Genomic DNA, 115,343 nt, shown 5'->3' with positions numbered 1-115,343 from the left:
ACGGCGTCGTCCCCTCGGCCCGGGCGACCAGCTGACCCGCGATCGAGACGTACTTCGTCGCCGTCCCGGCCGTTACGTCGACCTCGTAGTCGTCACCGAGGTAGCGCCGGGTCGTCGTGCCCTCGACGGACTGGATCCGCGCGCCGTCCGCGTCGTACGTGAAGGCGGTGGTGACGCCGGCCTTCGTGACCGAGGCGAGCCGGTTCTCGCCGTCCCAGGTGAAGGTGCGCCCGGCGCCCGAGGTCATCAGCCCGGCCGCGTCGTAGGTGTAGGTGTTCGGCCCGGCCTTGGTCACCGCGTGCGGCCGGGTCGATCCGTACGTGTACGCGCCCAACTCCGAGTTGGCCGCGATGTTTCCGGTGCCGTCGTAGCTGATCGTGTGCGTCGAGGCCTTGGTGAGCTGCTCGGCCTCGTCGTACGCGTAGGTCCAGCTCTCCCCCGCGAACGGGCTCGCCGCCTGGACGACGTTGCCCTTGGCATCGCGGGTGTAGGTGACGTCCTGGATCGCGGTCGCGCCCTTCTTGGTCAGGATCGAGTTCAGCCAGCCGCGCTCCGCGTCGAAGCCGCGGGTGGTGACGGTCCCGTTGGCGTTCTCCAGCCGGCTCAGCTCACCCGCGGCCGTGTACTGCGCTCCCGTCACGAACCCGGGGATCGCGCGCAGCCGCCCGGCGCCGTCGTACCGCAGCGGCGCGGCGGCGGTGCCGACCGTGAAGCCGTCCGGGTAGGTGGTCCACAACGGCCGACCGCCGGGGTCGAACCCGTAGCTGAAGGTGTAAGCGGTGTTGTCGATCGTGCGGACCATCCGGACCACCCGGCCCGCGGCGTCGTAGTCCGACTTCTTCGTCCCGGCCGGGTCGGTCGTCGTGGTCAGCTGGCCGGTGTTGAAGTAGCCCGCGCGCTGCTCGTCGTACTTCCAGGTCGCCGTCCCGGTCGTGCTGGTCTGGCTGGTCTTCCGGCCGAGGACGTCGTACGCGAACGTCGTCCGCTGCCCCTTGCCGTCGGTTTGCGCGGTCAGCCGATCGGCGGCGTCCCAGGTGTACGTCGTCGTCCCGTTGTCCGGGTCGACGATCTTGGTCGCATTCCCGGCCGCGTCGCGGGTGTAGACGATCGTGTTGCCGTCCGGGTCGGTCGAGCGGGTCAGGTGATCGTTGCCGTCGTACACGTACGTCGCCGTCCGCGCGACCCCGCCGACCTCCTGCGTACTCGCGATGCGCTTGTCGTAGGCGTTCACCCGGTCGGTGGTCGTGTTGCCGCGCTCATCGGTCGCGGTCGTCGTCCAGAGCCCGTAGCTCTTCGTCCGGCTCGCTCCCCCGGGCATCGCCTCCTTGACCACCCGGTCGAGCGCGTCGTACGTCGTCACGGTCGGGTAGGTCGTCGGCCGCGGCTGACCCGACACCCAGTAGTACTTCGGCGTCTTGGCGGCAGCCAGCCCGCGGGCGTTGTACGCCGTGTCGACGTAGATGTCACCGGTCGCGGCGTCCGGACCTTGGTCGGCCGTCTGCCAGGTGCGCTGCAGGCCGTCGAAGTACCGGCGGCTCCACTGCGCGTTCGCGCTGCCGTCGGCCGCCGGGCGCTCGGTCTGTTCGTACTGCGCGCCGCCGTCGCCGAGGTTGGCCCAGGTGTACCGCTCGAAGCGGCCTCCTGGCTCGGTCATCTCGGCCCGCCGGCACAGCGCGTCGTACGTCACCTTGGTCAGTTGGCCGTCCGGACTGCGTACCTTTGTGGGTGTGCCGCAGACGACGTCCCAGCTGGCTGTGACCTCGTGCGAGAGCGCGTTCTGCTCAGTGGTCTGGAACAGGTGGTACGCCGAATCCCAGCCGAGCGTCGTCCGCCCGCCGAGCGCGTCGATCTCGGCGGTGATGTTGCCGAACTCGTCGTACTCCGTCCGGGTATCGGTGTAGGTATCAGTCGTCGAGCGCCAATCGCCGGCGCGGGTCGGGAGCCCCTTCGCCGGCGCTTGATTCCAGCTGGTCGCGTTGTCGTAGTAGGCCAGCGTCTCGGCAAGTTTGGCGCCGGCGGTTCCAGCGCCCTGGTACTTGCGGACCGCGGCCGGTTTGCCGACGACGTACGCCGTGGTATTCGGGACGTACGTGTTCGTCAGCGTCCGCTCGTCGCCGGTGGCCTCGTGGTCGCCGTGCTCGACCTGTTGCGCGATCTCGCCGTACGCGTTGTACTGCCGGGTCGTGTACTTGCGTTTGACGTCGTCCCCGGCGTGGACGTTCTCCCAGGTGCCGGTCGGCAGCGCCGTCCGCGGCAGGACGCCGTTGTCGACGGTGAACTCCTGAATGGTTGCCCCGAGCAACTCTCCGGCGCCGGTCCGGCGCTCGCGGCGTTCGGCCTCGCCGACCGCCGCGAGGTCCTGCCGGAAGGTGGTCACCGTCGTCGGGCACTCGGTCTCGCCGGTGACACAGGGCGCTGTCTCACGCTGCGTGCGGAAGCCGAGCCCGGTCCGCTCACCGCGATGGTAGGCGCCACCGGCGAAGCTGTACTTCGTGGTGGCGGTCGCTCCGCGCCCGTCGCCGACCGAGACCGCAGAGGCGGTCTGCACGAGCGGCGGGTTGTTCGCGTTCGGCCAGGCGGACGACGGCGTGTAGGCGACCGACGTCTTGGCGCCGTACGGATCGGTCTTCGCGCTGAGCAGATCGGGGACGTCGCCGCCGATGTTCCAGACGTGGCGGCCCTTGTTGAAGCCGAGGTTGGCCGAGTACAGCTCGGTCATCTCGCCGAGCCCGTCGCCGTTGACGTCCATCTCGAGGAACTCGCTGCTGCACTCCCCCTTGCTGCAGCTGAACGAGCCGATACTCGTGTCGGTCGCGCCCTGGGCGAAGCCCGCGCCGGTCGACAGCCAGATCCGGCGCAGGGTCGAGAATCCCCACGGCGCCAGCTCGACCAGGTCGGCCCGGTGGTCACCGTTCAGATCGGCGACAAGCTGGCGGGAGTTGGTGGACGACGACATCAGCGCGTCGGTGGAGCCGAGCACGTAGCTGGATCCGGTGGAGATCCAGGTCCGGCGCGTGTAGGTCGAGAAGAACGGGTAGAGCTCGACCATGTCGGTCTTGTCGTCGCCGTTCACGTCCATAGCGTGGAACCGGCTGCCGCTGCCATCGGCGTCCGGCATACTCCAGGCCATCGCGGTGTCGGTCGCTCCGGAGACGAAGCCGGTGCCGTTGGACAGCCAGATGTGCCGGCCGCCGGCGCCGAAGCCGGCCGAGTAGAGCTCGACCAGGTCGGTCCGGCCGTCGCCGTTCACGTCCGCGGTGAGGAACTGCTTGTCCTTCCCGAAGCCGATCCCGGTGTCGTCCGAGGCCAGCGTGTACGCCGTCCCGTTCGACAGCCAGGTCGCGCGACAGTAGTGGACCGGGAACAGGCCGCACTGGTAGAGCTCGACGACATCGGACTTGCCGTCGCCGTTCACGTCCATCGAGAGGAAGCGGTTGTCCTTGCCGTTGTTGCCCTGGGAGTGGCCGGTCGACGCGAGCGCGAACCCGGTGCCGTCGGACAGGTAGAGCCGGCGGCCCCAGTTGAACCCGTTCGGGTAGATCTCGACCAGGTCGGACTTGCCGTCGCCGTTGGCGTCTCCGGTCAGGAAGCGGGTGTCGGCGTGGATCGGCATCCCGGTGCCGTTCGAGGCCAGCGTGAAGTCGGCGCCGTCAGAGATCCAGGCGTGCCGCTCGAAGGTCCAGCCCGGGTACATCTCCAGCAGGTCGGACTTACCGTCGCCGTTGATGTCCATCGGCAGGTAGCGGGTGTTGTTCTTGTTCGCCATCGAGGTCGAGCCGCTGCCGGACACGAAGGCCGGCGTCCCGGTCTGGTAGGTCGCGCTCACCGGCGGCAGACTTGTGCCGCCGGCAACGTTGCCTTGCGCATCGATTGCCGCGTCCCGGCCGAACTGCTGCACCTGGGTCAGCAGCGACCGCGCTGTGGCCGCACTGGTCGCATAAGTCAACTTGTAGGCCCGTAGCCGATCGCCGCCAACCGTTATGTCGACAGTCTTGAGCCGGCCGTTCAGCGTGCTCAGCACTCCGTTGCCCGCGGCCCGTTGTTCGGCGTCCGGTCGAGTCTCGTAGTGGAACTTCACCTCGACGCCGTTGTAGGCCACGGTGTCCAGCGCATGCCCGTCGGTCCAGGTGTAGCGCACTGTGTTGCCGAGGGTGTCGACGATCTGGCTGAGACCCCAGCGGAAGACCTGGTCGGTCGCGACGCTGTGGATCGGGGCGAAGATCTGCCGGGTGCCGTCCTTCGCCGTCACCGTCCAGCGGCTCGCGGCACCGGTCCCGGTCAGTGCGATCCGCAGGTAGCTCTCGTTCTTGGTCGAGTGCGTGCCGCCCGTCGTACAGCTCGGGCTCGCGCTACCCGCCGCGCAGGCGACCAGCTCTTGGCCGTCGAGCAGGAAGATGTCGGAGGAGTCGTACTTCGGCGCGCCCTTACCGGCGCCGGCGCGTTCGACCTCGGTGACGCCGGTCAGCGTCCAGCCCTGACCGACCACGCCGTTCCCGGCGCCGGACTCGTACTTGAGCGCGAGCTGCGGCTCCAGCCCCCGGTACGCCGGGACCTGCAACGGGATCGCGTCGGAGAACGCGCCTCGCGCGTCGACCTGCCAGCTCTTGGCCGGGACCTCCGGGTCGACCGGCTTGGCGACGTCCGCGAGCTTGGTGCGTTCCTCGTCCGGCGGATCGGCGCTCGGCGGGCTGATCGCTCCGGCCGGGATCGCGATCGTGCTCAGCAGTACGGTCACCAGGGCAATTCGGACAGGCCTCATGGGACAACTCCTCGGGGCGGCGGGTGGAGTCGGGCACCGATCGTAGGACTCGCTCACGCTCCGTGGTAGAGCCTTTTGACGAGCGTCAAATCTGTTACCGCGGCGTTCCCTATGTCAGTCGTTTGGAAGCGATCCCCTAGACTCCGGCGAATGGAGCTGCGCCGGGTTTTCGCAAAGGTCGGGACGACGAAAGCCTTCGCCGCGGTCGGCCGGGCCCTGGTCCGCGTCGACGAGAAGCTCCTCCGGGTGACCCGCGGCCGGTTCGGCGTCGGGAGCCCGATCGGTCTGCGAACGTTGCTGCTGACAACCACCGGCCGGCGCAGCGGTCAGCCCCGCCAGGTCCCTCTGCTGTACGTCGAACACGACGGCGCGTACGTCGTCATCGGCTCCAACTGGGGCGGCGAGCAACACCCCGCCTGGTCCGCCAACCTCCTCGCCACCCCCGCGGCGACCGCCGCCATCCGCGGCCGCACGATCCCCGTAACCGCCCAGCTGCTCACCGGCGCCGAACGCCAGACCACCTGGGACGCTGTCGCCGCCTACTGGCCCGCCTACAACACCTACGCCACCCGAGCCCCGCACCGCGAAATCCGCGTCTTCCGCCTGGACCCCGCCTAGCCGATCTTGAGCTGTACCTCGGCCGAGGTCCCGTCGCGATACGTCACCCGGACCGGGGCGGGCTCGAAGTCCTCGAGGTCCTTGCCGGGTACCCAGAAGGCGAAGTAGCCGTTCTCGACCGTCGCCTCGACGAGGCCATGGGCCTTGCTCCGGTAGGTGATGCCGACGATGTCCGCACCAACCCGGCCCATGCCCGAAGTCACGTAGCCGAAGTCGCCGCCGCCGGCGGCGCCCAGGGAGCTGATCGAGATCTCGCGAGGGCCGGGGGCCGGGCGGCCCGGGCCGCCGATGCTGCCATAGCCACCGCCCTTCATCCGCGGGCTGCTGCTCGTCATACAGCTTGCCTCCGAGCCGCCGGGACCGAGCAACACGACGACCGACCAGTAGCCACGACGCTCGACGATCGCCGGGTCGGTGTTCTTGACCACGTCGTCCATCGGAGTGTCCGACAACTGCTTGCGGCATGCTTTCACCGCGGCAGCGCGTTCTTTGGCGGACAGGCTGCCTGGTTGCGCCGTCCAGCCGGCGTAGGCCTCGCCGGTCGGGAGTGGGCCGGTGTCGCGGGGGACGAAGACGATGGCGGCGCCGACGGCTACCGCCAGGGCGGCGACGGCGAGGCGGATGGCGCGGCGGCGGGGGCGGCGGGGGGTGGGGGTCGGGTCGGTGGTGAGGATGCGGTCGAGGGTGGCGCGGGCGTGGAGGGTGTTCGGGTCGGCGCCGGTGGCGGGGTCGAGGGTTTTGAGGTCGGCGAACTCGTCGAGGTGCTTCATGAGGTCGGCCTTTCGGTCAGGCCTGCGGGGGCGGTGGCAGGGGTGGCGCGGTGGCCGAGCTGGGCGCGCAGGGCGTGCCGGGCGCGGGAGAGGCGCAGCCGGAAGGCGACCGCGGTGATCCCGAGTACCGACGCGGCCTGACGGGCCGACAGGTCGTCGATCACCGCGAGGGCCAGAGCTTCCTGATGGAGTGCTGACAGCCGGCCCCACGCTCGGGTGAGGTCGACCTGCCGCGCGATCAGCTCGGCGTCGTCCGGCGACCACGTCGTGGTCACCTCCGCGAGCCGGACCGCGAGGGCCTCCTGCCGGCGGACGCCGCGGCGGCTGTTCAGGATCGTGTTGCGCACGATCCCGAACAGCCACGCCCGGGCGTCCGGGAGCTGCGGCGGGACGTCGTCCAGCCGGCGCCAGGCGACCAGCAAGGCCTCGCCGACGACGTCCTCCGCCTGCGGCTCGGGCAGCCGGCGCTGGGCGAACCGGACGAGATCGTCGTACGTCGCCTCGTACAGGGCGACGAACCGCGACTCGCGCGTCCTGCCGTCCGTTGGATTGCTCATACTCAGTACCTGTCCGCCACCCTGCCAGGTGTATCGCGGCAGGGGGCTACCAGCTCGCGGCTACCATGCCACCACCGAATCCAGGTCGGTCGAGCCGTCATCGGCGTCGAAGCGGAGGAGGACCGTGTTGCGCCCGGCGACCAGGTCGACGGTCGTCTGCACGGATTCCCAGGTCGTGTTCCAGTCGCCGGTCGCCGGGAACCACACTTTGCGCGGTGCTGCGCCGTTCACCAGCAGGGTCAGCGAGCTGATCGTCGGTGTCCCGTTGCTGTAGCGCAGTTCGAGCTGGTGCGGCCCCGACCGCGTCGCCTGGACGTCGACCGTCACCGAACTGCCGACCTGCTGGTCGAACCAGCCGACGTACCCGCTACCGGTGTAGCCGGAGCCGACCGTGTCGACCCGCGCCGTCCCGGTCAGCCGGCCGTTCTCCGCCTCGACCCGCGGCGGGAGCGCCGCGCCCGCCGCCCGGAGCAGCAGCTCCTTCCGGGTCCGCGCCATCAGATCGGTGTCATCGGTGAACCAGTCGAACGCCGTCACCAACGTGCTCGCCAACCGGTCCGCCGCGGCGGCGTCCCGGCGCTTCAGGATCGCCAGCAGCTCGTACTCCTCGTTGCCGTCCCGGGTCGCCACCGAGCGCACGCTCGTCCGCACGGTCCCGTTCGGCACGTCGGGATAGACGATGTAGCCGTCTCCCGGATAGGTCTCGCCCTCGCCGTACTGACCGGACTTCCACGCGTTGTAACCCCAATGGAAGAAGCCGGTGGCGCCGTACTTGAAGTTGCCCCAGCCGATCTGCCGCGCGGTGTACGCCGGGTACGTCGAGAAGCGATTCAGCCACCCGGCATGCGGATCCGGCTGCAGACAGACGTACGTCCACACCTCGTCGCCGGCGGCCTGCCGCTCCCGGTAGAACTGCGGGTCGCGCTGGAGACCGTCGATGAGCGGGATCCAGATGTCGACGTTGCCGGTCAGGCCCGTCTTCAGCTCGGTCAGCGCGTCCTGCGTGCGCGCGTCCGCACCGAAGTACTGGCGGAACTTCTCCGCGGTCCGGTTGTAGTTGGCGACGTTGCTCGGCTCGTCGGAGATGGTTTGGTACCACATGTCCGTCCAGCCCTTCGCATCCAGATGGGCCTTCAGAGCAGGCAGATACTGGTCGAGCCAGTTCTCCGCCTTCGCACTGCCCACCGGAGCGAGCGTCACCTTGGTCGCGCCGTCGACGTTGTCGATGATCCAGACCCGATCGGTGTGCAACGCGTTCAGCAACGGATTGCCGCGTAGCCGTTGCACCGAGCCCTCGCGCAGGAAGAGCTCGACGAACTGGTCGAACTTGGTCCAGTTGAACTGGTAGCGGCCGTTGACGAGGGTCGTCGGCCCGTCCAGCAGCGGGTCGATCGAGATGTGCACCTGGTTCTGCCGGGTGGCCTTCTGCTCCCTGGCGAAGTCCGTCATCAGCTGCCACCACTGCGGCGAGTAGCGGGTGAAGCCGTAGCGTTCCTTGATCTCATCGGCGACGACCGCGCCGTTGTGATCGGCGTACTCGTTGAAGAAGACATTCCAGGTGCTGTAGATGTACTTGCTGTCGACGGCGTTCGGGATGTCAACCGCGTACACGGCCAGCGACACCGGTACGGCGATCACACCGGCCGTGGTCGCGACGTCGACAGTCCCGGTGTAGGTCCCGGCGGCCTGGCCGGCCGGCACGTTCACCGTCACCCAGATCCCCTGTGTCACGTTGCGCGCGACATCGATCGCGCGCTCGTTGCCGAGCGGATCCGGGACCAGCCCGCCGCCGTCCGGATCGTGGTGGTTCTGGAACTTGTACTCCAGCCGGGTCGCCGGGAGGTTCCCGGCCGGCCCGGTCAGCGCGGTGAACGTGACACCGGTGATCCGGAAGGCGGCGGTGTGCCGGAGCAGGATCTGGTACGACTCGGCCTCGTTACGCGCCGAGTCCCAGTTGATCGCCGTACTGGCGCCGGCCGGTCGCTGATCGGTCCGGAACACCCGTTTCCAGGAGTCGGCGGTCCAGGCCGCGGGCGCGGCCGAGCTCGCGGCGCCGGCCGCCGGCGTACCGGCGAGCAACAGGGTCAGGACGGCGAACAGTGGGAGCAGGCGATGCGATTTCATGAGCGAGGTCCTTGCCGTGGGCGACCGCGTGGATGAAAATTACTCTCAGACATCAGTGAGAAGATGACAAGGATTATCACCCATATGGAAGCCCCCGGCGTACTCGACCTGGTTCTGACCTTCCGCACCCAGATGCCGGCCACGATGGCCCGGGTCGCCGCGGTGATCGAGGCCGACCCGAGCGCTCCCCTGCAGCTGTCGATCACCGGCCTGGCCGAACGCGCCGGGACGTCGCCTGCCACGGTCACCCGGCTGTGCCGCCTGCTCGGCTTCAGCGGCTACCCCGCCCTGCGCGTGGCCGCCGCCCAGGACGTCGGCCGCGGCGACCGGGATCGGGCCTGGCTGACCGACTTCGGCGACTCGGTGGCCCCTGGCGATCCGCCGTCCAGCGTGCTGTCCACCCTGCTGAACGCCCAGCTCGTCGCCGTCCGGGAGACGGCGCGCCAGTTCGACCTGGCCGCGCTCAGCGAGCTCGCACAGCGGATCAGCCGCAGCCGGCACTTCGACGTGTACGCCGTCGCCGGCAGCGGGCTGGTCGGCCGCGAGCTGGCCGCCCGGGTCCAGCGGCTCGGCGTGAACGCGCATGCGCACACCGATCACCACAGCGGCCTGGCAACCGCGGCGCTCCTCGACGAGCACTGCGTGGCACTGGCCATCTCGAACAGCGGCGACACCGCGGACACGCTCCGAATGTTGTCGCAGGCAACGAGGCGCGGCGCTTGGACGGTCGCCGTGACCTGCTCTCCGGACACCCCGATCGCACAGGCCGCACGGCAGCACATCACGGTCGCCTCTCCGCACTCCGACGTCCAGCCCGACGAGGTCGCCGCACGGCACGCGCAACTGCTGACCGCCGACCTGCTCTATCTGCTGGTCGCGCAGGCCGACCCGGCGCGCACCGCCCGGACCCTCGCCGCCACCGCGGACGCGTTCGCCTGAGAATTAGGGGTCAGGTACGTCACACGCACCCGGACCCCCTCTTCTCCCGTTGAATCCTTTAGGTTAGCCTCGCCTAAGTTCAACGGAGAGGGCAGGTATGGCGTCGCACGTCCAGGACGAAATCTTCGATCTGATCGGGGTCGGTTTCGGTCCGTCCAATCTCGCAGTGGCCATCGCCGCCGGTGAACTCGGCGACACCGCGCCGCGGCGCCTGTTCCTGGAACGGCAGCCCCGCTTCGGCTGGCATCGCGGCATGCTGATCGACGACGCGACGATGCAGGTCTCCTTCCTCAAGGACCTGGTCACCCTGCGCAACCCGGCCAGCCCGTTCACGTTCCTGAGCTTCTTGCACCAGACCGGCCGGTTGATCGATTTCGTCAACCACAAGACGCTGTTCCCGCTGCGGGTCGAGTTCCACGACTACCTGGAGTGGGCGGCCGCGCAGCTACCGGACGTCGTCCGGTACGACCGGACCGTCGTCAGCGTCGACCCTGTGTCGGTGAACGGCGTCATCGCGGCGTTCGACGTGACATCGACCGCCGCCGACGGCTCGGTCCGCGAGGTGCACCGCACCCGGAACCTGATCCTCGGCACCGGCCTGACACCGCGACTGCCCGAGGGCGTCATGGCCTCTGCGCGGGTCTGGCACAACCGGGATCTGCTCGACCAGGTCCGGCAGCTCGGCGACGACGCCGCGCCGCGCCGGGTGGTTGTCGTCGGCGCCGGTCAGAGCGCGGCCGAGGTGACCTCGTTCCTGCACGAGCGGTTCCCGGCCGCCGAGATCTGCTCGGTGTTCTCCCGGTACGGCTACAGCCCGGCCGACGACAGCCCGTTCGCGAACCGGGTCTTCGATCCGGCCGCGGTGGACGAGTTCTACTCGGCCCCGGAGGACGTCAAGCAGCAGATGCTCGACTACCACAGCAACACGAACTACTCCGTGGTCGACACCGAGCTGATCGAGGACCTGTACCGCCGGAGCTACCGCGAGCGGGTGGCCGGCCGCGAACGGCTGCGCTTCTTCAACGTGGCCCGCGTGACCAACCTGCGCGAGCACAGCGATGGCCTCAGCCTGACGGTCGAGTCGCTCAGCACCGGCCAGAAGACACCGCTCGACGCCGACCTGATCGTTTACTGCACGGGCTACCGCGCCGGTGATGCCGCCGAGATGCTCGGCGACCTCGGCCGCGAGTGCCGCCGCGACCCATACGGCCGGCTGCGGATCGGCCGCGACTACCGGGTCGAAACAACGGACGCCGTCCGGGCCGGAATCTACTTGCAGGGCGGCGGCACCGAGCACACCCACGGCCTCGCGTCCTCGTTGCTCTCGAACACGGCCGTCCGGGCCGGCGAGATCCTCACCGCCATCCAGCAGCAACCCGTCCGGGAGCTCCGGCCGCACGCCCTGGTCGACGGCTCGGCCGCCTAGTCGTCAGCGACAGTCGGGCTGGTCAGCTCGTGCACGAGGGCGCGGATGACCAGCTCGACGGTCGACTGCATGTCGACGGCGTCGTTGTCGAGCAGCCACTGCGTCTGGAGACCGTCCATGGCGGCGATGATCGCGGAGGCGGCCCGGTCGGCGTCCGGGTCGGTCATGTCGCGACCGGTCGCGTCGGCGACGGCGCTGGTGACCATGTCGCGCAGACCGGTGAAGCGCTCGGTGAAGAAGGCGCGGCCGGGATGGTTGTCGGTCACGGCCTCACCGAGCAGGACGGTGTACGCCTGCACGATGCCAGGGCGTTTGCGGTTGACCTCGGCGGTCTCGACCAAGTGCTCGAGCAGCGGCGCGCCCCGGGGCGCGATATGCCCGTCGAGCTCGGCGACATCCGAGTCGTCGCGGTACTCCAGCAACGCGATCAGCAACTGCTCCTTCGACCCGAAGTGATGCAGGACGCCGGCATGCGTCATACCGACCCGCTCCGCGATCTCCTGTAACGAGCCGCCGGTATAACCGCGCTCACCGAAGACGGCCATTGCGGCCTGGAGGATCTCCGCCCGGCGCAGGCCGGACCGCTTTTGCGGCCGCTGCGCCTTCGCAGCGCCCGACGACGGTGGTGCCGGCCAGCTCTGCTGTGCGCCCATGACGCTCCTCCGATTGGTCGACCGAGGAAGAGCTTAAGCGAGCAACTGATCCACGCGCCGCAGGACAATCACCTCGGCCTCGGCCGGGGTGATGACATCGGTCAGTGTCAGGGTGGCGAGACCGACTGCTGTCGCCAGTAACTCCTGCCCGTCGGCCGTCCGATCGGGACCGCCGAGGAGTAGCGCGAAGAGCGCGGACAGCTCGGTGTAGCCCTGGGTCACGCGCGCGCCGAGCGCCGGGGTGGTCAGGGCGTAGGTCTCGAAGGCCTGCTGGACCCGGAACAGCCGGCGATCCTCCTCGTCCCGCGGGATCAGCACCCGGAGGATCGCCCGCAGGGTGTCGCCGGGCGTACCGGCGGCGTGCTCCGCGACTCGCTCGGCGCCGCGGTCGTTGATCGCGCTGGACGCCGCCTCCAGCAGTTCGTCCTTGGTCTTGAAGTAGTGCTGGACGCGGCCGACCGAGACCCCCGCGCGATCGGCGACCCGCCGGATCGTCACCTGGGCGACCCCTTCGGTGTCGACGAGCGCGAACACCGCGTCCAGGATCGCCGTCCGCCGCGCGTCGTACGCGGCACCCTGACCTCTCACGTGAGCTACCATCCCGAGCAGAACAATACGTTGGTATTGATTAGATGAGGACAACATGGTCAAGGTACTCGCTCTGGCGCTGGCCGTTCTGCTCCCCGCACCGGCCGCCCTGCCCACCGATCCGCCGATCGTCGGCACCGATCGCGGCGCCGTCCGCGGTATCGATCGCGGCGACCACCGCGAGTTCAACGGCATCCCGTACGCCGCGCCGCCACGCCGCTGGCAGTCTCCGCAACCGGCCGCACGCTGGTCCGACGTCCGCGACGCCACCCGGTCCGGGCCGCGCTGCGCTCAGCTGGCGTCACCGACCGGCACCGAGCAGAGCACCGCCGAGGACTGCCTGTATCTGAACGTGACGACGCCGAAGCGGCCCGGCCGGAAGCCGGTCATGGTCTGGCTGCACGGCGGCGGCTTCGTCGAGGGAGCGGGGAGCGAATACGACCCGCGACGGCTCGCCGTCCGTGGCGGCGTGGTCGTGGTGACGATCAACTACCGGCTCGGTATCTTCGGCAACTTCGGGTACCCGGGCCTGGAGGGGTCCGGCACGTTCGGCCTGGAGGATCAGCAGGCCGCACTGCGCTGGGTCCAGCGGAACGCGACCGCATTCGGCGGCGATCCGGGGAACGTGACGCTGTTCGGCCAGTCCGCCGGCGGCCAGAGCATCTGCGCGCACCTCGCCTCCCCCACCGCGGCCGGGCTCTTCCACCGATCGATCGTCCAAAGCTCGCTCTGCACCACGCCGATTCCGGCCAACGCACTCGCCCCGGGCCTCCCGGCCGTTTCCCCCTGGGAAGCCCCGGCAAGCCTGGCGGCACGCGGTCGCGAGCTCGCCGGTGCGGTCCGCTGCAGCACCCTGACCTGCTTGGCCGAGAAGGATCCCGAGGAGCTGATGCCCATCTTTCCCGCCTTCGCGGGCCTGGCCTACGGCACCGCGATCCTGCCGGAGAACCCGCTGCACAGCCGGCTCCACGACGTGCCGATCATGTCCGGCAGCACGCGCGACGAGATGACCTACCTGCTGGGTCTCGCCGGTTCACCGACCCCGGAGAAGTACGAGGAGTACCTGGACCAGGCCTTCGGCGTGCACGCGGATCGCGTCCGCGCGCGGTACCCGCTCGGGAACCCGGGCCAGACCTGGGCCGCCATCACCACCGACAGCGCGTTCGCCTGCCCGACCCTGCACCGCAACCGGGCCGCCGCGCGCCGCGCCCCGACGTACGCGTACGAGTTCGCCGACCGGACGGCGCCGCCCACCCTGCCGCCGATCGGCTTCCCGTACGGCGCCTATCACTCGGCCGACGCGCTCTACCTGTTCGACCTCCGCGTCGGCGGCCGCGAACTGAACGCCGCGCAGCGCCGGTTGGCGAACGCGATGCTGGACTACTGGTCCGCCTTCGCGCACACCGGCGACCCGAACACGCCGGCCCTCCCCCACTGGCCCCGCTTCCACCCGAAGGATCGCGCCGTCCAGTCCCTCGACCTGCAGCTCGGCCGAACCGATCTCGCGGGCACCCACAACTGCGGGCTATGGGCAACTATCCCGTTGGATTAGGCCTGTGGGTAAGGAGAATCGGGCAGGCCGAGGTTGCGCCAGACGAACCGCGGGATGCCGGCCAGGAAGGCGCGCAGGAAGCGGGAGTTGTGGGCAACCAGCGGGTGGCTGTGCTCCCCTGGGTTGAACCAGACCCAGTCGTCGACGATCTGGAAGGACGACGGCGGGTTGGCCATCAGGAACTCCATCTGGCGCGGGTGGATCACGTCGTAGGCGAACTTCTTGTCCTGCGCGAAGATGCCGAACTGCCGGTTGAAGTCCTCGCTCTCGAAGCTGATCCCGCTGCTGAGGCCCCGGCGACCGACCTGCAGCCACGGCATCCGGACCGGCAACTGGAAGCCGAGCATCGCCTCGCTGTGGTGCTCGGTGACAGTCCGGGTGGTCGTGCGGCCCTCGGAGTCCGTGCTGGTCTCGGTGCGCGTCGTCTTCCAGTGGTGGGTGAACGCGACGAACGGCGGGCCGTCGCCGTCCCGGCCGCGGATCACCTCACTCGTGCTGTGCCCGTGGCCGGAGCGGGTGACCGGCGTGGTCTGCAACAGCAGGTCGTCCTCGCCGATCCAGTACCAGTCCGGGTGCTGATAGAAGGTCAGCCGGGCCTCGTGCTCGGGCTGGACCCAGCGGTCCAGCGGCGCCGCGTCGATCGCCGCCGCGATCGCGGCCAGCTGCTCCAGCCAGGGGGCGAGCAGCTCGGCGTCCTTCCGCGGCGGATCGAGGACGACGAGCTGATCGCCGTCGATACTCAGGTTCAGCCCGGGCTGTCCGGAAGCCATGGCATACAGCTGCTCACACACCTGCGCGGTCAGCACGTCGGTCGCGAACGCCGGCTCCTGGACGCCGACCGTCCACCCGGCCCCCAGCTGCGCCGGAACCGGGACCATCGTCGCCATCACGCCGTACCGCGGCTGCGTCTGCCCGCCGGTGATCCACAGCTCGGGCAGCCGCCGCGAGAGCGTCACCATCCCGACCCAGCCGCCCCAGTGCTCGTGGCGGTACTCGATCACCTGGAACGGGCGGCCCTGGCTGGTCGCGCCGATGATCTGATCGTCCGGCGAGCGGGTGAACCCGATGCCGAACGGCGGATTGCTCAGCCGCGCGACCGCGGCGAAGACCGGCGACCCGACGAACGTCCAGCCGCGCTCGCGCAGTGACTTGAGGTACCGCTCGCGGCGTACGAGCCACACGACGAACCAAGTCAGCGCACCCAGGCCCATCACCATCAGGCACCAGGCGAAGATCGACATCTGCCGGAACATCGCGACCGCCTCTCAGCTCGCCGGCGCCGCGGCTGCGGCGATCCGGCGGTTCAGGATCTCGGCCAGTACGACGGCTTCGTCGTGCGGCAGGATCCATTCGGTTGCGAGAGTCTGGACGACGAGCGCCGGACCAGGTGTGCTCACCGGCGTCCGGTCGAGCCGGATCGGGTACTCCAGCTCCTCGCCGCCGGCCAGCGTGGTGTCCCACACCTTCAGCACCGAGAGCGGCACGTCCTGAATGTTCTCCCGGGTGTTGTCGCCATCCGCGCTGCGCGCCCGGACGGTCGCCCGCAGCGTCACCGAGGTGTCGCCGACGGTCAGCCGGAGCCGGTTGATCCCCCGGATCCGGAAGTTCAGCTCGTACGGCGTATCGCCCAGCCCGGCCACCGCGGGCCGCAGCAGCTGGTGCTCACCCCAGCGGCCGATCAGGAACCCGATCACCCCGCCGATCACCGCCGCCGGGACGCAGAACAGCGCCGGGCCGCCGATGACGATCGTCGAGAAGACGCCGAACAGGGCGGCCGTGCTGCCGGTGATCGCGCCGACCGAGGCCCAGCGGTCCGGTTTCCAGCGGCTGCGCTCCCGGAACAGCCAGCCGCCGGCGATCGCCGCGACCGGGATCAGCACCGATTTCCAGTCCACCAGCGCCTGGTCGGCCGACAGGTTGATCGTCACCGTCGCGATCAGGAACAGCACCGGAATCCCGACGTACACGCCCCAGACGACGAGCTGGGCGCGCCGGCTCCGGGCCGCGGCGTCGTTGGCAGTCACCGGCCGACCCAATCACATCGACGGGGCCAGGGGCCGATTGACCCCGCCGACGGCGACCCCCTAGAGTCGGCGGCTCAACCGCATATCGCGCCGTTCGAATCGGGGCGGGAGAGTCCGGGCCCACCAAGGCCCGGCGCCGAAGGAGCAAATCTCCCCAGAATCTCTCAGGCCCAGCGACCGTTCCGATGAGGCGAACTCTGGAAAGCCGGGGCCTGCTGTCGGCAGGTGACCCGCACCCACGGTGCAAACCGCCACACCCGGGCGGTGAAGCTCTCAGGTACCGATGACAGAGCGGGGAGGTCACCCAGCAGAGGCGTCACATCCGTGGCGCCGGACCGAGGGAGCCTCCCAGCCATGACGTCGTCACGTCCAACGCCGCTGCATGCGGAACATCAACGGCTCGGTGCGTCGTTCACCGATTTCGCCGGCTGGTCGATGCCGGTGCGCTACACCTCCGACATCGCCGAGCACACCGCCGTCCGGACGGCGGCCGGCCTGTTCGACCTGTCCCACATGGGCGAGCTGGAGCTGACCGGGCCGCAGGTCGCCCAGGCGCTCGACCACAGCCTGGTCGGGCAACCGTCCAAGATCGGCATCGGCCGCGCCCGCTACACGATGCTGTGCGCCACGGACGGCGGCATCCTCGACGACCTGGTCGTCTACCGGCTCGCCGAGGAGCACTTCCTGATCGTGGCGAACGCGAGTAACGCGGCCGTCGTCCGCGAGGCGCTGATCGAGCGGATCACCGGCTTCGAGGCCGAGCTGCGCGACACCACGGCCGACTGGACGCTGATCGCCGTCCAGGGCCCGGCGTCCGTCCCGATCGTCGCCACCCTGACCGACCTGCCACTCGCCGATCTGAAGTACTACGCGATCAGCACCGGAAAGCTTGCCGAGAGCAACATCCTGCTCGCCCGCACCGGATACACCGGCGAGGACGGCTTCGAGATCTACTGCCGCCCGGACGACGCGGCCGGGATCTGGACCGCGCTGCTCGCCGCCGGCGCGCCGCACGGCTTGCTGCCGGCCGGGCTGGCCTGCCGGGACACGCTCCGGCTCGAGGCCGGGATGCCCTTGTACGGTAACGAGCTGTCCGCCGCGACGACGCCGTTCGAGGCCGGGCTCGGCCGAGTGGTTGCCTTCGGCAAGGAGGGCGACTTCGTCGGCCGGGACGCGCTCGCGCGCCGCCGCGACGAGGGCGCGCGGCAGGTGCTGGTCGGCCTGACCTCGACCGGCCGCCGCTCACCGCGCAGCGGGTACGCCGTCCACGACCCGGAGTCCGGGCAGCAGGTCGGCGCCGTCACCAGCGGCGCGCCGTCGCCGACGCTGGGACACCCGATCGCGATGGCGTACGTCGGGGTCGGCTACGACGAACCCGGTACCCAACTGCAGGTCGACATCCGCGGGACGCGCGACGCCGTCGAGGTCGTCGCCCTGCCCTTCTACCGCCGCGCCTAGGAGCTCTCATGTCTGTTCCGGACAACTTGCAGTACACCGCCGAGCACGAGTGGATCGCCCTCGACGGCGATATCGCGACGGTCGGCATCACAGCGTTCGCAGGGGAAGCGCTGGGCGATGTCGTGTACGTCGAGCTGCCCGCGGTCGGCGACGCCGTACGCACCGGTGACGCCTGCGGCGAGATCGAGTCGACCAAGTCGGTGAGCGACCTGTTCGCGCCGCTGGACGGCGAGATCGTCGAGATCAACGACGCCGTCGTGGCCGACCCGGGCCTGGTGAACACCGACCCGTACGCGGCCGGCTGGCTGCTGCGGTTGCGCGTCACCGGCGAGAGCGCCCTGCTGGACGCCGCCGCCTACGAGACCCTGATCGGGGGCGAGTGAGATGCTCGACGAATCCCTGGCCGCGTTCGACCCGGAGGTCCACGCCGCCATCACCGCCGAGCTCGGCCGCCAGCGGGACACGCTGGAGCTGATCGCCAGCGAGAACTTTGCGCCGCTCGCGGTGATGGAGGCCCAGGGCTCGGTCCTGACCAACAAGTACGCCGAGGGCTACCCCGGCCGCCGGTACTACGGCGGTTGTGAGCACGTCGACGTCATCGAGCAGCTGGCCATCGATCGGGTCAAGGCGCTCTTCGGCGCGGGTTTCGCCAACGTCCAGCCGCACTCGGGCGCCCAGGCGAACGCGGCCACGATGTCCGCGCTGCTCGACCCCGGCGACACGATCCTCGGCCTCGACCTCGCCCACGGCGGTCACCTCACGCACGGAATGCGGCTGAACTTCAGCGGCAAGCTGTACGACGTCGTCGCGTACCACGTCCGCCCGGACACCTTCGCCGTCGACCTGGCCGAGGTCGAGCGGCTCGCGCTCGAACACCGTCCGAAGCTGATCGTGGCCGGGTGGTCGGCGTACCCGCTGCACCTGGACTTCGCCGAGTTCCGGCGGATCGCGGACCTGGTCGGCGCGTACCTGATGGTCGACATGGCGCACTTCGCCGGGCTGGTCGCGGCCGGGCTGCACCCGAGCCCGGTCCCGTACGCCGATGTGGTCACCACGACCACCCACAAGACGCTCGGCGGGCCGCGAGGCGGCGTCATCCTGACCAACCGGGCCGACCTGGCGAAGAAGTTCAACTCGGCGGTCTTCCCCGGGCAGCAGGGCGGCCCGCTGGAGCACGTCATCGCGGCCAAGGCGGTCGGGTTCAAGCTGGCCGCGTCGCCGGAGTTCCGGGAGCGGCAGCAGCGGACACTCGAGGGCGCCCAGGCGATCGCGGACCGATTGCTGGCCGACGACGTCCGCGCGGCCGGGATTACGGTCCTGACCGGAGGGACGCAGGTCCACCTGGTGCTGGTCGACCTGCGCGACTCGGCGCTGGACGGGCAGCAGGCCGAGGACCGGCTGCACGCAGTCGGCCTGACCGTGAACCGGAACGCGGTGCCGTTCGACCCGCGGCCGCCGATGGTGTCGTCCGGGCTGCGGATCGGGACGCCGGCGCTCGCAGCCCGCGGGTTCGGGCCGGCCGAGTTCGCGGAGGTGGCCGACATCGTCGCGGCGGCTCTGATTCAGGAGCCGAGCGAGTCGTTCACAGCCGGATTGCGTGCGCGCGTCGGCGTCCTGACCGCGAAGTTCCCGCTCTATCCTGCGATCGGCTAGGTTCCGAAAAGTCCACTCCGCTTTGGTGCTTCATGCAACAAAGTGACCGCTTCTGCGCGTCTTGGTCTTTACCGGGGCGGGACAGAGGAGGCTGGGGTGCAAGGACGGCGACGGGCCAAGAGCGCGGTGGGGCTGCTGCTCGGATGTCTGCTGGTGTGCGGGGTGGCGCTCGCGGGTGCGGCGTACTTCCTGCTGCCCAAGGAGCGGTTGCAGACTGCCCCTTTGGGCACCCTGGAGCCGGGTCCGGCGACCGCGACCGCGGCGCCGGCCGGACCGCCGTCGCCGGCCACCCGCGCGCCGCGCCGCGGGCCATCCACCACGGGGTACGCGTGCCCGGGGTTCAGCGGGATCCAGACCAAGGTCCCGCTGCCCCTGGTCCTCGACGAGACATTTGCCTGGGGCAACCACCCGCCGGCCAAGGTCGGTGACGGCAAGGGCAACATCCGCTGGGACGCCGACCCGTACAAGGACCCGAGCTGGCACCTGTGGCTGCATTCGCTGCGCTGGCTCGGCAACGGCGTCTACGGCGCCGACCGCGGGAACAAGCGGGCGCTGGACAAGACGCTGGCCATCGCCAAGGACTGGGTCCGCGACAACCCGTACCCCTGGCAGGGCGCGAGCGCGACCGAGTCGACGATGCACCGGACGAACGTGCTGATCTGCATCCGGCAGACGACGCTCAAGGCGCTGAAGGCCAAGACGCTGCCGGCGCAGCACAAGTGGCTGGACACCGCGCTGAACGACCACGCGAAGTTCATGACCGAGCACTGGAGCGGGATCCGCAACCACGGCACCGACGAGAGCATTGCGCTGTTCGGCATCGGGTGCACCTACAACCGGGCCGATCTGAAGGAGCTCGCCGTCAAGCGGCTGAACGAGGCCGTCGTGCACGCGATCGACGACGAGGGCACGACCAACGAGCAGTCCGTCGGGTACGCGTCGTTCAACTACCGGCTCTGGGGGCGGGCGGCGGAGGTGCTGCGGGCCTGTAAGACCGAGCCGGGCCCGGAGATCGACCGGCGCCGCGAGAAGCTGGCGCTCTGGCTGGCGCTCGCGACCAAGGCGAACGGCGAGCTGCACCAGATCGGCAACACCAACAAGCAGAAGACCGAGACCGCCCCTGGCACGCCGCTGGAGTTCGTCGCGTCCCAGGGCAAGAAGGGCACGAAACCGGCCAAGCGGACCGGGATCTACCGGGCCGGGTACATCTTCGGGCGGACGGGGTGGGGCGACAACCGGCCGTTCGGGCAGGAGTCGTCGTACAGCATCCGGTTCGGGTTCCCGCGGGCGTACCACGGGCACGAAGACCACACGGCGATCACGTACAACTGGCACGGGCGCGACGTTCTGATCGACCCGGGGTATCTCGGCTACCGGAAGAACGAGAAGCAGGAGTGGGCGCGGACGCAGTACGCCCACAACGTGATGACGATCCCGACCGCGAAGAGCCGGAACGCGAAGACCAAGCTGGTCGGCGCGGTCAGCACCCCGAACTCGGACTACTACGAGCTCAACGACCAGCCCGCCGAGGGCGTCGACCGCAGCCGCGACGTCCTGGTCCTCAAGGACCCGGATCTGGTGATCGCGCTCGACCGCGGCCAGTCCGGCACGACGCAGCGCTACGAGACGCTCTGGCATCTGCCGCCCGGCCACCAGGTCACCGTCGACGCGAACGGCGTCGCGGTCGCCCGGCAGCCGCGCTCGGGGATGAAGACGCACCTGATCCAGATCCCTCTGGACGGTGCCATCCCGGCCGGCTCCACCACGGTCGAGGAGGGTCGCTCGAACCCGGCCCAGGGCTGGTTCGCCCCGACCATCTTCAACCCCGTCCCGGCTCCGGTCGTCAAGTTCACCCGCACCGGCCAGAGCGTCCGCATCCTGTCGCTGATCATCCCGTCCAAAGAGGCCGAGAAGGTCACCTACACGACCCGGACCACCGGCACCGCCACCCTCGTCGACCTGGCCGTCGGCACCCGCAAGGTCACCGTCAAGGTCGCCCCTTTCGGCCGCCTGACCCGCCTCAACTAACACCCCCGGCCTCTATCCGGCAACACCTCTTCGCCCAGGGTCGAACCGATTGCCCACATCGCCGCAACCGGATCGGATAGCTCCACCCCTGGACGAAAGGACGCCCCATGCGCAACCGCGACTTCTGATCACCGCACCAAGGACAGGAGGTAGTGCCCGGTCGGCACCCCGCCGCACGGTCGTGCACGCCGACCGAGCCGCCGCCACCGGCAACTACCTCCTGTCGTACGCGTCGCACCTACCCGCGCCCGACCGCCCGCTCCAGCTCGGCCTTGGTCATCTTCGAGCGGCCCTTGATGTTCTTGTGCTTGGCCTCGTTGTAAAGCTGCTCCTTCGTGCGGCCGCCCGGCCCGGAGTACGAGCGCAGCCCGCCGCGACGGCCGGAGGAGATGTCGTCGGTCGAGCTCCGGCTCGCCTCCTTCGACTCCCCCGCCCGCGCGCGCTCCTTGTTCACCGTCCGCGCCGCGATCTCCTCCGCGGTGTCCTCACTCCGCCCACTCTTCTTCAGCCCAGCCTTGATGTGCTGGTACTGCCGTTCCCGTTTCTTGCTCGACCCAGCGGGCATGGCACGTTCCTCTCAATCAGCCTGACGAAGTTCCGGAGCCAGTTCCTTGGCGAAGAAGTCGAAGAAGCCGTCCATGTCCGGACCGGCGTTGATCAGCGCGAGCCGGTCGTACCCGGCGTCGGTGAACTGCCGCGCCACCTCGACATGCCGCGCCACATCCGGCCCACAGCCGAACTGCTCGCGCATGTGGCCGGCCGTCACCAGGGTGGTCGCGGCATCGAAGTTCACCGGGTTCGGCAACTCGGCCTGCACCTTCCACCCGGTCACGCCGAACCGGAACAACCGCCGGGCCGACTCCGCAGCCTCGTCCTCCGACGGCGCCCACGCGAGTGGCACCTCGGCGTACGCCGGCCCGAGCCCGCCCGACTCCCGGTACGCCGCGATCAGGTCGTCCTTCGGCTCGGTCACGAACAACGCATCGCCCAACTCACCCGCGATCCGCGCCGCCGCCGGACCACCCGCCGCCACCGCGATCTCCGGCAGCACGCCGGGTAGGTCGAACATGCGCGCGTCCTCGAGTTTCAGATGTTTCCCGTCGTACGAGTGGTAACCGCCGCTCCACAGCAGCCGGATGATCTCGATCGCCTCGCGCAACATCTCGTGCCGAGTCGTCACCGCCGGCCACCCGGCGCCCACCACATGCTCGTTCAGCCGCTCCCCCGACCCGAGCCCCAGCGTGAACCGCCCGCCGGACAGGATCGCCGTGGTTGCCGCGGCCTGCGCCACCACCGCTGGGTGATACCTGATGAACGGACACGTCACCCCGGTCGCCAGCCCGATCTCCGACGTCTTGGCCGCAATCGCCGCCAGCATCGAGAACGCGAACCCCGAGTGCTCGTGCTCCCCGACCCACGGATGAAAATGATCGCTGACCTCGACGAAGTCGAACCCCGCCGCCTCCGCCCGGACCGCCTGGTCGACGATCTCCAGCGGCCCGTACGCCTCCGCGATCAGTTTGAATCCCAGCTTCATGCCGCCCCGGTTACCGCGTCGCAAGCCCGGCAAACCAGCCGTTTCGGTGCCCCTGTGCCGGGCACCGGCCGACCATGCCGCAGCCCATGCCCAGCGCGTCCCTGCTCGACACCAGCCGTGCGATCGGCGACGTACTGCTGCCGGTGGTCGCCCGCGGCGCCATCCTGCGCCGGCCGCGGCTGATGCGCCTCGCGGAGCGGCTGCAGGTGGACGCGCGGGCCCTGCGCGAAGTCCGGCGGCTGCGCACCCGGTACGCCGAAGGCCCAGTTCCGCTCCGGATCGCGGGCCGGATTGTCGCCCTGGTCACCGCGCCGGAGGATGTTCAGCGCGTGCTGGCGATGACGCCCGAACCGTTCTCCGCGGCGACCACCGAGAAGGTCGGCGCGCTGCGGCATTTCCAGCCACATGCCGTTCTCATCACCGATCCCCCGCTCCGGGCGCCACGCCGTGACCTCAACGAGCAGGCCCTCGAAACCCACCAGCCGGTCCACCAGCACGCTGCCCGGATGCGGGCCGTGATCCACGAGGAGCTCAGCCAGCTGATCGGCACCATCGGCTGGACCGACTTCCGCGCGGTCTGGTCTCGGATCGTCCGGCGGATCGTGCTCGGCGACTCCGCCCGCGACGACACCGCGCTGACCGCCGAACTGGACAGACTCCGATCGGCCGCCAACTGGGCCGAGTTCGCGCCCCGGCGGCCCGCCGTCCGCCGCAGCTTCGCCGCACGCCTCGACCGGTACGCCGAAGCCGCCGAACCCGGCAGTCTGATCGCGATGTCGCCGCCCGCCGACGGCCTGGCCGACCAGGCTCCGCACTGGTTGTTCGCGTTCGACGCGGCCGGCATCGCCGTCTGGCGCGCACTCGCCGTCCTCGCCACCCGCCCGGCCCTTTCGAGCGGATCACGGCCGAGGCCCGGCACCCGGAGACTTCACCGCTGCTCGCCGTCGCCGGTGGCGCCGTCCAGGAGTCACTCCGGCTCTGGCCGACCACGCTCGTCGTCCTGCGCGAGTCCCGCCGTCCGACCGAATGGCGCGGACGGACGCTGCCCGCGGGCACCGAGTTCGCCGTCGTCAGCTCGGTCTTCCACCGGGACGACGAAGCCCTCGACTTCGCCGACGCCTTCGACCCTGATGTCTGGCTCGACGGCCGGACCGAACGCGACTGGCCGATCATCCCGTTCAGCGCCGGCCCGGCCCGCTGCCCTGGCGAGAACGTCGTCCTGCTCACCACCAGCAGCGCCCTCAGCCACCTCGCCGACCACAACACCCTCGACCTCGACCCGCGAACCCGCGAACTGCTCGCCGACCCGATGCCCAAGACCTTCGACCACACCACCCCGCGCCTAGCCTTCTGGAGAAAGCCATGACCGCTCGCCCCGCCGCCGTCGGCGACCTCCGCCTGGCCACCGTCTGCGTCAACGCCACCGACCTGGACCGCGCCGCCGACTTCTGGTGCGCAGCGCTCGGCTACCAGCGCCCGGAGCGCATCGGCGACCACGACCAGTTCGCCCACCTCAAGGACCCCGCCGGCACCGGCCCGACCGTCCTGCTCCAGCGCGCCGACGAAATCCCCGACCAGCCCACGCCCGTCCACCTCGACCTCTACACCGCCGACCGCGATCACCACATCGAACGCCTGCTGGCCCTGGGCGCCACCAAACCCGACAGCTGGCCGTACCCCGCCGAACACGAGTTCGTCGTCCTCCGCGACCCCGAAGGCAACGAGTTCTGCGTCATCGACGTGCAGTAGAAGGAGACGACATGGCACACCACGAAGCCTGGACGACGGTCGACGTCGCCCCGAACATCCTGTTCGAGCACCTCTCGGACCTCGACCGGCTCCCGCAGTACCTACCCCGCCTGACCGGCATCCACCGGGTCGCGCCCCGGCCCGCCGAGGCGCAGGGAATGGAGGCCCGCAGGCCACTGCAACCTGTGCACGAGGAGGTCGAGGTGACCGCCGAGCTCGCGGAGGGACAGAGCGTGCGCGGCGAGGCGTGGATCGATGTGATCGAGGAGCAACGGCGGCTGCGGTGGGGCGCGCCGGGCGATCACGACTACCACGGTGAGCTGGACGTGGAGTTCGTGGCAGACGGGACCTCGCGGCTGACCGTCCGCCTCGACACCGAGCACGCGCCGTACGCCGAGATCGACGAAGAGCTCGGGCGGGTGCTGGAGCGGATCAAGTCCGCTCTCGAACGGCCTTCCGCTTAGCGGGCTTCTTGGCCGGTTCCGGGTCCGGTTTCGGCGGGGTGAGGTGTTGGGTGTGGACGGGGCCGCCGCCGAGGCGGCGGTACATCCAGCGGCGCTGGTTGTAGTCGTAGTAGGTGTCGATACCGCCGACTGCGGGCATGGCGTCCTCCGTGGGGGTTGGGTGCAGCTCCTTGGGAGCGCGCCCACTGTTGGACGACGCGACCGGCCGGTACCCCGGTGGGATGGCCGTAATTCATCAGATTTCGGTCAATTGTGTCGTGGGGGCGTCAACTTCGGGGGGTGGGGTGGCGTCATGAATCAGTGCGGGGTGCGTCTCAGGGACAGGAACGGTTGAGCGAGCGATGGGATGTGCGCTGATGAGCCACGAGAGTGGGACGCCGGTGGAGGCCGGTCAGGTGTGCCGGTTTGCGTGGGCGGTGGGTGGGCGGTCGCATGTGTGTCGCCAGGGGCATGGGCACGCGTTGCCGCACAAGTGCGGGTACTGCGGTGAGCAGCACGCGCCGCCGGAGGAGCTGAGCTGATTTGTCGGCGCCGTCGTCTACAGTCGGCGCCCATGAGTGATGCGATGCTGACCGACGGTGCACGCTTGTCCGGGCTCGTGTGGAACGACGGCGTGCCGCAGTTCGAGTGGTCGACGCCTGACGGCTCGCAGCGGAGCCCGATCCGCCTCGGTGCGCAGCTGGCGATGACTGTCGGCCCTGGTCGCGAGTGCCTGGGGATCTTCCGGCACGGACGCCGCCTCGGCTGCCCGACCGCTGTCGCACTACCCGCGCACGCACACGGTCCGCTCTGTCCGGACTGCCAGACGCTCGACCGCTCCAACTCGATCGCCGCCGACACCCGGATGGACGACCCGCGCGAGTTCGCCGTGTACCTCGCTCACCACGGCAGCCGCCTCAAGGTCGGGATCACCGCCGTCGACCGCGGCCCGGCCCGCCTGCTCGAGCAGGGCGCGCTCAGCTCGACCGTCCTGTCCACCGGCTCGCTGGCCGCGGCCCGCCGGGTCGAGCGGCTGTTCAGCTCGGCCTTCGGGACGACGGACCGCGTCAACTCACCGGTCAAGCGCGCCGCTCGCCTCGCTCCCCCATCGGCTGCCGAGCGCGCCGCCGAGCTGCAGGCCCTCGCCGAACAGACTGTTGACCTCGACTGGCCGGACGGTCAGGAGCGCCGTCCGACCGAGGTCACCGACCACACCCCGACGTACGGGCTCGCATCGACCGGCGTCCAGCCGCTCCAAGCCCTCGCCCCGCTCGACTCGTACGGCGTGGTCTCGGGCCGGCTCAGCTGCCACATCGGCCGCGACCTCTACCTGGACACACCAGAAGGCCTGACGCTCGTCGACACCCAGCTGCTGGCCGGGTGGGAGCTGGTGATGCTCGACCCGGCCGCCGTCTTCACCGCCGCGACCACGCCGATCGCCGTACCGGTGCCTGAGGTGCAGCAGGATGCCCTCTTCTAGCCGGCGAGCGCGGCCGGTAGTGGCTCGGCGTGGACGAGGTGCAGCCGGCTGACGGCCCGGGTCAGGACGACGTACAGCCGGTGCAGCCCGCGCGGCTCGGCGGCGACGATCTGGGCCGGGTCGGCGACGACGACCGTGTCGAACTCCAGGCCTTTCGCCAGCGTGGCCGGTACGGCGATCAGCCGCCCGTTCTCCATCGCATCCTCGACCTCACCCAGCAGCGCGACCGACAACCCCGCCGCGACCAGCTCGTCGCGCAGCGCGCCGATCTGCGCATCGGCCGCGATCACCGCCACCGATCCCTCCCCCGCCAGCGCCGCCCGGCACGCATCGATCACCGCCGCGCCAACGGCCTCGGTCTGGACGACGGACAACGCATCGGCGACCGTACGGACGCCGGTCGGCACGGACAGCGTCGGCGCGATCTCCGGCAGCAGCTTCGCCGCGAAGCTGATGATCTGCTCCGGCACCCGGAATCCGCGATCCAGCTCGGCCACTACGCCGTCCGACTTGTCGAGGTGCCGCAGCACCCGGTGCCATGAGCCGGCGGCCCACGGCGTCGTCGCCTGCGCGATATCGCCGAGCACGGTCGCCGAGCCGATCCGGCATCGGCGTCCGAGCGCACGCAGCTGCATCGCGGACAGGTCTTGCGCCTCGTCGAGCACGAGGTGGCCGAGTGAGCCGGGCTTCCGCTCGATGAGGTCGTCCAGCTCGTCGAGCAGCGGTGTATCCGCGGCCGACCACTTCGCGCTCTTCCAGGAGCGCGGCGGCTTGGCCCACAGCAGCGCGGTCTGCTCCTCCTTGGTCAGCTCGTCACCGGCGACCTCAGCCAGGAACTCTGCATCAGCGAGCAGGCGGTGCAGCACCTGCTCCGGCGTCACCTTCGGCCAGACCGAGTTCACCAGCGCCATCACCGGCTTCGACCGCGCGACGGCGTTCTGCACGCGATCGTCCGGCGAGTCGCCGCGCTGCTCCATCAGCACCAGGACGGCGTGCGCCAGTCGCTGAGCAAGCGCGTTGCGACCGGCGGCGTACCCCGAGCTGCCCTTCAGCGCCGCGACGATCTCCTGGGCCTCGTAGTCATGCACCCGGAATCGCTGCGCGCCCTTGCTGTACAGGACACCCTCGGCCGGCGTCCCGATGAACGACCAGAGTGCCCGGCCGAGCAGGGCGGGCATCCGCTCGTCGCCCTTCACCCGCGCCGTCTCCAGGCTGTCGGTGACCTGGATCGGGTGCGTGATCAGCTCGTCGATCGTGATCTGCCGGACGTCAACCTCGCCGAGGGCCGGCAACACCTTGCGGATGTAGGCCAGGAAAGAGCTGTTCGGCCCGACGATCACGACGCCGCCCCGGCTCAGCCGCTCGCGCTCGGTGTAGAGCAGGTAGGCGACGCGATGCAGACCGACGGCAGTCTTGCCGGTGCCGGGCGCGCCTTGGACGCAGACCGAAGGGCTGAGCGGCGCCCGGACCAGATCATCCTGCTCGGGCTGGATGGTGGCGACGATATCGCGCATCGGGCCGGTGCGCGGCCGCTCGATCTCGGCCCGCAGAAACGCATCGCCCTGTTCGCCGCCGACCGGACCGGTCAGCGGCTCGTCCTCGAAACCGGTCAGCTCGGCGCTGTCGGAGAAGCCGTACCGGCGGCGCAGCAGCACCCGCTGCCGGTCGGACTGCGTCGCCCGGTAGAACGGCACCGAGACCGGCGCCCGCCAGTCGATGACGATCGGCTCGCCGCTGCCGTCGTGGACATGCCGGCGACCGATGTAGATCCGGTCGATCCCCTCGATCGCGCCGTGCTCGTAGTCCAGCCGGCCGAAGAACAGCGGGACGTCGGGCAGGTCGACGAGCGCCTTCGTCCGCTGCTCGTAGGCGCGCTGGCTGGCCTCGTTGGTGAACCGCTCGTCGTTGTCCTCACCGCCGATCACCGGGATCTCGCGGCCCAGGACGTCGGCGTACATCCGGCGCAGGGACGCGTGCGCCCCGGTCAGAAAGGCGCGTTCGGCGGTGAGTTCGGCGGCTCCGGTGGGGGCTTCGGCCATGACGGCATACCTCGTTTCGCGAAGGAGGGAACGAACGGACCGACGGGCGACGACCAAAGGTCCCGCCCCGGGCCGGCGCCCGGTTCGATTCGATCCTTCACGTACAACTGCAAGCCACCCGGAAAGACAGGCGCACGACGCTACCAGCGCGACCGGGTGGCTGCCACCGATTAAATTCTCCTGCCTGCACAACGATTCTGCGCAGCGATCGCGCTCGGCTCAGTCGGTGACCTCCCGCAGGCTGCCCTTGGCCACGTCGTAGACGAAACCGCGGACGGACGTCTTGTTCGGGATGAACGGGTCGGCGGCGATCCGGCCGATCGACTGCCGGACGTCGGCGTCGAGGTCGGGGAAGGCCTCGGCCGACCAGTCCGGCTTGAGGCCGGTGTCGGCCTGGATGGACGCCTTGAACTCGTCGTCGGTGAAGGTCAGCATGCCGCAGTCGGTGTGGTGGATCAGGATGATCTCCTGGGTGCCGAGCAGGCGCTGGCTGATCGCCAGGCTGCGCCGCTCGTCGGCGGTGATCACCCCGCCGGCGTTGCGGATGACGTGCGCGTCACCCTCGGACAGGCCGAGCAGGCCGTACGGGTTCAGGCGGGCGTCCATACAGGCGACCACGGCCACCCGCTTGGCCGGGGGCAGCGGCAACTCGCCCTTGTCGAAGCTCTCCGCGTAGCGCTCGGCGTTGGCCAGGAGCTCGTCGGTGACACTCATCGGACCCTCCAGATAAGTCGAGTAAGTTGATCTGAACAGTAGCTTTTCCGCGTCGTACCGTGATCGCGTCCCACCAGGTGGACGCCAGGCCCGCCGGGTCAGCGGTAGGCGCGGGCCTGGAGCTCGAACAGCTCGGCGTACCGGCCGCCGGCCGCGAGCAGCTCCTCGTGGCTGCCGACCTCCTCGATCCGGCCGTGGTGCATGACGACGATCAGATCCGCCATCCGCACAGTCGAGAACCGGTGCGAGACCAGCACGGTGATCCCGCCGGTCTCGGCCGCCGCGTCGCGGGCCGCGGTCGCGTACTGCTCGTAGAGCCGGTGCTCCGCCTCCGGATCGAGCGCCGCCGTCGGCTCGTCGAGCAGCAGCAACATCGGTTTCTCGCGCATGAAGGCCCGCGCCAGCGCGAACCGCTGCCACTGCCCGCCCGACAGCTCGACGCCGTCGGTGAACTTCTTGCCCAGTTGGGTATCCAACCCACGCGGCAACCCGGCGACGACGGACTCCGCGCCGCCACGCCGTACCGCAGCCTGGACGGCGGTCACGTCGCCCATCCGGCCGACGTCGCCGATCCCGACCACTTCGCGCGCGATCAGCTCGAATTTCACGAAGTCCTGGAAACCGGCCGCCATCCCCGCGCGCCAGCTGCCGGGCTCGATCGTCGAGAGGTCCACGCCGTCGACCAGGATCTGCCCGCTCGTCGGGTCGTACATCCGGGCCAGCAGCTTCACCAGCGTCGTCTTCCCCGCACCGTTCTCCCCCACCAGCGCGACCGCCGACCCGGCCGGGACGGTCAGGTTCACGCCGCTGAGGACGGCCGACTCCGCGCCGGGGTAGGCGAAACCGACGTCGCGGAGCTCGATCCCGGTGGTCAGCCGGCGCGGCGCCGGCGTCCTGCTCCGCCGCCACGAGTTCGCCTTCGCGTACTCCCGCAGCCAGTCGTACCGGCTGAAGCTGCGCACGACCTCGCCGATCCAGTACACGTTCTGCGCGATGCCGCCGGTCATCTGATCGACCTGCGGCGCGAGCAGCAGCACAAGCACCACATCACCGGCCGTCTGCTGCCCGTTCCGCGCGCGAATCACGATCCACACGACGGCAGCGGCGTACAGCAGGCCGAACAGCAACCGGACCCCGCCGTCCACCTTGCCGCTCCAGCGGGCCGCGGCGACCAGCAAGCGGAATCGCTCCGCCTGCAGCGCGGTGATCCGCTCGAGCAGCACCCGCCGCAGCCCGAAGACCCGCACCTCCAGCCCCGTCCGCGGATCTTTGGCGATCTCAATCAGCCGATCGGCCAAGCGCTCTTGCGGCATCGTGTCCTCATGCGCCTGCTGCTCGCGCATGTTGCCCTGGTACGCCGACCAGACCCGCGACATCCCGAGCAGCGGCAGCAGCAACAGCACCGGATGCACGGACCCGAGCAGACTGAGCACTGTCACCGTGTTGGTGACAGTCCCGAACAGCCAGAGCAACACCTCGGAGCCGACGCCCATCTTCCACGCGCGCTCCCGCACGAACTCCAGCCGGTCGGAGACATCGGCCCGCTCGTGCTGCGTCAGGCCGGGGATGCCGGTCGTCACGTCCAGCAGGTCCGCGTGGACACGACCCGCCATCCGCTCCTCCGCGGTCACCTGCACCGGCCAGGCCACCACATCGCCGAGGAACGAGACCGCGAGCCCGCCGACGATGATCGCGATCCCGGCCGTGATCGTGGCCGACCGATCCGCGGTCAGCCCTTCGACGAGCAAGCTGATCCCGAAGGTCTGCGCCGGCGCGGCCACCGCCCGCAACGCGACCAGCACGGTCGCGATCACCATCAGCAGCGGCGCTGCCCGGAACGACGTCGACACCCACAGCGCCCCGATCCGCAGGCTACGCATCGGCCGCTCCGCTCACATACCGCTCGGCCTGCAGCCGGAACATCTTCGCGTACGCGCCGTCGGCCGCGAGCAGTTGATCATGGGTCCCGTCCTCGACGATCCGCCCATCGGCGAGCACACAGATCCGATCGGCATTCCGGACGACGGAGAACCGGTGCGAGATGATCAGCGACGCGACCCCGGCGGTCAGCTCGAGATAGCGCTCGACCAGCTCGATCTCGGCCCGGACGTCGAGCGCCGCGGCCGGCTCGTCGAGCACCAGGACGCCGGCGCCGCCGTGGACGGCGTACAGCGCGCGGGCCAGCGCGAACCGCTGCCACTCACCGCCGGACAGATCCACACCGCCCTCGAAGGCCTTGTCCAGCACGGTTTCCCAACCGGCGGGCAGCTCGCGGACCAGCTCCGCGATCCCGGCCTCCCGGGCCACCCGGGCCCGGACGCCGTCGTCACCGGCCCGCTCGATCGCGCCGAACCGCACGTTGTCGTCGGCCGGCAGCGGGAAGCGCAGGAAGTCCTGCACGATGGCCGCGATCCGCCGCTGCCAGACCGCCAGGTCGAGCTCCGCGAGATCGACGCCGTCGACGGTGATCCGCCCGGACGTCGGCCGGTACACGCCACCGAGGAGCTTCACCAGCGTCGACTTGCCCGCGCCGTTCACGCCGACCAGCGCCAGCGCCTCCCGCGCCCGGATCGTCAGGTCGAGCCCGCGCAGCACGTCCGTCTCCGCGCCCGGGTAGCGAAACGTCACCTGCTCGAAGCGGATCTCCCGCACCGGCATCGTCTCGACCCGATGCGATCCACCGGCCGCGGACTCCGGATGACGAGTGGCGATCGTCTCCGGCAATGCGACCATCGCCCGGTACGCCGACAGCCCGCGCCGGATCTGGACGATGCCGTACCCGCTGCCGGCGACCCCGATCGCGAGGATCGCGGGGATCGTCGTGGCGACCTGGGCGATCGGCAGCTCACCGGCCAGCGCGGCCCGCCCGACCAGCAGGATCGCGAACCCGTCGGCGGCCAGCCGCGCCAGCCCCATCACCACCGACCAGCCGACGTTGCGGCCGCGGCGCGCCCAGACGGCCCGGAAGCCGGCCGCCCACTCCTGCGTGTAGCGCCGGACCAGCCAGTCGTGCAGGCCGAAGACGCGCAGCTCCTTCGGGGCGTCGCGCATGCCGAGGTCGAAGACGTAGTTGGCCCGCCGCTGCTCCTCGGTGTTGCCCCACCAGACGTCGATCTCGCGCTCGATCATCCGGCCCTGATGCCACTCCAGCAGCAAGGTAACGCCGACCAGCAACGCCGCCACCGCCCAGGAGAACATGACGCCGACGATCACCGCCGAGCCGATCATCGTGATCCGCGCGGCGAGCACCCAGGGCAGCTGGCCCATCCCCTGGGCCAGGTGGAATCCGCCCTTGCCCTTGGCCCGCTCCTGCACGTCGAGGACCTCGCCGTCCTCGAGGTGCTCGATCCGGAGCGGCCGGAGCAGCGGTTCGGTGATCCCGATCCCGATCTCGCGGACGACCGCGGCCTCCAGAACCATCTCGGCCACCCGGTGCAAGGCGGGCTGCAGACTGTCGAGTACGAACACTGTCAGCAAGGCCGCGAGCAACCAGCCGAACGCCCACAACGACATCGCGCCCGGAGCGTCGCCGACGATGCCGGGCACGGCGCCGACCACCTGCCCGGTGAGCAACGTGACCGCCATGCCGAGCAGTGAGCCGAGCACGGCGAGGCCGACGGTCGACGCCGCCGCGAACGGCGCGATCCGCATCCCGTACCTCAGCAGAGTCAGCACCCGACAGACCGTAACCGGGCCCGCCGACAAAACGCATCCGAGTTACCGGAGAAGCTCGTTCCGCCGCATGTCCAGCAGATCCGCGAGCTTGATCGACTCGCCGTCCCGGCCGCCTTGGCCGACCACGAGCGGCGGATCCGACGGCAGGATCCGGACGCCGGTCAGCCGGGCTGCGAGACTGTTCGACGTCCCGAGAATGTAGAAGTTGGCCTCGGCATCGACCGCCACCGAGCGGTTGCGACGCAGGTACCACCCCGTCAGGCCGGTCCGGTAGCTCGTCCCGGTCCCGATCACCTGTGCCCGCAGCGGCTCCGGCGCGACGCCGCGCTCCCCCAACTCCTGGACGAACGCGACCAACAGCTCCCGCGCCTGCGCCGATTCGGCCGCCTTACGCCGCTCCAGCGCCGCTGCCTGTTCCACGGACGCCGCACGTCGCCGCTCCCGCCAACTCTCTTCGTCCGCCACGCCTTCACGCTAGCGCAGCGGTCATCAGCGATGATCTGCCCATGCAATCCGACCGAGCTGACGGTGGACGGTCCGGGGACTCGTCCCTGCTCCGCAGGCTGAACCGCGCTGCGGCCCTGCAGGCATTCCTGGACGCCGAAGCGCTGACACCACGCGAGTTGCGGGACGCCGTCGGCGTCTCCCGGCCAACCGCCGAGGAGCTGCTGACCGACCTGCTGGCCGAGGGCTGGGTAGAGGAGACCACGGCACGCCGACAGGCCGGTGCTGGTCGCACACCGGGCCGGCCGGCGCGCCAGTTCCGGTTTCGCGCGTCTGCGGGTTATACGACCGGAATCGATATCGGCGCGCACAAGACGATGACAGTGGTCACCGATCTGCGTGGGAACACGCTCGCGAGGCACCGCGTCGAGCTGGACCCGGAGTCGACCGCTGACGAGCGGCTGCGGATCGTGACCGACGCCGTCCAGCACATCTGGCGCAAGACGCACCTCGTCCCGGAAGACATCATCGGCATCGCCTGCGGCGTCACCGGTGCACTGCGGGTGTCCGACCGGGTGCAGGACGTCCGCCAGGGCCCGGTCGGCTCCGATCTGACCGTCTACTCGCTACCGGGCTTCACCGAGGTCGACGTACCCGCAGTACTCGCGGAGGGCCTCGGCCGACCAGTGACAGTCGCGAACGACGTCAAACTCGCAGCACTCGCCGAGCACTGGAAAGGCGCAGCACAGCAGTACCGCGACGTCGTCTACATGTTCGCCGGGCACCGGGCCGGTGCCGGCGTCCTCATCAACGGCGAGGTTCACCAGGGCCGGCACGGCGTAGCCGGCGAGATCGGCACGCTACCGATGCTGGGCTGGGCCCAAGCCGTCGACGACCTGCACCGCCGCGGCAGCGAGCTCGCCGCCGCCCAGGGCATCGCACCAGGCTCGGAAGGCGAACTGGTGATCGCCTCGGCCGCCCTGCAGGACCCGGAGAGTCAACGGGTGCTGACCGCCTTCACCGAGGTCCTAGCCCGCGGCGCCGCCGTACTGGCACTGGCCGTCGACCCAGAGGTCATCATCCTCGGCGGCGGCATGTCCCGCGGTGGCGCGATCATCGCCGAGCCCTTCCGCCGCGAACTCGCCAAACACACCCTCGTCCCGATCGAAGTAGCCATCTCCACCATGGGCGCCGACTCAGTAGCCCTCGGCGCCGCCCGCCTCGCCCTGGACGCCTTCATCACTGACCTCCTCACCGTGCCCGGCGCCTAACCGCATCAGCCTCGGTGACGAACGCATCCCTCGGGTGCTGGACCGAGGCGAGGGACACGATGTCGCGGCCGTAGAGGGCCGCGGCGAGCCAGACGAAGAGGACCCGGACTTTGCGGTCCCAGGTCGGGACGGCGAGGACGTGGTAGCCGCGGTGCATCAGCCAGGCCAGCACGCCCTTGATCACCAGGCGGCGGAACTGGAAGATGCCTGTGCCCAGGCCGAGCGTGGCGACTGCGCCGAGGGTGTGGTGCAGGTACTTCTTCGGCTCCCGGCCGTGCAGCGCGGCGCGCAGGTTCTTGGCGAGCAACCGCCCTTGCCGGACGGCGTTCTGCGCGTTCGGCACCGTCAGCGAACCGGGTACGGCCAGGTCGGGGATGGCGGCGTCGTCACCGGCGGCCCACGCGTCCGGCACGATCTCGTCGTCCGTGCCGACCCGCAGGTCGGGTCGGGTGCGGATCAGGCCGCGCTCGGTCACCGGCAGGTCGGTGTGCCCGCGGACGAGCCGCGTCGCCGCGTTGCCCGCCGTCCACACGATCAGGTCGGAGTCGTACTCCGTTCCGTCGGACAGGATGACGTGGCCGTCGCGGGCCGACACCATCGTCGTCTCCAGGTGCAGGTGCGCGCCGCGCGATTCGAGCAGGTTCGCGACCCACCGCCGCGGCCCGTCGGTCACCTCCGGAAGCATCCGCTTGGTCGCCTCGACGAGGTGGAACGACAGATCGTCGCGGGTCAGCATCGGGTACTTCTTGAGCAGGCTGTTGGCCAGCGACAGCAGCTCCGCGAAGCCCTCCACCCCGGCGAACCCGGCGCCGACGAACGTCACCGTCAGCAGCCGCTTGCGTTCCGGCCCAGCCGGCAGACCGGAGGCCTCGTCGAACGCGGTCAGCAGCCGGTCGCGGACCCACACCGCCTCTTCGACGTGTTTCAGCCCGATTGCGTGCTCTGCGACGCCGGGTAGGTCGAACGTCCGGGTGATCGCGCCGGCGGTGACTGCGATCACGTCGTACGGCAGCTCGTACTCCGGCCCCTGCATCGGCTGGATGGTGACCGTGCGACGCGCGTGCTCGACCTTCGTCACCGCACCCGAGATCACCCGTGTCCGGCGCAGGTTGCGGCGCAGCGAGATCGCAGCGTGCCGCGCCTCGACCGAACCGGACAGGACTTCGGGGAGGAACGGCTGGTACGTCATGTACGGCCGCGGGTCGATCAGCACCACCTCGGCCTCGCCGCGACGCAGCTTCTTCTCCAGGCCCCACGCCGTGTAGAAGCCGGCGTAACCGCCTCCGACCACCACGATTCTGCGCACCGCTGCCTCCATCTCACTGAGACTCTCACCACTAAGACAGCACAGACCGGCCGGATGTGACAGCGCCCACCCCGTACAGCAGTCACACTTCGCCCGCGCGCGTGGTCCATTGGAGTGAGACGACGAAGCGAAGGGGAACCGTAGATGACCGCCGAACAGCAGATCGCAACCTCCGTACTGGTGATCGGGACCGGTGGCGGCGGGTTGCGGGCCGCGATCGAACTGGCCGAGCAGGGCGTCGACGTCCTTGCCCTCGGCAAACGGCCGCGCTCCGACGCGCACACCGCGCTGGCCGCCGGCGGCATCAACGCGGCCCTGGCCACGATGGACCCCGAGGACAGCTGGCAGCAGCACGCCGCCGACACTCTGCAGGAGAGCTACCTGCTGGCCAACCCGGACACGGTCCGGATCGTCACCGAGGGCGCCGCGCGCGGCATCGAAGACCTGGAGCGCTACGGGATGCCGTTCGCCCGGGAGGCCGACGGCCGGATCTCGCAGCGGTTCTTCGGCGCACACAGCTACCGTCGGACGGCGTTCGCCGGTGACTACACCGGTCTGGAGATCCAGCGCACGCTGGTGAACCGCGCTGTCCAGCTCGGGGTGCCGATCCTCGACAACGTCTACGTGACGCGGATCCTGGTCCGGGACAACACCGTGTTCGGCGCGTATGGGTTCGACCTGTCGACCGGCCGGCGGTACGTGATCCACGCGGATGCGGTGATTCTCGCGGCCGGCGGCCACACCCGCATCTGGCGCCGGACGTCGTCCCGGCGCGACGAGAACACCGGAGACTCGTTCCGGCTCGCCGTCCAGGCCGGAGGCCGGATCCGCGACCCCGAGCTGGTCCAGTTCCACCCGTCCGGGTTGCTGGAGCCGGAGAACGCGGCCGGGACGCTGGTCTCAGAGGCCGCGCGCGGCGAGGGCGGCCAGCTCCGGAACGCGCTCGGAGAGCGCTTCATGGCCCGGTACGACGCCGAGCGGATGGAGCTCTCGACGCGGGACCGGGTCGCGCTCGCGGCGTACACGGAGATCATGGAAGGCCGTGGCACCCCGAACGGCGGCGTCTGGCTGGATGTCTCGCATCTGCCGCGGGAAACGATCATGCGCCGGCTGCCGCGGGTCTATCAAACGCTGCTGGAGCTGCAGATGCTCGACATCACCAAGCAGCCGATCGAGATCGCCCCGACGGCGCACTACTCGATGGGCGGCGTCTGGGTACGGGCCGAGGACCACAGCACCGGCGTCGACGGGCTGTACGCGCTCGGCGAGGCCGCGAGCGGTCTGCACGGCGCGAACCGGCTCGGCGGAAACTCGCTGATCGAGCTACTGGTGTTCGGGCGGATCGTGGCCGAAGAAGCCGCGAAGTACTCGATCGGGCGGGAGTCGCAGCAGCGCTCGGCGTCGGTCGTCGCGGAGGCGCGCGCCGAGGTCGACGGGCTGCTCGCCGGCGACGGGCCGGAGAACGTGCGAGCGTTGCAGAGAGCGCTCCGCGACACGATGACCGCGCGGGCCGGCGTCGTCCGCGACGAGACCGGGCTGCGGGCCGGGATCGACGAGCTGACCGAGATCGAGGAGCGGATCACGCAGGTCGGCGTCCATCCGGATATCGCCGGGTTCCAGGATCTGGCCCACGCGTTCGACCTGAAGTCGTCGGCGCTCGCGGCCCGGGCCACGCTGGACGCGGCGCTGGAGCGGCGCGAGACGCGCGGCTGCCACAACCGGTCCGACTACCCGGAGCTGGACGAGTCGCTGCAGGTCAACCTCGTCTGGTCCGGCCCCGGCCAGGTCGAGCGGGAGGAGATCCCGGCGATCCCGGCCGAGATCCGGGCGCTGATGCGCGACGACATCTCCGTCGAGGGCAAGCTCGTCGAGTAGCCGTCACCCACGGGCGGTGAGGCGGACCACCGGGTATCGGCGGTCCGACTTCGCCTGGTACTTCGCGTAGCGCGGCTGGGCCTGGGTGATCTTCGCCCAGGCCCCGTCGTACGCCTCGGCCTCGAGACGCTCCGGAGTGACTTCGAGGACGCCGCGGCCCGGCAGCTCGATCGTCGCGGCTTCGGGGTTGGCCAGCAGATTGGCGTGCCAGTCGGGGTTCTGGCTGCCGCCGCCGGAGCCGACGATCAGCCAGCTGTCCGGGCCGTCGGGAAACCAAGAGAGCGCTGTCTCGCGACGCTGACCGGTGCGGCGGCCGACCGTGGTCAGCACCAGCACGTCCATCCCCATGAAGTTGGCGCGGCCCCGGCGTACCTTGCGGACCATGCGCGCGCCCATCGTGCGCTGCATCCAGCGCGACAGCGGTCCCGGCGTCCCCGGCTTGCGTTTCGTGGTGGTCTCCATACCCGCAACGCTAGGAGTGCGCGGCGGGTTGAGGCTTCTCGATTCCTGATCAGCTAGACGACGCGCGGCGGCGGGGTCGCCTTGTCGGTGCGCGCGACCCGGAGGCGGACGCGGGTGCGCAGGTTCGGCAGGTCGACGACGTCCGCGAGTTGCCCGGCCGTCCGGAGCGCGGCGGCGTGGATCGCCTCCAGATCGGCGCTCGGCTCGATCGTGCAGGTGAGCTCGGCGACGAGCTGGCCGCGGTCGGCGACCACCTGGCCGGAGCCGTCGCGGACGCCCGGGGTGTGGGCGAGGGTCTGGGCGGCGGCGTCCACCGCGGAGCTCGCGTCGGCCGTCAGCTTGCCGGTGCGATCACCGCCGGGGAGCGCGAACCGGCCGTCCACCCGCCTTGGCAGATGCCGCGCCAGCCACCACAGCCCCAGCAGGATCGCCGTCACCCCGGCCGCACCTGTTGCCCACGGCCACCATTCCGCCGTAGTCACGTCGCTCCACGGGCCGAACGTCGTCCGCTCCGGCGCCTGCGGCAACTCGCCGTACCGCCAGGCGATCGCCGCGGCGCCGGCGGCGATCAGCCCCAGCGCGACCACGATCCCGACCGTCCGATCCAGTGCGATCACTCCGCGACGCATCTCATTCCTCCCGTACGACGATCCGGGTCCGCGGCGCGGCCTTCAACACCTTCAGCCGCTCGCTCACCGCCCGCTCCACATCCCCCGCCACCCGCTCGGCCGCGCCGAACGTCGTCACCGCCACCTCGACCCGGCGCCGCTTCCGCACCCCCGACACCGCCGTCACCGAATCCACCTCCCGAGCACTCTCCACCGCGATCCGCTCCACCCCCCGAACCCAAACCACCCCGTCCTCCCCAACCCCGACGTCACTCCCCCGCCGCCTCCGCAAACACAACCCCAAAACCCCAACCCCCACCAGCAAACACAGCACCCCCGCCGGCACCACCCACCCGGCCGAAGCATCCAGCGTCACCCCTCGCCGCAACCCCCACCCCACCCAGGACCCCCCACCCGCCAACCCACTCCCCAACGCCATCTCCCAAATCCCCCAACACCCCGCCAACACAACCCCCAACCCCCCAAGCAACCCCACCCACGTCACCGCAGGCGCCCCCACCGGCCGCTTCCCCGCCACCACCCGCGCGTCGTCCTCACCAGAAGATTCTTCGACTGCCGCGACCTCGGTACCGGAGGCGTCGACGGTGGTGATGGTGATGTCGGCTCGGTCCACGGAGAGGTTGGTGAGGGATTCGACGGCTTCGGTGATGGTGGCGCGGAGGTCGGTGGCGGTGGGGGTGAGGGGGTTGGGCCAGGTGATGGCGGTTTCGAGGTGGAGGCGGACGTGGGTGCCGGCGACGACAGCCTGGGCCTTGGGCAGGCCGCGGCGCAGGAGGGCCGGCTGGCGGCTGGTGGCCGGGTGCCGGCGCGCGGTGATCTCGACGATCCGCTCGACGGCGCGCGCCGAGATCTCGAGCCGCCCGCGATCGCCCCCGAATGCGATCGCGGCCGGCGCCGAGAGCGCGCCCGGTCCGTCCACCGGCCGCTCCCCGCCCGGCGTCCCGTCCGTGGGCGCGGACGCCGGGAGCTTCGTGTCAGCCACGGTTGCGGCGGGAGAGGAGGTCGTCGAGCGCCTTCGACGTCGTGCCGTCGGACAGGAAGCGGCCGACGACGAAGCCGACAGCTCCGAGCACGAGCGCGAGCAGGAAGCCGGGGAAACCGCCGGCCGCGGCCGCGATGGCGATCAACAGGCCGGCGAACAGGCCGATGGTCGAGGTGCTCACACGAATCTCCTCAGGAAAGGTGGGAAGGGAAGAACTACTGGACGCGGCGTTCGGCCGGCTCCGCGGCCTCGTCGTCCGCGTCGTCGTCGGCGTCGGTGTGGACGTCGGTGACCGCGATGTTCACCTCGGTCACCTCGAGCCCGGTCATCCGCTCGACGGCGGTGATCACGTTGTCCCGGATCGCGGCGGCCAGGTCGGCGATGCCGACGCCGTACTCGGCGACCAGCTCGATGTCGACCGCGGCCTGCTTCTCGCCGACCTCGACCGACACGCCCTGGGACAGGTTCGTCTTCGAGCCCGGGATCCGCTCCCGCAACAGGCCGACCGCGCGCGCCGCGCCGCCGCCGAGCGCGTGCACGCCGGGGATCTCCCGGGTCGCGATCCCGGCGATCTTGGAGACCACGACATCGGCGATCGTGGTCTTGCCGCCGGCCGGCGTACCGGTGCTGTCGGCAACGAGAGCGCTCTCCGGCGCGCTCTGCGGCGCGCTCTTGGCCTTGGCGATGGGCTGCGGTGTCGCGTTCATCAGATGCCTTTCTCGTCAGCGGTCCCGGCCCGGCAGGTCGGGTGATTCACCGGTTGGACACCGGCGGCGACCGAATCGTCACGATGAATCCCGGGTCTGCACAGCGTGACATGGCTCACGAAAGAAGTCCGGGACGCTACCGTGACGATTGCGTCGCGACTGTCGTCTTCCCTCGAAGCGGCAACCGCGACCGGACGGAGGTGGAGTGAGCACAGGGCTGATCGAGCTCGACGAGGCGACGCTGGTCGCCCGGGCCCGCGATCGCGACCCCGCGGCGTTCGAGCTGCTCGTCCGGCGCTACCAGCGCCGGATCTACACGCTCTGCCTGCGGATGCTGAACGGCGCCACCGGCGACGCCGAGGACGTCGCCCAGGAGACATTCGTGACCGCCTGGCGGCGGCTGCCCGAGCTCCAGCACGACGCCGCCTTCAGCAGCTGGCTGTACCGGACGGCGACCAATCGCTGCCTGACCCTGCTACAACGCCGCAAGCCCACGACCGACCTCGACGAGGACGAGCTCGGCCTGACGACCGACGACGATCCGGCCCGCGCCGCCGGGAACAGCGCCGCCATGCGCGCGCTCTCCGCGGCGCTGCGCCGGCTGCCCGCCCAGCAGCGCGCCTGCTGGTTGCTGCGCGAAGTTCACGGCCGCTCCTACCAAGAGATCGCGGAGCTGGTCGGGACGACGCCGACCGCGGTCCGGGGCCGGATCGCCCGAGCCCGCGCCGAGCTCGCGGAGGTGATGGAACCATGGAGATGAACCCGCCGACCGACGACACCGCCACCACCGGCCTGCACCCGCTACCGTGCGGCCGCACGGTCGAGGACGTCTGGGACGACCTCGAATCCGATGCCCCGAGCAACCACCTGCAGACCTGCCCGCACTGCCGGACGGCGCAGGCCGGTCTGGAGCAGCTGGCCGCGGCGACGAGTCTGCTGATCGACGACCCGGTCGACGTCCCGAGCGGTCTGCTCGACCGGATCATGACCGCCGTCCGCGCCGATCTGAACCTCGGCCACACGATCCCGCTCCCGACCGGCTCGGCCGACGTCCAGGTCTCGATGCACGCGCTGGCCGCCGTCCTGCGGTACGCCGTCGACGGCACCATCGGCGTGCGCGCCCGGCAGTGCCGGATCGAGCCGGCCGGGGAGCACGCCGTCCGGGTCTGGATCTCGGTCGCGCTCCAGTTCGGCGCCGGCCAGGTCGGCGCACTCGAGGAGGCCCGCGAGCGGGTCGCGCTGGCGCTCCGCGGCCAGATCGGCCTCGAGCTCGAAGCACTCGACTTCGAGGTCGTCGACGTCTGGACGCAACCATGAGCACGGACGCCGTCGCCCAGATCGGCGCCGCCGACGCAGCCGCCCAGGCGGCGCGTTCGGTAGCGGGCGTCGTCCGGCTGCAGCCCGGCCTGAAAGGCCTGATCAAACAGTTCGCGGCCCAGGCCTGGACGCGGACGACGGGCCGCGACGTCCCGGATATCGCCGGCGTCGATGTCGCGCTCACCGAGCTGCAGGTCGACGCCGAGGTGCGCATCGTCGTGACGATCGACCACCACGCCGCCGACGTCGGCCGGAAGGTCCACGACGCGGTGGCCGCGGCGCTGGAGAACACGACCGGCCGCCCCGCCGTCGTGCGGGTCCGCATTGTCGGCTTCGAGCTCGAACCCCGCTACACCTGACCCACCGTGACGTACGTCGCATCGGCCGCGCGCCGGTCGGGATGGTAGAAAGGCTGCGTCAACGTCCGCGATCTGCGGACGCCGGTGAGCGGAGAGGAGCGAGGCCCATGCGTCCTCCGGGCTCCCTCAAGCCGCTCACGATTCTTCCCCCCGGGTAGGTTCCGCACCCGCCGCCACCAGCCGCACGGCTCGGTGGCCTTCGGCATGCCCTCTTTCTGCACGGCTGCCGCCAGCTCTCCGACCCGTCGCCATGTCGTGGAAGGGACATCGATGACGAAATTTCGCGTCACCTACGCAACCCTCAGTGCGGACAACGAAGATCTGCACACCGCTTACGAGCAAGGCCTCGCCACCGCGCAGGACTGGCTCGGAGCCGACCTGACCGGCTTCGTGGCCGGTAAACCGCTCGGCGGTCAGGAAACGTTCCAGATCACCAGTCCCGGCGATCCGGCGCTGACGTTGTGCAGCGTGCACAGCGCCACCGCGGCGGACGTCGACGCCGCGGTCGCCGCCGCGAAGGACGCCGTCCGCGAGTGGTCGGGCCGGCCCTGGCAGGAGCGCGTCGACATCCTGCTCCGCGCCGCGGACCTGATCAGCGAGCGCTCGAACGAGCTCGCCGCGCTGATGTCGCTGGAGGTCGGCAAGAACCGGCTCGAAGCGCTCGGCGACGTCGAGGAGTCGGCCGACCTGATCCGCTACTACTGCCGGCAGTTCAGCGCCAACGACGGATTCGTGCAGCCGATGGAGCAGCTCTCCGACGCCGAGCGCACGACGAGCGTCCTGCGTCCGTACGGCGTCTGGGGCGTGATCAGCCCGTTCAACTTCCCGATGGCGCTCGCGGCCGGGCCGGCCGGCGGCGCGCTGGTCGCGGGGAACACCGTCGTCCTCAAGCCGAGCCCGCAGGGCACCTTCACCGCGGTGAAGCTCTACGAGTGCCTGCGCGACGCGGGCCTGCCCGCCGACGTCCTGCACCTGCTGCCCGGCGGTGACGAGGTCGGCCGTCTGCTGGTCGCGCACCCGGGCGTCGATGGCCTGACCTTCACCGGCTCGTACCAGGTCGGGATGGAGATCTACCGCAGCTTCCCGGCGCCGTACCCGAAGCCGGTCGTCTGCGAGATGGGCGGCAAGAACCCGGCCATCGTCTCCGCAAAGGCCGACCTGGCCACCGCGGTCGCCGGGATCGCGCGCTCCGCGTTCGGTTTCACCGGCCAGAAGTGCTCGGCCTGTTCGCGGGTGTACGTCGAGCGCGCGGTGTACGACGAGTTCCTGGCCGGGCTCGCGGCCCGGGCCGGCGAGCTGGTCACCGGCGACCCGACCCGGCGCGACGTGTTCGTCGGCCCGGTCATCGACGCCGCCGCGGTCGCCCGCTTCCAGGACGCCGTCGCGCATGCCGCCGAGGCCGGTCAGGTCGTTGCCGGTGGCAACGTCATCGACGGCAACTACGTCCAGCCGACCGTCGTCACCGGGCTGCCGGCCGGCGACCGGCTGCTGACCGACGAGCTGTTCGTCCCGTTCGTCGCCGTCCAGCCGGTCGACTCGCTCGACGAGGCGATCGAGCTGGCCAACGCGACCGAGCTCGGCCTGACGGCCGGCTTCTTCTCGGCCGACGACGCCGAGGTCGACGACTTCCTGAACCGGATCGAGGCGGGCGTCGTCTACGTCAACCGCGCGGCCGGTGCGACCACCGGCGCCTGGCCCGGCGTCCAGCCGTTCGGCGGCTGGAAGGGCTCCGGCAGCTCCGGCAAGGCCGGTGGCGGCCTGTACTACGTCCAGCAGTTCCTTCGCGAGCAGTCCCGAACGGTGGTGGCCCGATGACCCAGACGATCCCGACGACCCCGGCCGAGCAGCCCGTCCCCGAGCAGTCCCTCCCCGAGTGGTTGCGGGGGCGGCCGGTGCCGGAGCTGCGGACCGCGATCCCCGGACCGCTGTCGAGCGCCGTCGTGGAGCGCGATCTCGCGATCACCAGCCGCTCGCTGCCGCGGGCGTACCCGCTGGCCCCGCAGCGCGGGCACGGGTGCGCGATCGAGGATGCCGACGGCAACCTCTTCCTCGACTTCAACGCCGGGATCGCGGTGAACTCGACCGGGCACTGCCACCCGGCGGTCGTGACCGCGGTTCAGGAGCAGGCCGCCGCGCTTCTGCACTACTCGGCGAGTGACTTCTTCCTGCCGATCTACAGCCAGATGTGCGCGGCGCTGGCCGAGACCGCGCCGATGAGCGGCCCGGTCCGGGTCTTCCTGTCGAACTCCGGCGCCGAGGCGGTCGAGGGCGCGCTGAAGCTGGCCCGCTATGCGACCAAGCGCCCGTACGTGATCAGCTTCTACGGCGCGTTCCACGGCCGGACGATGGGCGCGGTGACGCTGACGGCGTCGAAATCCAAGTACCACAAGGGATTCGGGCCGCTGTTGCCCGGCGTCCTGCACGCGCCGTACGGCGACGACAGCACGTTCGAGCATCTGGAGAACGTGCTCTTCCGGTACGAGGTTGCGCCGGACGAGGTGGCGGCGATCTTCGTCGAGCCGATCCAGGGCGAGGGCGGGTACCTGGTGCCGCCGGCCGGCTGGATGGCGCGGCTGCGGGAGCTGTGTGACAAGCACGGCATCCTGCTGATCGCGGACGAGGTGCAGTCCGGCGCCGGGCGGACGGGCAAGATGTGGGCGATCGAGCACACCGGTGTCGAGCCGGACATCCTGATCAGCGCCAAGGGGCTCGCGTCCGGGCTGCCGCTGGGCGCGTTCCTGGCGCGGGCCGAGCTGATGGAGAGCTGGCCGGCCGGTGCGCACGGGTCGACGTACGGCGGGTCGCCGGTCGCGTGCGCGGCCGGGCTGGCGACGCTCGACGTGATCCGCTCCGAGGGACTGATGGAGAACGCGACCCAGGTCGGGCAGCTGCTACTCGACGGGTTGCGGAAGATCCAGGCCGAGCACCCGGACAAGATCGTCGACGTTCGCGGCGTCGGGCTGATGATCGGCGTCGAGTTCGCCACGGCGGACGAGGCGGCGGAGGTGCAGCGCCGGGCGTTCGAGAGCGGGCTGCTGGTGCTGGAGTGCGGAGAGAGCGCTATCCGGCTTTCTCCGCCGCTCGTGGTCACCGCCGGAGAAGCGCAGAAAGCGCTCTCGCTGTTCGCGGCCGCGGTCGCCGGCTAGCCGAATGACCGGGGCCGTCTTCTCCCGGGCCGCCGGCCGCGACCTCCCGGTCGTTGCCGGCGGCAACGGGGCGGAGCTGTTCGACACCGCCGGGCGCCGCTACCTGGACGGCGCCGGCGGTGCGATCGTGGTCGGGATCGGGCACGGCTCGGCGGAGGTCGCCGACGCGATCGCCGCGCAGGCCCGTCAGGTCGCCTACGCGCACGGGACGGCGTTCACCTCGGCGAGCCTGGTCGAGTACGCCGAAGCGCTCGGCCCGCTGCTCCCGGTCGACGACCCGTACCTCTACCCGGTCTCGGGTGGCAGCGAGGCCGTGGAGACCGCGCTCAAGCTGGCCCGCGCGTACCACCTGGCCCGCGGTGAGGACCGCTCGGTGGTGATCGGGCGGACGGGCGCCTACCACGGCAACACCCGCGGCGCCCTGGACGTCTCCGGCCGGGCCGGGTTGCGTGCGCCGTACCAGCCGTGGCTGGGGTCGGCGGTGCACACGACGTCGCCGTACGAGTACCGCTGCCCGTTCCCGGAGAGTCATCCCGCCGGTTGCGGCGCGCGGCACGCGGAGGAGCTCGAACGGACGATCAGCGCTCACGGCCCGGACACCGTGGCCGCCTTCATCGCCGAGCCGATCGCCGGCGCGGCGCTCGGGGCCTGCGTCCCGCCGGACGACTACTGGCCGGCGATCACGGCGGTCTGCCGGAAGTACGGCGTGCTGGTGATCGCGGACGAGGTGATGACCGGGTTCGGGCGGACCGGGCGATGGTTCGGCTGTGACCACTGGGGCGTGCGGCCGGATCTGCTCGTCGCGGCCAAGGGTGCGGCGTCGGGGTACTGGCCGCTCGGGCTGACGGTCTGCAGTGGCGAGGTGCACGACACGGTGCAGGCCGGTGGGTTCGTGCACGGCTACACCTATTCGCATCACGTGGTCGGCGCCGCTGCCGGGCTCGCCGTACTCCGAATCCTGCAGCGGGAGCGGCTGGTCGAGGCTTCGGCCGAGCGTGGGGCCCAACTCGCGGCCGAGCTGCGCGCGGAGCTCGGCGGGCATCCGTCGGTCGGCGACATCCGCGGTCGCGGTCTGCTCCAGGCGATCGAGCTGGTCGCGCCGCCCGAAGCGGGAACGCCGGGGAGAGCGCTCTCTGGCGATCTCGCGCCGTTCCCACGGAGCGCCCGCGTCGCCGAGCGCGTCGTCGCCGCGGCCAAGGAGCGCGGCGTCCTGCTCTACCACTCGACCGGATGCGCCGACGGGACGAACGGCGACCTGCTCGTCCTCGGCCCGCCGCTCGTCATCACACCGGCTCAGGTCAGCGAGCTGGCCCGGAGCTGTGCCGCCGCCATCCGCGAGGTCCTGGATAACTGAGATTCAAGGTAAGATTTCTTCAGCTTTCCGGTGGCTGCCGGAAAGCGCGACATGTCACGACCCGACGTGTGAGGGGAAGCCGGTCGAAACCCGGCGCTGACCCGCAACCGTAGGCGGAGAGCATTCTCCGCGAGCCGGAATGCCTCACCGACGGGCCTGCGAACTCCACCACCCGTCGTGGTCTGCGGGCGGAGTCCGGGCGGCGCCCGCCGGTTGCAACCCAACCGCATGCCGACCCCCTGGGCGACGCGCGCAGCCACCCGCCCGAAGCCAGGTCCCATGCGCGCCAACCGCCCAGCCCCGCCCAGCCCAGTCCGACGTGTCCGGCCGGCGCTCGCATTCGTCGCGGCCCTGCTGCTGGTGGTTCCTGTTCTCCTCCCATCCACCGCGAGCGCGGCGCCGGCGAGCCGGCAGGCCTCGACGGAGGCGACTTCGGCCGCGGCGTGGCTGAGTGCGCAGCTGGTGGACGGGGCGATTCCCGGGTTCTCGGGGCCGGACTGGGGGCTCACGATCGACACGCAGTGGGCGCTGATCGCGGCCGAGGCCGACCCGAAGGTGATCGCGCAGGTGGTCGGCGCGATTGCGGCGCACGTACCGGACTACGCGGGCCCGAGCTGGTACCCGAACGAGGACGCCCGGATCGCCGGCGCGACCGCGAAGGTCCTGCTCGCCGCGGTGACCGCGGGGAAGGACTACCGCAAGTTCGGCGGCCGCAACATGCGGACCGAGACCCTCAACCTGATCGCGGGCCCGGACGCGGGTGTCGAGGAGGGCCGGATCCGCGACCAGGAGACCGGGAACGACGACTCGAACATCTTCAGCCAGTCGCTCGCGGTGATGGGCCTCGCGCGCGCGGGCGGCGTCCCGCAGAACGCGGTCGACTTCCTGATCCGCCAGCAGTGCTCGGCGGGTTACTTCCGGATGTTCTACAACGACAAGCTGACCTGTGACGAGGGCCAGGGCGCGCCCGACGGCGACGGGACGGCGATGGCCGTGCAGGCGCTGATGACCGCGCAGAACTTCGGGATGGGCGGGGTCGACGACGAGATCCGCAAGGGGCTCGCCTGGCTCAAGTCCGTCCAGCAGGAGGACGGCTCGTTCGGCGGCGGCGTCTCCACCGAGGGCTCGAACTCCAACAGCACCGGCCTGATCGCGCAGACCCTGGCCGCCGGCAGCGAGTACGAGGCGTACCGCCAGGCCGAGGGCTGGATGATCCGCCACCAGCTGACCGCGGCGAACGCGGGCAACACGCCCGCCGCCCCACACGTCGGCGCGATCGCCTACAACTCCGAGTCGCTCGGCCTGGCGCTGCGCGACGGCATCGACATCGGGATCGACCAGTGGCGCCGCGCCACCCCGCAAGCGATCTTCGCGTTCGCGCCGGTCCCGTTCGCCGACCTCGCCTGGACCGACCCGAACCCGCCGTCCCCCACCCCGACGCCGACCGTCACGATCACCGCGACGGCGACGGCGACGGCGACGGCCACCGCGACCACGACCGTCACGCAGCCCGGCCCCACGATCACCAAGCCCGGCCCCACGACCACCAAACCCGGCCCGACCGTCACGAAGACCAACACCCTGCGCCCGCCGCCCCTCCCGCGGGCGACCGTGACGCAGCGGCGGATCGTCGTCACCCAGGTCACCGCACCGCCGCTCCCCCGCGCCACGACGACCGTCACCAACAACATCCCTGGCCCGGCGTCCACGACCACCGTCTCGGCGACCCCACCGCCGGCCACGGTGACCGCGACGCAGTCGCCACCGACCGTCGGCCAGGCCAGAACCGCTGAATCCACCGTCGCCTACCTGCAAGGCAAGCTGATCGGCGGGAACCACATCGAAGTCGACCGCAACGGCTCCCGGTACGTCGACTACGACGCGACCGTGAACCTCGGCCTGGCGTTCCGGCAGTCCGAGAAGCAGATCGGCACCCTGGGTGCGATCTCGGCGCTGATGGCGCAGCCGGACGCGATCGCGGCGTACGCGTACGGCGTCCCGTACGACCAGCCCGACGCCCGGTACGCCGGCCCACTGGCGAAGCTGGTGCTGCTGTTCGCGCTCGGCACGAAGGATGCCGCTGGCAACGAGTTGGCCAATCAGCTGGCCGCTCGGATCCAGGGCGACGGGCGGATCACCGACCAGACCAAGTCGGGTGACCAGTCGAACCTGATCAGCCAGTCGTACGGCGTCCTCGCACTGCTTGCCGCAGGCAAACAAGATGAGGCCAAGCGGGCGATGGAGGCGCTGCTGCGGCAGCAGTGCGGCGACGGGTCGTTCCCCGCACAGTTCGGGCCGGCTGAGCAGAAGTGCCAGACCGGTGACATCGCGAGTACGGCGATCGCCGTCCAGGCGCTGAACGCGGTCCGGCCGGGCTCGACCGAGGCGCTGGCGCCGGTGGGCAGTCTGCGGGCCGCGCTGAAGGCGCTCACCGATCGGCAGGACGGCGACGGGGTTTGGAAGGGCGGCTGGCAGCAGAACGGTCAGCCCGACGTCCCCGCCACGGCCGCAGCCGCCATTGCGCTGCAGTCGGCGGGCCTCGATGCGTCGTCCACCTCGTCCCGGCTGCTCGGGTCGATCACCCCGGACGGCGGTCTGCCCATCAGCCCGGCTGCAGGCGCGAGCGACGTCCCGGCGAGTATCGCGGCGCTGCCCGCCATGCTCGGCGGCTCGCTCGTCACCGCGGACACCACGGTCCTGGCTCGGGCGACGAACACGCCGTTCGAATCCACCGACGTCAAACCCCAGGCGGCGATCACGTCCGGCGACGACATCCCTTGGGCGTTGTTCGCCATCCTCGCCCTCGCGCTGGTCGCGGCGGGCGCGGTAGCCGGCTGGCTCATCACGCGCCCGCGGAGCGCGGCCCGATGAACCGCCGCCAGGTCACACCGCGGCGCGACCGCTCATCGCGGCCCCGCCGGCACTGGCTGGTCCGGGGCGCGGCGTTCGTGCTCGGGCTGGGGCTGGTGGGGGCGCCGCTGACGGCGAGTGCGGTCGATCCTTCGCGCGGTACGCCGGGGTTCTGCCCGACCGAGGAAGGGGTGACGGTCGTCATCGACTTCGGCAAACTCGGCGGGACGGCGATCGTCCGCTGCGCGCCTGGGCCGGTCGGCCCGGGGTTCACCGGGCACTCGGCGCTCGTCGACGCGGGGATTCAGCTCCAGGGCACGCGGCGCTGGGGTGAGGCCTTCATCTGCCGGCTGGAGAACCGGCCCGCGCCGGACGAGGTCATCCCGATCAAGGGGCGGGAGAAGTACAAGGAGCCGTGTATCGACACGCCGCCGGCGGCCGGCTACTGGTCGTACTGGTGGGCCGCGAACGGCGGGCAGTGGCAGTACTCGCAGTGGGGTGTGAAGAACCGGAACGCGATCCGCGGCGGGTTCGAGGGCTGGTCGTTCTCGCTGAACGCCACCGCCGAGACCAACCCCAAGCCCCGGATCACTCCGCGCCGCCCGAACAGCGCGCCCCAGCCCACCAACACGATCCCGACCCAGGGCCCGAGCGGCAACAACCCCAACGAGCAGCAGCAGCCCAACAACAACCCGGGCAACCCAGGCGACCAGGGCAGCCTCCCCGGGGACACCATCACCACCATCCCCGGCAACAGCCGCCCGACCTACCCCAGCGGCTCGTCCGGCGGCCCGACCCAGAACGGCGCCACGAATCAGCCCAGCTGGCCGGGCCGACCCAGCACCCCCGGCCAACCCGCGCCGACCAGCTCCAACGGTGTCCCACAGCCCGGCGCACCCACCACCCTCCCACCCGGCCTGCCCCGCGACGGTCTGCTCCCCGGCGGTGAGCAACCGGGAGCCCCGCGGCCAGGTGACGGCGACACACCGACTCCAGGCTCCAATGGGGACATCGCCTGGTCCGGCGGCGAGCCGAGTGGCAGCAGCCAGAATGTGCCGAAGGGAGTGCCGGTGTCGACGATGCTGACCGGGTTCGCGGTGCTGATTCTGCTCGGGGGTGCGGTGATCACGGCGCAGTACCGGCAGGCGCGGCGCTCGTGACGGCGTACTGGCTGCCGCGGAACCTGCATCCGGCGGCATGGTGGCTGTGGGCGCTCGGCCTGGCGACGGCCGCGAGCCGGACGACGAACCCGATGCTGCTGGCGCTGATCCTGTCGGTGGTGATCTTCGTGGTGATCAACCGGCGTTCGGACGCGCCCTGGGCGGTGGCCTTCCGGCTGTACCTGTCGCTCGGTGCGTTCATCGTCGTCATGCGCGTCGTCTACCGGATCATCTTCGGCGGCGGCGAAGGGGACCAGATCCTGTTCACACTGCCCGAGATCCCCTTGCCTGCTTGGGCTGCCGGGATCCGGCTGTTCGGTCAGGTCACCCTGGAGTCGCTGCTCGGCGGCGCGTACGACGGGCTCCGCCTCGCGACCATGCTGATCTGCGTCGGCGCGGCCAACGCGCTCGCCAACCCCAAACGGCTGCTCAAGTCGGTCCCGTCCGCGCTCTACGAAGCCGGCTCGGCGGTCGTCGTCGCGGTCTCGGTCTTCCCGCAGCTCGCCGAGAGCGTCGTCCGGGTCGGCCGCGCGCGGCGCCTGCGCGGCAGCACCGAACGCGGCATCCGGGCGTTCCGCGCGGTCGCGATCCCCGTCCTCGAAGACGCGCTCGACCGCTCGCTTCGCCTCGCCGCCGCGATGGACAGCCGCGGCTACGGCCGCTCCGGCGCGCTGACCGGCGGCGCCCGCGCGGTCACCGGCGCCCTGCTCGTCACCGGCCTGATCGGCATCTGCGTCGGCGTGTACGGCGTCCTCGACGGCACGACCCCGCGCTACCTGGCAGGCCCGATGCTCGCCATCGGCGTCGCGATCGCCGCCACCGGGATGTACTCGGCCGGCCGCCGCGTGCACCGGACCATGTACCGCCCTGACCATTGGCGGCTCGCCGAACTCGTGGCCGCCGGCTGCGGGATCGTGGCCGCGATCGTCCTGTTCCGCAGCAGCTCGGTCGACCCGGCGAACCTCAACCCGTCGCTCCGGCCGTTGGCCTGGCCCGAGGTCGACCTGCTGCCCGCGGTCGGCGTACTGATCGCACTGCTGCCCGCCTGGCTGGTACCGCCGGCCGCCAACGACCTCGAGGAGGCCGGCCGGTGATCCGGTTCGACAACGTCAGCGTCACCTATCCCGGGGCCGCGAGTCCGGTCCTCGATCGGATCGACCTGACCATCGGCGAAGGTGAGCTGTGCCTGCTCACCGGACGTACCGGAACCGGCAAGTCGACCATGCTCGGCGCCGTCAACGGTCTCGTCCCGCACTTCACCGGCGGCCACCTGGACGGCGAGGTCACGGTCGACGGGATCGCCACCAGCAGCCGCCCGCCGCGCGAGTTCGCCCATCTGGTCGGGGTCGTCGGCCAGGACCCGCTGGCCGGCTTCGTCACCGACACCGTCGAAGAAGAGCTTGCCTACGGCATGGAACAGCTCGCCGTCCCGCCGGCGACGATGCGTAAACGGGTCGAGGAGACGCTGGATCTGCTGGGCATCGCGGAGTTGCGCCGCCGTCCACTGCGGACGCTGTCCGGCGGTCAGCAGCAGCGCGTCGCGATCGGTTCGGTTCTGACGAGCCACCCGCGGGTGCTGGTGCTCGACGAGCCGACGTCGGCGCTCGACCCGACGGCAGCCGAGGATGTGCTGGCCGCGATCACCCGGCTCGTCCACGATCTCGGTGTGACCGTGCTGATGGCCGAGCACCGGATGGAGCGCGTCGTCCAGTACGCCGATCGCCTGATCCACCTCCCCGGGGACGGCAGCGCCCAGGCGGGCGAACCGGCCGAGATCCTGCGGACGTCGTCCATCGCACCGCCCATCGTCGAGCTCGGTCGGCTGGCCGGCTGGTCCCCGCTCCCGCTGTCGGTCCGCGATGCGCGGCGCGTCGCGGGGCCGCTGCGTGAACTGCTCGACGGACGTACGCCGTCGTCCGAGCCGGCGGCCGTTGGCGAACGGTTGCTCACGGCCCGCAAGGTCGTCGTCCGGTACGGCGAGGTGGTGGCGGTCCGCGGTGTCGACCTCGACCTGCATCGCGGTGCGGTGACCGCGATGATGGGCCGCAACGGCTCCGGGAAGTCCTCGCTGTTGTGGGGTCTGCACGGCGCCGGGCCGCGGCAGGGCGGGACGGTCGATGTCGACGGCAACGATCCGAAGCGGTTGTCGCGCAGTGAGTCGCGCAAGCTGGTCGGGCTGGTCCCGCAGACGCCTAGCGATCTGCTGTACCGCGAGTCGGTGGCCGATGAGTGTGCCGGGGCCGACCGTGAGTCCGGCGCGGCGCCTGGCACCTGCCGCGCGCTGCTGGACCGGATCGTCCCGGGTCTCCCGGATGACCGTCATCCTCGGGATCTGTCCGAAGGGCAGCGGCTCTCGCTGGCGCTCGCCGTCCAGCTCACCGCCGCGCCGCGCATCGTCCTGCTCGACGAACCCACGCGCGGTCTCGACTACGCCGCCAAGGCCCGGCTCCGCGCGATCGTCCGGACCCTCGCCGCCGAAGGCCGCACCATCGTCGTCGCCACCCACGACGTCGAGTTCGTCGCCGCGACCGCCGACCGCGTCGTCGTGATGGCCGAAGGCGAGATCGTCGCCGACGGCACCACGACCGAGGTGGTCAGCGCCTCCCCCGCCTTCGCACCCCAGGTCGCCAAGATCCTCGCCCCCTCCCCCTGGCTCACCGTCGACGCCGTCCGGGACGCCCTCACCCCCACGGAGGCGAACCGATGACCCCTTCCACAGTTGTCGATCCAGGCGCCGTGCGGGTCGGCGCGCGGTCCGCGATTGTGCTGACTCTGGCGACGGTGGCCGGGTTGATGATGTTCATCTGGCCGTTGCTCGTACAGGTCGAGCCGTCGCCCTCTCAGCACGGGACCGACGCGCCGTTCATCTTCATCGTGATCCTGCCGGTGCTGGTAATGGTGGTGATCGCGGAGCTGTCCGAGGGCGGGATGGACTCGAAGGCGCTGGCCATCCTCGGCGTCCTCTCCGCGGTCAACGCGGCACTCCGGCCGACGCTGGGCGCGGGGACGGCGGGGATCGAGTCGGTCTTCTTCCTGCTCGTTCTGGCCGGGCGGGTGTTCGGCCCCGGCTTCGGCTTCCTGCTCGGGTGTACGTCGCTGTTCGCGTCCGCCCTGCTGACCGCGGGCGTCGGGCCGTGGCTGCCGTTCCAGATGATCTGCTCGGCCTGGATCGGCCTGGGCGCGGGCCTGCTGCCGCGCCGGATCCGCGGCAAGGGCGAGATCGCGATGCTCGTCGCGTACGGCATCTTCGTCGCCTACGCCTTCGGCTTCCTGATGAACCTGTGGTTCTGGCCGTTCATCACAAACGCCGAGGTCCCGTACCACGACGGCGGTATCAGCTACGTCCCCGGCGCCCCGGTCCTCGACAACCTGCACCGGTTCGCGATCTTCACCCTGCTCACCTCGACCGGCGGCTGGGACACCGGCCGCGCGATCACCAACACCGTCGCGATCCTGCTACTCGGCCCCGCCGTCCTCGCCGTCCTCCGCCGTACGGCGCACCGCGCCTCCTTCGGCGTCAAAGGCACCTTCGGCAGGCCGGCCCCCGCCAAGGAGCCGGCCCACCGACGTACCTAAGGCCGAACCGGCGCCACCCGCGGCGGCGGGTTCGTCGTCGGCCCCGCGTTCTGCGAGAACGACCAGCCCTCAAAACTCCCCAGTGGTGGCTTCCGCGCGGTCGCCCCGGACTGGCTGTACGTCCACGAGCCGCCGTTCGGCGCATGCCAGTACGACCAGTACGCACTGGCCGGCGGCGTGTTCTTACACGGCTCCGCAGCCGGCGTCGGCTGCCCGTTGATCCGGCAGATGAACGCCTTACCCCACCGATCCGTTCCCGTCACCACGAACCCGGCATTCTCCAGCGCCGCCAGCCCCGTCGCCTGATCCCCCGGCGCACACCGGATCTCAGTAGCAAACCCGAGCCCCTGATAATCAACCACCACCGTCACGCCATTCGCGTTCGGGCAGTACCCCGCCGTCCCCAGCCGCTGCGGCGCCGCGCTGGCACCCCCCGCCGGCGCAACGAGCACCGTAGCCACCACCGCCAACGCAGCAGCCAACAACCGCATTCTCTTCATCAATCCCCCTGATCCTTGTGGGCGAACAAGCACCCACCCAAGGTACCGACTCCCGCACCACCCCGCACCGTTGTCTTGATCACGCAGCATTCGTTGCCGCTAGCAACTTTTTGCCTTGCCCTCTCTACAGCATGATCCGATCCCTGGCGCCGCGTCCAGCTCTTGCGCGGGATCGGAAAACTTGGCCGCCGGGCACCGGTGACACTCAGTATCGAGGCATCCTCGAAACCGAGTGCGTCTGGAGGTCGCCGCATGCGCTGCACCCGGGGGACGTTTCTTCTTACCCTGTTGATGATTCTGGCTGGTTGCGCAACCGGGCCGCCGGCCGCCGGGCCGCTGACCGAGATCGAGACCAGCCGCTTGTACGACGCAGAGCAGCTGCTGGTTCGCGAGTGCGTCGAGCGGGCCGGCTTCAAGTACTGGCCGGTCGCACGCAGTTCGGCCGCGGAACACCGCAAGTTCCCGTACGGCGTCGAGGACGTCGACTGGGCCCGGCGGCACGGCTACGGGATCGCGCTCGAAGCGAAGTCCCGTGCCCGCGACGCACAGCATCCGAACCGGAAGTACTTCAGCTCGCTGGCACCTGATCAGCAGGAGAAGTACCTCAGCACGGTCAACGGCCCGACGCCGGTCGGGCTGACCGCGCAAGACGTCGACGGCCGCCTGGTCACCCATAGCGACCAGGGCTGTGATGCCGAGGCACAGCGGGCGTTGTACGGCGATCTGCCCGGCTGGTACCGGGCGATCAAGCTCACCAACGGCCTGCCGCGCGCTCGCGCCCTCCAGGTCCTCAAAGCCGAGTCGTTCCAGCCGCTCGTGGCCGCCTGGTCCCGCTGTATGAAGAGCCGCGGGTTCGACTTCATCGCGCCAGTGGAGTCGGCCCGGTTGATGCGGCACCGCACCGGCCTCGCACCGGCCGAAGAGATCAGGACCGCCATCGCGGAAGCCGAATGCCTGCACACCTCCGGCCTGGCCGCGGCCGCCCAGACGGCCGACCGGCGGGTCGCCGACGAACAGCGCCGGCAGTACAAATCCGAGCTGGACACCAAGTTGCGCCTCCAGCGTGCAGCTCTGCCGACTGCGCTCAAGGTCCTCGAGCGCGGCTGAGCGCACCGCCACCGAACCGCGTGGCCGTCCGGTCACGCTGACGACCAACACCCGAGATGGAGTACTCATGCGAGTTCTGACGACAACAATCGCGATGACCGGCCTCCTCGCCGCGGCCACCGCCGGAACGACGTCCGCCGTCGCCGGCCCGCCGCCGGTCCCGGCCCCCTCCGAACGTCACGCCGCAGCCCCCGACGGCTTCGTCTACGCCTGGGATCTGCCGGGCGGCCGGGGTGCGACCTGCCGGTGGAGCGGAGCAGACCGCGACTGGGGCGACTGCACCAGCCACGGAACCGAGAACAGCATGCTCAACCGGGCATCAGACCTGTGGAACAACGGCGTACACGCGGAGTACGAGAACGTCGACTTCCACTGGGGCAAGGACCAGGGCGGCGCCTGGGCCTGCCTGAGCCGCGGCGACTCCTGGCCCAACCTCACCACCGGCGGCCAGACGTTCAGCCACTACTACCCGTGGTCCGCCGGTAAGAACGAGCGGATCGACAACAACATCGCGTCCCACCGCTGGAGCAACGACGCCTGCTGATCCTCCCGCCGTCAGGAGGCACTTCAACCCGCCTCCTGACGGCCCAGCACGACCACCTGCCTGGCCGCGCCCTCAGCGCGAGTCGTCGGCCTGCAACGCGTCGCCGGTCGTCGAGACGTAGACGACCAGCAGTTTCGCGTCTTCGCTCGTGCTCGCGTTGGCCGCGATCACGTGGTGTGCGCCTGGCTCCTCGTACCAGTACTCGCCCGGTTGGTACGTCGTCGCGGGCGGGAAGTCGACGACCTGCGAGGTGAACGTCTTGCCGGCAGCGTTCGGAAGCGCTCGCTGCAACAGGATCTTCGCGTGCGGGGGCGATGCTGCGGCAGTACTCGTCGCCGCGACCGGTGTGCTGTCGGTGGCAGAACTGCAGGCAGCTACCCCGGCCAGGGCGACGATGGCCAACAGGCCGCCAACGACGGGCGTCCTCGACTTACCCCCGAGGAACAGCCGGTCGATGCTCAAGGCAAAGGTTTTGACGGGGGCCAGGGCTAGGAGGAGGGCGGCGCCGGCGGCGGCGAAGACGGAGTAGCTGAAGGGGGCCGGCCAGCCTAGGAAGAGGCCCATGGAGAGGCCGAAGACGAGCAGGAGGGCTACTGAGGCCAGGGCGGACCAGCGGACGAGGATGCCTAGGAGGAGCGTCAGGCCGAGGACCATTTCGGCGGCGGTTGAGGCCCAAGCGGCGGCGTCTTGGAGGGTGTTGGGGACGTAGGGCGAGAGGGTGTGGGTGTAGGCGGTGTAGGCCGGGAAGTTGCCCCAGCCAACGGCTTTGGTTCCTGGTGGGCCCCACCAGCCGAAGCGGTCGGCGACGGAGGAGAGGAAGCCGGCCGCCAGGGCGAGCCGGACGAGGACGGTCGCGATCGACCAGGCTCGTTCCTGGTGGGCGAAGTCCTGCCAGGACAGCGTTTCCTTCAGTTGCCGGGTGGTTCGCATCAGCTCTCCCTGCTCGGTCCGCGACACGGCTCCGAGGCTAGGCCGGGATCGGCTGCGAGCCTGGGTCCACTTGGGCGCCGGTCCTGGGAACCACTTCGAGAGGCCTGGCGAAAGCGGCCGGGATCGTCCAGGCTGTCGCGCGGATCTGCACCAAAAAGGCCACAAAACAAGGGAGTTCGTCATGACTGCACCTGCGGCGCTGATCACCGGCGGTACGAGCGGGATCGGCAGCGCGACCGCGGTGGCGTTACACGATCGCGGGTACCGGGTTGCGGTGACCGGGCAACGATCGGAGAGTGTCGCCCGGGCCCGCGCCGAGCTTCCGGACGAGGTCGTCGTCCTGCGGTCCGACTCCAGCAGGCTCAGCGATACCGACGCGGTGATCGCCGAGGTCCGGGAACGGTTCGGGACGCTGACGACGTTGTGCCTGAACGCGGGCGTCAGCCGGCCGGCGACGCTGGAGGCGGCCGACGAGGCCACGTTCGACGAGGTGTTCGCCGTCAACACCAAGGGCGCGTTCTTCACGCTGGCCAAGGCGCTGCCGCTGCTGACGGACGGCGCCTCGGTCGTGATCACCACCGGCATCGGCGCGACCCGCGGCCTGACCGGGAACAGCGTCACCGCCGGATCCCGCGGCGCGCTGCTGACGATGATCCCGACCCTGGCCCTGGAGCTCGCCCCACGCCGGATCCGGATCAACGCCGTCAGCCCGGGCTACACCAGGACGCCGATGCTGCGGGCCACCCCCGGCCGGAGCTCAGCGGAGACCGAGGAACTGCTGACCGCGATGGCGGCGCAGAACCCGTTCGGTCGCCTGGGCCGGCCCGAGGACGTCGCCGAGACCATCGCGTTCCTGGCGTCGGACGGCGCCGCGTACATCACCGGTCAGGAGATCGTCGTCGCGGGCGGGGCCGGCCTGGCCGTCTGAACCGGTCCCCGGCCCGGCTGCTCGATCGGGCCGCCGCCGGTTCCGTATCGTCGTCCGGCATGAGCGAACAATCGTCCGGCGGTCTCCGGGCGTCCGGTCTGGACCTCCACCTGGGCCAGATCGGGCGCAACATGCGCGCCGGGCTGATGGACGCCTTCCGGGAGGCGATCCGCACCGGCCGGCTGGCCCCGGGCACGCGGCTGCCGTCGAGCCGGGCGCTGGCCGACGACCTCGGGCTGGGCCGGAACACCGTCGTCCGGGTCTACTCGGAGTTGGTCAACGAAGGCTGGCTCCTGGCCCGGCACGGTTCGGGTACCGAGGTCGCGCAGCGGTCGGCGGAACAACCGACCGAGCGGGTACGGCCGCGGCCGCCGGTCGCGGCGCCGCAACTGATGCACAACCTGCGGCCCGGTTGGCCGGATCTGTCGTCCTTCCCGCGCGAGGAGTGGGTCCGCTCGGTGCGCCGGACGGTCACCACAGCCCCATTCGAAGCGTTCGGGTACGCCGACCCGCACGGCCACCCCGAGCTGCGCGACGTCATCGCCCGCTACCTGGCTCGCGCTCGCGGACTGCGCGCCCGGGCCCACAACGTCGTCGTCTGCAGCGGCGCCGCGGAAGGCCTTCGGCTGGTCGCCGCCGTACTCGCCAAAGCAGGTGTGACCAGAGTCGCGGTCGAAGAATTCGGCCTGCAGACGCAGCGCGAGACCTTGCAGAAGGCCGGCATCGACGCCATCCCGCTCCCGGTGGACGCCGATGGCGCCGACCTCGCCAGGTTGGACGCCGATCCGACGCCAGGAGCCGTCCTCCTGACGCCGTCGCATCAGTTCCCGCTGGGCTTCGCGCTTCAGTCCGACCGACGGGCAGCCGTCGTGGACTGGGCACGACGGCGCGGCGCGCTGATCATCGAGGACGACTACGACGGCGAGTTCCGCTACGACCGGTCGCCGGTGGGCGCGTTGCAGGGACTGGACGACGATCACGTGATCTACCTGGGCACCGCGAGCAAGTCCCTCGCGCCCGGGCTCCGCCTCGGCTGGCTCGTCGTCCCCGATCATCTGGTCGAGCCGACCCTTGCCGAGAAGGGATGGGCGGAGGAGACGGTCGGATTCGTCAACCAGCTGGCCATGACCGACTTCGTCGAGTCAGGAGCATACGACCGGCACATTCGCGCGATGCGGACGCAGTACCGGCGCCGCCGCCTCCAACTGGTCGACGCGCTCGCCCGGCACGCGCCGTCCGCGCAAGTAGTCGGCATGGCGGCCGGACTGCACATCGTCGTCGAGCACTCGCGCCGGAGCGGTGCCGAGCTTGTCGGCCGCGCCGCTCGGGAACAGCTGACGGTCGAGCCGCTCGACTTCTTCCGGCATCCCGGGGCCACCTCGGGGCGCGACGGCGTGGTCATCGGGTTCGCCACGCCGTCCACCAGCGCCTGGTCGGGCGCCTTGGCCGCGCTGGCTCGCGCACTCGGCTGACCACCGAAGTGGTTCCCGTTCCCGGCGGGCAAGTGGACCCAGGATTGGGGCCGGTTCGGGGTTAGCGTCGTCGCAGTCCACTGATTTCGGGAAGGTGCGGGATGAAGGCGATTGTGGTGGCCGACCAGGCCGCGGGGACGGCTGGGATGACGCTGGGCGAGCGGCCCCGGCCCGAGGCTGCGGGGAACGACGTACTGGTCGAGGTGCATGCGTCCGGGTTCACTCCGGGCGAGCTGGACTGGGACACGACCTGGACCGACCGGCTCGGCCGGGAGCGGACGCCGTCCATCCCCGGGCACGAGCTGGCCGGGATCGTCGCCGAGCTCGGATACGGTACGCGCGGCCTGACCGTCGGCCAGCGGGTGTTCGGCCTGGCCGACTGGACCCGCGACGGAACGTTGGCGGAGTACACGGTCGTCGAAGCGCGCAACCTGGCGCCGCTGCCCGGTGACGTCGACTTCACCGTAGGCGCCAGCCTGCCGATCTCGGGTCTGACCGCCTGGCAGGGCTTGTTCGTCCACGGTCGCCTCGACGTCGGGCAGAGCGTTCTGGTGCACGGCGCTGCCGGTGGAGTCGGGTCGATGGTGACCCAGCTCGCGCGGGCCGCCGGCGCGTACGTCGTCGGCACCGGCCGGGCCGCGGACCGCGCGGCCGCACTCGACCTCGGCGCCCACGAGTTCCTCGACCTGCAGAACGACTCCCTGACCGAGGTCGGCCAGGTGGACCTGGTGTTCGACATCTTCGGCGGCGAGATCCAGAAACAGTCCGTGGACCTGGTCCGCGCGGGCGGCGCCCTGATCACCATTGCCGGCCCACCCGAGGCGCGCCCCGCCGACGCCCTCGCCATCGACTTCGTCGTCGAAGCCGACCGCACCCAGCTCACCGAGCTCGCCCAACGCGTCCGCGACGGCCGCCTCCGCACCCTGATCGGCACCGTAGCCACCCTCGACAACGCCGTCGCCGCCTTCAACCCCACCCAACGCCCCAAGGGCAAGACGATCATCCAGGTCCGCCCGTAACCGATGCCCGCCAACTCCCCTCCGCCCGACGGATCCCTCGTGCCTGAACTTGACGGTCTGCGGGCCGAGATCAGGAAGCACCCGTCGAACGCGTGGGCTACCGACTGCGGCTATGAGCCGATCTACACGGCGTCGCCGGGTGCGAAGGTCGTGCTGATCGGTCAGGCGCCGGGCAAGCAGGCCCAAGAGAGCCGGGTCCCGTGGAACGACGCGAGCGGAATCAAGCTGCGCGAGTGGCTCGCCGTCACCGATGACGAGTTCTACGACCCGGACCGGATCGCGCTGCTACCGATGGATTTCTACTACCCGGGCAAGGGCTCCCACGGCGACCTGCCGCCACGGCCCGGCTTCGCCCCGCTCTGGCACCCAAGGCTGTTGCGCCTGATGCCCGAGCTCCGTCTCACTGTTCTGATCGGCAACTACGCCCAGCAGCACTACCTCGGCTCCGGTGCCAAGAAGAACCTCACCGAGACCGTCCGCGCCCACCGCGACTACGCCCCGACCCGAATCCCCTTGGTCCATCCGTCACCGCTCAACTTCAGATGGCACGCCAAGAACCCCTGGTTCGCGACGGACGTCGTCCCAGCCCTGCAAGCCCTCGTCGCGGCCGCGATCCGCGGCGGCGACGGAGAAGGAGACAACTGATGAAGGCGATCGTCGCATCGGACGAAGCTGCGGGAGCCGCCGGTCTGCGGCTGACCGAGCGCCCGGAGCCCGGGCCGGCCATCAACGACGTCCTCGTCGAAGTTCGTGCGTCGGGCTGGGTCTCGACGGAACTGGAATGGCCGTCGACCTGGGTCGACCGGGCCGGTCGCGACCGCACTCATTCGATCCCTGGGCACGAGTTGGCCGGAGTGGTGGCGGCGCTCGGCTACGGTACGGCGGGGCTCGCGGTCGGGCAGCGGGTGTTCGGGCTTGCCGACTGGCACCGGGACGGTTCCTTGGCGGAGTACGTCGCGATCGAGGCGCGCAATGTCGCGCCGCTGCCGGACGAGGTCGACTTCGTGGTCGGCGCAAGTCTGCCGATCTCCGGGCTGACGGCCTGGCAAGGGTTGTTCGAGCACGGTCGTCTGCAGGCGGGCCAGACCGTCCTAGCGCACGGCGCAGCGGGCGCAGTCGGAACGATGGTGACACAGCTGGCCCGCGAGGCCGGCGCGCACGTCATCGGCACCGGACGTACCGCGGACCGGGCGAAGGTAATCGAGTACGGCGCCCACGAGTTCGTCGATCTGCAGAACGATGCCCTGACCGACGTCGGCCCGGTGGATCTGGTCTTCGACGTCATCGGCGGCGACATCCAGCAGCAGTCCGCAGCCCTGATCAAGGCCGGCGGATCACTCGTGTCGATCGTCGGCCGGCTGGAGGCCCACCCCGCCGAGGTCCGTGCGGTCGACTTCGTCGTCGAGGCCGACCGCGTTCAACTCGGCGAACTCGCGCAGCGCGTCCAGGACGGAAGACTGCGGGCGAATATCGGGACGACCACGACACTCGACGACACGATCGCCGCTCTCACCTCGACCGAGCGATCCAGGGGTAAGACCGTCGTCCGGATCGGGGCCTGATCAGAGCTGGGTCTGGAGTTTGCGCATGGTGAGGATCTCCTTGGTCTGGGTGATGTTGACCTCCTGCGCGAGCTCGTTGACCCGTAGGTCGCTGCCGCTCTCGACGGCCGTGTAGCCCATCGCGACGGCGCCTTCGTGGTGCTTGATCATCAGCTCCAGGAAGAGCTTGTCGAAGGCGGCGCCGCTCGCCTTCTCGAGGTCGGCGAGCTGGGCCGGGGAGGCCATGCCGGGCATCCCGACGTGGTCGGCGTGGTGGGACTGCGATAGGTCGGGCGGCTGCTGGCCGCGCTCGGTCAGCAGCACACGCATCGCGTTGATCTCCGGCTTCTGCCCGACCCGGATCCGCTCGGCCAGCGACTTGACCGACGCGTTGGTCGCGCGCGTCCTGGCCAGCTCGGTCATCTGCACCGCCTGCTGGTGGTGGACCATCATGTCCCGCAGGAACTTGACGTCGTCGGGATCGACCGTCGCCTGACTCGTCGGCACGGCGGTGACGGTCCGGTTCGGGCCGCCGGGGGTTCCCGGCACGATGATCGGCGCGGACGGCAGCACGGTCGCCGGTCCACTGGGTGAGACATTGCCGGTTGTGGCATCGCCACTGCCCGAACAGGCAGCCAGGCCTGCCACCAGGCAAATCACCGCGATGCTGGGGAAAACCTTCAAGGCTGTCTACTCCTCGTGGTCAATTGGCTACCGAAACCCTATCCGGCGGACATACGCTGCTCCCAGCCAATTCCATCGGAGGTACGCAGGAATGCGCATGCGCCGCCCACGCACGCTAGTCCGTCTTGTCCTGACGACCGGTCTGGTCGCGTCCCTCGCGACCGCCGCCGCCGGCGCCTCGGCAGCCGATCCGGCCCCGGAGACCGGCGCGACCAAGAGCGACAACATCACCCATCTCGCCAGCGTGCCGATGACCGGCCCGCTGGCCGGCAGTGTGAACACCGATATCGCCTTCGCCGGCAAGAAGGCGTACGTCGGCAACTACAACGGCTTCCAGATCTACGACATCGCGAACCCGGCCAAGCCGACGCTGATCAGCCAGGTGCACTGCCCCGGCAGCCAGAACGACGTCAGCGTGTACGCCGGTCTGCTCTTCCTCTCGACCGACTCGTCGCGCAGCGACAGCTCCTGCCAGAGCGTGCCGCAGTCGGCGACGATCAAGGAGTCGTGGGAGGGCATCAAGATCTTCGACGTCCGGGACCCGGCCAACCCGAAGTACATCGCCGCCGTCGAGACGCACTGCGGTTCGCACACCCACACCCTGGTGCCGGACAAGCGCGGCAAGTCGGTGTACGTCTACAACTCGTCGTACTTCCCGCGCGACACCTTCCCGGACTGCCTGCCCCCGGGTGACAAGATCGACATCGTCAAGGTGCCGCTGAAGGAGCCGGCCAAGGCCGCGGTGGTCGCCTCGCCGGTGCTGTTCCCGGACGGCGGCTTCCCCGGCAGCCCGACCGGTACGGCGACCAGCGGCTGCCACGACATCACCGCCTTCCCGTCGAAGAACATCGCCGCCGCGGCGTGTATGGGTGACGGCGTCCTGCTGGACATCTCGAAACCCGAGGCCCCGAAGGTGATCGACCGGGTCCAGGACGCGGCGAACTTCGCCTTCTGGCACGGCGCGACCTTCAACGGCAACGGCACCAAGGTCGTCTTCCAGGACGAGCTCGGCGGCGGCGGTGGCGCGGAGTGCACCCCGGAGGTCGGCCCGAACAAGGGCGCCACGGCGATCTTCGACATCAAGAAGCGCAAGCTCGTCTTCCAGAGCTACTACAAGATCGCCCGGCACCAGCTCGACACCGAGAACTGCGTGGCCCACAACGGCTCGCTGATCCCGGTGCCCGGCCGCGACATCGTCGTCCAGGCCTGGTACCAGGGCGGTTTCTCGGTCTGGGACTTCACCGACTCCAAGCGGCCCAAGGAGATCGGGTTCTTCGACCGGCCCGCGATCGAGCCGGAGAGCTTCGGCGGGTACTGGTCGGTCTACTACTACAACGGCGCGATCTACGGCACCGAATCGGTGAAGGCGTTCGACGTCTTCAAGATCAAGGACCGGCGCACGGACCTGGCCAACCTGGTCAAGCTGAAGGAGCTGAACGTCCAGACCCAGCCCGCGCTCTGGCGCTGACGAACGCTGCCCTGGCCCTCATGCGGGCCAGGGCAGCACGTTCAGGGCCGGACGACCGGCGCGATCGTCTTGTTCTGGGCGCCTTCGTAGGCGGCCAGCAGGATGCCGAGGACGGCGATCCCTTCGGCCTCGGTGTGCAGCGGGCGGGTCCGGTTCAGCAGCGAGTCGGCGAAGTGGCCGATCTCGGCGGCGAAGGTGTCGACCGGTTCGAAGTCCAGGGTTTCGGATTCACCGGAGCGCAGGGTGTAGGTCAGCGACGTACCGTCGCTGTGCAGTGAGCCCAGCTCGCCGACGGCGGAGAAGCGTTCGGTGGAGCCGGCCGGTTGGTAGGCCCAGCTGGTGACCAGTTGGCCGACGACGCCGTTGTCGAAGCGGATCAGCACCTGAGCGGAGTCCTCGCCCTCCATGAACTTCAGGCGGTGGGTGGACAGCATCGCGGTCGCCTCGACCGGGAGGCCGCCGGCGAGGTGCAGCATCAGGTAGGTCGGGTGGTAGCCGGTGTCGATCAGCTCGCCGCCGCCGCTCGTCTTGCTGCTGGCTCGCCAGCCCATCGAGCTCGGGTCGAAGTCGTTGTAGAACGAGTCCGTCGTCCGGACCTCGTAGACCGTGCCGATGGCGCCGGCCTCGAGTAGCTCCTTGGCTTTGGCGACGGCCGGCATGAAGAGCTGGTTGTGCGCCGACATCAGCGTGACGCCGTTCGCCTCGACCGCACGCCGGACGTCGCCGGCCTCCTCCGCGGTCAGGCAGAGCGGCTTCTCGCAGAGGATGTGCTTACCGGCCTCGGCGGCCGCGATGATCGCGTCGCGGTGCAGGTGGTGCGGCAGGCAGATGTCGACCGCGTCCAGCTCTTCGCGGGCGAGCATCTCGCGATAATCCGTGTACGCCGTCGCGCCGAGCTCGGCCTCGCGGGCCTTCGCCGTCGCCTCGACGGCGTCCGCCACCGCGGTGATACCGATCTTGTCGGCATGGACCTGGTAACCCTTGATGTGCGCGGACGCGATCCCGCCGGCGCCGATCAGGCCGACCTTGATCTGGGGCATGGGGATTCTCCTCAGCGGTTGTAGGCAACGACCTGGTTGGTGGTGGCGGCTTCGTTCGCGGCGACGACGAGCCGGGTCAGCTCCAGCGCGCGGCTGATGTTCTCGTCGGCGCGGGTGCCGTTGACGATGTGCTCGACCCACTGGCCGAACGGGTCGAGGCTGTGCCCGGGGACCGGCAGCTCCTCGTCGCCGACCTTGAGCACATTGCCCGCATCGGAGTACGTCAGCGTGCCGTCGGTGCCGAAGATCTCGATCGTGAACGGGTTCGGGCTGGCGAAACCGGCCTCGATGACGCCGATCGTCTGGTTCGGGTAGCCGACCACGACGACCGCGTTGTCCTCCAGCCCGCGCCCGGCGATCGACCGGTACGTCGCACTGACCGTCTCGGCCTCGGCGCCGAGGAAGAGCTGCGTCAGGTAGACCGGGTGGCAGCCGAGGTCGGTGAGCGCGCCGCCGATCGCGGCCCGCTCGTCGAAGAAGCGCTGCGGGAGCCAGCCCTCGGCGTTGCCGTCGCGGGCGATCGCGCCGTCGTGTGAGAGCCGGACGCGCGCGTAGGTCACCTGTCCGAGGCGGCCGCTGTCGAGCACCTCGCGAATCGCCTGGGTGTAGCCGTGGGCCAGCCGCGGTAACGAGACCGTGAGTTTGACACCGTTGTCGTCAGTGGCGGCGATGATCTCCTCGGCTTCGGCGACGGTCGGCGCGAGCACCTTCTCGGTGAAGATGTGCTTACCGGCCCGGGCCGCCTTGACCATGATGTCGCGGTGGACGTCGGTCCCCGTGGTGATCACGACGCCGTCGACATCACTCGCGAGCAGGGCGTCCAGATCGCTGGTGTACTCGACGCCGAAGGACTCCGCGCCGGCCTTGCCGCGCGCCTCGTCGTCGTCCCAGACGGCGACCAGCTCGGTGCCGGGATGTTCTTGCGCCTGCCGCGAGTAGTCGCCCGCGTGGACGTGCCAGAAACTCAGGGTCGCGATCTTCAGTGGATTCGGCATCGGATCCTCCTGCCTGCGGTCGTCCCGGCTCACCAGTGCCGGCCGCGCACCACGGTACAACGTTGTCATGGGGGTTTGGGAAGACCTGCGGCGCGCCATTTCGCCCACCGGACCGGGTGATGGCGTACCTATAGTTATCCGGGACTCCAGTGATAAGTGAGGCGCAATGAGCGAGGCATTGGCGGGCGGGGATCTGCAGCGGCTGCGGCAGCTGAACGCCGTCGCCGTACTGCGGATCCTGCGCGGCGACCAGCCGCTGACGCTGACCGAGCTGGCCAAACGAACCGGCCTGTCGCGGGCCTCGACCGAGGACGTCGTCCGCGATCTGCTCGGCCGCGGCTGGGTCAGCGAGGTGGAGCCGGCCCCGGGCACGGTCGGCCGACCGGCCCGGCGCTACCGGTTCCGCGCGGACGCCGGGCGGCTGCTCGGCGTCGACGTCGGCGGGCACAAGGTGCTCGCGGCGGTCACCGATCTCGAAGGCGACGTGTTGCACCAAACCCGGGTCCCGGTTGCGCCGGACGCCGGACGCCGGCAGCGGCTGGCCGCGATCGACGACTGCATCACGGCCGCGCTCTCCGGCGCCGGCGTGACCGCCGAGCAGATCTGGTCGACCGGCGTCGCGACCACCGGGCTGGTCGACGGCACCGGCAAGGTCATGCTGTCGGACTCGCTGCCCGAGTGGACCGGCGTCGACCTCACCGCCCATCTGCGCCGGCTGGTGAACAGCCCGATCCGGGTCGAGAACGACTGCAAACTGGCTGCTTTGGCCGAGAACTGGCGTGGCGTCGCCCGCTACGCCAAGGACGTCGTGTTCCTGCTCGCCGGGCTGCGGACCGGCGCCGGGCTGATCATCGACGGCAAGCTGCACCGCGGTTTCGCCAACTCCGCCGGTGAGATCGGCGCGCTGCCCGCGGCCGGCTGGGAGCGCGCCCCCGAGCATCTGCACGGCTGGCTGACGCCCGGGGCCGAGGTCGAGCAGGTGTTTCTCGCCGCCCGGGACGGCGATCGCGCGGCCCAACGCGCCGTCCGCGGGTACGTCCGCGATATCGCGATCGGTACGTCGGCGCTCGTACTCACGCTCGACCCGGAGCTGGTGGTGATCGGCGGCGGCTTCTCCCGATCGGCCGATGTGATGGTCGAGCCGCTGCGCCGCGAGCTGGACCGGTGGTGCCTGCGGACACCGGAGATCCGGGTCTCGGCGTTCGCGGACGAGGGGGTCGCGCTCGGCGCCGTCCGGCTGGCCCTCGAGCAGGTCGAGTCGACGCTCTACGGAAACTCCCCCGCGACGCCCGCACTGTTCGCCGCCCACCGCCGATAGTGATCGATTCTGCTCGAAACCAGGCCGCTGTGAACTCTTGACATAATTTCCCTGGACTCCATGATTACTTTCATCGCCCGCCCTGCGAGAGGAAGTACTCATGAGTCTCCGGCGCACCCTCCGCCTGCTGACCGGCGTCACGATCGGCGCGCTCCTGGCCGCCGTCGCGGTCGTCTCCCCCGCTGCCGCCGCGATCACTGGCGGCTCGGCGTCCAACACGGCCACGACCGTCACCTACCAGTTCTCCTTCACCGGCGCACCGGCGTTCCAGCGCGTGTACGTCGACACCGACCGGAACACCGGCACCGGGTACGCCCAGGGCACGGTCGGCGCTGATTACCTGCTGGAGAACGGGAATCTCTACCGGAGCACCGGCGCCGGCTGGGGCTGGACGCCTGTCCGCGCGGTGACGTTCTCCGCGACGGGCGGCGTCGCGCGCTGGACGGTTGATCGTGCAGATCTCGGAGAGAGCACTTCCCCGAATGACGCTGACCTGGTCTTTCAGGTCGAAGCGCCGCTGGAGAGCTCCTCGAAGTACACGCATGTTTACAGCGGAGGCGGATCGTCCGGGACGGTGAACTACACCGCCGGCACCGACAACTTCGCCAACCCGGAGCGCGGCTTCTACCACCACACCGGCGACTGCGACAAAGCCGACTTCGCGCTGAGCACGCTGCAGGGGTACCGGAGCCAGGGCAACTCGCTGGTGATGTGCGTCTTCTACCTGGCCGAGTACAAGAACAGCGCCATCGGCCAGGCCGCGCTGGATCAGCTGCAGCAGCAGATCGACACCGTTCGCGCCGCCGGCCTGAAGCTGATCCTGCGGTTCGCCTACACGACCTCGACCACTGGGGACGACGCCACCAGGGCCCGGGTCGTCGCCCATCTCGACCAGCTGGCCCCCTACCTGAACTCCGGGAAGGACGTCATCGCCGTCGTCCAGGCCGGGCTCGTCGGGGCTTGGGGTGAGTGGTACTACACGCAGAACTTCGGGAACGCCGGGACGGTCACGGCGACGGACTGGGCGAATCGGAAGGCGGTCACGGACAAGCTGTTGAGCGTCGTCCCGTCGACGCGGATGGTGCAACTGCGGACGCCGAAGTTCAAGCGGACCATGTACACGACGTCGGTCGTTCAGCCGGGTGACGCGTACAACGGCTCGACGAACTCGCGGCTCGGACACCACAACGACTGCTTCCTGGCCAGCCCGGACGACTTCGGCACCTACGAGAACACCGCGGTCGAATACCCGTACCTCCAGGACGAGACGCGCTTCGTCGCGATGGGCGGCGAGACCTGCGCGGTGAACGCTCCGCGTTCGACCTGCCCGACTGCGACGGCGGAGCTGGCGCAGTTCCACTGGTCGTACCTGAACATCGGCTACGAGCCGAACGTGCTGGCCTCGTGGAGCTCCGGCGGCTGCATGGCGGACGTGACCAAGAAGCTCGGTTACCGGCTGCGCCTGGAGAGCGGTACCTACCCGAGTAGCGCGACCCGCGGCGGGAGTCTCCCGATCTCGTTCTCCGTCCGCAACGACGGATACGCGACGCCGTACAACCCGCGGGGGCTCGAGCTGGTGCTGCGGAACACGTCGACCGGGACCAATTACCGGCTGGCGATGTCGTCGGACCCGCGGCGCTGGACGGCGGGTGCGTCGACGAACGTCGCGCAGACGCTGACCGTGCCGACGAGTGTGCCGGCCGGCTCGTACCAACTGCTGCTGAACCTGCCGGACCCGCTGCTCTCCGCGCGGCCGGAGTACTCGATCCGGCTGGCCAACCAGAGCACCTGGGAGGCATCCACGGGGATGAACTCGCTTCTGCACACCCTCACGATCAGCTAGGAGTCTCTCGATGAAGCTGTTCCGCGTGGTCAGCGCGACGCTGATCCTCGGCCTCCTCGGGCCGGCCCAGTTAAGTCAGGCCCAACTCAGTCAGGCCCAACTCAGTCAGGCCCAACTCAGTCAGGCCCAGCTCGCGAACGCCCATCGCGATCCGCTCAGCACCCGCACGTACGCCGCCTCCGACGCCGTGATCGCGAACCCGGAGCGCGGTTTCTACCACCACACCGAGACGCACTACCGGGCCGACGGCTCCGGCTACACGCCACTCGATCTGGCCACCCTGCAAGGGTTCAGAACACAAGAGAGCGTTACCCAGATTCTCCGGGTGTTCTACCTGGAGAAGTTCGCGGGCGCCGACAAACTCGACCGCGCCTATCTCGACCTCGTCCGGGCGGACTTCGCCACCGCCCGCGCGGCCGGGGTCAAGGTGATCGTCCGGTTCGCGTACGCGCAGCCACCCGGCTGGCCGCCGACCACGCCGTACGGCGATGCCCCGGTCGCGCGGGTCGTCAAGCACATCGCCCAGCTGGCGGCGATCCTGCGCGCGAACTCCGATGTGATCGCGGTCGTGCAGTCCGGGTTCGTCGGGCTCTGGGGCGAGGGCTACTACACCGATCACTTCGCCGACCCGGCCGACCCGAGCCAGGTCTCGGACCAGAACTGGGCCGACCGGCGAACCGTGGTCCTGGCGCTGCTGAGAGCGCTCCCCCGCGATCTCATGGTTCAGGTGCGGACGCCGTACATGAAACAGCGCATGCTCGGCCTGCCGACCGGAACGCAGGGAGCGCTCTCTCCCGACCAGGCGTACGACGGCTCCGCGGCCGCGCGGATCGGCCACCACAACGACTGCTTCCTGGCCAGCCCCGACGACTTCGGCACCTACCTGAGCGACCCGATCGAACTCGACAAGGACTTCGTTGCCCAGGACACCAATTACGTCCCCGAAGGCGGCGAGACCTGCGCCGTCAACTCACCCCGCTCGGACTGGCCGTCCGCCGCGGCCGAGATGGAGCGGTTGCACTTCTCCTACCTGAACACCGACTACAACCGTGACGTCCTCGGCAGCTGGGGCGACAACATCAAGATCGCGCAGCAGAAGCTGGGCTACCGGTTGTCGCTGGTCCGCGGTACTTTCACGGCCCGGACCAAACCAGGCGGCGCGGTTGGCGTCGGCCTCGACCTCCGCAACGACGGCTGGGCAGCGCCGTACCGGCAACGGAAAGTGCAGCTGATCTTCCAAGGCGACAAGCAGACTTACCGTGTCGACATGCCGGCCGATCCCCGGCGCTGGGCAGCCGGAACGACGACCACCCTGGACCGAACCGTCTGCGCGCCGGTCAGGCCCGGCCGCTATCGACTGCTGCTCAACCTGGCAGACGCGTCACCACGTCTCGACGACCCGGCGTACGCCGTCCAGCTCGCCAACACCGGCACCTGGCGGCCCGCCACCGGATACAACGATCTCGGCCACACGATCACTGTCGAGGGTCGCGGCCTCGGCGGCGGTTGCGGCGCGAAGCCACAGCTCATTCGCTGAGTCCTCTGCCGTGCGGCCGATGCCAGATCGGTCGCACGGCAGACGCGGCGAGCGGCTCGCCGCTCCTACGCTCCGCCTATGAAACGAATCCTTTGCGGCGTGGTCGCGTTGTGTCTGTTGTCCGGCATGACTCCGGCGGTTGCCAATAGCAACAAATTGACCTGGCGCGACTGCGACGGTGAGCTCGGGGCCGTTGGCGCGCGGTGCACCGAAGTACCGGTGCCGCTCGACTATCGCCGGCCGGACGGGCCGATCATCCGGATCGCGATCGCCCGGCGGGCCGCGACCGAACCCAGCCGAGGGACGCTCGTCGTGAACGTCGGCGGTCCCGAGGCGTCCCGGCAGGGGGTGAATCTGTTGCTGGCGAAGAGTCCGGAGCTGGCCGCCCAGTTCGACCTGGTCGGAATCGATCCGCGCTTCTTCGGCCACAGCGCGCCGCTGGAATGCGGCTGGCGGACCGACCGGTACCTGCGGAGCGCGCAGCACGGGAGCCCGTCCCCGGCGGCGTTTACCGAAAGTACGGCGATCGCCCGCGAGCTGGCTGCACAGTGCGCGCCGTACCGGGATGTGTTGCCGTACGCATCGACCCGAAACATCGCGCGGGACATGGATCGGGTTCGCGAGGCCCTCGGCGTCCCGAAGCTCTCCTACTTCGGCACGTCGTACGGGACCTATCTGGGCGCGGTCTACCTGCAGCTCTTCCCGGACCACACCGATCGATTCGTCCTCGACAGCTCCCACGCGCCGGATTCCTACGGACCGCGGTGGACGCGAGAGACCGCTCTCCCGGATGCCGCTGCGCTGGCCGACTGGGCGGAGTGGGCAGCGGCGAACGACTCTGGCCTGGGCCGTACGAAGGCCGCCGTCCTCGCAACCGTCGACCGGATCGCCGCCGCAACCAAGCGCCAGCCGCTACAGGTCGGCACCCATGAGGTCACCGAGGCGATGCTGCCCGGCCTGCTCCTCACGGTTGACGACACCGACGCGTCGTACGCCGAACTCAGCGCGGCGGTCCGGGTGTATCGAGACGCGGCCGCCGGCCTGCCGGTGACTCCGACGTCAACGCAGGAACAGCGGTTCGCGCTCTACGACCTGGCCGAGGTCGTTCCGGAGTTCGGCTTCAGCGCCACGGTCGCGAACCAATGCGCCGACCGGGCCGCGCCACGCGATCCAGCAATCTACTACCGGGACATCCAAGCCCATCGGGCGGCCGAGCCCCTCTACGGCCCGCTCGCCCGAGACATCTCACCCTGCGCGTTCTGGCCGACCACTCCCATCGAGCCACCCACCGGAATCGCCAACAACCGCCCAGCCCTGATGCTCGCCGCCGAAGGCGACCCCGTCACGCCGTACGCCGGGCAACAGGCCATGCACCGGGCCCTCCGGGGATCACGTCAGATCACGCTCTCCGGCGCGTTCCGGCACGGCGTCCACGGCGTCTCCCGCTGCGTCGACGCCGCCGTCGAGCGCTACCTCATCACCACAAATCTCCCGCCGGCGGACCAAACCTGCCCGGCCGGCTGAGGCCCGCCGGCCCCCTCGACCCCGCCGACCCAACGCTGAATGCGGCTCTCGATCGCGGGCTGGCCGAACAGCGTGACGAGCAGCGCGCGGTCAGCGGTGGCCGGGGCGGATCAGGCCGGATTCGTAGGCGGTGATGGCGGCTTGGAGGCGGTCCCGGGCGCCCAGTTTGGTGAGGAGGTTGCTGACGTGGGTCTTGACGGTGCCGGCGGAAACGGTGAGCTGGGCGGCGATCTCGGCGTTGGTGCGGCCGCGAGCCACGGCGAAGAGGACCTCACGCTCGCGGTCGGTGAGTGCTTCGACGGCGCGGGTTGCCGCGGGGTCGAAGGGAGGTGCGAGGTGGTCCAGGAGGCGGCGGGTGGTTGAGGGAGCCAGGACGGCGTCTCCGGCGTGCACGGTTCGGATGGCGGCCAGCATGTCCTCCGGCGGGGCGTCTTTCAGGAGGAAGCCGCTGGCGCCGGCGCGAACGGCGGAGAGCGCGTACTCGTCGAGATCGTAGGTCGTCAGCATCAGGATCCGGGGCGACGCCGGCCGCGCGGTCAGTTGCCGGCAGGCCTCGATCCCGTCCAGGACCGGCATCCGGATATCCATCACCACGACGTCCGGCCGGGTCCGGCGGACCTCCGCCACGCCGTTCACGCCGTCCCCCGCCTCGGCGACGACCTCGAGATCGTCCTGCGCGTCGATCACCATCCGGAACCCGGCGCGCACCATCACCTGGTCCTCGACCAGCGCCACCCGGATCACAACGACATCCTTGCCATAAGCAACGATCCGCCGCCGGCCCGGGCCGTCAGCTCGACGCTCCCGCCGTACGCCGCCGCCCGCTCTCGCATCCCGATCAGCCCCAGCCCGCCGGCGCCGTCACCCGGCCCGCGTCCGTCGTCCGCCACCAAGATCTCCAGCCACCCCGCAGTACGCCGAACGGTCACCTCCGCGCGCGCCCCCGGCCCCGCATGTTTCAGCACGTTGGTCAGCCCCTCCTGCACGATCCGGTACGCCGCCAGCCCCACCCCCGGCTCTACCTCCAGGTCGTCCATCGTCAGGGAAGCCTCCAGCCCATCCACCAACGTCGCAAGATCTGCGAGACCCAATGCGGGCTCCAGCGACTGCTGGTCAGCACGCAGGACGCCGAGAATCCGCCGCGTCTCCCCCAGCGCCTGTCGCGCGTGCGCACTGATCGCCCCAAGCGCCGCAACTGCGTTACCGGGCACGTAGCGACCACCGTCAGCCTGCGCGATGACCACGGCCAGCGAGTGTGCCACGACGTCGTGCATCTCCCGGGCGATTCGCTGCCGCTCAGCAAGCACAGCCAGCTCCCGCTCGGCAGCCTGGCGGATCCGGTGCAGCGTCCCCACAGCCCAAGCCGCAACCACAGCCGCGGCCAGGGCAGAGCCGATCGCCACGTGGGCAACCAGAGTGTCGACCAACTGCGGCCAAGCAACTCCCCCAAGCACCGCTCCGACCAACCCGGCCCCAAGACCGACTCCGCGAGCCCACCGCGGCCCGTAAGCCGCCGCCGCGTGTACTGCGAGCAGTACGGCGACATCCGCGGGCAGTGCACCGACTGTGTCCCGAACGGTCAGCCATTGCGCCAGCGCGACGACAGCGACCAGCAGCAGACACAGCGCCGGCCGGCTTCGGCGTACGGCGAGTGGCAGCAGCAGAAGCCCCGAGAACAGGAAATGTTCGGCCGGCGCGTGAACACTCAGTGCGAAGACGGCCGTGACTACGAGCAGCGCGGCGGTGACGATGAGGTCGACGGCCGGGCGATGGGAGCGGGACCAGGCCTCGATCCGGTCCCCGATCACCTGGTGAGTATAGGCATTCCTTACTTGGTTGAGGTTTCAGGGACCTACCTTTTGTTCAGCTGTCGTTTGCCGTGCGGTGGCCGTAGGTGGTGAGGATCAGGGCGTTCCGCCTACAGCGTCCAAGGAGCAGTACATGTCCGTCGATCGTCGTTCCGTCCTGCGTGGCGCCGCTGCCGGCGCCGCCGGTGTCGGGTTCGCCACCGTTGGTTCCGTTCCGTCGCTGGCCGAGGCAACCCCGGCCACCCACGGCGGCGGCCACCACTCGGGGTTCCCCAACCACAAGCCGTTCCCGCCGCTCCTCGACGACCCGGCCGGCGTCCTAGCGCTGCCGCCCGGCTTCAAGTACCGCATCGTCACCAAGGCCGGTGAGACCAAGCTGAAGACCGGTCAGCCGACGCCGGACTCGCACGACGGCACCGCGGTCTTCCCGGGCGGCCGGCACGACAGCTACCGGCTGATCCAGAACCACGAGATCAGCGGTAACAGCGCCCTCGGCGTCCCGCAGGTCGCCGGCACCGTGTACGACGCGGGCGTCGGCGCGGCCGGCGGCTGCACGGTCATCTCGGTCGACCGTAACGGCAAGAACCTCGGCGAGTGGGTCGCCATCTCCGGCACGCTGACGAACTGCGCCGGCGGGCACACCCCGTGGAACACGTGGCTGACGTGTGAGGAGACCGAGAGCAAGGCCAACGGCACCACCCGGCTGAAGGACCACGGCTACGTCTTCGAGGTCTGGGGCGACGGCGAGACCGCGCACCCGGTGCCGCTGAAGGCGCTCGGCCGCTACGCGCACGAGGCGTGCGCCGTCGACGAAGACCGGAACCACATCTACCTGTCCGAGGACGCCTCCGGCCCGAACGGCTCCTTCTACCGCTGGTCCGGCCCGCGCGGCTACCGGCTCAGCTCGCGCAGCTGGCGGGACCTGCAGGACAAGGACTTCGGCACCCTGGAGGCGCTCGCGATCCTCGGTGACGACGGCAAGCCGATCCCGGACGTCGCCTACCTGACGTCGGCCCAGTTGCTGCGCCCGTTCCGGGTCGCGTGGGTGCCGGTGCCCGACCGCGACGGCGTGACGACGTCCGTCCGCAAGCAGTTCACCGACGGCCAGATCACCCGCGGCAAGAAGTTCGAGGGCGTCTTCGGCACCAAGGACGGCGTGTACGTCGTCAACTCGTACGCCCAGTCCGGAACGTCGGACCTGCCGGCCGACGCCGTCCCGCACGACGGCATGGTCTGGTTCTACAACTACGCCCGGAAGACGATCCAGCTGGTCACGTACTTCCCGGAGAGCGCGGCCGCCGACCAGGGCGCGAACGCGAAGTTCCAGGACTTCAACTTCGACGGCCCGGACAACGTCACCGTGACGCCGTGGGGCTCGCTGATCCTCGCCGAGGACGGCAACGCCAGCAGCCACGTGCTGAGCGCGACGCCGGGCGGACCGACGTACGCGATCGCCCGGAACCAGCTGAACGACTCCGAGTTCACCGGTCCGGCGTTCTCGGCCGACGGCAAGGTGCTGTTCGTGAACATCCAGTCGCCCGGGATCACGCTGGCCATCACCGGCCCGTGGCGCGACTACCTGGGCTGATCCACCGGCGCCGGCTGGGTTACGGCGTGACCCAGCCGGTCAGGATCGTCGGGCCGTCGTCCGGCGTGCAGACCAGGCGGTACGGCACCTTCGGGACCGGCTTCAGCACGAAGAAGCCGAGCTCGTCGATCCGCGCGGTGGCCAGGACGTCGGCGTCCGTCCGGGCGACGATCTCACCGGCCGCCGGCGGGTCGAGCTGGCCGAGCAGCCCGTCCGGAGTCAGCTCGAGCTCGATCCGCCAGCCCTCGGAGGCGAAGGTCAGCGCGCGCAGCGTCGCGCTCTCCGCCGCCGAACGGACCGGCGCCGGCTCCAGGCTCTCCCAGGCCGAGTCATAGGTGAGCGCGGCCAGCTCGGCGTCGATGGTCCGCCACGCGAACGCGGCCTTCCCGGCGTCGACGAACGCCCGCGGCATGTCCTGGTCCGCGGTCAGCGTGTCGCGCAGCGCCTCGAGCAGTTGCCCGTCGTCGTTCCAATCGGTGTCCGTCATCCCACTCACCTCCTCCGTTCGTCGGCCAGTCCGGCCAGGGCCGGCGTTCGCCGTAACCGTTCCAGGCATCGGGCCCGGTTCGGGCCGATACTGCCGACCGGCATCGCGAGACGTTTGCTGATCTCGTCGTACGGCGCCGGCGGGTCCTTCGTGATCATTGCCAACAGCAACTGACAGCGCGGGGAGAGCTGCCCGAACGCGGTCCGGACGATCGCCCGGCGCTCGAACCGGAGCACCTCCTCCTCGGCCACCGCGGGCTCGACCGCGTCACGCTGCTCGGCCGGGTCGACCGGATCGACCCGGCTGGCCGCGCGCAGCAGCCGGAAACACTCCCGCTGCGCGGTGGTCGCGATCCAGCCGGGCAGCGCGGCGGGCTCGCGCAGACTGGGCAGGTGCTCGATCAGCCGCAGCCAGACGCCCTGACCGACGTCGTCGATATCGGTCGGGGCCAGCCGGTAGCGGCGGCCGATCCCCCAGATCAGCGGCGCGTACCGCTCGACCAGCTCGTCCCAGGCGCCTTTGTCACCGTCGACCGCCCTGCTGACCAGACTGACGACAGTGGGATCGTCCCGCATGCCCCTGTCTCCTCTCCCCCGAGTACTGATACGGAGCGACCTGGGTCGCTGGTTGATACATGAACGTTTACGCTCCGAGCGCGATGAACGAACGGCTTGCCGCATCCGCCACCGGGTCGGTCCCGGCGGCGGCCCGCGCCCTTGCGAACGCCTCGGCGAGCGAGTGGCCATTCTGCAGGTGCGCGTGCAGCGCCGTCATCAGGGGGACCGTCGCGGGGTCGTTCACCGGGACGACGCTGGCCAGGATGCCCGCCGCGCCGAGCGGGACCAGACTGCTGCTCAGCCCGAGCAGCTCGTCGGCGCCGACCGGTTTCGCGAGCCCGGAGTCGCAGCTCGACAGCACCAGCCGGTACGGCGCTCGCTTCAGCCGCTCGAAGTCGTAGACGGTCAGCGGGCCGTCGTCGAGCCGCAGCGACGAGAAGAGCGGGCTGTCGGACCGGAACGTGCCGTGCGCGGCGATGTGCGCGATCCACGCGCCGTCCAGCTCCTTGAGAACCCGCTCCGCGGTCGCATCGCCGTCTCGCAGGACGACGGCGTCCGGGTACTGCTCGGTCAGCCGGGTGATCTCCGCGCGCGCGGCCGACAGCCCCGGCCCGAGCACCAGCACCACTCGCCGCTCAGCCGGAGGCCGCAACCGACGCGCCCGCAACCACACCGCCGCCGACGGCACCACATTCACCGCCCGCCCCTCCAGCGCCGGAATCAACCCCCAAGGCAGCGCCTGCAACCGCGCCGGCGGCACCATCACCACATCCCGATCCCCCAGCACCCCCTGCACCGGCCCCAAGATCGCATCCCCCAGCCGCTGCCCCAGCACCTCCAGCGAAGGCCCACTCCGCGACCGCCCATGCGCGAGCCACCGCAACCGGAACCGCGACCGCTCCACCTCAACCCCAGCCGCCGCCAAACCCCCCACCGGGTAATGCGTCAACTCCCCACCGGCAGCCACCACCGCATGCAAAACCCCATCCACCTCCAACAACTCAACCAACGCACTGTCCCCCAGCGCCCCGTGCAACTCCTGCACGTCAAACAGCCGTGGTGAAAAGGCGGACAGCACCTCAGCCCCCGCCCGACCACCGGCTCCACCGGCTGCAGCAGCACCGGCAGCCGCTCCGGCCGCTCCGCCTGCTCCGACCCCACCGGCAGCTCCAGCTGCTCCAGCCCGAGGCGTCTGGTCGGCGGCTTGGCCGCGGCTGTCGTGCTCGGGAGCTCCAGCAGGCGCCGCGGCGCCGGTCGGGTGGGGATCGGCGCCGGCTCCTCTTGTCTCGCCCCCGGAGGGGGCGCCTTGGGCGTGGAGGGCTCGGTGGCGGACGGCGGATTCGAGGCGGCGGCGGTCGCGTTCGAGGGCTGGGGGGCGGGTGGGTTCGGGGGTGGACTCGAGGCGGCGGACGACGTCGCGAAGTTGGGCGAGGTCTTGGACGAGTTGTTCGTCGTCGGGTGGGCGGACGGGTGGGACGGTGAGGGCGGTGGCGCGCCAGCGTTCGCCCCAGGTGAGGAGCGAGTGCGGGTCGTTGCGGCGCAGGGCGTGCCGGAGGGCGAGCTCGGCGAGTTCGGCGCCGTGGCCGGTGGCGCGGGCGCGCAGTTCGGTGGCGCCCATCATCAGGCGGTAGTCGTCGAGGGCATCCAGGCCGCGCGTGCAGGCGGTGAGCATCCGGCGGGTTTCGCCACGCGCCTCCGCCCGCAGAGCGCGGCCCAGCCAGGCCGCGCTGCGCACCGGCGGCGGGATGTTCTTCGTGAGCCGGCCGGCGAGCTCCAGCTGCCGGTCCGCCGTCCGCAATCGCCCCTCGGCCAACGCCAGCCGGCCGGCCAACAGATGCGCCGCCGCGGCATCCGCGGTGCCGAACTCGTCGAGCCGCCGCGCCGTCCGCACGACCTGCTGCAGCAACCGCGGCCCCCGCTCGCCCGACTGGTAACGCGCCTCCAGCTGCAGCATCGACGCCCGAACCGACCACCACGTACGCCGTTGCGCGGAGAACAACCGCCGTGCGCGTTCGGCCCGCTCCTGCGCGGTCGCCGAGTCGCCGACCGCGAGCGCAGCCCCAGCCGCGGCGAACAACACATCGGCCCGTTTCGCCGCCTGCACGGTCTCCATCCGGCCGCTCGCCTCGTCCGCCTCGGCCAGCGCCTCCGCGGTCAACCCGGCCGCCAGCAGCACCGCGCACCGATCGATCGTGAGATCCGGCCAGACCACCCCGATCGCCTCGAACCCCTGCACCGCCTCCCCCAGGAACTGCAGGGCGACCGGCAGATCCCAGCGCGCGAACGCGACCATCCCGCGGTTCTGTCGCGTCTCGGCGTACTCGAACTCCTGGCCGATCGCGGCGTACAACCGCCCGGCCTGGTCGAAGTCGGCATCCGCCTGCCGCGTCCCGCCGAGCGCGAGCTGGATGACCCCGCGGTAGTTCCGCGACCGCGCCTCCCAGAGCTGGTCACCCGAGCGGCGCAACCGGGTGATCGCGATCCGCAGATCCTCCAGCGCCTCCCGGTGCCGGCCCAGCATGAGCAGGACGTCGGCCCGGCGCAGCAGCACCCGCCCGGCCAGCGCGCCCCGACTCAACTCGACCGCCCGGTCAAGTTTCGCGAGCCCCTCCCGGCTCCGGCCGGCCCGCCCGAGCGTCGCGCCGAGCGTGGCCAGCACGTCCGCCTCCCGATCGGGGACGCCCTTGGCCAGCCGCAAAGCCGTCCGCAGCTCGCGAATCGCCGAGTCGACCTCGCCGAGCTGCCGCAGCCCGATCCCGGTCGCCTGATGCGCGATCGACGCCGTCTCCGCCGCCGGGCTCCCGGCCAGCAGCGTTTGCGCCGCCGCGATCGCGTCATGGGGACGCGACAGCGCCAGTGGCAACAGTTCCTCGGGCACAACCGTCAAGCGAGTCTCCCCCTCTGCGGCGGCTCGGTGGAATGATATCGGCCACAACACCGATCCGAGGGGGGTCGCCATACCCATGGCTCATGAAGGCAACGCATCCGAGCGGGACAAGAAGTACATCGCGCAGATCAAACTGATCCTGGAGGGTTACGGCAAGGATGTCGAGGTCTCGCCGGCGAAGTGGGAGGAGACCGGCGCCGAGTACATCTACCGCACCGGCGTCGTCCTGGTCCGCGACGAGGACGTCGAGCGCGTCATCCGGCTGTTCGAGGGCGGCCGCACCGGCGAGGGCGGGATCGGCGGCGTCACCCGGCTGTTCCTACCGGCGAAAGTGCCGCCGGGCGCGCCGGAGGACCGGTCCACCACCCAGCGCTTCCTGAAGTACGCCGACCTGCGGCTCGGCCGCGGCGTCGTCACGCCCGAGCACCTGTTCTACGTCACCCCGAGCGTCAGCCCGTGCCCCGCGACCGAGCCGGAAGAGGTCGGCCCGGGGACGCCTCCGGAGCCGTTCCTCGACAACACCAAGGCGACCGGCAAGGGCGTGAAGGTCGTCGTCCTGGATGTCGGCTGGTCGGACGCGCCCGCGGCGTACTGGCTGGACGGCGTCACCGGCGACCCGGAGGACGCGTTCGGCCCGGACGGCCTGATCAAGCCGTACGCCGGGCACGGCACGTTCATCGCCGGCGTCCTGCGCTCGATCGCGCGGGACGTCGAGGTCGTCGTGAAGAGCTACTTCCCGATCGCGGGCGCGATCTGGGAGTTCGACCTGGCCGCGGCCCTCGACGAGGTGCTCGACCTCGCGCCGGACATCATCAGCCTCTCGGCCGGCACCCGGACGCGGTTCGACCTGCCGCCGCTCGGTCTGGACGTCTTCGTCCAGACCCGGCTGAACCGGGTCAACGGCCTCACCCTGGTCGCCGCCGCGGGGAACGAGTCGAGCCGCGACTACTTCTGGCCGGCCGCGTTCCCGGAGGCGGTCGGCGTCGGCGCGCTCGCCGAGAACGGCCGCGACCGGGCCTGGTTCAGCAACTTCGGCGGCTGGGTCGACGTGTACGCGCCGGGTGAGAACCTGGTGAACGCGTTCCTCACCGGCGAGTACCGCTGCACCGAGCCGCCGCACACGGGTGAGCTGCGCAAGTTCACCGGAATGGCGCGCTGGAGCGGTACGTCGTACGCGACGCCGCTGGTCGCCGGGCTCATCGCCGGGCGGATGTCGCTGACCGGCGAGAACGCGCTGCAGTCCGCCGACGCGCTGCTCGCGTACGCGCTCGGTCAGGCCGCGCCGGGCGTCGGCCCGGTCCTGCGCCCGGGTGATGCGGAGAGCAGCACCACCTGAAACATGACGAACCGCTCTCTGCCAGCTCAGTCAGGCGAGCTGGCAGAAAGCGGTTGTCGGTCCCCCCACATGCTGACGCGGCGCGGACAAGACTTCGGCCTGACCACCGAAAACTCCTCACACGCCGCGTCAACCTCCCCCCATCGAAACCTCTTCGCGCTGCCCTCCCCCCTCGGCGGCACTGCGAAGCGGTTTCATAAGGCGGAGTCCCGGCTCACGGCCGGTGATACAGCGACTTTCAGAAGTTTTTCAGCAGCAGGCGCAGCCCTTGCCGCGCCAGGCGTCCACCCCCTCGCGGACGGCTACACCCGCGATGATCAGCCCGGCGATCGGGTCGGCCCAGCCCCAGCCGAGGGTCGCGTTCAGCACCAGGCCGACGAGCAGTACGGCGGACAGGTACGTGCAGAGCAGCGTCTGGGTGGAGTCGGCCACGACCGCGTTCGAGCCGAGCGCCTTACCGGTCCGGCGTTGTGCCCAGGACAGGAACGGCATCACGATCAGCGAGGCGATCGCCAGCCCGATACCGACCGGCGAGGTCTCCGGGTCGGCGCCGGTGATCAGCGACCGGATCGACTCGAAGCTGACGTAGGCGGCGAGTCCGAAGAAGGAGAACGCGAGCAGCCGGAGCGCCTGCCGCTCGCGCGACTCGGGCATCCGGTGCCGGAACTGCCACAAGATGATCAGGCCGCTGGACACCTCGACGACGGAGTCCAGCCCGAAGCCGACCAGCGCGACCGACCCGGCGACCAGGCCGGCGCTGATCGCAATCACGGCCTCGATCACGTTGTAGGTCACCGAGGCTCCGGCCAGCAACTGCGCCCGGCGGCTGAGTTTGCGGCGCAGCTCGGGGTCCGTCGTCCAGGCGCTGATCGGGCGCGGTTCGAGCGACAGCTCGACACGCGGGGCGGGCTCGCTCATGCTTGCGCGCCTTGGCCGTAGTTGGGGCAGAGGGCGACGGCGTCACCGGTCAGGCTGAGCAGCCGCTCGGCGGCGGTCAGCAGATCGAGTGTCGCCCCGGGGTGGGTGAGGCTGAAGACCGAGGCACGGCCTACGGGCCGCGACTCGACCAGGCCGCAGTCTCGTAAGCAGGCCAGGTGTTTGGAGACCGTCGACTGGGCGAGACCGAGATGCTCGGTCAGATCGACGACGCGATGCTCGCCGAGGGCCAGGTGCCGGACGATCGCCAGCCGTGACCCGTCGCTGAAGCCGTTGAACAGACAGGCCGCAACCGACAGCGCGGCCGTCTCGTCGACCACGCCTGGGCCCGGCCCGATCTCAACGTCAACCAGTGCTTTCATCGTCATATGGCGATATTATCGTCCAGTAGTCCCGTTTGGGAAGTCGGCGCTACGCTGGTGCCCGAGATGGACGGTTCGGTACGGCGATTGTTCGCGCGCGGCCTGATGCTGGTCGCGGCGCTACTCGCCATGTGCGCGTTCCACAGCCCGACGGAGTCGGCCGAGACCGCCCTGGCCAACTCCATGGCCATCGAGATGATCGGCCCGCTGCACCTCGACTTCGACGACGTGCCGGAGGTGTTGCCGGTCGCCGACTCGCACACCCACCGGATCGTGCCGAGTCTGCTCGGCCTGTCGATCCTGCTCGTCGCGGCGCGCGCGATCCGGGTCGTCGCCCTCCGGCCGGTCCGGCCCGCCGCGATCCGCGCCCGGTTCGGCGTACCGGCCGCTTTCTGCCCGTCAGCCGTCTCGCTGACCCAATTGCGGATCTCCCGCACCTAAGCCTCTCAGCTCGGTCCGTCCGCCGCGGCACGTTTGCCGCGCGCTCACCCATGCCCAGCTGAATCGAGGATCCATGAACACCAATACCCGTTTGTCCATCGGCATCGCGGCGGCTTTCGTCGTGGTCGCCGGCATCCTGCTCACCGTCAACGCCACCCGCGACGACACCTCTTCGGGTACGACCGCGGCCGCTCAGACCGACCGCCACGAACGGCTCGTCCGTCCGGACAGCCACAAACTCGACGTCGCCGCGGACGGGAAGGCGACCTTCGTCGAGTTCCTCGACTTCGAGTGCGAGTCGTGCCGGGCGGCCTTCCCGGTGGTCGAGGACCTGCGCAAGGAGTACGCCGGCAAGGTGACGTTCGTCGTCCGGTACTTCCCGTTGCCCGGGCACTTCAACGGCGAACGCGCGGCGCGGGCGGTCGAGGCGGCGGCCGCGCAGGGCAAGTTCGAGCAGATGTACCAGAAGATGTACGAGACCCAGGCCGAGTGGGGCGAGCAGCAGGTCCCCGCCGATGCCCGCTTCCGCGACTTCGCCAAGTCGCTGGGCCTCGACCTCGCCGCGTGGGACAAGGCCTACGCCGACCCCGCCACGCTGGAGCGCATCAAACGCGACGTCGCCGACGGCGAGGCCCTCGGCGTCACCGGCACCCCCACCTTCTACCTCAACGGCGCCAAACTGGAGCCCAAGTCGGTCGAAGACCTCAAGGCCAGCCTCAATGCCGCCCTCAAGTAACCCCCGCAGCACCCGCTCCGCCTCAGCCGCCCGGCCCGCACCCGGCGGGGCGGCTGCGGTCGGCGTGTTGGAGCCGTTTCCTAGGTTGTTGCCTTGGGTGTTGTTGGTGGGTGGGGTGATCGGGCTGATCGCCTCGGGGGTGTTGCTGGTGGAGAAGATCGCGATGCTGCGGGATTCGGCGTACGTGCCGTCGTGCAGTTTGAATCCGGTGCTGTCGTGTGGGTCGGTGATGACGAAACCGCAGGCGGAGGTGTTCGGGTTTCCGAATCCGCTGCTCGGGGTCGCCGGGTTCGCGGTGGCGACGGTCGGCGCCGGGCTGCTGGCGGGGGCCGGGTTTCGGCGCTGGTTCTGGTGGGGGTTGCAGGCCGGGGCGACCTTCGGCGTGGTGTTCGTGCATTGGCTGATGTTCCAGAGCCTCTACCGGATCCACGCGCTCTGCCCGTACTGCATGGCCGTCTGGACGGTCACGATCCCGATCTTCTGGTACACGACCCTGCACAACCTGCGCACCACCCGGGTGGCCAGGACGCCGACGAAGTACCACGGCGCCGTGCTGACCACCTGGGCGGTCGTCGTACTCACGCTGATCGGCGAGCAGTTCTGGTCGTACTGGAAGACCCTGCTGTGACGCTCAGCGCGCCTGCGGGTTCTCACACAGGAACGGCGGACGGGCCCCACCCGAGTGGTACTCGTACCGCTTGCCATCGGCCTCGAGAGTGATCCGCATCCCGTTCACCAGAGCCTGGGTGTAGTGCATCCCCGGCTCCGGGCAGCCGAGACTGCCGTCGGACCAAGTGACTTCCTCGGCGCCGAGGACCTTGACGGCGGTCTCGGCAATCCCGAGCCGCTTGGTCAAATCGGCCTTGGCCTGCTCCACCGGCGCAGCCGCAGCCCCAGGCGGCGTACTCACCGGCGGGACCGACGGCGTCGGCGAGGTCGGGTTCGAACTGTCGGACGGGTTCACAGCCGGGTTTCCTCCCGCAGATTCATTGCCACAAGCAACCAAAAACACCATGACAGCGGCCACCAGGGCCACCGAGTACCTACGCATCCTCATCACCTCCCACAGTAGACGCCCCCCACCCCACATTCGTTGCACCCCCGGGCGCTCGAACTGCGGTTCATGGCTGATGAGGAGGCCCCTGGTCGATCCAGTCTCCGCGCGGGTCCGGCGTGGAGAACAGCAGCAGCACTCGATCGTCCTGCATCGCCTCGACACACTCTGCCCAGGCCGCGGTATCGCCGGCGTCGTTCGGCACCAGCAACACCACTCGGTTCTGCGCAAGGTCACAGCCACCCGAGGCGCGGGGAATGCCTCCCGGCGCCCATTCTGCCTGCGTCGGGAGCAGCCGCTCGCTCAGGGCTTCCAGCTCCACTCGCGAGTACCTCACCGACTGGAACTCGACTGCGAGCCCTTGCTCCACGCTCAATGCGATGGCTTTGGCGTGCTCCACTGCCGGTGACGATCCATCGAGCGGGCCGACCAGTCGAACCAGCAACACCTTCCGGTCATGCGCCCACTGCACTCCACCGTCGAGAGCGCCTTCATCGGCCAGCGCGGCCCGCACCTGATCGACCTGCGCTTGGATATCGGCCTCGCCGGTGACATCGAGCGGGATCAGGTGGTCCGGGCCCATCTGCTGACCTCTCACGATCAGGGTGTTGCTGACGCTCAAGCTTGCCGCCTGACCGACAGTTGGGCAACCGCGGATCAGCGGAAGTCTCGGGAGGGGGTTTTGGTGGCCAGGGGGAGGCGGGTGAGGGAGTCGGCGGAGAGGTTGGTTACTTCGCCGGCTCGTTCTACGCGGCCGCGGACGATGAGGGCGGTGGCGTTGCGGGCGGTGGCGGCGTGGCGGCGCCAGCAGCCTTTGGTGATGACGATGTTGGCCATGCCGGTTTCGTCCTCGAGGTTCATGAAGGTGACGCCGGAGGCGGTGGCGGGGCGCTGGCGGTGGGTGACGACGCCGGCGACGCGGACGCGGGCGCCGTCGGGGACTTCGCGGAGCTGGGCGGCCGAGAGGATGCCGGCGGCGCGGAGGTCGGCTCGGACGCGCTCGATCGGGTGGCTGGTGGTGGTGATCGAGGTGGACCACAGGTCGGCCATGTCGGTCTCGATATCGCTCATCCCGGGCAGGGTCGGCGGTGGGCCGGCGACCGAGACGCCGGCCAGGCGGTCCGGGCGCTCCTCGGCCGCGCGACCCGCCTCCCACAGGGCTTGCCGCCGGTCGAGGCCGAAACAGTCGAAGGCTCCGGCGGTCGCGAGCGCCTCGACCTGCCCCGCAGTGATACCGGTCCGCCGCACCAGGTCGGCCATATCGCGATAGGGCCCGCCGCGCTCGCGCTCCTCGACGATCAGCTTGGCTCCCTTCTCCCCCACCGTCCGGACCTCCGACAACCCGAGCCGGACGGCGAACACCCCGTCGCGCCGGTGCAGAGTCGAGTCGAACGGCGCCTTCGGGTCGAACGGCCCGACCGGCGGCTGCGGGTCGAGCAGACAGGACGGCGAGCCGGTCGGGCCCTGCCGCTCCTGACCGTCGACCAGGAGCTCCAGCTCGGCATCGACCGCCGAGCGTTGCAGGTCGGGACGGCGTACTTCGACGCCGTGCCGCCGCGCATCGGCGACCAGGGACTGCGGTGAGTAGAACCCCATCGGCTGCGCCCGCAGCAGCGCGGCCAGGAACGCGGCCGGGTAGTGCAGCCGCAACCACGTGCTGGAGTAGACCAGCAGGGCGAAGCTGATCGAGTGCGACTCGGCGAACCCGAAATTCGCGAAGGCCTCGATCTTGGCGTAGATCTCGTCGGCCAGCTCGCCCTCGATCCCGTTCCGCGCCATCCCGGCGTACAGCTTGTCCTGGAGGGAGGAGATCTTCTCGACCCCGCGTTTGGAGCCCATCGCCCGGCGCAGCAGGTCGGCCTCGTCGCCGTCGATCTCGCCGACCGCCATCGCCATCTGCATCAGCTGCTCCTGGAACAGCGGTACCCCCATCGTCCGTTCGAGCACCGGCTTCAGCTTGGGATGCAGGTAGGTGACCGGCTCCTCCCCCGTCCGGCGGCGGATGTACGGATGGACGGCGCCGCCCTGGATCGGCCCGGGCCGGATCAGCGCGATCTCGGTGACCAGGTCGTAGAACTTGCGCGGCCGCAGCCGCGGCAGCGTCGCCATCTGCGCCCGCGACTCGACCTGGAAGACGCCGACCGAATCGGCCCGGCAGAGCTGGTCGTAGACGCCGGCCTCCTCCTTCGGGATGTTGTGCAGCAACCACGACTCGCCCAGCCGATCGCGGACCATGTCCAGGCAGTACTGCAGGGCGGCCAGCATGCCGAGACCGAGCAGATCGAACTTCACCAGCCCCATCCACGCGCAGTCGTCCTTGTCCCACTGCAGGACGGTGCGATTCTCCTTCCGGGCATGCTCGATCGGCACCACCTGGCCCACCGGGCGCTCGGTCAGCACCATGCCCCCGGAGTGGATCCCCAGATGGCGTGGGAACTTCAGCAGCTGCGTCGCCATCGCCACCACCCGCGGCGGGATGTCGTGTTCGGTCGAGGTGATCTCCGGGCTCCAGCCGTCCACCTGTTTGGACCAGGCGTCCTGCTGGCCGACCGAGTACCCCAGGGCCTTGGCGACATCGCGGACGGCGGACTTCGGCCGGTAGGAGATCACGTTCGCCACCTGGGCGGCGTTCCGGCGGCCGTACTTGCCGTAGACGTACTGGATCACCTCCTCGCGCCGGTCGGAGTCGAAGTCGACGTCGATATCGGGCTCCTCGGCCCGGGTCGAGGCGAGGAACCGCTCGAACGGCAGGTCGTAGAGGATGCTGTCGACGGCGGTGATCCCGAGCGCGTAGCAGACCGCCGAGTTCGCCGCGGAACCCCTGCCCTGGCAGAGGATCCCCTCCCGGTGGGCGAAGCTGACGATGTCGTGGACGATCAGGAAGTACCCGGGGAACCCCTTCTCCTCGATCACGGCCAGCTCGCGGGCCAGCCGGTCGTACGCATCCGGGCGCTGCTCGCGGGTGCCGTACCGGCGGGCGGCGCCCTCGAAGGTGACGTGGCGCAGCCAGCTCATCGGCGTCTCCCCCTTCGGGACGTCGCGTAACGGGAGCTTGGGTTTCGCCCGGGCCAGGTCGAACGCGAGCTGGTCGGCCAGGGTGACCGAGCGCGCGACCGCGCCGTCGTACCGGCGGAAGCGGTAAGCCATCTCGGCCCCCGTCCGCAGGAAGGCCATCCCGCTCGGCGGGAGCCAGCCGTCCATCGCGTCCAGATCGCGGCGCGCGCGGACGGCGGCCAGCGCCGAGGCCAGCTTGTACTGCGCCGGGGCCGCGTAGTGAACGTTGTTCGTGGCAACGACCGGGAGACCGCGATCGGCAGCCAGCTCGGCGAGGATCCGGTTCCGGATGGTATCGGTAGGCAGGTGGTGGTCGATCAGCTCGACCACCACGCGATCCTTGCCGAACAATTGCGTCAGCCGATCCAGCTCCCGCCCGGCCGCCGCCGGCCCCTCGGCCTGCCCGCCCCGCTCCAGCGCCTGCCGCACCAGCCCCTTCCGGCAGCCGGTCAGAATCACCCACTCCGGATCGTCTTTCGCCAGCTCCTCCAGGTGGTAGACCGGGCGCCCCTTCTCCTCACCGGCCAACTGCGCCTCGGTGATCGCCCCCGCCAGCTGGTGGTACCCCTCCTGCCCTTCGGCCAGCACCAGCAGATGGCTCCCCTCCGGATCGGCCACCCCGTTCTGCGGGTGCGTCAGCCCCAACGACAGCTCCGCACCGAACACCGTCGGCAACGAGTACGCCGCCGCGGCCTCGGCGAACCGCGCCGCACCGTAGAACCCGTCGTGATCGGTGAGCGCCAGCGCATGCAGCCCCTGCCGCACCGCTGTCTCGATCAACTCCTCCGGCTGGGAAGCCCCATCCAGGAACGAGTAATTCGAATGCACATGCAACTCGGCATAGGCCACCTCAGCCTCCCCGCGCTGCACCTTCGCCGGCACATAAGGCCCCCGATGCTGCGACCAGGCCGGGCTGTCCCCGCCGTCGGCCGTCACCGGCCGGCCGCCATGGCTCCCCGGCCGCGACCGATCCGAGAGCCGGCGCTCCAGCTCCGACCACTTGATCGGCGGATTGTTGTACCCCATGCCTCATTAGAACACTTGTTCGAATACTTACGCCAATCGAGCGCGCGCAGGTAGGAGCGACAGGGCGGCCACCAGCGCCGCCGCGGCGGCGAGCGCGATGGCGGCGGTGAGTGCGACCTGCTCGATCAGCACTCCCGCGAGCGCGCTGCCGGCCGCGAAGCCGAGCCAGTTGGCGGTGGTGAGCGCGGCGAATCCTTGGGATTGGGCATCGCGTGGGGTGTGTTCGGCGATCAGCAGCGCCTCGATGGCATCGGCCGGGCCGGTGGCCGCCCCGATCAGGACCAGGAGCAGAACCGAGACGACGGCCGCAGGACCGGCCCCGAGAGTCAGGATCAGCAAGCCGTACAGGCCGAGCGCGACCGAAAGCTGGGCCGGCAGGCTGCCGGGCAGCGCGACGCCGCCGTAGGTGAAGCTCGCAAGCACACCGCCGCAGGCCATGGCCGCGACGAAGAGCCCGGAGTTCGCCCCCAGGCGTTCGGCATGGGCGACGACACTCACCTGAAGTGCTCCGATGGCAACCGCCCCCAGCACGACGACAGCCAGAACGTGAACCTGCCGGGACGTCCAACTAGCCGGCCGAGACGCGCTAAGCGCACTGCCCGGCACACTGCTGACACCTCGAACCGCCGGCGCGGAGCGGAGCCAGAGGACGCCGACCGCCGAGACCACCGCCGTCACCACAACGGCAACGATCGGTTGCCCGAAAGCAGTCACGAGCCCGACCAGCAGCGGACCGATGACGAAAACCGTCTCCGTGAACAGACCTGAGATCGCGAACAGCGCGCGACGCGCTCCAGACTCGCTGGTAGCGGCGAACACCTTCTTGGCCACCGCAGACGATGGCGGGCTGCAGGATCCGGCAGCGGCTGCCGTCACGATCAAGGCCGCAGCAGGCAGGCCCAGCGCGGCGACGGCGATGTACCCGGCGAAAAGCAGCGTCTGAACGACGGCTGTCAGAGCCAACGTCCGGCGCGCACCGCGCCGGTCGACGACTCGTCCCCAGATCGGAGCGGCGATGGCCACGGCAGTTGAATACGCACCGACGACAGCCCCGGCAACCGCGTAGCTGCCAGAGGCGGCTTCCGCACTGGTCAGCAGGGACAGATTCACCATTCCGGACAGCAGGTAGCACACCAGGACGGCAGCAACGACTCGGGCGATTCCGGGCGCGGCAAGGGCCTCGCGATAGCTGGCAAGCACTCTAGATCGACTCCTTGACGGCAACGATCCGCGTGGCCGCCAGGACCGCAGCGGCCAGGGCGACGACGGCGGCGATCAGAAAGGACAGGCCCCATCCGGCTGTCGTCGCAGCAGCCGAGGCCGGATCAGGATGGGCGGAAACCCGCGCTGCGCTGACGGTCGTCAGCACAGCCAACCCCAGCGCACCGCCAATCTGCTGGCCGGAGTTGAACAGCGCCGACGCGACACCGGCATGCGCCTGGCCGGCACCGGCGACGGCGGCAGACGTGAGCGGTACGAAGGCCGCCCCAAGCCCCACACCGGCCAGCAGCAGCGTCGGCAACAAAGCGCCCAGGTACGTCGACTCCGGGCCGAGTCGGCCCAGTAGCGCCATACCGATCGCGACCAGCAGCGCGCCCGCGGCAGCCAGTCGGCCGGACGCGACCCGGTCGGCGTACCGGGCAGATACTTGCGCCGCGATCGTGATCGCCAAGGCCATCGGGACGAAGGCCAGCCCGACGGCGATCGGCCCCGCGCCCTTGATCGTGGACAGGAACAAGCTGACGAAATAGAAGAGCCCGAAGATCGCGACGCCGAACGCCAGCCCGACGACGTCAGCTGCGACGACAGCGCGGTTTCGCAACAGCTCCGGCGGAATCAGCCGGTCCGCAGTCCGGCGCTGTACGACGACGAAGGCCGCGAGCAGCCCGGCCGCAAGCACCAGCCCGGCCAGCGTCCTCACATCCAGCCATCCGTACTCGGCCACCCCGGTCAGCGCATACACCAGCGCCATCAACCCACCAGTGACCGTAGCGGCACCAGGCAGGTCGCCCCGGCCAGTCGACACCGCAGCCGACCGGGGCACCACCGCCAGACCGATCAGTACGATCGCCGCCACCACCGGAACGTTGATCCACAGGACCCACCGCCACGACAGCGCCTCGACCAGTACGCCGCCGAGCACCGACCCGAGGGCGGTCCCGGCCGCAGTGACCGCGGCCCACACCCCGAGCGCCGATCGACGTCCCCGACCTGATGGAAACACCTCCAGCACCAGCCCCAGCGCGGCCGGCGCCAGCACAGCCGCACCCAGCCCTTGCACCGCTCGCGCTACGACCAGTGTCAACGGAGTCTCGGCGGCACCGCCGACCAACGACGCCACACCGAACACCGCGACGCCGGCCATGAAGACCCGGCGCCGGCCGAACCGATCCGCGATCCGCCCGCCAGGAATCAGGAATCCGCCGAAGGCCAAGGTGTAGGCGGTCACGATCCACGACAGCTGCGCGGAGCTGAAGCCCAGCCCGTCGCGGATCGGCCCCAGCGCCACATTGACGATCGTGGCGTCCACCACGATCAGCAGCTGGCCACCCGCCAGCACGGCCAGCGCCGCGGCCCCGCTGCCTTCACGAGCACGCGCCCTCATGTCGCCTCCTCCGGATTCACTCAACGAGCGTAGAGCGAATGCGAGATTCGGTCAACGCGCGTAGAGTGAGCCCGGTGACAGCGGATGAGCCGAGGGTTTCGCGGGCCGAGCGCCGGCGGCGGACCGAGAACGCCGTACTGCAGGCCGCGCGCCGGCAGTTCGCCGAGGCCGGTTACGAGCGCACCAGCATCCGAGCGGTCGCCGCCGAAGCCGGTATCGATCCCGCGCTGGTGATGCAGCTGTTCGGAAACAAGGAGCGGCTCTTCGCCGCGGCCGCCGGCTCCAGCGCCGCCGTGGACCAGCTGGTCGATGCGAGCTTGGAAGACCTACCGGCGGCCGCGGCCGCACACCTGTTCGCCGGGTTCGAAGACCCCGACCGGCGCGCCGCGGCCGAGGCGTTGTTGCGCAGCAGCCTGACCCACGACCAGGCGGGCGCCGTACTGCGCGATCAGGTCATGGCACCGGCCCAGGCCGCGGTTGCCGCGACGATCGGCGGCGAGGACGGCGAGCTGCGCGCCGCCGTCCTCAACGCCTGTACGCTCGGCGTGGCCATCTCGCGCTACCTGCTGCGGGACCCGGTGCTGGCCGGGGCAACGAGTGAGCAGCTCGAATCCGTTCTCGAGCCGGCCCTGCGGGCGATCAGCCGGCCCGCAGCGTCACAACGGGCCGAAGACGTCGATCACCTCCGCTCGTAGCTCGAGGCCCTCGAGCACCACGAGGAGTTGGCGTTCCTCGTAGCGGAAGTGGCTCTCCATGATCGCCGCGATCCCTTCGAGATGACGGTCGAGCTCGGCGGGCGGCGCCGCGCGGTCGACGGCGTCGCGGAGGCCCTGGAGGAGATGGCCGATCATCGAGTGGTCCTGTTTGAGGGCGCGCAGGACGGGGGCGAGGTGCGGGTGGGCGGCTTCGACGGCCGGGAACAAGGCACGATCCTCGCCCTGGTGATGGCCGTCGAGCGCCGTGCAGAAGCCGTGGCAGTAGAGCAGCAGGTCACGAGTGGCCTGCGCACCCGGGGCGCCGTCGCGGACGGCGTCCCGGGTGATCGCCAAAGCTTCGCGGATCCGGGTGTGGACCCGGCGCATTTCGGTGCTCCAGGCAACTAGCCTGGTCGTCTCGCGCTCAGTCACGCGAGAGCGAAGAGAGTGACGAGAGCATCGTCGCCTCCTTCGGTCCGGCGCCTCCATGCCTGACAGGGTCTGTCACCAGCACGCGACGCTGGGAGCAGCCTATTCGCCGTACGCCTTCTCGGTCCAGCCCAGGGCGCCCAGCGAGCCGCCCTTGATGTCGGTGCCGCTCGAGTCCTTCGCGTTGGCGTCGAAGTGCCAGGAGACGGAGCCGGTCTCCTGGATCGCGAGCAGTGAACGGCCCTCCGGGTGCTGCTCGCAGGAGCCGGTGGAGAGGCTGGTGAACGTGTCCCAACCAGTCGTCCGCAGCACCGATGACGGGATGCTGGAGCCCGGCGCACCCCGGCGGAAGCGCCATTCCTTGAGGGCACCCGCGGACGTCGTCCCGAGCAGGACATCCACCGGCTGCGCGTCGGTTCCACCGGTACGCTCGTAGATCATCGTCTTGATCGAGCCCCAGCCCGTCCCGGGCATTTTGACCGGGTCGACCGGGATGCCCTCCTGGCCGACGACGGTGTACCGGTAGAGCGACTTGGCCGTGAATCGGTACAGATAGGGGTAGGCGTACACGAGCGTCCGGGTCCCGCCGAAGCCGGCCGCCAGCCGGGTCACCTTGTGCTGCGTCATCCGCCAGACGCGGTCGTCGCCGCGCTCGGCCGCCCGCTCGATCCGGTAGACGTAGCCGTCGGTCGGGTGGGCGGCGAACTCCTCCCGGTGGAAGCTGTCCTGGCTCTCGCCCCAGACACCTCCGAGCGTGAGGGCCGCCGGGCGCCAGGGCAGCTTGTCGCCCGGAATCGACTCCACCTTGGTCGGCTGGTCGCTGTTCCGCTCGTACCGGTAGAACAGGCGCTGTCCGTCCGACTTGTACGCCGAGGTGACAGCGGCGCAACCAGCGGGCACGTCACCGACAGCCGCTCCGGACGACGAGGTCACAACGACAAGGCCGGCCGCGGCCAGCGCACCAGCGACGCCGACGGACAGGATGGTTCTACGCACGACAGGGTGTCCTTTCCAGAGCATGGGGAATCCCCTGACCCTAGAAATCCACACCAGCACCGGTCTGCCCGTACTCCGCCCGTACCTAAATAGGTGGCCGTCCCGGCGGACCGGTTGCTACTGTTCCCGGCGTCCGTGACATCACACCTGGAGGTGAGGCCCCCATGAACGCTGTATCGCAGTGGGTGCTCCCTTCCGTGGTCACGGGCGGGCAATTGACGTAGGTGTCAGCGGGAGCGCTCCCAGAAGCTCCCGAAAGGACCACCTGTGCACCCTTCGCTCTGCACGATCTCCCGCGTCGCCGACAACCAGTGGCACGCGGTGGAGAACGACCTGGTCGTCGGCCGCGGCCACGCCTTGCGCCGACTCGACGGCCGCACCTTTCTCAGCATCGACACCTGGCGCGACGCCGTCTTCGAGCAACTCGCCACCGCAATGCTCGCCGATCAGCCGGCGCCGCTGTACACGGTCGTCGATGAGACCGAGCGTGAGCTGACCGCCAACTGGGAGCGCGCCGGTTTCACGACCTGGCGTCGCGAACGCGAGTACGTCGTACCGACACAAGTACGCCCGGCGTCGCCGCCACCCGGCGTCGTCATCACCGCGGCGGCCGAAGCGCCGTTACGTGAGCTGGACCAGGCCATCCGGGCCGAGATCAGCAGTACCGTCGGCTGGGAGACGATGCCCGCCGAAGTCCTGCCCTGGCAGGGCGGAAGCGTCCCGATCGATCCGGCGGCCTACACGATCGCGCAGCGCGACGGCCGACACGTCGGGCTGATCCGGCTCGCGACGCACACGCGACAACCGCGGATCGGGCTGATCGCCGTCCGCTCCGGCGAACGACGGACCGGGATCGCTCGCGCTCTGCTCGGCCACGCTCTCACCGAGCTGCACCACTCCGGCATCGAGACAGTCGTTGCTGAAGTCAACGAAAACAACCCGGCCGCCTGCGCGCTTTTCGAGGGACTCGGCGCCCGGCGTACCGGCGGGAATCTCGAACTCGTTCACGGGGAGGCCTGATATGCCCAGAAAAGCAGGAGCCATCGAGCTGGACGGCGTCGTCGTCGAGTCGCTCCGGAACGCGACCTTCCGGGTCGAACTGACCAACGGCCATCAGGTGCTCGCGCACATCAGCGGCAAGATCCGCCGTAACTACATCAAGATCATCCCCGAGGATCGCGTCCTGGTGGAGCTCAGCCCCTACGACCTCACCCGCGGCCGCATCATCTTCCGCTACCGCAACTGACCCGGCTCAGGTGACCGGCCGGCCGTACTCCTTCGCGCAGAGCGCGATCACTGCGGTCAGCCGGCCGCGGGCGGCGGTCAGCTCGGCGATCTGGGCGTCGATCTGATCCCGCTCGCGGGTCAGCCGCGCCTGCGCCTCGGCCGGGCTGAGATCGCCGTCCACACAGGGCATCAGGCCGGCGATCGTCCGGCTGGACAGGTTGGCCGCGAACAGCTGCTGGATGAGCTGAACCCGCTCGACAGCCTCCTCGGCGTACTGGCGCTGGCCGGCGGAACTGCGCTCCGACTCCAGCAGGCCCCGCTCCTCGTAGTAGCGCAGGGCGCGTGTGCTGACGCCGGCGCGCGTGGCCAGCTCTCCGATCCGCACGGTGACCTCCATCACAAGACTTGCCTTTGACGTCAACGTCAAGTTTTAGCGTCATCGTATGCAGATTCAAGGATCGATCGCCCTCGTCACCGGCGCCAACCGCGGCCTCGGCCGCCACTTCGCCGACCAGCTCCTGGAGCGCGGCGCCGCCAAGGTGTACGCCGCCGCCCGGCGCCCCGAACTCGTCGACCTCCCCGGCGTGGAGCCGCTTCAGCTGGACATCACCGACCCCGGCTCGGTGGCCGCCGCCGTCCGGACCGCCGCCGATGCCACCCTTCTGATCAACAACGCCGGGATCGCCAACACCGCGGACCTGCTCACCGGCGACCTCGACCTGGCCCGCGCCGAGATGGAGACCAACTTCTGGGGCACCCTCACCGTGATCCGCGCCTTCGCGCCGCAGCTGGCCGGCGGCGCGATTCTCAACGTCCTCTCCGCACTCTCCTGGGCCTCCTTCCCGGGCTCCGGCGGCTACGCCGCCTCGAAAGCCGCCGAGTGGAGCCTGACGAACGGCGTCCGCCTGGAGCTCGCCGCCCAGCAGACCCAGGTCACCGGCCTGCATCTCGGCCCGGCCGACACCGACATGACCGCCGCCCACGACGTCCCCAAGACCGCCCCCGCCGTCGTCGTCAAAGCCGCCCTGGACGGCCTCGAGGCCGGCAAGTGGGAAGTTCTCGCCGACGAGATGCCCCGCGTCGTCAAGGCCGCCCTGGCCGGCGACCCCGAGGCCTTCTACACCCGGTAACCACCCGCCCCACCTACCGGAGCCCCGGCCGCGAATCAAGACTAGAACATCTGTTCGAACATCGGCTAATCTGAAAATATGCTTGGTCGGTTCACGGTGCGCCCCGCAGACGACGGCTCCGAAGGCTTCGGAGTCTGGGACGGCGCAGTCAACGGTTGGCGCGCGAGCGGTCTCCCCGACAAATTCGCGGCAGCGGAGGCCGCCGTCGAGCTGGAGCTCCAGTACGACGCCCACGGCCCCCGCCCCGCGGGCGCCGTCCGCCTCCTCCCCACCCCCCAACCCGTCCGCCGCGCCACCTGGGGCGAAGGCCACATCGAAGCCTGGGTCCGCGACACCGGCACCGGCGCCTGGTACGCCAAATTCCGCGACCCCACCGGCCTCGTCTCCCTGGTCCTCGGCAACGACGTCCGCCCCCTCAAAAACCCCAAGCGTTAAAGAAATGATCAGCGCCGACGCGTTCATTTTTCAGCCAGCACGCGAAATTGCTCACTCTCCGCCAATTCAGGACTGATCAACTTAATGCCTTCGAGAAAATCTGAGGCCAGCGCCGAAAGCATGGCAAGGAGGTCGTCGCGGCCGATAGTCTCGAATTTCGGATTTGGAACCCAGTCAGTCCGAGACTCGCATCGAATAAATATCGAATCCGCCTTCGGCGAGAAGGTCAGGCTCCTTTCCACCCCTTGTGAATAAAGGTCCACTTCGACTTCACGCCTACCTCGAACGCCGGCCAGAAGCGATGGAAGTTGCTCCATGAACGCCGACAGATCGTAGGCGACATCGAGCGACCACTCTCCACTCCCAAAGCCGCTGACATGAAACCTGCTGCCGTCAACCTCAGCTAGAGCGCCACATGCCTCAATAATTAGGGTTTCATACTCATCACTTCGCTCGAAGCTCACCGAATCAGCGATCCCAGCGTCAGTAACAACCGCCATACGAAACGACACAGAAAAGGTCACGCTTCGAATCTCCTAGTTCGGACCAATGATCGGGTATCCAGTTTTATACAATCCATTCGAACTCGGGATGAGTGTAGCTGCCCGCGCCGGAACGATACTCCCGTCTGGCATGATCACCCGCCCCAAGCCGTCTGGAATACGCACCGACCTGGCCCCAGCACCCTCAACGTGGACACTCTTCAGAAAGGCAGCTGCAGCGTCGTTGTCTAGCCACTGACCCTGTTGGCTCTGAGTTCCACGCGCACGACCAACCAGAGCTTTCAAATTCTTGGCGCCAGCGCCGTGAGTCTTGAATGTACGCCCCCAGGTTTTCACGCTCTTAGCTGCCCAGTTGATGCAACTGTTGTGAACGAGCACTGCCGCGTCGCCAGCTAAAACATGGTAAGTATGAATACTCGCGACGCTCAAATTGTAAGCTTTCGCGCGATGACTGGTATGCGGCTTGAGACCAGCAACCCGGACCTTGGTTCCATCAGCGCTGAGAATTTCCTCACCATGCACCAGCTCGTCGGCGCGCTCAAAACGCTTGCCAGTTGCCGACCAGAACGGATGGTCTTCGGTGGTGGTGACGCTTCCGCCGCCAACTTCAAGATCCATGAGAATGTCGTCGTGCACGAACACATGCTCAACAGCCTTTGCGGCACGCTCGCCCGTCTCGGGGTCTGCGGCAATGACTTGATCGCCTACACGGACATCTTGGATCGGTTTGTGACTGCCATCCGCCATGAGTACGTTGGTTGTGCCGGAAAATGAGCATGTCTTGGCGGCGAGCTTTCCCAGGACCTTGGCGCCGACTTTTGTGGCTGCACCTCCTACGGCACCGGTAGCGCCTCCGATGGCGACTTGCTTGGCGAGGCTGGTAGTGCTGAATGACTTGCTGTCATCCAGAGCGACTTCAGCTCCGTAGCCGAGGCCCGCGCCGGCCGCGCCTGCGACAGCTCCCGCGATGATGAGACAACCCACGCCTGCGGTTCCTATGCAGAATGCTGCGGCACCCGCGATGCCGACTCCGATGGCTATGCCGGTGCCGATTTCGGAGGCGTGGTCCTTGGCCCATTCGTGGGCGTGGTCGACGGCGTCGGTTACGTTGTCGGCTACGCGGTTGTACCAGCGCTTTTTCTTCTTCTTGGAGTGGTTGCTGCCGCCGTCGTCGTTGGCTCCGCCGCCGTTACCGCCGCCGCTGCCGTTGCGGAGTTCGTTGGCGGCGTCCTCGTGCTCTTGCCACTTGTTGGGGTCGTAGTTGGGGTCGGCGGTGCCGCCCTCGTCCCAGTTCGGCATCAGGCCGGTCGGGTCGGAGATGGAGACGGGGTTGTCGTTGGCGTAGGTGTAGCCGAGCATTTGTTGCGGGTCGCTCGGGTCGAGGAGGGGGTCGACGCTGAGGAAGCGGCCGATGGTGGGGTCGTACTCGCGGGCGCCGATTGTGGTCAGGCCTGTGGTTTCGTCCTCGGGTTTGTTGAGGAAGCCGTGGTTGTCCGGCCAGGCTGTCGCTGCGGCTCCGCGGGGGTCGCCGAAGGGTTTGGCGTAGCGCTTGGTCGGAGCGAGAGTGACCGAGTCGACGGCGACCTGGGAGGTGCCGTGATAGTCGGTGACCAGCCAGGACATGTCCGAAGTCGGCGTACCGTTCGCGGATCGGACGCCGATCGTCTGGCCGTTGAACGAGTACTGGCGCTTGCTGAGCACTTTGCGGGTCGTCTTGTCGAGGGTCAGCTCCAGATCGCCCAGGAAGAGGGTTACCTCGGTGGGGTTGCGACGAACCAGCAGGCTGCCGTCGACGTCGTAGACGTACTCGGTGTCACCGTCAGCGCCGGACAGCTTGGCGAGCTTTCCTTGCTCGTTCCAGCTCAGGGACTGTCCCGGCCGGACTGTTGTGTTGCCGCGGGCATCGTAGCTGTAGTTCTTCACCGGGCCAGCACCGGCGCCGCTCTGGGTGACGCTGGCGAGCGTGTGCGGCTGGTTCGTGTTGTAGGCAAAGGTGCTGGTGACGTCGCCGGCTGTGGAGCGATCGACCTGAGTCTTCCGTAGGCCGGTGGGAGTGTAGGTCCAGGACTGCCAGTACGGCGCTACTCCGCCGAGACCTAGCGAGCTCGGAGCGAGAACCACCCGTTGAAAGACATACCTCACCCCTGAAGTCACCACAGCCGAACTGCGAGCACCCCCGAGGTGCGCTCCTCAAGGCGGTTGAGAAGCGCACCAACGGTGACTTGCGAACACCCTCCGAGTCAACGAAATTGCACGAAGTGACATTGCGCAAGTACCTGGTACATCTCCCAGCGGCGGTGTATAGCGACCCGAGCACACGACGGCTGCCCGACCAAGACCCGAAACGCCAGCCGCAACTACGGGGCTCCGGGGCCTTTGGAGAGGTGGATGGTTATTAGGGTGCCGGGGGTGGCGCCGGCGGTGGGGCGGGGGTCGGTGTGGGCGACCTTGCCGGTGGGGACGGGGGAAGAGACCAGCTGGTTGGCGATGGTTACTTCGAAGCCGGCTTTGCGGAGGAGGGTGGTGGCGGCGGTGCGGTCGAGGCCGGTGACGTCGGGGAGGGGTTTGCGGTTGCCGTTGAGGATTTTGGTGGAGGGGGCGGTGAAGCGGCGGAGGGGGAGGCCGCGGAGGGCGCCTTGGATGGCGGTTTTCCAGATCGGGCCGGCGGTGCCGGAGCCGGTGGGGTCGGAGATGTCGCGGCCGTCGAGGGTGTGGCCGTACATGAGGTTGGTGTAGGGGAGGTTGGCGTCGGCGACGACGGCGGCGGCGGCCAGGTTGGGGGCGTAGCCGGCGAACCAGACGGCCTTGTTGTCCTGGATGGTGCCGGTTTTGCCGGCCAGGTCCCAGTTACCGAAGCGGAGGCGGCCGCCGGTGCCGCCTGGGTCCATGACGGCGCTGAGGACGCGGTTGACGCCGTCCGCGACGCCGGGGGCCAGGGCCCGCTTGCACTGCGAGCGCGGGGTGGCGATCGGCTTGTTGGCCTTGTCGCGGACCGAGAGCACGATCAGCGGCCGGCAGTAGACGCCGCGGGCGGCGAAGGTCGCGTAGGCGTTGGCCATCTGCAGTGGGGTCACGTAGCCGACGCCGAGGGTCATCGAGATGACCTCGTCGAGCGGCTCCAGCGTCTGGGCGTTGTACATGCCGAGCCGCTGGGCGACGCCGGAGATCGAGCAGAGCCCGACCCGCTGGGACAGCTGCAGGAAGTAGGTGTTGGTCGAGTAGCGGGTCGCCTCGACCATGGTCAGGTTGCCGCTGCGGGTCGAGTTCCGCGGGGTGTACTTCGGATCCCGGGTGAATCCCGAACAGGTGCGGAACTTCTTGTTGCTCAGGTTGATCTGCTCGGGTGAGTTGATCCGGTAGTCGAGCGGGATGCCCTTCTCGATCGCGGCCGCGACCGTGAAGGCCTTCATCGTCGACCCGTTCTGGAACCCGCCGTACCCGCCGGCGTACGACTTCTCGACGTTGTAGTTGTAGTTCGTGTGGTGCCGGCCGTTCCCGTACGGGCGGCTCTGCACCATCGCCTTCACAATGCCCGTCCCCGGCTGGACGATCGTGACCGCGGCCGTCGCGGTGTCGGTGCGCCGGGCGTGCTGGTCGATCGACGCCTGGGCAGCCGCCTGCATCCGCGGGTCGAGGCCGGTCCGGATCGTCAGGCCGCCGGTCTTCAGGCGATGGTCGCGCTCCTTGACGGTCCGGCCGAGGGCCGGGTTCGCGAGCAGCTGGGAGACGACGTAATCGCAGTAGAAGGGGTAGCGCGAGCTGGCGCAGCCGTTCGGCACCGGGTCGACCTTCTTCAGGTCGATCACCGGGGTCTTCAGCGCGAGGTTCGCTTGGTGCACCGAGATCACCTTGAGCTCGAGCATCCGGCGCAGCACCAGGTCGCGGCGGGCCTTGGCGCGCTGCAGGTTGTTGGTCGGGTCGTAGCCGGTCGGGTTCTTCACCAGGCCGGCCAGCAGCGCGGCCTGCGGCAGGTTCAGCTTCTCCGCGGTCGTCCCGAAGTAGTGCTGGGCGGCGACCTGGACGCCGTACGCGCCGTCGCCGAAGTTCACCAGGTTCAGGTAGCGCTCGAGGATCGTGTTCTTGTCGAGCTCGCTCTCCAGCGCGATCGCGTAGCGCAGCTCGGTCAGCTTGCGCTCGTAGGACACCTCGGTGGCCTTCTGCCGCTCGGCCTCGGTGCGCGCCTTCTCGATCAGGCTGAGTTTCACGTACTGCTGGGTGATACTCGACCCGCCCTGCTGCACCGAGCCCTCGCTCTGGTTGCGGACCATCGCCCGCACCGTGCCCTTCGGGTCCAGCGCGCCGTGTTCGTAGAACCGGGAGTCCTCGATCGCGATGATCGCGGTCTTCATGATCGGCGCGACCCGCTTCAGGCTGACCGGCACCCGGTTCTGCTCGAACAGCGTGGCGATCACCGAGCCGTCGCCGGCCAGCATCCGGCTGCGGACGGCGACCGGCTCGATCACCAGCTCCCGCGGCAGGCTGTCGATCGTCTTGGCCAGCTGCTCGGTCCCCAGCCCGGCGAAACCCGCCAGGGGAATCGCCAGGCCCGCGGCCAGGGCGCCGGACAGCACGCTGACACCGACGAACGTGATCAGCGAGCGTGCCTTGTCGCTTGCGCCCATGGCGCCACACTAGCTGCTGCCGAGTGCTTCCGCACCGTAGCGAGCATGTGCTCGGTGCGGTGCATCGGCGTGCGGGGGCGGAGGGTTCGATGCGGAACATCGTGCCCTTCGCACCCGTGCGGCGAGGTGCCGCACCGAGTGCAGCGCAGTAGGTGCGGGAGCACTCGGCAGCAGCTCAGTCGCTTTCCGTACCACCCGACAGACCGGCTGTAATTGCCTCGATCAACCGTGGGCGCAGTTCGGCGGCGCTGATCACGGCGTCGACGGAGCCGACGTCGCGGGCGCGCTGGATGCTGTGCACCTTGTCGAAGCCGATCGCGACCTCGGTCAGCTTCTCCGCGCGGACCGTGGCCCGCACCTCGGCCAGCTCGGCCGCGAGCTCGGCCCGCTCGGCCGCCGGCGCGTTGCCGACCTGCTCGGCCAGCGTCGCGACCCGCGGGTCCGCGGCCGTCCGCGCGTCCACCTCGGCCGAGAAGACCACGGCCGCGGCCGGCGCGCCGCCCAGTACCGAGGCGAACGAGCCCTCGACCGCGAGTACGGTCATCCGCGGGTTGAGCTGCTTGGAGAACACCACGAACGCGCCGCCGTGGTACCGGGAGACGACGCAGAACACGATCGGGCCGTCGAAGTTGACGATCGCGCGGCCGATCTCGGCGCCGTACTCGAGCTGCAGGTTACGCATCGAGTCCGGTGAGCCGTCGAACCCGGACAGGTTCGCCAGGACGACGACCGGCCGGTTGCCGCTGGCCGAGTTGATCGCCCGGGCGGTCTTCTTCGACGACCGCGGGAACAGCGTCCCGGCCGTGTAGGTGTCCGGCCCGTCGGCCGGCGGGAACCCGCGCCGCGGCACCGACTTGGACTCGATCCCGACCAGGCAGACCGGGTAGCCGCCGAGCCGCGCGTCCTGGACGACGGACGTGTCGGCGTCGGCCATCCCGGCCCAGCGCTCCAGGACCGGGTGGTCCTGGTCGCTGACCGCGCGCATCAGCGTGCGGATGTCGAACGCCTTCTTCCGGTCCGGGTTGGTGTCGGCGGCGAAGATCTCCCCCACCGTCTTGAAGTCGCTGCCCTCGATCACGTGCGGGTACGGCGTCACGTCGCGCTCGATCGGGTCGGTCGTGTCGGCCCGCCGCGGCCCGGACTCCCCCGGGACGACGTACGTGTGGTCGTAATGCGCCATCAGCACGTCACGCGCGCCCTTGAGATCCGGCGCCCAGTACTGCGCCTGGCCGTTCGGGCCCATCACGCGGTCGTAGCCGCCGATGCCGAAGTTGTCCTCGGCCGAGACGCTGCCGGAGAAGTCCAGCGTCTGCTTGCCGGTGAGCACCATCGCGCTGTCCGGCGTCATCACCAGGATGCCCTTGGTGTGCATCAGCATCGTCGCCTCGGCGTTCCAGTACGGCTGGGCGCCGACGTTGATCCCGGCGACGACGATGTTGATCTCGCCGCCGTCCTGGGTGAACTCGACGATCCGCTTCAGCGCCTTGGCCACCCAGTCCATGTTCTCGGTCCCGGAGTCCATCGAGATCCGCGCGCCGGCCGACAGCGAGAACCACTCGACCGGGACCTGCATCCGCTCGGCCAGGTCGATGGCCGCGATGATCCGCGCGCACTCGGGCTCGGCGACCGCGCCGAGCGCCTTGGTCGGGTCACCGCTGAGGACGACGCGGGTCAGCCCCTCCGGGTACCGGGCCGTCGGCGTGGTGACGACGCCGAGGATGACGCCGGCCTTGTTCAGCCCCTTCGGCCGATCCACCGGGACCAGGGCGCCGGAGTCGTCCAGGTCGTGCTCGACGAACGAGCCGCCCGGCCCGGCCACCATGTGGCTGACCTCGTACGGGTAGATGGTGTTACGGCGGCGCGAGCGCTGCACCTTCTGCGCGTAGTCGTCGAGCGGCGCCAGCCGGGTGGTCGGCGGCTCCTCGATCGACGTGACCACGCCGGCGCCCGGCTGGTAGTAGAACCGGGCCGCGACCGGGTACGCGACGCCGTCGGGCGCCTCGACCTGGCCCTGGATCAGGACCTCCTCGATCCCGGCGCCGGCCGTCATCGGGGCGATCTTGCTCTTCAGCGTCGTGACCTCGTCGACCTGCGCGTCGACGACCGGCCAGATGTGGATCCAGACGTGGTTCATGTCCAGCTTGGCCCCGGCGGCGCCGCGCGCGGTGCGCGCCCGGCGGATCGCCTCCAGGCAGTTCGCGATCGCGCGCTCGGCGTGCGGTAGCGAGGTGACCTGCCCGTCCTCGTCGCGGACGACGGCGAACTGCCGAACCTGCGCCAGCGCGACGAGCCGCTGGTCGGCCGGGTTCTCCCGGGCGACGCAGTAGTAGAGCAGGACGTCGTCCGGACCCTCCAGCCGGGTGATCCGGAAGTCGCGCAGCCGCCACAGGTTCAGCCGGCGGCCGACCATCGGGTGGACGCCGCGGACGTTGTCGTCCTCGACCAGCGAGCCGTCGGCCGGGCGGTAGGTGAAGTACGAGACCGGACGGCCGGAGCCCGGCGCGACCGCGACGGAGATCCGCCGGGCGCGCTGCGCGATCGGCAGCTCGGAGACCATCTGCCGGTACAGATCAGAGGCGTCCTGCTGGACGGCGGGCAGATCCGCGCCGTACAGATACAACTCGACGACGGCCTCGTGACCGGCCGGGCGCGCCTCGATCTGCGCCTCCAGCGCCCGGGACAGCGCGCTGGCCGGGTCGGCCAGCTCGGCCGTCGTCCCGACCGTGGTGACCAGATGGCTCGGACGGTCGTCGATCGTGTAATCCGCCGTCGCGAACGGCCGCCCGTCCACCGCGAACTCGCGGACGTCGTGCAGCTCGTACTCGCGGTAGTGCCGCCGGACCAGCACCTCGAGCATCGGCTCGCGCTCGCCCCAGCCGCCCTCGAGCCGCTCGGCCAGGAACCGGACGATCGGCTCCGGGATCGCGGCCAGCGCGTCGATCCGCTGCTGGCGGTCGGCCGCCTCCGGGTGCGCGGCCAGGTCGGCGACCTCGGACCCGACGCCGCCGATCACCGACGCGCGCTCGGCGTCGACCAGCGGCTGGTCGAACCAGCGGAACCGGACGCTACGGGCCAGATCGCCGATCACCGGGAAGCGCAGCTGGGTCGCGACGACGAGCCGGTCGAGCAGCTCGTGCGCGGACTCGTCCAGCGGGGCGGCCGGGCGCGGCTCGTCGATCCAGCGCTCCAGGAGCGAGGTGACGAGCAGGACATCCGGCGCGGATCGCTGCTGGGCGAGGAAGATCCGGAACACGGCCTCCTCGACCTCGTCGCTGCGCTCCAGGTCCTTCACGCCGTAGTGCCCGAGCACGCGGGCCAGCCGCGTCTGGAACTCGGCCGGCAGGCCGCCGCGCTCCGGATCCAGGCTCTGCAGGTAGGTGTGGAAGTGCTCGCGCGGGCTGTGCACCCGGTTCTCGGTACTGATCTCCTCACCGGCCGGCCGGTTCCGGCTCAGCTCGGCGAAGTCCGCGAAGACGGCCAGCAGGTCGATCTCGCCGACCACCGCGGACTGCGGCAGCTCCAGCCGCGCCAGCAGGTAGGCGTAGAGCATGCCGCCCTCGTCGCGCGGGTCGATGTCGTAGCCGAGCAGCATGCTGCGCAGGTCGTCCAGACCACGCTCGACGCGCTCCTCGGCCGTCTTCTCACCGGTGCTGTTCGGCAGATCCAGCCGGACGCCGTTCGACACCGGCGCCGCCGCCTCGCCATCGGACTCGTCCGCGACCGGCTCCAGCCGGACCAGCGGCGCGCCCGTCTCCACCTGGCTGCCGGTGGTGACCTGCAGCTCCTTCACGGTGGCCTTGAACGGCGCGTACAGCACCGTCTCCATCTTCATGCTCTCCAGCACGAGCACCGGCGCACCGGCCTCGACGACCGCCCCGGTCTGCACGGGTGTCGCGACGACGAGCGCCGGCGCGGGTGACCGCAGTACGCCGCCTTCGTCGCGGCTGACCCGGTGGGTGACCCCGTTGACCTCGATCAGGTGCACCGGGCCGTGAGTGGCGGTGACGAGCCGGAACCGCTGGCCGTTCACGCTCAAACGGCTGGTGTGGCCGTCGAGCCGGACGAGGTCGGCGTCCACGACCTTGAAGGCCTCGCTGCCCGAGCCGACGCCGACGCGGAACCGGCCGGAGCCGATCCGGGCGACCGTGACCCGGTAGCTCGCGCCGCGCAGCTTGAGGTCGATCGCCCGGCCGACCTCGTGCTGAACCTGCGGGCGGCCGCCGTGCGCGGTCTCCAGCAGTCGGGCCCGCTCGACCTTCTCGGCGTCCTGGTACCCCTCGATCGCCGCGGCGACCAGGGCGATGCCGGAGTGCCGGTGCGAGATCAGGCGGCCCTCGCCGCGGACGCGGTCGATCCAGCCGGTGTCGGCGCTGCCGTCGATCACCTCGGGCTGGTCGAGCAGCTCGAGGATGAAGCTCTTGTTGGTGGCGCCGCCCTCGATCAGGACGGTGGTCGCGCCGACCGCGCGCCGCAGCCGCGCCAGCGCCTCCTCACGGGTCCGCCCGTAGCCGATGATCTTGGCGATCATCGAGTCGAAGTCGGCCGGGATGCTGTCCCCGGCGCTGACGCCGGTGTCGACCCGGATACCCGGACCGGCCGGCAGATCCAGGACGGCGATCCGGCCCGGTGACGGAGCGAAGTCGCGGTCCGGGTCCTCGGCGTTCAGCCGGGCCTCGACCGCGTGCCCGAGCTCGACCGGTTTCGGCCCTTCGAGCCGGCCGCCGCTCGCGACGTGCAACTGGGCCTTGACCAGGTCGAACCCGGTGGTCAGCTCGGTGATCGGGTGCTCGACCTGGAGGCGGGTGTTCACCTCGAGGAACGCGAAACTCTTCTCGCCGGGGTGGTACAGGAACTCGACCGTCGCCGCGCCGCGGTAACCGACCGCCAGCGCCAGCCGCTCGGCCGAGGCCTTCAGATCCTCGACCTGGCCCGCCGCCAGCAGCGGCGAGGCGGACTCCTCGATGACCTTCTGGTTGCGGCGCTGCACCGAGCAGTCGCGGACGCCGAGCGCCCAGGCCGTGCCCTGGCCGTCGGCGATCACCTGCACCTCGACATGCCGGGCGCCGGTGACGAGCCGCTCCAGGAAGACGATGCCGCTACCGAACGCGCGCGCCGCCTCCTCGCTGGTCCGCGCGTAGGCGTCGGTCAGCTCGTCGCGGGAACCGACCATGCGGATACCGCGGCCACCGCCACCGGCCGTTGCCTTGAGCATCAATGGGTAGCCGATCGTCTCGGCCGCGGTCAGCGCCGCCGCCAGCGACTCGACCGGCCCACGGCTCCACGGAGCGACCGGGACGCCGACCTCCTCGGCGATCAGCTTCGAGCCGATCTTGTCGCCGAGTTTGCGCATCGCCTCGGGCGACGGGCCGATGAACGTGACGCCGATCCGCTCGCAGAGCTCCGCGAACGCCGGGTCCTCGGCGACGAAACCCCAGCCGACCCAGGCGGCGTCCGCCCCGCTCTCGCGCAGCGCGCGCTCCAGGACGGCCAGATCCAGGTACGGGCGCGCCGAGGCGGGGCCGAGCGGGTACGTCCGGTCCGCCTCGCGCACGAAGGTGGCCGTACGCTCGCCGTCCGTGAACAAGGCGACGGTCTCGATCGGCTCGCCGCCCTCGGCGTTGACCTCCCGGACCGCGTTGATCAGCCGCATCGCGGCCTCGCCTCGGTTCACCACTGCGATACGCTTGAACATCGACCGCCTCCCTGTCGCACCATGCGTGTAGCGGCCCGGCCCTTGTGAGACACAAGTTTTGGCCGGGCCGCTCGCACAGACTTTCAGGACGAAGCTATTACCGTCGAGTCGGGGTCGCCTTTCGGTGCGTCGCGTCTCGTCAACGAGAGGGGAAGAAGTGCCGCAGAACAGCGCTCTGACCGGGGAATTGCAGCGCAGCGTAACCGGGCCGATCCTCGAGCCGGCCGACGACGGATTCGCTGCCGAGCTGGCCGGTTTCAAGACCAACATCGAGCATCGGCCCGACGTGGTGGTCGGTCTGACCTCGGCCGCGGACGCCGCCGCGGTGGTCGCGATCGCCAACCAGGCCGGTACGCCGATCCGCGTGCTGGCGACCGGTCACGGGCTGCCCGCGCCGGTCACCGAGGGCATCGTCGTCACCACGTCGCGGCTCAAGGGCCTGACCATCGACCCGGCGACCAGGATCGCGCACATCGAGGCGGGCTGCCGCTGGTCCGAGGTCGTCGCGGCCGCGGCCGAGCACGGGCTCGCCCCGATCACCGGCGCCTCCGGCACGGTCGGCTGTATCGGCTACCTGCTCGGCGGCGGGCTCGGCCCGCTCGCCCGCACCTACGGCTTCTCCTCGGACTGGGTGCGCGGCTTCGAGGTCGTCACCGGGGCGGGTGAGGTGGTGACCGCCGGCGCCACCGAGCATTCCGACCTGTTCTGGGCGCTGCGCGGCGGCAAGGGCGGGTTCGGCATCGTCACCGCGGTGGACGTCGAGCTGGTCGAGCTGACCACCTTCTACGGCGGCTCGGTCTTCTTCGACGCCCCCGAGATCGAGCCGGTGCTGCGCACCTGGCTGGAGTGGACGAATTCGTTGCCGGAGGCAGCGACCACGTCGGCCGTCATCCTGCGGCTGCCGCCGCTGGAGTTCATCCCGCCGCCGCTGCGCGGTAAGACCGTGCTCAGCGTGCGCTTCGGCTACGTCGGCGACTCCCCCGCCGGGGCCGAGCTCTTCGCGCCGATCCGGGCCGCCGGGACGGCGCTGATCGACATGGTCGGCGAAATGGCCGCCAAGGACATCGCGACCATCCACAACGACCCGACCGAGCCCGGCCTGTCCTGGGATCGCGGCGTCCTGCTCGACCAGCTCGACAGCGGTTTCGCGGATGCGTTCCTGGGCGCGGTCGGCCCGGCGCAGCAGGTGCCGCTGATCGCGGTCGAGATCCGGCATCTGGGCGGTGCGACCAACCGCGACGTACCGGAGGGCAGCGCGGTCGGCGGGCGCGGCGGCGCCTACTCGCTGTTCATGGTCGGCGTGCCGGATCCGGGCCTGTTCGAGACCGTCCTCCCAGCGGTGGCCGGCCAGGTGCTCGGCGCGGTCCAGCCGTGGACGTCGGCCGAGAACACGGTCAACCTGGCCGACGGATTCGCCGTCCCGGGCTCGTGGGAGGCCTGCTGGCCGGCCGAGACCCGGGCCAAGCTGGCCGAGGTGCGCTCGGCGTACGACCCGCGGCGGGTGTTCCCGTACGGGCCTGCTTAGCGGGTCTGCTTCGGGTTCTCCTTGAGCCGCGCGGCCTCGCGACGGACCTCGGCCTGGGTGGCGCGCTCGCGCTCCAGCCAGTCGGGGCCGTCCGCGCGGATGGCCTCGATATCGGCCGTGGTCAGCGCCTCGGTGATGCCGGCGCGGGCCAGGCCGCTGATCGACACCCCGAGCCGGGCCGCGACGACCGAGCGCGGGTGCGGGCCGTTCTTCCGCAGCTCCTGCAGCCACTCGGGCGGGTTGTTCTGCAGGGTGGTCAACTCGTCGCGCGAGACGACGCCGTCCTGGAACTCGGCCGGGGTGGCCAGCAGGTAGATGTCCAGTTTCTTCGCCGCTGTCGCGGGCTTCATCGTCTGCGAGGTCTTGCTCATGGGGGCCAGCCTATCCGGATCCGAGCGGTAGCCTGACCGCGTGACCTCCTCCTTCCGGCTCGGCTACGTCCCCGGCGTCACTCCCGCCAAGTGGGCCCGCGTCTGGGCGGAGCGGCTGCCGCGCACGCCGCTGGAGCTGATCCAGGTCCCCGCGGCGGACGGCATCGGCTTGCTGCACTCGAATACCGCGGACGCCGCCCTGGTCCGGCTGCCCATCGATCGCACCGGTCTGCACGCGATCCCGCTGTACGTCGAGCAGACCGTCGTCGTGGTGCCGAAGGACCACGTGATCACCGCCGTCGAGGAGGCCACGCTCGACGATCTCGCCGACGAGCTGGTGCTGCACGCGGCGGACGACGTCCTCCCCTGGGAGTCGGCGCTGCCGGGCCGAGTCGTCGCCGAGCGCCCGGCCACGACCGCCGACGCGATCGCCTTGGTTGCCATGGGCACCGGTCTGCTGATCGTGCCGCAGTCGCTGGCCAGACTGCACCACCGCAAGGATCTGACCTACCGGCCGTTGCTCGACGCCCCGGCGTCCCAGGTCACGCTGGCCTGGCCGGAGGGCGACCCGACGCCGCTGATGGAGGAGTTCATCGGCATCGTCCGCGGCCGCACCGCCAACAGCACCCGCGGAGCCACCCCCAAGCCCGAGCCGAAAAAACCCGCCCCGAAGAAACGCACCACCCAACAACCGAGCCAGCGCCGCCGACCGCCCAACCCCCGCCCCCGCCGCGGCCGCCGCTGACCCCCCTCACCCCCCGCCCCTGGGCCCACGCCTCACCCCCTCGCCCCTCGCCGTTTGCTGGGTCAGCCCAGCAAACGGTGGGTGGGCCAATGGCAGGCGACTGGCCCACCCACCGGCGGCCTAGCGGACCCAGCAAACGAGCCCCACCCGGAGCCGGCTTAGCGGACCCAGCAAACGAGCCCCAGCCGGAGCCGGCTTAGCGGACCCAGGAAACGAGCCCCAGCCGGAGCCGGCCTGGTATTCAGTTTAGTGTTCAACTATTATGGTGAACATCTACTGACGAGGGGTGTGGAATGGCGATCTTCCGGTTGAACCATGCGGTCTTGTACGTGCGCGACGTGGCCGCCAGCGTGGCCTTCTACCGCGATGTGCTCGGCTTCGGCTACACCGAGACCGGGGACGCGTTCCAGGGCGCGGCCTTCCTGCGCGCGCCGGGCTCGACCAACGACCACGACCTCGGGTTGTTCCAGATCGGCGACCAGGCCGGCCCGTCTGGCGCCGGGAAGTCGACGGTCGGCCTCTACCACCTCGCCTGGGAGGTCGACACCCTCGGCGATCTGGCCGATCTCGCCACCGGCCTGCAGGCGGCCGGCGCCCTGGTCGGCTCCTCCGACCACGGCACCACCAAATCCTTGTACGGCAAGGATCCCGACGGCCTCGAGTTCGAGATCGTCTGGATCATCCCCGCCGACCAGCTGACCGACGCCGACAAGGAGCAGGCCGGTGTCAGCCGCCTCGACCTGGACGCCGAGCTGGCGAAGTACGGCCGCGAAGCCAAGAGCGGCGTCGGCATCTCACGCTGAAACCAGGTGCTCGGCGATGCGGAGTGAACCGGCCAGAACGGTCAGCACCGGGTTCACTCCGCCGTTGGTGACATGTACGGAGGCGTCGGCGATCCAGACGTTGTCGTGACCCCAGACCCGCCCGTAGGGGTCGACGACCGAACGAGCGGCGTCGTCACCCATCCGGCAGGTGCCCGCTTGATGCTGACCGGTGCTCGCGCGCGCCGTCGTACCGACCGAGCCGAGCGCCGTCCGCACCGCGCCTGCTTCGGCCAGCCACTCCTGCGCCTTCGCCGATAAGAAGGCATGCGCCCGCACGTCCTCCGGATGGATCGATCCGCTGATCGAGACCACCGGATTCCCGTACCGATCCACCACCCGCGGGTCCACCCGCACGCGTGACTCCGCCGACGTGACCTCCTGGATCGGCCCGACGACGCGCAGCATCCGGCGACTCTCGCGCCGCATGGCGGCCAGCCCGGCCGCCCCGGCGCGAGGGATCAGCCTGGCGCCGGTCAGATAGTCGTACGTCGCGGCGGGCGTCGGCACGAACTCGTTGGCCAGCATCCCGCCGCCGACGATCCCGGCGTTCCCGTGCCGGAAGTCGCAGGTCGCGATCGACACCCCGGGACCGATCAGATCAGCCACCTCGTCATCGAACAGGCCCACCGCCCCGGCGTACACATGCGCCTGTAGGTACCGCCCGACCTGATCCTGGTTGTTCCCCAACCCGTCGGGCTCCCCTGCATGCGCGCTGTTCAGCAGTAACCGCGGCGTCTCGGACGCGCCCGCCGCGACGACTACCTCCGCACACTCGATCACCCGACGCCGAAGCTGCGTATCGACCAGCGCAACCCCGGCGACCCGCCCCGACCCCGAGACGACCAGCCGCTCGGCCGTCGTACCGGTCACCAACGTGCAGCGCCCGGTCGCCAGCGCCGCCGGCAGCGCAGTGTTGTGCGTCCCGGACTTCGCCTCGACCGGACAAGCGAACCCGACGCACTGACCGCACCGCACACACCCGGCCCGGCCTTGGTAGTCGACCGAGTTGATCAGCAGCGGGACGTCGAGCGTGCCCCACCCGAGCCGATCCGCCGCAGCCGCCAACCGATCGGCCGGCCCGGTCCGCGGCAGCGGCGGCATCGGCAACTCCCGCGGCTCATGCCACGGATCGACCCCGCCGCCACTCACCCCGAACCGCTGCTCGGCCAGCGCGTAGTACGGCGCCAGCTCGGCGTACGAGATCGGCCAGTCCGCCAGCCCGCTCCCCTCCGGTATGCCGTACGTCGTCGCCATCCGGAAGTCGTGCGGAACGAACCGCCAGGCCTGCGCGCCGTAGACCCGCGTCCCGCCGCCGACGGTGAACGCGTTGTTCCCCCACTCCCCATCCGGCGGCAGCGGGTACGACGTCACCCCGTCGACCACCGCGACTCGCGGCCGCCCCACCGGGTCCGGATCCGTGTACGCCGGCAGCCCAGCGATTGACCGTGGATTCCGCAGGTGATCCCGCGCGAGGTCGGAAGTCGCCGGATACGACCCCAGCTCGACCACGAGCACCGACCGTCCGGATTCGGCCAGCACCTGAGCCGCCGCTCCCCCACCGGCACCCGAGCCGATCACCACGGCGTCGTACCGATCTTCCAGCGCCGCCCACGGCGTGACGGCCAGCGGGGTCTCGACTTCGGACCACGATCCACCGGCGTCGGCCCGCCAACCGACCGAGGCCCAAACGGCCGGGTCGGCGTAATGGCCCTGCGCGACGAGCCGGATCAACCAGGCCGCATCGGCGTCGGCGAGCAGTGCGTCCAGGTCGCCGTCGACGGCCAGCGCACGCTCGATCCGGGGAAGCCAATCCGGCCGATCCCCGGTCAGCACCCGCTCCACGAACGCGACGACATCCGCCCCCGGCACCGCCAGCTCCGTCAGCCGCGCGAGCGCCGCCCGCTGCGCCGTACTCAGCACCACGCTGCCTCCCGAGCTTTGTACTTGCCGGTCCATTTTTCCCGAGCAACGCTGACGTCATGGCACTCGACAACTATTACCTCCTCGGCCGCTCCGGACTCCGGGTCAGCCGCCTCGCGCTCGGCACGATGAACTTCGGCACCGGCGGATTCCACGCACCCTACGGCCGCACCCCCGAGCAGGCCGCGGCAATTTTCGGCGCGTACGTCGACGCCGGCGGCAACTTCGTCGACACCGCCGACTTCTACACCGCGGGCGAGAGCGAACAGATCCTCGGCAAACTCGCGAGCGGCCGCCGCGACCGGCTCGTGCTGACCAGCAAGTTCACCAACAGCGTCGGCCCCGGCGACCCGAACGCGGGCGGCAACGGCCGCAAACACATGATCCGCGCGGCCGAGGACTCGCTGCGCCGCCTCGGCACCGACTACCTCGACCTGTTCCTGCTGCACACCTGGGACCGGATCACCCCGATCGAGGAGGTCCTGCGCACCTTCGACGACCTCACCCAAGCCGGCAAGATCCGGTACGCCGGGCTGTCCGACGTCCCGGCCTGGTACGCCGCCCGCGCCCAGACCCTCGGATCGGTTCCACTGATCAGCCTGCAGCTGCCCTACTCCCTCGCCGAGCGGACGATCGAGACCGAGCACGTCCCGATGGCTCAGGAGCTCGGCCTCGGCATCACTGCCTGGAGCCCGCTCGCGAGCGGCTTCCTGACCGGCAAGTACCAGAGGGACGACGCCAGCGGTGTCACCGGCGACGGGCGGCTCAGCGGCGAAGGTTCGCCGGCGCGTGACTGGAGCGATCGGCACTGGGCACTGCTGGACGTCGTCCGGTCGGTCGCCGATGAGCTCGGCGTGACGGCGGCTCAGGTCGCGGTGAACTGGGTCGCCACCCAGCCCGGGATCGCGTCGGCAATCGTCGGCGCGAGCTCACCCGAGCAGCTCACGACGACGATGGCGGCGCTCGACTTCGAACTGCCGGCTGAGCTCCGGGCGCGGCTCGACACGGCGAGCGCCGTACCGCCGGAGTCGGTCTACCGGATGTTCACGCCGGACTACCAGAGCTGGCTGGTCAACGCCGGCGCGAAGGTCGGCGACAAGCCGGCCGGGTACCGGCCGCCGGTGCTCAACTGGGCCTGATGCGCAGGTAGTCCAGGCAGAGATCCAGGGCGTGTTCGAGATGCTCCGACGAACCGGAGGACATCAGGATCGCGACCCCGCCCTGGATCGCGGCCATCAGCGCCGCGGCTGCGTGCGCCGGATCGACGTCCGCGCGGATGTCGCCGCTCGCCTGCATGTCCTCGATCCCGGTTTGGACCCGATGCTGCCACTGCGTCAGCAGTTTCGCGGTCACCGCCTGCGCGGCCGGGGTATGCCGCCCGATCTCGGTGATGAGGACGCCGAGCGGACAGTTCACGCCCTGGCGGCGGTACTTCGCGACCAGGACATCGCGCCACTCGTCCCAGGCCGCCCAGGACTTCAGCTCGGTGAGCTGCGGCTCCTGATCCTCGATGACGCGCTCGGCCTCCCGCTCGGCGACCGCGAGCAGCAACTGCTCCTTGCCGTCGGGGAAGTAGTGGAACAGCTGACTCTTCCCGGTCTTGCTGCGGCGCCCGACGTCATCCAGCGTGACCACGCCGATCCCCCGCTCGCGGATCTCGTCGGCCGCGGCGGCCACGATCCGGCCTCGCGTCGCGAGCCCTTTCGCTGTCAGCATGTCTCGACTGTACCGGCTGGTCCAGTTGGCGTACGGCGCGGGTTGTTGCGGCGCACCGGCGTTCTGGTGAGACTGAGCCGGTGAAGGGCATCCGATGGTGACGACGATCGGGGTGGTCGGGCCGTCGGACCTGGTCACCTCTACCTGCAGGATCATCGGATCCCAGCGTGGCATCGAGGTGCTGCCGCTGAAGTACCGGCGGGAGACCGAGACGCCGCGGGTGCTGGCCGAGGCGCCGCCGAGTGTCGACGCGTGGCTGTTCACCGGCGTCGTGCCCTACCAGATCGCCGCGGCCGCCAACCTGCTCGACCGCCCGGCCACGCATGTCGAGTACACCGGCGCCACGCTGCTGCGCGCCCTGCTCGAACTGCTGCGCGACGGCCAGGACATCACCTCGATGAGTATCGATGTCCTCGACGAGGCCCAGGTGCTCGAGACGCTGACCGAGGCCGGGCTGCCGACCGACGGGATCAGCGTCTTCCCGTACCGGCCGGGCCTGAGCTCGGACGACGTCCTCGCCTTCCACCGCGAGACCAATGCGACGATCGCGATCACCTGTCTGCGATCGGCGTACGACAAACTGCGCCGCGAGCGGACCGCCGTCCGGCTCGGCCCGTCGATCCACTCGGTCCGCTCCGCGCTGAACGGCCTGCTGCTCGTCCACGACGCGCTGCGCAGCGACGACGCGCAGATCGCGCTCGGCCTGGTCGAGATCGCGGCCGAGGCCGAGGACGCGCTGCGGCGCGAGGCCGGCTCGCTCGGGAGCAGCGTCGTCCGGTACGACGAGAAGCGGTTCCTCGTGGTCGGGACGCGCGGGCCGCTGGAGCAGGCGACCGCGGAGTTCACCGAGCTCGGCATGCTGACCCGGCTGAAGGAGCAGTTCGGCCCGGTCCGGATCGGCTTCGGGGTCGGCGGCTCCGGGATCGAGACCGAGACGCTGGCCCGGCGAGCGCTCGGCCGCG

General features: G+C 70.1%; 102 protein-coding genes and 3 riboswitches (2 of these 105 cut by a window edge). Of the genes, 53 read left to right on the top strand and 49 right to left on the bottom strand.

From position 1 onward, the window contains the following. Window positions 1–4,759 carry the 5' portion of an RHS repeat-associated core domain-containing protein gene (locus HPO96_RS08530; RefSeq protein ID WP_171672702.1) on the bottom strand. Its footprint begins 869 nt before the window's first position, so the window shows 4,759 of its 5,628 coding nt (coding positions 1–4,759); its start codon is at window positions 4,757–4,759; the stop codon falls past the left edge of the window. Between the two features lie 150 nt (window positions 4,760–4,909). Between HPO96_RS08530 and HPO96_RS08525 the strand changes: the two genes are divergently transcribed. After that, window positions 4,910–5,377: a nitroreductase family deazaflavin-dependent oxidoreductase gene (locus HPO96_RS08525; RefSeq protein ID WP_171672700.1), complete on the top strand. Its 468-nt coding sequence runs from the start codon at window positions 4,910–4,912 to the stop codon at window positions 5,375–5,377. On the opposite strand, the gene HPO96_RS08520 is transcribed toward HPO96_RS08525, so the two are convergent. Genes HPO96_RS08520 through HPO96_RS08510 form a run of 3 tightly spaced genes read right to left on the bottom strand, consistent with a single transcriptional unit; the run spans window position 5,374 to window position 8,828 of the window. Beyond that, complete coding sequence (locus HPO96_RS08520; RefSeq protein ID WP_171672698.1) at window positions 5,374–6,147, bottom strand: hypothetical protein; 774 nt, start codon at window positions 6,145–6,147, stop codon at window positions 5,374–5,376. The genes HPO96_RS08525 and HPO96_RS08520 overlap by 4 nt on opposite strands. Continuing rightward, on the bottom strand, window positions 6,144–6,704 hold the full coding sequence (locus HPO96_RS08515) for an RNA polymerase sigma factor (protein WP_171672697.1): 561 nt from the start codon (window positions 6,702–6,704) through the stop codon (window positions 6,144–6,146). The genes HPO96_RS08520 and HPO96_RS08515 overlap by 4 nt, the downstream gene beginning before the upstream one ends. A 60-nt stretch (window positions 6,705–6,764) precedes the next feature. Further along, window positions 6,765–8,828, bottom strand: coding sequence for a glycoside hydrolase domain-containing protein (locus HPO96_RS08510; protein ID WP_171672695.1), 2,064 nt, complete (start codon window positions 8,826–8,828; stop codon window positions 6,765–6,767). A 63-nt stretch (window positions 8,829–8,891) separates the two neighbouring features. On the opposite strand from HPO96_RS08510, the gene HPO96_RS08505 reads away from it, so the two are divergent. Together HPO96_RS08505 and HPO96_RS08500 are read left to right on the top strand one after the other, a co-directional pair. Then, window positions 8,892–9,767, top strand: coding sequence for a MurR/RpiR family transcriptional regulator (locus HPO96_RS08505; RefSeq protein ID WP_171672693.1), 876 nt, complete (start codon window positions 8,892–8,894; stop codon window positions 9,765–9,767). Between the two features lie 97 nt (window positions 9,768–9,864). Further along, window positions 9,865–11,193 (top strand): lysine N(6)-hydroxylase/L-ornithine N(5)-oxygenase family protein, encoded by a 1,329-nt coding sequence (locus HPO96_RS08500; protein ID WP_171672691.1) that lies wholly within the window; start codon window positions 9,865–9,867, stop codon window positions 11,191–11,193. On the opposite strand, the gene HPO96_RS08495 is transcribed toward HPO96_RS08500, so the two are convergent. Both HPO96_RS08495 and HPO96_RS08490 read right to left on the bottom strand, forming a co-directional pair. Next, complete coding sequence (locus tag HPO96_RS08495; RefSeq protein WP_171672689.1) at window positions 11,190–11,846, bottom strand: TetR/AcrR family transcriptional regulator; 657 nt, start codon at window positions 11,844–11,846, stop codon at window positions 11,190–11,192. The two genes, HPO96_RS08500 and HPO96_RS08495, sit on opposite strands and share 4 nt — an antisense overlap. Before the next feature lie 33 nt (window positions 11,847–11,879). After that, on the bottom strand, window positions 11,880–12,434 hold the full coding sequence (locus HPO96_RS08490; RefSeq protein ID WP_202885762.1) for a TetR family transcriptional regulator: 555 nt from the start codon (window positions 12,432–12,434) through the stop codon (window positions 11,880–11,882). 55 nt (window positions 12,435–12,489) lie between these two features. Here HPO96_RS08490 and HPO96_RS08485 point away from each other — a divergent pair, with 55 nt between their 5' ends. Further along, complete coding sequence (locus HPO96_RS08485) at window positions 12,490–13,986, top strand: carboxylesterase/lipase family protein (RefSeq protein WP_171672686.1); 1,497 nt, start codon at window positions 12,490–12,492, stop codon at window positions 13,984–13,986. Here HPO96_RS08485 and HPO96_RS08480 read toward each other — a convergent pair. Next, window positions 13,983–15,239 (bottom strand): hypothetical protein, encoded by a 1,257-nt coding sequence (locus tag HPO96_RS08480; protein ID WP_238354942.1) that lies wholly within the window; start codon window positions 15,237–15,239, stop codon window positions 13,983–13,985. The two genes, HPO96_RS08485 and HPO96_RS08480, sit on opposite strands and share 4 nt — an antisense overlap. Window positions 15,240–15,251: 12 nt before the next feature. Beyond that, window positions 15,252–16,010, bottom strand: coding sequence for a hypothetical protein (locus HPO96_RS08475; RefSeq protein WP_171672684.1), 759 nt, complete (start codon window positions 16,008–16,010; stop codon window positions 15,252–15,254). Window positions 16,011–16,105: 95 nt separating this feature from the next. Next, a riboswitch (glycine riboswitch) is annotated at window positions 16,106–16,200 on the top strand. After that, window positions 16,201–16,310: riboswitch (glycine riboswitch) on the top strand. Between the two features lie 54 nt (window positions 16,311–16,364). Here HPO96_RS08475 and gcvT point away from each other — a divergent pair. The 4 genes from gcvT to HPO96_RS08455 all read left to right on the top strand — a co-directional run bounded on the left by gcvT (window position 16,365) and on the right by HPO96_RS08455 (window position 21,149). Further along, the gene (gene gcvT, locus HPO96_RS08470; protein ID WP_171672682.1) at window positions 16,365–17,468 is read left to right on the top strand and encodes a glycine cleavage system aminomethyltransferase GcvT; all 1,104 of its coding nucleotides are present in this window, start codon (window positions 16,365–16,367) and stop codon (window positions 17,466–17,468) included. Between the two features lie 8 nt (window positions 17,469–17,476). Continuing rightward, window positions 17,477–17,851 (top strand): glycine cleavage system protein GcvH, encoded by a 375-nt coding sequence (gcvH, locus tag HPO96_RS08465; RefSeq protein ID WP_171672681.1) that lies wholly within the window; start codon window positions 17,477–17,479, stop codon window positions 17,849–17,851. Window position 17,852: 1 nt separating this feature from the next. Further along, a complete protein-coding gene (gene glyA / locus HPO96_RS08460) occupies window positions 17,853–19,121 on the top strand; it encodes a serine hydroxymethyltransferase (protein WP_171672679.1) in 1,269 nt (422 codons plus the stop codon). A gap of 96 nt (window positions 19,122–19,217) precedes the next feature. Next, entirely contained in the window at window positions 19,218–21,149 is a 1,932-nt protein-coding gene (locus HPO96_RS08455; protein ID WP_171672677.1) for a heparinase II/III domain-containing protein, read from the top strand. Between the two features lie 238 nt (window positions 21,150–21,387). On the opposite strand, the gene HPO96_RS08450 is transcribed toward HPO96_RS08455, so the two are convergent. Next, window positions 21,388–21,714 (bottom strand): plasmid stabilization protein, encoded by a 327-nt coding sequence (locus tag HPO96_RS08450; RefSeq protein ID WP_171672675.1) that lies wholly within the window; start codon window positions 21,712–21,714, stop codon window positions 21,388–21,390. A 12-nt stretch (window positions 21,715–21,726) separates the two neighbouring features. Further along, on the bottom strand, window positions 21,727–22,686 hold the full coding sequence (locus HPO96_RS08445) for a TIGR03557 family F420-dependent LLM class oxidoreductase (protein WP_171672674.1): 960 nt from the start codon (window positions 22,684–22,686) through the stop codon (window positions 21,727–21,729). A 556-nt stretch (window positions 22,687–23,242) separates the two neighbouring features. Between HPO96_RS08445 and HPO96_RS39860 the strand changes: the two genes are divergently transcribed. From HPO96_RS39860 to HPO96_RS08430, 3 genes are read left to right on the top strand one after another with little or no spacing between them, the layout of a single operon-like run. Further along, a complete protein-coding gene (locus HPO96_RS39860; protein WP_202885826.1) occupies window positions 23,243–24,052 on the top strand; it encodes a cytochrome P450 in 810 nt (269 codons plus the stop codon). Continuing rightward, window positions 24,049–24,435: a VOC family protein gene (locus HPO96_RS08435; protein ID WP_171672672.1), complete on the top strand. Its 387-nt coding sequence runs from the start codon at window positions 24,049–24,051 to the stop codon at window positions 24,433–24,435. Before HPO96_RS39860 ends, HPO96_RS08435 begins: the two co-directional genes overlap by 4 nt. Window positions 24,436–24,446: 11 nt before the next feature. Then, window positions 24,447–24,899, top strand: coding sequence for an SRPBCC family protein (locus HPO96_RS08430; protein ID WP_171672670.1), 453 nt, complete (start codon window positions 24,447–24,449; stop codon window positions 24,897–24,899). Here HPO96_RS08430 and HPO96_RS08425 read toward each other — a convergent pair. Then, window positions 24,868–25,038: a hypothetical protein gene (locus tag HPO96_RS08425; RefSeq protein ID WP_171672668.1), complete on the bottom strand. Its 171-nt coding sequence runs from the start codon at window positions 25,036–25,038 to the stop codon at window positions 24,868–24,870. The two genes, HPO96_RS08430 and HPO96_RS08425, sit on opposite strands and share 32 nt — an antisense overlap. Window positions 25,039–25,255: 217 nt before the next feature. On the opposite strand from HPO96_RS08425, the gene HPO96_RS08420 reads away from it, so the two are divergent. Both HPO96_RS08420 and HPO96_RS08415 read left to right on the top strand, forming a co-directional pair. After that, on the top strand, window positions 25,256–25,420 hold the full coding sequence (locus HPO96_RS08420; protein ID WP_171672667.1) for a hypothetical protein: 165 nt from the start codon (window positions 25,256–25,258) through the stop codon (window positions 25,418–25,420). 32 nt (window positions 25,421–25,452) lie between these two features. Next, window positions 25,453–26,358 carry a DUF2797 domain-containing protein gene (locus HPO96_RS08415; protein ID WP_171672665.1) on the top strand — a complete coding sequence of 302 codons (906 nt, stop codon included), beginning with the start codon at window positions 25,453–25,455 and terminating at the stop codon, window positions 26,356–26,358. On the opposite strand, the gene HPO96_RS08410 is transcribed toward HPO96_RS08415, so the two are convergent. The 5 genes from HPO96_RS08410 to HPO96_RS08390 all read right to left on the bottom strand — a co-directional run bounded on the left by HPO96_RS08410 (window position 26,355) and on the right by HPO96_RS08390 (window position 33,251). Continuing rightward, entirely contained in the window at window positions 26,355–28,397 is a 2,043-nt protein-coding gene (locus HPO96_RS08410; protein WP_171672664.1) for a HelD family protein, read from the bottom strand. The genes HPO96_RS08415 and HPO96_RS08410 overlap by 4 nt on opposite strands. A 219-nt stretch (window positions 28,398–28,616) precedes the next feature. Next, window positions 28,617–29,111, bottom strand: a complete 495-nt coding sequence (locus HPO96_RS08405) for a beta-class carbonic anhydrase (protein ID WP_171672662.1) — start codon at window positions 29,109–29,111, stop codon at window positions 28,617–28,619. A 98-nt stretch (window positions 29,112–29,209) separates the two neighbouring features. Further along, a complete protein-coding gene (locus HPO96_RS08400) occupies window positions 29,210–30,991 on the bottom strand; it encodes an ABC transporter ATP-binding protein (protein ID WP_171672660.1) in 1,782 nt (593 codons plus the stop codon). Next, window positions 30,984–32,786: an ABC transporter ATP-binding protein gene (locus HPO96_RS08395; protein ID WP_337796557.1), complete on the bottom strand. Its 1,803-nt coding sequence runs from the start codon at window positions 32,784–32,786 to the stop codon at window positions 30,984–30,986. Before HPO96_RS08395 ends, HPO96_RS08400 begins: the two co-directional genes overlap by 8 nt. Window positions 32,787–32,828: 42 nt before the next feature. Next, the gene (locus HPO96_RS08390; RefSeq protein WP_171672659.1) at window positions 32,829–33,251 is read right to left on the bottom strand and encodes a hypothetical protein; all 423 of its coding nucleotides are present in this window, start codon (window positions 33,249–33,251) and stop codon (window positions 32,829–32,831) included. 41 nt (window positions 33,252–33,292) lie between these two features. Between HPO96_RS08390 and HPO96_RS08385 the strand changes: the two genes are divergently transcribed. Then, window positions 33,293–34,501 (top strand): ROK family protein, encoded by a 1,209-nt coding sequence (locus tag HPO96_RS08385; protein WP_171672657.1) that lies wholly within the window; start codon window positions 33,293–33,295, stop codon window positions 34,499–34,501. Here the strand turns inward: HPO96_RS08385 and HPO96_RS08380 are convergent. Further along, window positions 34,482–35,807 carry an FAD-dependent oxidoreductase gene (locus HPO96_RS08380; protein ID WP_171672655.1) on the bottom strand — a complete coding sequence of 442 codons (1,326 nt, stop codon included), beginning with the start codon at window positions 35,805–35,807 and terminating at the stop codon, window positions 34,482–34,484. The genes HPO96_RS08385 and HPO96_RS08380 overlap by 20 nt on opposite strands. A gap of 144 nt (window positions 35,808–35,951) precedes the next feature. Between HPO96_RS08380 and HPO96_RS08375 the strand changes: the two genes are divergently transcribed. Continuing rightward, complete coding sequence (locus HPO96_RS08375) at window positions 35,952–37,682, top strand: L-aspartate oxidase (RefSeq protein WP_171672654.1); 1,731 nt, start codon at window positions 35,952–35,954, stop codon at window positions 37,680–37,682. A 3-nt stretch (window positions 37,683–37,685) separates the two neighbouring features. Here the strand turns inward: HPO96_RS08375 and HPO96_RS08370 are convergent, their stop codons facing one another. The 5 genes from HPO96_RS08370 to HPO96_RS08350 are packed head-to-tail and all read right to left on the bottom strand — an operon-like array spanning window position 37,686 to window position 40,462. Continuing rightward, on the bottom strand, window positions 37,686–38,144 hold the full coding sequence (locus HPO96_RS08370) for a nitroreductase family deazaflavin-dependent oxidoreductase (protein ID WP_171672652.1): 459 nt from the start codon (window positions 38,142–38,144) through the stop codon (window positions 37,686–37,688). A 53-nt stretch (window positions 38,145–38,197) separates the two neighbouring features. Further along, on the bottom strand, window positions 38,198–38,773 hold the full coding sequence (locus HPO96_RS08365) for a hypothetical protein (protein WP_171672650.1): 576 nt from the start codon (window positions 38,771–38,773) through the stop codon (window positions 38,198–38,200). A 1-nt stretch (window position 38,774) separates the two neighbouring features. Beyond that, window positions 38,775–39,755: an Asp23/Gls24 family envelope stress response protein gene (locus tag HPO96_RS08360; protein ID WP_171672648.1), complete on the bottom strand. Its 981-nt coding sequence runs from the start codon at window positions 39,753–39,755 to the stop codon at window positions 38,775–38,777. Beyond that, complete coding sequence (locus tag HPO96_RS08355) at window positions 39,748–39,936, bottom strand: hypothetical protein (RefSeq protein ID WP_171672647.1); 189 nt, start codon at window positions 39,934–39,936, stop codon at window positions 39,748–39,750. The genes HPO96_RS08360 and HPO96_RS08355 overlap by 8 nt, the downstream gene beginning before the upstream one ends. Window positions 39,937–39,970: 34 nt before the next feature. Then, window positions 39,971–40,462, bottom strand: a complete 492-nt coding sequence (locus HPO96_RS08350; protein ID WP_171672645.1) for an Asp23/Gls24 family envelope stress response protein — start codon at window positions 40,460–40,462, stop codon at window positions 39,971–39,973. Between the two features lie 205 nt (window positions 40,463–40,667). Here HPO96_RS08350 and HPO96_RS08345 point away from each other — a divergent pair, with 205 nt between their 5' ends. The 11 genes from HPO96_RS08345 (at window position 40,668) to HPO96_RS08295 (ending at window position 54,224) form a co-directional block, all read left to right on the top strand. After that, window positions 40,668–41,222 (top strand): sigma-70 family RNA polymerase sigma factor, encoded by a 555-nt coding sequence (locus tag HPO96_RS08345; RefSeq protein WP_202885760.1) that lies wholly within the window; start codon window positions 40,668–40,670, stop codon window positions 41,220–41,222. Continuing rightward, entirely contained in the window at window positions 41,213–41,779 is a 567-nt protein-coding gene (locus HPO96_RS08340) for a cupin domain-containing protein (RefSeq protein ID WP_171672643.1), read from the top strand. Before HPO96_RS08345 ends, HPO96_RS08340 begins: the two co-directional genes overlap by 10 nt. Continuing rightward, window positions 41,776–42,138 (top strand): Asp23/Gls24 family envelope stress response protein, encoded by a 363-nt coding sequence (locus tag HPO96_RS08335; protein WP_171672641.1) that lies wholly within the window; start codon window positions 41,776–41,778, stop codon window positions 42,136–42,138. Before HPO96_RS08340 ends, HPO96_RS08335 begins: the two co-directional genes overlap by 4 nt. A 270-nt stretch (window positions 42,139–42,408) precedes the next feature. Then, the gene (locus tag HPO96_RS08330; protein WP_171672640.1) at window positions 42,409–43,953 is read left to right on the top strand and encodes an aldehyde dehydrogenase family protein; all 1,545 of its coding nucleotides are present in this window, start codon (window positions 42,409–42,411) and stop codon (window positions 43,951–43,953) included. Beyond that, complete coding sequence (locus tag HPO96_RS08325) at window positions 43,950–45,284, top strand: aminotransferase class III-fold pyridoxal phosphate-dependent enzyme (protein WP_171672638.1); 1,335 nt, start codon at window positions 43,950–43,952, stop codon at window positions 45,282–45,284. The genes HPO96_RS08330 and HPO96_RS08325 overlap by 4 nt, the downstream gene beginning before the upstream one ends. Window positions 45,285–45,288: 4 nt before the next feature. After that, entirely contained in the window at window positions 45,289–46,638 is a 1,350-nt protein-coding gene (locus tag HPO96_RS08320; RefSeq protein WP_171672637.1) for an aminotransferase family protein, read from the top strand. A 14-nt stretch (window positions 46,639–46,652) separates the two neighbouring features. After that, window positions 46,653–46,801, top strand: a riboswitch (cobalamin riboswitch). A 197-nt stretch (window positions 46,802–46,998) separates the two neighbouring features. Continuing rightward, entirely contained in the window at window positions 46,999–49,509 is a 2,511-nt protein-coding gene (locus HPO96_RS08315) for a prenyltransferase/squalene oxidase repeat-containing protein (RefSeq protein WP_171672635.1), read from the top strand. Next, on the top strand, window positions 49,506–50,648 hold the full coding sequence (locus HPO96_RS08310; protein ID WP_171672633.1) for an ABC transporter substrate-binding protein: 1,143 nt from the start codon (window positions 49,506–49,508) through the stop codon (window positions 50,646–50,648). Before HPO96_RS08315 ends, HPO96_RS08310 begins: the two co-directional genes overlap by 4 nt. Then, complete coding sequence (locus HPO96_RS08305; RefSeq protein WP_171672632.1) at window positions 50,645–51,742, top strand: energy-coupling factor transporter transmembrane protein EcfT; 1,098 nt, start codon at window positions 50,645–50,647, stop codon at window positions 51,740–51,742. The genes HPO96_RS08310 and HPO96_RS08305 overlap by 4 nt, the downstream gene beginning before the upstream one ends. Next, on the top strand, window positions 51,739–53,355 hold the full coding sequence (locus HPO96_RS08300; RefSeq protein WP_171672630.1) for an ATP-binding cassette domain-containing protein: 1,617 nt from the start codon (window positions 51,739–51,741) through the stop codon (window positions 53,353–53,355). Before HPO96_RS08305 ends, HPO96_RS08300 begins: the two co-directional genes overlap by 4 nt. Continuing rightward, entirely contained in the window at window positions 53,352–54,224 is an 873-nt protein-coding gene (locus HPO96_RS08295) for an ECF transporter S component (RefSeq protein ID WP_171672628.1), read from the top strand. Before HPO96_RS08300 ends, HPO96_RS08295 begins: the two co-directional genes overlap by 4 nt. Here the strand turns inward: HPO96_RS08295 and HPO96_RS08290 are convergent. After that, on the bottom strand, window positions 54,221–54,724 hold the full coding sequence (locus HPO96_RS08290; RefSeq protein WP_171672627.1) for a flagellar hook-length control protein FliK: 504 nt from the start codon (window positions 54,722–54,724) through the stop codon (window positions 54,221–54,223). The two genes, HPO96_RS08295 and HPO96_RS08290, sit on opposite strands and share 4 nt — an antisense overlap. Window positions 54,725–55,015: 291 nt before the next feature. Here HPO96_RS08290 and HPO96_RS08285 point away from each other — a divergent pair, with 291 nt between their 5' ends. Then, window positions 55,016–55,831 carry a hypothetical protein gene (locus HPO96_RS08285; protein WP_171672625.1) on the top strand — a complete coding sequence of 272 codons (816 nt, stop codon included), beginning with the start codon at window positions 55,016–55,018 and terminating at the stop codon, window positions 55,829–55,831. Between the two features lie 67 nt (window positions 55,832–55,898). Beyond that, on the top strand, window positions 55,899–56,375 hold the full coding sequence (locus HPO96_RS08280) for a hypothetical protein (RefSeq protein ID WP_171672623.1): 477 nt from the start codon (window positions 55,899–55,901) through the stop codon (window positions 56,373–56,375). A gap of 72 nt (window positions 56,376–56,447) precedes the next feature. On the opposite strand, the gene HPO96_RS37560 is transcribed toward HPO96_RS08280, so the two are convergent. Then, window positions 56,448–57,305: a cupin domain-containing protein gene (locus HPO96_RS37560; protein ID WP_202885759.1), complete on the bottom strand. Its 858-nt coding sequence runs from the start codon at window positions 57,303–57,305 to the stop codon at window positions 56,448–56,450. A 181-nt stretch (window positions 57,306–57,486) separates the two neighbouring features. On the opposite strand from HPO96_RS37560, the gene HPO96_RS08265 reads away from it, so the two are divergent. From HPO96_RS08265 to HPO96_RS08245, 5 genes are all read left to right on the top strand, one after another. Further along, entirely contained in the window at window positions 57,487–58,233 is a 747-nt protein-coding gene (locus HPO96_RS08265; RefSeq protein ID WP_171672621.1) for an SDR family oxidoreductase, read from the top strand. A 59-nt stretch (window positions 58,234–58,292) separates the two neighbouring features. Continuing rightward, window positions 58,293–59,705, top strand: a complete 1,413-nt coding sequence (gene pdxR / locus HPO96_RS08260; RefSeq protein ID WP_171672620.1) for a MocR-like pyridoxine biosynthesis transcription factor PdxR — start codon at window positions 58,293–58,295, stop codon at window positions 59,703–59,705. 101 nt (window positions 59,706–59,806) lie between these two features. Continuing rightward, window positions 59,807–60,724, top strand: coding sequence for an NADP-dependent oxidoreductase (locus tag HPO96_RS08255; protein ID WP_171672618.1), 918 nt, complete (start codon window positions 59,807–59,809; stop codon window positions 60,722–60,724). Between the two features lie 39 nt (window positions 60,725–60,763). Continuing rightward, on the top strand, window positions 60,764–61,369 hold the full coding sequence (locus HPO96_RS08250; protein ID WP_337796556.1) for a uracil-DNA glycosylase family protein: 606 nt from the start codon (window positions 60,764–60,766) through the stop codon (window positions 61,367–61,369). Next, on the top strand, window positions 61,369–62,286 hold the full coding sequence (locus HPO96_RS08245; RefSeq protein WP_171672615.1) for an NADP-dependent oxidoreductase: 918 nt from the start codon (window positions 61,369–61,371) through the stop codon (window positions 62,284–62,286). The genes HPO96_RS08250 and HPO96_RS08245 overlap by 1 nt, the downstream gene beginning before the upstream one ends. Here HPO96_RS08245 and HPO96_RS08240 read toward each other — a convergent pair whose 3' ends face one another. Continuing rightward, window positions 62,287–62,838 (bottom strand): DUF305 domain-containing protein, encoded by a 552-nt coding sequence (locus HPO96_RS08240; protein ID WP_171672613.1) that lies wholly within the window; start codon window positions 62,836–62,838, stop codon window positions 62,287–62,289. 208 nt (window positions 62,839–63,046) lie between these two features. On the opposite strand from HPO96_RS08240, the gene HPO96_RS08235 reads away from it, so the two are divergent. Then, window positions 63,047–64,417, top strand: a complete 1,371-nt coding sequence (locus HPO96_RS08235; RefSeq protein ID WP_238354940.1) for an LVIVD repeat-containing protein — start codon at window positions 63,047–63,049, stop codon at window positions 64,415–64,417. A gap of 41 nt (window positions 64,418–64,458) precedes the next feature. On the opposite strand, the gene HPO96_RS08230 is transcribed toward HPO96_RS08235, so the two are convergent. Both HPO96_RS08230 and HPO96_RS08225 read right to left on the bottom strand, forming a co-directional pair. Beyond that, a complete protein-coding gene (locus HPO96_RS08230) occupies window positions 64,459–65,457 on the bottom strand; it encodes a Gfo/Idh/MocA family protein (protein WP_171672610.1) in 999 nt (332 codons plus the stop codon). 11 nt (window positions 65,458–65,468) lie between these two features. Beyond that, on the bottom strand, window positions 65,469–66,452 hold the full coding sequence (locus tag HPO96_RS08225; RefSeq protein ID WP_171672608.1) for a Gfo/Idh/MocA family protein: 984 nt from the start codon (window positions 66,450–66,452) through the stop codon (window positions 65,469–65,471). Between the two features lie 166 nt (window positions 66,453–66,618). Between HPO96_RS08225 and HPO96_RS08220 the strand changes: the two genes are divergently transcribed. The 4 genes from HPO96_RS08220 (at window position 66,619) to HPO96_RS08205 (ending at window position 72,674) form a co-directional block, all read left to right on the top strand. Continuing rightward, the gene (locus tag HPO96_RS08220; RefSeq protein ID WP_171672607.1) at window positions 66,619–67,770 is read left to right on the top strand and encodes an ROK family transcriptional regulator; all 1,152 of its coding nucleotides are present in this window, start codon (window positions 66,619–66,621) and stop codon (window positions 67,768–67,770) included. 100 nt (window positions 67,771–67,870) lie between these two features. Then, window positions 67,871–69,613, top strand: coding sequence for a DUF4832 domain-containing protein (locus HPO96_RS08215; RefSeq protein ID WP_171672605.1), 1,743 nt, complete (start codon window positions 67,871–67,873; stop codon window positions 69,611–69,613). Between the two features lie 10 nt (window positions 69,614–69,623). Then, window positions 69,624–71,150: a DUF4832 domain-containing protein gene (locus HPO96_RS08210; protein WP_171672604.1), complete on the top strand. Its 1,527-nt coding sequence runs from the start codon at window positions 69,624–69,626 to the stop codon at window positions 71,148–71,150. 78 nt (window positions 71,151–71,228) lie between these two features. Further along, a complete protein-coding gene (locus HPO96_RS08205; RefSeq protein ID WP_171672602.1) occupies window positions 71,229–72,674 on the top strand; it encodes an alpha/beta hydrolase in 1,446 nt (481 codons plus the stop codon). Between the two features lie 90 nt (window positions 72,675–72,764). Here the strand turns inward: HPO96_RS08205 and HPO96_RS08200 are convergent, their stop codons facing one another. Further along, entirely contained in the window at window positions 72,765–73,418 is a 654-nt protein-coding gene (locus HPO96_RS08200) for a response regulator (RefSeq protein WP_171672601.1), read from the bottom strand. Next, a complete protein-coding gene (locus tag HPO96_RS39545) occupies window positions 73,415–74,482 on the bottom strand; it encodes a DUF7134 domain-containing protein (protein WP_171672599.1) in 1,068 nt (355 codons plus the stop codon). Before HPO96_RS39545 ends, HPO96_RS08200 begins: the two co-directional genes overlap by 4 nt. Window positions 74,483–74,615: 133 nt before the next feature. Here HPO96_RS39545 and HPO96_RS08190 point away from each other — a divergent pair, with 133 nt between their 5' ends. Beyond that, entirely contained in the window at window positions 74,616–76,070 is a 1,455-nt protein-coding gene (locus tag HPO96_RS08190) for an alkaline phosphatase PhoX (RefSeq protein ID WP_171672598.1), read from the top strand. Between the two features lie 19 nt (window positions 76,071–76,089). On the opposite strand, the gene HPO96_RS08185 is transcribed toward HPO96_RS08190, so the two are convergent. The 3 genes from HPO96_RS08185 to HPO96_RS08175 form a co-directional block, all read right to left on the bottom strand. Then, a complete protein-coding gene (locus HPO96_RS08185; RefSeq protein WP_171672596.1) occupies window positions 76,090–76,557 on the bottom strand; it encodes a hypothetical protein in 468 nt (155 codons plus the stop codon). Between the two features lie 5 nt (window positions 76,558–76,562). After that, window positions 76,563–77,132 (bottom strand): RNA polymerase sigma factor, encoded by a 570-nt coding sequence (locus HPO96_RS08180; RefSeq protein WP_202885758.1) that lies wholly within the window; start codon window positions 77,130–77,132, stop codon window positions 76,563–76,565. 67 nt (window positions 77,133–77,199) lie between these two features. Beyond that, entirely contained in the window at window positions 77,200–79,992 is a 2,793-nt protein-coding gene (locus tag HPO96_RS08175) for a CHAT domain-containing protein (RefSeq protein WP_337796619.1), read from the bottom strand. Between the two features lie 85 nt (window positions 79,993–80,077). Between HPO96_RS08175 and HPO96_RS08170 the strand changes: the two genes are divergently transcribed. Beyond that, window positions 80,078–81,337, top strand: coding sequence for a S8 family peptidase (locus HPO96_RS08170; protein ID WP_171672592.1), 1,260 nt, complete (start codon window positions 80,078–80,080; stop codon window positions 81,335–81,337). A gap of 249 nt (window positions 81,338–81,586) precedes the next feature. On the opposite strand, the gene HPO96_RS08165 is transcribed toward HPO96_RS08170, so the two are convergent. Together HPO96_RS08165 and HPO96_RS08160 are read right to left on the bottom strand one after the other, a co-directional pair. Beyond that, window positions 81,587–82,255 (bottom strand): cation diffusion facilitator family transporter, encoded by a 669-nt coding sequence (locus tag HPO96_RS08165; protein ID WP_171672590.1) that lies wholly within the window; start codon window positions 82,253–82,255, stop codon window positions 81,587–81,589. Beyond that, complete coding sequence (locus HPO96_RS08160; protein ID WP_202885822.1) at window positions 82,252–82,635, bottom strand: ArsR/SmtB family transcription factor; 384 nt, start codon at window positions 82,633–82,635, stop codon at window positions 82,252–82,254. The genes HPO96_RS08165 and HPO96_RS08160 overlap by 4 nt, the downstream gene beginning before the upstream one ends. 66 nt (window positions 82,636–82,701) lie before the next feature. Here HPO96_RS08160 and HPO96_RS08155 point away from each other — a divergent pair, with 66 nt between their 5' ends. From HPO96_RS08155 to HPO96_RS08145, 3 genes are all read left to right on the top strand, one after another. Continuing rightward, window positions 82,702–83,076, top strand: coding sequence for a hypothetical protein (locus HPO96_RS08155; RefSeq protein WP_171672586.1), 375 nt, complete (start codon window positions 82,702–82,704; stop codon window positions 83,074–83,076). A 73-nt stretch (window positions 83,077–83,149) separates the two neighbouring features. Beyond that, entirely contained in the window at window positions 83,150–83,812 is a 663-nt protein-coding gene (locus HPO96_RS08150) for a DsbA family protein (RefSeq protein WP_171672585.1), read from the top strand. Window positions 83,813–83,918: 106 nt separating this feature from the next. Continuing rightward, a complete protein-coding gene (locus HPO96_RS08145; protein ID WP_337796555.1) occupies window positions 83,919–84,440 on the top strand; it encodes a vitamin K epoxide reductase family protein in 522 nt (173 codons plus the stop codon). Window positions 84,441–84,443: 3 nt separating this feature from the next. Here HPO96_RS08145 and HPO96_RS08140 read toward each other — a convergent pair whose 3' ends face one another. From HPO96_RS08140 to HPO96_RS08120, 5 genes are all read right to left on the bottom strand, one after another. Further along, window positions 84,444–84,776, bottom strand: coding sequence for a hypothetical protein (locus HPO96_RS08140; RefSeq protein WP_171672582.1), 333 nt, complete (start codon window positions 84,774–84,776; stop codon window positions 84,444–84,446). Window positions 84,777–84,933: 157 nt separating this feature from the next. Continuing rightward, on the bottom strand, window positions 84,934–85,488 hold the full coding sequence (locus tag HPO96_RS08135) for a hypothetical protein (protein ID WP_171672580.1): 555 nt from the start codon (window positions 85,486–85,488) through the stop codon (window positions 84,934–84,936). Window positions 85,489–85,523: 35 nt separating this feature from the next. Continuing rightward, window positions 85,524–88,946, bottom strand: coding sequence for an error-prone DNA polymerase (locus HPO96_RS08130; protein WP_171672578.1), 3,423 nt, complete (start codon window positions 88,944–88,946; stop codon window positions 85,524–85,526). A 27-nt stretch (window positions 88,947–88,973) separates the two neighbouring features. Next, window positions 88,974–90,080, bottom strand: coding sequence for an MFS transporter (locus HPO96_RS08125; protein ID WP_171672577.1), 1,107 nt, complete (start codon window positions 90,078–90,080; stop codon window positions 88,974–88,976). A 67-nt stretch (window positions 90,081–90,147) separates the two neighbouring features. Next, on the bottom strand, window positions 90,148–91,551 hold the full coding sequence (locus HPO96_RS08120; RefSeq protein WP_171672575.1) for an MFS transporter: 1,404 nt from the start codon (window positions 91,549–91,551) through the stop codon (window positions 90,148–90,150). 74 nt (window positions 91,552–91,625) lie between these two features. Here HPO96_RS08120 and HPO96_RS08115 point away from each other — a divergent pair, with 74 nt between their 5' ends. Further along, complete coding sequence (locus HPO96_RS08115) at window positions 91,626–92,246, top strand: TetR/AcrR family transcriptional regulator (RefSeq protein WP_337796554.1); 621 nt, start codon at window positions 91,626–91,628, stop codon at window positions 92,244–92,246. Here the strand turns inward: HPO96_RS08115 and HPO96_RS08110 are convergent. Further along, window positions 92,208–92,633, bottom strand: coding sequence for a hemerythrin domain-containing protein (locus HPO96_RS08110; RefSeq protein WP_238354939.1), 426 nt, complete (start codon window positions 92,631–92,633; stop codon window positions 92,208–92,210). The genes HPO96_RS08115 and HPO96_RS08110 overlap by 39 nt on opposite strands. A gap of 144 nt (window positions 92,634–92,777) precedes the next feature. Continuing rightward, entirely contained in the window at window positions 92,778–93,671 is an 894-nt protein-coding gene (locus tag HPO96_RS08105; protein WP_171672570.1) for a hypothetical protein, read from the bottom strand. A gap of 267 nt (window positions 93,672–93,938) precedes the next feature. Here HPO96_RS08105 and HPO96_RS39540 point away from each other — a divergent pair, with 267 nt between their 5' ends. Together HPO96_RS39540 and infA are read left to right on the top strand one after the other, a co-directional pair. Continuing rightward, window positions 93,939–94,691 (top strand): GNAT family N-acetyltransferase, encoded by a 753-nt coding sequence (locus tag HPO96_RS39540; protein ID WP_171672569.1) that lies wholly within the window; start codon window positions 93,939–93,941, stop codon window positions 94,689–94,691. Between the two features lies 1 nt (window position 94,692). Beyond that, complete coding sequence (gene infA, locus HPO96_RS08095; protein WP_171672567.1) at window positions 94,693–94,917, top strand: translation initiation factor IF-1; 225 nt, start codon at window positions 94,693–94,695, stop codon at window positions 94,915–94,917. A 6-nt stretch (window positions 94,918–94,923) separates the two neighbouring features. Here the strand turns inward: infA and HPO96_RS08090 are convergent, their stop codons facing one another. Continuing rightward, the gene (locus HPO96_RS08090; RefSeq protein ID WP_171672565.1) at window positions 94,924–95,283 is read right to left on the bottom strand and encodes a MerR family transcriptional regulator; all 360 of its coding nucleotides are present in this window, start codon (window positions 95,281–95,283) and stop codon (window positions 94,924–94,926) included. Between the two features lie 58 nt (window positions 95,284–95,341). Between HPO96_RS08090 and HPO96_RS08085 the strand changes: the two genes are divergently transcribed. Together HPO96_RS08085 and HPO96_RS08080 are read left to right on the top strand one after the other, a co-directional pair. After that, complete coding sequence (locus HPO96_RS08085; RefSeq protein WP_171672563.1) at window positions 95,342–96,028, top strand: SDR family oxidoreductase; 687 nt, start codon at window positions 95,342–95,344, stop codon at window positions 96,026–96,028. Between the two features lie 78 nt (window positions 96,029–96,106). Continuing rightward, a complete protein-coding gene (locus HPO96_RS08080) occupies window positions 96,107–96,463 on the top strand; it encodes a hypothetical protein (RefSeq protein WP_171672562.1) in 357 nt (118 codons plus the stop codon). Window positions 96,464–96,486: 23 nt separating this feature from the next. Here the strand turns inward: HPO96_RS08080 and HPO96_RS08075 are convergent, their stop codons facing one another. The 4 genes from HPO96_RS08075 to HPO96_RS08060 form a co-directional block, all read right to left on the bottom strand. After that, window positions 96,487–96,987, bottom strand: coding sequence for a hypothetical protein (locus HPO96_RS08075; RefSeq protein ID WP_171672560.1), 501 nt, complete (start codon window positions 96,985–96,987; stop codon window positions 96,487–96,489). A 12-nt stretch (window positions 96,988–96,999) separates the two neighbouring features. Continuing rightward, window positions 97,000–99,087: a polymorphic toxin-type HINT domain-containing protein gene (locus HPO96_RS08070; RefSeq protein WP_171672559.1), complete on the bottom strand. Its 2,088-nt coding sequence runs from the start codon at window positions 99,085–99,087 to the stop codon at window positions 97,000–97,002. Window positions 99,088–99,323: 236 nt separating this feature from the next. Further along, window positions 99,324–101,588 carry a transglycosylase domain-containing protein gene (locus HPO96_RS08065; protein WP_171672557.1) on the bottom strand — a complete coding sequence of 755 codons (2,265 nt, stop codon included), beginning with the start codon at window positions 101,586–101,588 and terminating at the stop codon, window positions 99,324–99,326. A gap of 175 nt (window positions 101,589–101,763) precedes the next feature. Further along, window positions 101,764–107,280, bottom strand: coding sequence for an ATP-binding protein (locus tag HPO96_RS08060; protein ID WP_171672555.1), 5,517 nt, complete (start codon window positions 107,278–107,280; stop codon window positions 101,764–101,766). Between the two features lie 157 nt (window positions 107,281–107,437). On the opposite strand from HPO96_RS08060, the gene HPO96_RS08055 reads away from it, so the two are divergent. Further along, entirely contained in the window at window positions 107,438–108,805 is a 1,368-nt protein-coding gene (locus HPO96_RS08055; RefSeq protein WP_337796553.1) for an FAD-binding oxidoreductase, read from the top strand. Here HPO96_RS08055 and HPO96_RS08050 read toward each other — a convergent pair. Beyond that, window positions 108,802–109,176 carry a DUF5997 family protein gene (locus HPO96_RS08050; RefSeq protein ID WP_171672553.1) on the bottom strand — a complete coding sequence of 125 codons (375 nt, stop codon included), beginning with the start codon at window positions 109,174–109,176 and terminating at the stop codon, window positions 108,802–108,804. The two genes, HPO96_RS08055 and HPO96_RS08050, sit on opposite strands and share 4 nt — an antisense overlap. A 40-nt stretch (window positions 109,177–109,216) precedes the next feature. Here HPO96_RS08050 and HPO96_RS08045 point away from each other — a divergent pair, with 40 nt between their 5' ends. Together HPO96_RS08045 and HPO96_RS08040 are read left to right on the top strand one after the other, a co-directional pair. Continuing rightward, window positions 109,217–109,921: a LysR substrate-binding domain-containing protein gene (locus HPO96_RS08045; RefSeq protein ID WP_171672552.1), complete on the top strand. Its 705-nt coding sequence runs from the start codon at window positions 109,217–109,219 to the stop codon at window positions 109,919–109,921. 293 nt (window positions 109,922–110,214) lie between these two features. Continuing rightward, a complete protein-coding gene (locus HPO96_RS08040; protein ID WP_171672550.1) occupies window positions 110,215–110,724 on the top strand; it encodes a VOC family protein in 510 nt (169 codons plus the stop codon). Here HPO96_RS08040 and HPO96_RS08035 read toward each other — a convergent pair. After that, window positions 110,716–112,668 (bottom strand): GMC oxidoreductase, encoded by a 1,953-nt coding sequence (locus HPO96_RS08035; RefSeq protein ID WP_202885755.1) that lies wholly within the window; start codon window positions 112,666–112,668, stop codon window positions 110,716–110,718. The genes HPO96_RS08040 and HPO96_RS08035 overlap by 9 nt on opposite strands. Before the next feature lie 56 nt (window positions 112,669–112,724). Between HPO96_RS08035 and HPO96_RS08030 the strand changes: the two genes are divergently transcribed. Further along, window positions 112,725–113,804: an aldo/keto reductase gene (locus HPO96_RS08030; RefSeq protein WP_171672547.1), complete on the top strand. Its 1,080-nt coding sequence runs from the start codon at window positions 112,725–112,727 to the stop codon at window positions 113,802–113,804. On the opposite strand, the gene HPO96_RS08025 is transcribed toward HPO96_RS08030, so the two are convergent. Continuing rightward, entirely contained in the window at window positions 113,791–114,381 is a 591-nt protein-coding gene (locus tag HPO96_RS08025; protein ID WP_171672545.1) for a TetR/AcrR family transcriptional regulator, read from the bottom strand. The genes HPO96_RS08030 and HPO96_RS08025 overlap by 14 nt on opposite strands. Before the next feature lie 94 nt (window positions 114,382–114,475). Between HPO96_RS08025 and HPO96_RS08020 the strand changes: the two genes are divergently transcribed. Further along, a protein-coding gene (locus HPO96_RS08020) for a helix-turn-helix domain-containing protein (protein WP_171672543.1) crosses the window boundary here: on the top strand, window positions 114,476–115,343 show its 5' portion. It continues 347 nt past the right edge of the window; only the first 868 of its 1,215 coding nucleotides appear in the window; the start codon lies at window positions 114,476–114,478; the stop codon falls past the right edge of the window.

This window comes from Kribbella sandramycini (genome assembly GCF_013131805.1).
In the GTDB taxonomy this organism is placed as follows: domain Bacteria; phylum Actinomycetota; class Actinomycetes; order Propionibacteriales; family Kribbellaceae; genus Kribbella; species Kribbella sandramycini.
This window is presented reverse-complemented; position numbering and strand designations above follow the sequence as displayed.

Coding starts and splice junctions, on each gene's coding strand:
- HPO96_RS08525 (WP_171672700.1), top strand. CDS start 4,910: ATGGAGCTGCGCCGGGTTTTCGCAAAGGTCGGGACGACGAAAGCCTTC.
- HPO96_RS08520 (WP_171672698.1), bottom strand. CDS start 6,147: ATGAAGCACCTCGACGAGTTCGCCGACCTCAAAACCCTCGACCCCGCC.
- HPO96_RS08515 (WP_171672697.1), bottom strand. CDS start 6,704: ATGAGCAATCCAACGGACGGCAGGACGCGCGAGTCGCGGTTCGTCGCC.
- HPO96_RS08510 (WP_171672695.1), bottom strand. CDS start 8,828: ATGAAATCGCATCGCCTGCTCCCACTGTTCGCCGTCCTGACCCTGTTG.
- HPO96_RS08505 (WP_171672693.1), top strand. CDS start 8,892: ATGACAAGGATTATCACCCATATGGAAGCCCCCGGCGTACTCGACCTG.
- HPO96_RS08500 (WP_171672691.1), top strand. CDS start 9,865: ATGGCGTCGCACGTCCAGGACGAAATCTTCGATCTGATCGGGGTCGGT.
- HPO96_RS08495 (WP_171672689.1), bottom strand. CDS start 11,846: ATGGGCGCACAGCAGAGCTGGCCGGCACCACCGTCGTCGGGCGCTGCG.
- HPO96_RS08485 (WP_171672686.1), top strand. CDS start 12,490: ATGGTCAAGGTACTCGCTCTGGCGCTGGCCGTTCTGCTCCCCGCACCG.
- HPO96_RS08480 (WP_238354942.1), bottom strand. CDS start 15,239: ATGTTCCGGCAGATGTCGATCTTCGCCTGGTGCCTGATGGTGATGGGC.
- gcvT (WP_171672682.1), top strand. CDS start 16,365: ATGACGTCGTCACGTCCAACGCCGCTGCATGCGGAACATCAACGGCTC.
- gcvH (WP_171672681.1), top strand. CDS start 17,477: ATGTCTGTTCCGGACAACTTGCAGTACACCGCCGAGCACGAGTGGATC.
- glyA (WP_171672679.1), top strand. CDS start 17,853: ATGCTCGACGAATCCCTGGCCGCGTTCGACCCGGAGGTCCACGCCGCC.
- HPO96_RS08450 (WP_171672675.1), bottom strand. CDS start 21,714: ATGCCCGCTGGGTCGAGCAAGAAACGGGAACGGCAGTACCAGCACATC.
- HPO96_RS08445 (WP_171672674.1), bottom strand. CDS start 22,686: ATGAAGCTGGGATTCAAACTGATCGCGGAGGCGTACGGGCCGCTGGAG.
- HPO96_RS08435 (WP_171672672.1), top strand. CDS start 24,049: ATGACCGCTCGCCCCGCCGCCGTCGGCGACCTCCGCCTGGCCACCGTC.
- HPO96_RS08430 (WP_171672670.1), top strand. CDS start 24,447: ATGGCACACCACGAAGCCTGGACGACGGTCGACGTCGCCCCGAACATC.
- HPO96_RS08425 (WP_171672668.1), bottom strand. CDS start 25,038: ATGCCCGCAGTCGGCGGTATCGACACCTACTACGACTACAACCAGCGC.
- HPO96_RS08420 (WP_171672667.1), top strand. CDS start 25,256: ATGAGCCACGAGAGTGGGACGCCGGTGGAGGCCGGTCAGGTGTGCCGG.
- HPO96_RS08415 (WP_171672665.1), top strand. CDS start 25,453: ATGAGTGATGCGATGCTGACCGACGGTGCACGCTTGTCCGGGCTCGTG.
- HPO96_RS08410 (WP_171672664.1), bottom strand. CDS start 28,397: ATGGCCGAAGCCCCCACCGGAGCCGCCGAACTCACCGCCGAACGCGCC.
- HPO96_RS08405 (WP_171672662.1), bottom strand. CDS start 29,111: ATGAGTGTCACCGACGAGCTCCTGGCCAACGCCGAGCGCTACGCGGAG.
- HPO96_RS08400 (WP_171672660.1), bottom strand. CDS start 30,991: ATGCGTAGCCTGCGGATCGGGGCGCTGTGGGTGTCGACGTCGTTCCGG.
- HPO96_RS08385 (WP_171672657.1), top strand. CDS start 33,293: ATGCAATCCGACCGAGCTGACGGTGGACGGTCCGGGGACTCGTCCCTG.
- HPO96_RS08375 (WP_171672654.1), top strand. CDS start 35,952: ATGACCGCCGAACAGCAGATCGCAACCTCCGTACTGGTGATCGGGACC.
- HPO96_RS08370 (WP_171672652.1), bottom strand. CDS start 38,144: ATGGAGACCACCACGAAACGCAAGCCGGGGACGCCGGGACCGCTGTCG.
- HPO96_RS08365 (WP_171672650.1), bottom strand. CDS start 38,773: ATGCGTCGCGGAGTGATCGCACTGGATCGGACGGTCGGGATCGTGGTC.
- HPO96_RS08350 (WP_171672645.1), bottom strand. CDS start 40,462: ATGAACGCGACACCGCAGCCCATCGCCAAGGCCAAGAGCGCGCCGCAG.
- HPO96_RS08340 (WP_171672643.1), top strand. CDS start 41,213: ATGGAGATGAACCCGCCGACCGACGACACCGCCACCACCGGCCTGCAC.
- HPO96_RS08335 (WP_171672641.1), top strand. CDS start 41,776: ATGAGCACGGACGCCGTCGCCCAGATCGGCGCCGCCGACGCAGCCGCC.
- HPO96_RS08330 (WP_171672640.1), top strand. CDS start 42,409: ATGACGAAATTTCGCGTCACCTACGCAACCCTCAGTGCGGACAACGAA.
- HPO96_RS08325 (WP_171672638.1), top strand. CDS start 43,950: ATGACCCAGACGATCCCGACGACCCCGGCCGAGCAGCCCGTCCCCGAG.
- HPO96_RS08320 (WP_171672637.1), top strand. CDS start 45,289: ATGACCGGGGCCGTCTTCTCCCGGGCCGCCGGCCGCGACCTCCCGGTC.
- HPO96_RS08310 (WP_171672633.1), top strand. CDS start 49,506: ATGAACCGCCGCCAGGTCACACCGCGGCGCGACCGCTCATCGCGGCCC.
- HPO96_RS08295 (WP_171672628.1), top strand. CDS start 53,352: ATGACCCCTTCCACAGTTGTCGATCCAGGCGCCGTGCGGGTCGGCGCG.
- HPO96_RS08290 (WP_171672627.1), bottom strand. CDS start 54,724: ATGAAGAGAATGCGGTTGTTGGCTGCTGCGTTGGCGGTGGTGGCTACG.
- HPO96_RS08285 (WP_171672625.1), top strand. CDS start 55,016: ATGATTCTGGCTGGTTGCGCAACCGGGCCGCCGGCCGCCGGGCCGCTG.
- HPO96_RS08280 (WP_171672623.1), top strand. CDS start 55,899: ATGCGAGTTCTGACGACAACAATCGCGATGACCGGCCTCCTCGCCGCG.
- HPO96_RS37560 (WP_202885759.1), bottom strand. CDS start 57,305: ATGCGAACCACCCGGCAACTGAAGGAAACGCTGTCCTGGCAGGACTTC.
- HPO96_RS08265 (WP_171672621.1), top strand. CDS start 57,487: ATGACTGCACCTGCGGCGCTGATCACCGGCGGTACGAGCGGGATCGGC.
- pdxR (WP_171672620.1), top strand. CDS start 58,293: ATGAGCGAACAATCGTCCGGCGGTCTCCGGGCGTCCGGTCTGGACCTC.
- HPO96_RS08255 (WP_171672618.1), top strand. CDS start 59,807: ATGAAGGCGATTGTGGTGGCCGACCAGGCCGCGGGGACGGCTGGGATG.
- HPO96_RS08245 (WP_171672615.1), top strand. CDS start 61,369: ATGAAGGCGATCGTCGCATCGGACGAAGCTGCGGGAGCCGCCGGTCTG.
- HPO96_RS08235 (WP_238354940.1), top strand. CDS start 63,047: ATGCGCCGCCCACGCACGCTAGTCCGTCTTGTCCTGACGACCGGTCTG.
- HPO96_RS08230 (WP_171672610.1), bottom strand. CDS start 65,457: ATGCCCCAGATCAAGGTCGGCCTGATCGGCGCCGGCGGGATCGCGTCC.
- HPO96_RS08225 (WP_171672608.1), bottom strand. CDS start 66,452: ATGCCGAATCCACTGAAGATCGCGACCCTGAGTTTCTGGCACGTCCAC.
- HPO96_RS08220 (WP_171672607.1), top strand. CDS start 66,619: ATGAGCGAGGCATTGGCGGGCGGGGATCTGCAGCGGCTGCGGCAGCTG.
- HPO96_RS08215 (WP_171672605.1), top strand. CDS start 67,871: ATGAGTCTCCGGCGCACCCTCCGCCTGCTGACCGGCGTCACGATCGGC.
- HPO96_RS08210 (WP_171672604.1), top strand. CDS start 69,624: ATGAAGCTGTTCCGCGTGGTCAGCGCGACGCTGATCCTCGGCCTCCTC.
- HPO96_RS08205 (WP_171672602.1), top strand. CDS start 71,229: ATGAAACGAATCCTTTGCGGCGTGGTCGCGTTGTGTCTGTTGTCCGGC.
- HPO96_RS08190 (WP_171672598.1), top strand. CDS start 74,616: ATGTCCGTCGATCGTCGTTCCGTCCTGCGTGGCGCCGCTGCCGGCGCC.
- HPO96_RS08185 (WP_171672596.1), bottom strand. CDS start 76,557: ATGACGGACACCGATTGGAACGACGACGGGCAACTGCTCGAGGCGCTG.
- HPO96_RS08180 (WP_202885758.1), bottom strand. CDS start 77,132: ATGCGGGACGATCCCACTGTCGTCAGTCTGGTCAGCAGGGCGGTCGAC.
- HPO96_RS08170 (WP_171672592.1), top strand. CDS start 80,078: ATGGCTCATGAAGGCAACGCATCCGAGCGGGACAAGAAGTACATCGCG.
- HPO96_RS08165 (WP_171672590.1), bottom strand. CDS start 82,255: ATGAGCGAGCCCGCCCCGCGTGTCGAGCTGTCGCTCGAACCGCGCCCG.
- HPO96_RS08160 (WP_202885822.1), bottom strand. CDS start 82,635: ATGAAAGCACTGGTTGACGTTGAGATCGGGCCGGGCCCAGGCGTGGTC.
- HPO96_RS08155 (WP_171672586.1), top strand. CDS start 82,702: ATGGACGGTTCGGTACGGCGATTGTTCGCGCGCGGCCTGATGCTGGTC.
- HPO96_RS08150 (WP_171672585.1), top strand. CDS start 83,150: ATGAACACCAATACCCGTTTGTCCATCGGCATCGCGGCGGCTTTCGTC.
- HPO96_RS08130 (WP_171672578.1), bottom strand. CDS start 88,946: ATGGGGTACAACAATCCGCCGATCAAGTGGTCGGAGCTGGAGCGCCGG.
- HPO96_RS08120 (WP_171672575.1), bottom strand. CDS start 91,551: ATGAGGGCGCGTGCTCGTGAAGGCAGCGGGGCCGCGGCGCTGGCCGTG.
- HPO96_RS08110 (WP_238354939.1), bottom strand. CDS start 92,633: ATGCGCCGGGTCCACACCCGGATCCGCGAAGCTTTGGCGATCACCCGG.
- infA (WP_171672567.1), top strand. CDS start 94,693: ATGCCCAGAAAAGCAGGAGCCATCGAGCTGGACGGCGTCGTCGTCGAG.
- HPO96_RS08085 (WP_171672563.1), top strand. CDS start 95,342: ATGCAGATTCAAGGATCGATCGCCCTCGTCACCGGCGCCAACCGCGGC.
- HPO96_RS08080 (WP_171672562.1), top strand. CDS start 96,107: ATGCTTGGTCGGTTCACGGTGCGCCCCGCAGACGACGGCTCCGAAGGC.
- HPO96_RS08065 (WP_171672557.1), bottom strand. CDS start 101,588: ATGGGCGCAAGCGACAAGGCACGCTCGCTGATCACGTTCGTCGGTGTC.
- HPO96_RS08060 (WP_171672555.1), bottom strand. CDS start 107,280: ATGTTCAAGCGTATCGCAGTGGTGAACCGAGGCGAGGCCGCGATGCGG.
- HPO96_RS08050 (WP_171672553.1), bottom strand. CDS start 109,176: ATGAGCAAGACCTCGCAGACGATGAAGCCCGCGACAGCGGCGAAGAAA.
- HPO96_RS08040 (WP_171672550.1), top strand. CDS start 110,215: ATGGCGATCTTCCGGTTGAACCATGCGGTCTTGTACGTGCGCGACGTG.
- HPO96_RS08030 (WP_171672547.1), top strand. CDS start 112,725: ATGGCACTCGACAACTATTACCTCCTCGGCCGCTCCGGACTCCGGGTC.
- HPO96_RS08025 (WP_171672545.1), bottom strand. CDS start 114,381: ATGCTGACAGCGAAAGGGCTCGCGACGCGAGGCCGGATCGTGGCCGCC.